Origin of the sequence: Phyllobacterium sp. SB3, from assembly GCF_040009165.1 — a bacterium.
In the GTDB taxonomy this organism is placed as follows: domain Bacteria; phylum Pseudomonadota; class Alphaproteobacteria; order Rhizobiales; family Rhizobiaceae; genus Phyllobacterium.
This window is the reverse complement of record NZ_JBDYKI010000002.1, coordinates 115,344-229,270: the sequence shown is the minus strand read 5'-3', so window position 1 is coordinate 229,270 and position 113,927 is coordinate 115,344. Positions and strand designations below refer to the sequence as shown.

The window sequence follows — 113,927 nt, the reverse complement described above, 5'->3', positions numbered from 1 at the left end:
ACGTTGTGCGTGATGAAAACGACGCCGATGCCCTGCTTGCGTACGCGATCAATCGTACTCAGCACATTCGCCGTCTGTCTGACGCCGAGTGCCGAGGTCGGTTCATCGAGAATCAGCACTTTGGCGCCGAAATGGACCGCGCGGGCAATAGCGACCGTTTGGCGCTCGCCGCCGGAAAGTGTACCCACCGCCTGATCCGGTCCACGCAGGCTGATGCCCATCTTGCGCATTTCGGCGACGGTGATCTCGTCGGCCTTGAGTGTGTCGAATGTCTTGAACGGCCAAATTCCCCTTTCGGGTTCACGGCCCATCCAAAAGTTACGACTGACGCTCATGAGCGGGATCATCGCGAGATCCTGATAAACCGTGGCAATACCGGCTGTCATGGCGTCGCGCGGGCTTTGGAAGAGCGTCGGCCTGCCTTCCACCAGAACCTCGCCCTCACTCGGCTTGTAGACGCCCGACATGATCTTGATGAAGGTGGATTTTCCCGCTCCGTTATCTCCGAGCAGGCAATGGCATTCGCCCACTCGTATGTCGAAAGAGACGCCGGCCAAGGCAATGACATGGCCGAAGTGCTTCGTGATGTGTTTCATCTCCACAATGGCGGACATCAGCGTTCTCCCGTGATGATGCGGCGGATGTAGGTGTTCATGATCACGGCAGTGAGCAGAATGACACCGAGGAATACTCGGAAGAGCGAGCTTTCGGCATTGGCAAAAAACAGACCCTGCTGCACCACACCGAAGATGATGGCGCCGAGGCCCGCACCGATGACGGATCCGTAGCCACCGGTCAGCAGCGCCCCCCCGATGACCACACAGATGATTGCCTCGAACTCCTTCAGAAGACCGCGGTCTGCCGCCGCCGAGCCGAATTCCATCACCTGGCAGGTGGCGAAGATGCAGGCGCAGAAGGCGGAGAACATAAACATCAGGATCTTTACGCGGTTGACCGGCACCCCGACATATCGCGCAGCAACAGCATCGCCTCCTGCGGCAAATATCCAGTTTCCGAATTTGGTGCGGGTCAGGAGCCAATGCCCGAAGACGACGAGGACAATTGCCCACACGACGAGCATCGGGATACCGTCGATGACCGGCTGTCCGGCGCGGTTGCCGCGGGTGAAGGTAGCAATCCAGCCCGCCTCCCCCATCCACCGGAAAAGTCCGCCAAGTATCTTGCCGCCGAAGATCGGCGCGAGCCAATCGGTTGCTGCCTTTTCTGCGACGCCGCCAATGATCGTCTGCCTGGTGAAGTAGATCGATCCCCAGATCGTCAACCCGCGCAGGATATAGAGGAATGCAAGCGTTACAATGAAGGAAGGCAGGCCTGTGCGGATGACCAGCCAACCGTTGACCGCGCCAAGGAAGACGCAGAACCCGAAGGTCGCGATGATAGCAAGCCAAAGCGGCACGCCGATATGCACTGACAGAATGGCTATCATGACACCGGAAAAGCCGATCATAGAGCCTGTGGAAAGATCGAACTCGCCTGCGATCATCAGCAAACAGGCACCCACAGCGATCACCATGAACTGGGCCGAGACGACTGTCCAGTTCATCACACCCTCGGCAGCAAACATACCGCTGTCGCCGGCGATAGCAGCAAATAGCAGGAAAACCAGAACGGTGCCGCAAATACTACCGAGTTCGGGCCTGATCAGCGCGCGCCGGAGCGGTGAGACGGGCTTTATGCGCTCGTCCTTCAGCCCGTCTGGAATGACGTCGGTCATGAATGCATTCTCCTCCCTTAAAAGACGGAGCGCGATCCGGTCATCAGGAACGCGCCCCGAAGTCCGTCAGATCAACGGTACTGACCCGCCAGCGACTCGACGAGTGCAATATTGTCCTTGGTAACGAAACCAGGGCCAGTAAAGATCGAGTTGGCCGGGGCCACACCGTATCGGACATAGCTTGTAAGCACCTGGATCGGGATCGAGCCCTGCAGGAATGGCTGTTGGTCGATCGCGAAGCTGATCGTGCCATCCTTGATGGCTGCGGAAATCTCGGGCGATAAATCGAAAGTGCCGAAATAGATCTCTCCATCGCGGCCCATCTCCTTCACCGCACGGATCGACGGTTCGGCCGAGTTGGGGCCGAGCGTCAGGATCGCGCCGGTATCCGGATTGGCGGTGAGGTACGCCTTTACCTTGTTCTGGACTTCCGACGGGTCGATGCCGGAATCAACCATCTGGCTGCCGAGCTCCACGCCTATGCCTTCGGCAAAGCCACGACACCGCTCCACGGAGGCCGGGTTGGTGATATAGTGATTGACACAGACGAAGCTTTTGATGCCCGCCTCCTTTGCACGTTTGCCCGCCCCGAGACCCGCCTCGAATTCCGGTTGACCGACATGCATCAGCGCGCCGAGCTTTTGGCTCTCCTCCACCGTGCCCGAATTTACTGTGACGACCGGGATGCCCTTGTCGATCGCATCCTTGATCGGCCCTTCGAGCACGTTGAAGTCGGCAATCGTGACGATGATGCCGTCGACGCCGGCGGCCGAACTCTGCTGTACGATGCGTGCCATATCGGCAAGATCGCCGGAGGGCGGATTGCGATATTCGGTCTCGACGCCCATTTGCTCATTCGTGACCTTGATTGCGTTCTTGATGACGTTGAACCAGCTGTCGCTATCCGGCCCATGGCTGATCCAAACGAATTTCTCGCCGTCTGCATGCGCAACACCGGCAAACGCCGTCGTTGCCAGCAGCACACCGACAGCCAGGGATTGCAGAATTTTCTTCATTTTTGACTTCCTCCCGAAGTTGACTTCCTGTTTTGCTCCCGCCCGAAGCCGTTGCGGGTAATACTGTGATTATCGCATACGTTATCGCAAAATTGCGTGGCATGTATGCAAGCATCAGGCCAGACGCTTGGCTGCCTGTGCCGACAACGCAGCATCGAGGCGCGTCTCGTCCCAGCCTTCCTCCACAGCCCGCGCGAGCAGATCCTGCTGGCTGTCGGGCGCGAGACCGCCGAGAGGTGGATCGGTGTCGAGGTTGGTCGGAAACGGATAGCCGTCCGCCGTTGCAGCAATGACAGCCCGGCGTCCCTGCGGAGACAGTGAAGCCAGATGGGGATAGACAGCGCGGGCCATGGTGCTGCGATCGAGGTTTTCCATGTGGCGCGCGAACGCCGACGCCGTCTGGATGAGGTTTACCATGCGCACGACGTCAGTCGTCCGGTTTTCCCCCGCAGCGTGAAACAAGGCGGGGCTGAAGAAAATCGCGTCGCCTTTTTCCAGCGGCAGCTGAACGTAGTGTTCCTCGAAGTAATTCCGGAATTCCGGTTTCGTGGCCGCAACGTATCCCGGCAGATAACGCTGTGAGTGGGGCAGCAGCTTCGTCGTGCCGCTTTCCACTGGCATGTCGCAATGGGCAACGCCGCCTTGCAGGATGAGGGTCGGACCGGTGGCGTGGATGTGGCTCGGATATTCCGCCATTTGTTCAGGCTTCATGAAACCGAGATGATAGTCGCGGTGCGGTGCCTGCGCCTTGCCGCCGGGGCGGACCTGGTTGACCTGGGTGGCGATCTGATAGCCCGGCCCAAGCCAGGCCCGGCAGGCGATATCGATCACCGGATTGGCCATGTACCGGGCGTAGACTGCAGGATCGCGCAGGCAGAGTTTTTGCAGGCTGTTCCAGATGCGATCATTGGCACCGGCCCTGGCAAAATGATCACCGGCAGAAATACCGGCCGCACGTTCGTCGGCGATGATCTGACGAAACACCTTACTCGCCGCGTCAATGGCGCCCGTATCCGCAAAAGCATGCTTTACCACGAAGACGCCCGGGCCGTTACCGATGACCGATGCCCATTCCGGGCCGATGCCGTCATTGACGGATGCCCCCTCGTAGAGGGGAATGTTCTTCTCGATTGCGATCGCCGTCGGGCACATCGCATTTGTGGTCTCGGTCTCTACCTGGCGCCGGAATTGCGCAAGATCGGTCCCTGTAGCGATTTTATTCATCGAGTCCTCCCACCCGCCGTGTAACGATCCTTTAAGCAGACAGCGCTCGCCGCTCTGACTCCGCTGCAAGCCTCTGTTCGATTAAAAAATTGCAGTTATTCTCATCGAGCAACATTAATTGCAAGCGGCATAATGTCAACAGGACTTTGGCTCTGTCGCGCACAAAGCGTTGGCGTGAGCCCAAACTGCTCCTGGAATCGCGGTTTGCCTGGGACCATACGGGGTGCATGCCGTCTTGGACAGCGGCTGACGCGAATGCCGTCAGGCTCCAAGAGAACGGGATTCATTGTCGGCAGAGTCGACAATCATGGTCATCCCAGGCAGACCGCGTTATTCGATTTCGGAACAACGCAGTGCCCGGCTTTCCCGGATCCTCGATGTACTCGCAAGTCCAGGAGAATTCGGCGCCATAGCGCGGCGCCGAATTGGGCAAGCAGGGTTCTGACAGCTTTGTTATCTCTTGATTGCCCATTGGCGGAGCGATTTGTCGCCATAGGCCGCAGCAACAACGATGACACCCAGGATAAGAATGAACCACTGGGGCTGAACGCCGGTAACTACCAGATAGGATTGTATGGATGACAATACGAACGCCCCCATCAATGCGCCAATCAACGAAATGCGACCGCCAGCGAGGAGGCAACCGCCGAGAACGCACGAGGCGATTGACTGCAACTCCATCAGCCGCCCCATAGAACCGTCTGCGAACCCGAGCTTTCCGGCTTCAAGTGCGCCGGCAAAGGCAGCAAGAATGCCGCAAACAACAAATGCAGACAGCTTGATGCGATCAACGCGTACACCACGGGAATGTGCACTTTCGGCCGAACCACCAACGGCAAGCAGCCGATTGCCAAACGGCATTGTTTTCAGGACCATGATGAGGACCGCGAAGGCACCAATTAGCCAAAAAAGGGCCGTGTTGAAGCCGAGAAGGTCACCGCCGCCAAGAAGAAAATAACTCCAGCCCTTGCGCGCAGCGTATGGAATAGAAAAGGAAAACCCATCAGTCAGGGCAATCGATATGCCGCGAAAAATCATCAGGGTGCCCAGTGTGATGATAAGCGAAGGTGTCCTGGTCCTGGTGATAAGCAAGCCATTCAAATAACCGATTGCTGCGCCCACGGCGATGGCAGCTATAGCAGCAATGGCCGGATCCACGCGGGCGGCAAGCCAAAGATAGGCGAGCGCCCCCATGCCAAAGGTTGATCCCACTGAAATATCGATTTCACCTGTCCCGATCACGATCGCTACGCCCAGACTCATCAAACCGAGCGTAGCAGTGACCTGCATGATCGTTCCGATGTTATAGAGGTTGGCCCACCTTCCATCTGATGTCGACGCGAAAATAACGATCAGAATTGCGCCGATCAGAAAAATGCCGATTTCCGTGTGACGACGAATGAGGGGTTTGGCTGCTGACAACGCCATCAGACCGCCTCCCGTTTCTCGACCATGCGTCCGCCTTGACGGATAACGTCTTCAAGTGCTTCCGCCGACATGCTGTCAGTGTTCGCATCAGCGACCTTTTCGCCGTTCTCCATGATGACGATGCGATCAGCGAGCTTGTGCACCTGGAAGATGTCGTGTGTGATGTAGATAACGAGCAGGCCCTGCTCCTTCAACTGCACCGCCAGCTCGTTGACATGCTCCCGTTCGCGTACCGACAAGTGGTTCGTCGGCTCGTCCATAATGACGACGCGGTTCTTGAACTCGACGGCCCGACCGATTTTGATCGACTGGCGTTCACCACCTGACAGCATTTCTACCTCGTCATCCGCCGACACATTTTCGCGAAGGCCGAACTGCCGGATAATGCGGCTCGATTTCGCGCGCATTTTCCCCAAATCGAGAAATGGTATGCCGAAAACACGTTTGACCGGCTCCCGACCCAGATAAAAGTTCCGTGCTATCGATAGATTGTCGCAGAGACCTACGGACTGCTGAATGGTCTCGATGCCTTGGTCAATTGCCAACTTCGGGTGAAACCTTTCCACTTTTTTACCGTCGAAGAATACCTGGCCTTTTGTCGGCGCGTGAATACCACACAGCACACGGATCAGCGTGGTTTTTCCGGCACCATTATCGCCGACCAGACCGATCAGTTCGCCAGCATTGAAATCAACCGAGACATTTTTCAGGGCATGAAACGAGCCAAAATAGAGATGCAGATTTTTGACTTGAATCAACGGTTGTTGTTTGGTCATTTGAGTGTCCTCCACGTCAAACGCTATGTCCGATAAAGCGAGCAAGCTTCTGATTGAAAATAACCGCGACGATGAGAACGGCGCCGACAAATGTGATATACCAGGAAGATGGTGCACCAAGAGCAATCAACTCGTAGCGGAAGCTGACAACAATTAATGCTCCAAGGATGACGCCGAGGATTGATCCTCGACCGCCCGTAAGAAGACACCCTCCAATTACGGCCGCGGAGATGGCCTCGAGTTCCATGTTCTCGCCAAGCGTCACGTGAGTCTGTGGCCGATTGCACAGGGTCAAGATTCCAGCGAAACCCGCAAGCAAGGAACAAAGGACAAATGCCGCTGTCTTGACGCTGTCCGTGCGGACGCCACGTGACACGGCACTCTCCCGGTTTCCGCCGGTCGCCAGCAGCCGGTTCCCGAAACGGGTGCCCCAAAGCATGATCGCCAGGAGGACGGCAATGAGTGTGACCCAGTATATTGCTGCAGCAATACCGAAAAGCTCGCCGCCCAACATTCGGGTCAGAGCGTGGCTGCGGGCATCTGCGGAAAAATTATGGACGGATCCTCCGGTCCAGACGTAGATTATGCCTCTCGCTGCGAAAAGACCGCCCAGAGTGACAATCATGGACGGAAGCCGTCCTTTGACGACGGCAACTCCCTGGACGAAACCGGCCGTTGCTGCGATCAATAAAGCCGCGATCAAAGAGCCCGACACACCCAATGTCGGCTCCAACGTTATAAATGCAACCCCCGTTAGCCCGTATATGGATCCTACGGATAGATCGATCTCCTTGGTCATGATCACAAGAGCCTGCCCAAGGGCGACCAAGGCAAGGATGGCAGTGAACTGGGTAACGTTCGATATCGTCTGGGCTGTCCACCAGCCTGAAAAATCGATCACAGTAAAGACGGCAAGCATGGCGATGACGCCCACGGTCGCGCCAAATCCCTGGCTTCGTACAAAGTGATTCATAATTCTCGAACTCACGTTTAAGTGCGCTGCAAATGCACAAGGGAGGGCAACCCGGCTATTGATGCAGGCGGGCCGCCCCTGTTCGGCGGGTAAGCAGTTACCAGGTATTTTGTTCGTCGTAGGCCTTGTCACCGAACACGCCGCGCACCTGTTCTGCCCATTGATCTGCATTGTCAGCATTGATCACAATCGGACCAGTCAAGATGCTTGACTGGGGCGCGTATCCGAACTTCTTGTTCCAGTACAGCCATTCCATCGGAGCATAGCCCTGCAGCCAGAATCCTTGACTGTTGGTCGCCAGGATGTGACCTGCGCGCACGCCCTCGATGGAGACGGGGCCTTCATCGACGGTGAGCACGGTGACGCCCTTGTCATCGACATCGGGGTCGAGCTTCATATCGTTTGCGACACCCCAGGCCCAGGGCGATGTCCAGCCAGCGACTGTGAAGATGTAATTGGTGTCCGGATTTGCCTGCAGGAAAGATTGCAGAGTGTTGCGCGCAGTGGCCGGCTCGGCGCCGATGAAGAGTTCGTCAAACTTGGCACCCGCCTTCTCCATGATCTCCTTCATACCCGCGCAACGGGCCTTCAGACCCTGGTGCGCTGAGTCATGGCTTGCGCAGACCACATGGGTCGGCTTGGGGATTTCACCCGCTTCCACCTTCTCCAGCGCATATTCGCCGAGTTTTTTCCCCGTCAGGAACTCGTCGCCACCGACATAGGTGATATAGGGAATACGCTCGCCATCCGGACGACTATCGGGAATGTTGAAAGCTACGACCGGTATACCGGACTCGACCGCCTTGCGAAGTGGACCTTCAAAAGCATCGGAACTGACGATGGGCACGGCAATCCCGTCGGGGCGAGTTGCGATCGCCTGTTCCAGCAGGCGGACGTGTTCTTGAACGGAATAATTGTTTGTGGAAATGTATTCGGTCTTCACGTTCGGGTACTTCGCTTCGAACTCTTTGAGCGAGGTTGTAAGCCAGTTCATGTTGGGATCATTGGATCCGATATGCGAGACCATGACGAAGCGATACTCTTTTTCGACATCCTGAGCATGGGCAGTGCCAAACGCAGCTGATGCCAAAAGAGCGGTGTAAAGAATGTTTTTCCCAGTTCTCATAAGGTTCCTCCTCCTTGAAACAAACAAAGTGGCAATTGCAATGAATTTGCCGGACGTCTTCAGGCCGCAACACAAGCAATCCCTGTTGCGTGCCAACTCCCATATGCAACAATAATTGCATTTATTAAACACTGTCAACATTTATTCCGTACTGCGCGAATTCAGGGTGTTTGGGGGAGTTTGCGATCGCTCCGTCATACAGGAACAAGATGACCCGGGGCATCTTCAATGATGTCACTATCAGTCACAAGGTTTTCCTTGTGAGGACCTGATCATCCGCTGCGGCCAGCAAGCTCGATACCAACGCTGGTCGTCCGACGAGGAAAATCAAATAATAACGGCCTCGCGGGACTTCGGCTCGAAACAGGCATCGAGTACCTTTTGCAGATTCATCGCCCTTCGGAAGCTTGGCTCCGCTGTTTGACCGGTTCGAACCGCTTCGATAAACAGGGCATAGTTGGTCGGAACTGGCGGAGACCGGATGAGGCGCCAACTCAAATCATGCACGTTGTCGCCATTGCATGCCCGAAGCGATGTGCACTCATGACTGAAGTCGAGCTCCAGTGCCCCTTGATCTCCGAAGACATGGAGCCGAAGGGTATTGCCGTAACCGGTCATGAACCGGCTGGCATGAATCACGCCCAGCGCGCCATTGGCGAAGGTAAGTGACATCACGGCACTGTCATTGGCATCGAGCATGTAGTCGCCAATCCGATCATCCGGAGCCTTGGAGAAGGTCTGCAGCCGGGCCTGAATGGAGACGGGTTCGAGCCCGATAGCATACGTCGCGAAATCAAGAATGTGGATACCAACATCGCCGAGCACGCCCTTCGAGCCGTGTTCGCTCGATAGACGCCACAGCCAGCGCGGATCGGTACGCCAGTCGCCCCAGTGAGTGCCGACAAGCCAACTTTGACGATAGCTTGCCTCCACGTGCCGGACGTTGCCGATATCGCCATCCTCGATCATACGCCTTGCCTGTTGCAAGGCGGGAACGTTGCGGTAGGTAAGGTTCACCATACCGACGAGACCTGCTGCCTCGACGGCTTGGGTCATCTCGCGGGCAAGGGGATGGCTTTGGGCAAGCGGTTTCTCGCAAAAGATGTGTTTGCCTGCCGCGATGAGCTTCATTGTTGTCGGATAATGAACGCCGTCCGGTGTCACATTGGCAACAGCATCAAATTCGCCCCAGGAGATTGCCGCATCAAGATCGCTGAAAGCATGGGGGATATTGTGCATTGCACAGAACAATTGTGCCCGGTCTGCGTCAGGATCAACGCCCGCTACCACCTGGCAACCTGGGAGAGCGCTGAAATTCTCGGCATGGCTGGCGGCCCATGTGCCGGTACCGAGTATGAGAATACGAACCATCGCGCGGCTCACCGAAAACCGGCTTCATCGAGAGCGCAGAATTTGTTCCCTTTGTCGACCAGAGACTCCTTCGAACGGTGCATTTGATGCGTGGGCAAATGTCGAACATGGTTTGGCTGGATTGTGGGTGACCGGAATGCAGGACAATAAGTCCCGTTCGGCAGGCATTCCCCGTCGTGGGACAAGGCTTGTGCAATGACTGTATACATACCGTCGGGACAGAGAGCCACGGATAACCTTCCTTTGAAATGGCCGATAGATGATTTTTCAGTATTTAGAATCGTAGCACGAATGTCTACAATCCCGATTAAAGGCCCATTGTACAGTGCCTCCTGGCAAAGCCACGAATGAAGGCGGTCAAACGAACGACGACTGCTATATACCTCCATTTCAGTCCGACAGAAAGCTTTGGCTCTTTCTGGAGTGACGCCATGTCAGGAGCCTGGGGAAGGCCAGCCGCATCCGGCAGCATTCACCGGTGCGCCTGATTGCCATCAACGGAGGCGCGCCTGGATAGCGGGAAGCTGGCGAGCCATCTGCTCGCGCAGGCGGGGCGTGATCCAGTCCAGGAAGCATCGCATCTTCATCGGCAGGGGACCGGTTGCTCTATAGACAATGTTCACAGGCAGCGGTTCCGGTGCGAACTCCGTCAGCAATTCCTGCAGAGTGCCGGAGCGCAACTGATCGGAAATCTGGTAAGACAGCACACGGATAATGCCGACACCGGCCACGGCAGCCTGAATGGCAGCCTCTGTCGTGTTGACAGCGAGCTTGGGGCGCGGTTCGACGGCGAAGGCGGTTCCGTCGCGGCGGTAGCGCACTTCCGGCGCGGTTGCGAAGCCCTGGAAGCTTATGCCGTCATGCCGGGAGAGGTCTTCAGGCCTAAACGGCACGCCGCGGCGTGCGAGATAGTCGGGGCTCGCGCAGATCACCCGGCGGACGGCGCCCAGCCGGATTGCGATCAGTGCGCTGTCCGCCAGGTGTCCGATCCGCAGGGCCACATCAACATGCTCGTCCGCCAGACTTAGCTGCCGATCAGTCAGGGTCAGGCGCAGGTTGATATCGGGTTGCTCCTTCAGGAATTCCAGCGCAATTGGCAGCAGATGGCGCTCGCCGAAGGCAATCGGTGCGGTCACGTGCAGCCCGCCACGCAGCGCTCCATAATCGCCGCTGGCCTGCCGCTCTGCCGCGTCCAGTTCCTCAAGAATACGACGTGATGCGGCGACGTAGCTTCGCCCCTCTTCCGTCAAGGCGAGGCCGCGGCGGGTGCGCAGGACCAGGCGCACACCAAGGTGCTTTTCAAGATCGGCGACCTTGCGGCTGACCGTGGCGAGCGGTGCATGCAATCGCCGCGCCCCGGCCGAGAGGCTGCCGGCGTCCACCACCGCCAGCAGTACCGACATCGCTTCAAACCGATCCATCAAATCCTTCCGGAAATTGAGAGGAAAGTTCCTGAAATCGCAGGATACCCTGTTGGTTTTGGATATCCTAGCCTTCATGTCGTTGAAGGGGAACCATCCGGCTCCCCGTATAGCTAAAGATCAGGAGAAAGACGTCATGCCTCAACTTTCACGTCGTGCCTTTGCCAGCGCTCTTCCTCTCGGCCTCCTCGGGGGAGGACTGATCGGAGGCGCCCCGGCCCTTGCCTTGGTGCAGAATACCGCCAGGACGCCGCTCGGCATTATGCCACTGGCGCAGATCCGCGTCGGTCGCTTCACGGTGACGGCGCTGACAGACGGGTTTGCCGATATGCCCTACGACTATTTTCCGGGACGCGCCCCGGTCGAGGTGGAGCAGGCGGCAGTCGACCAGTTCACCGCCCGGGCGAGCGGGGTGCGGTTCCTCTTCAACCAGTATCTCGTTGATGATGGCGAGCGCCGCATCCTGATCGATGCCGGTGCAGCGGGCTCGATTGGGCAGACCGGCAAACTGCCGCAGGCGCTCGGCGCGCTTGGCCTGCAGCTTGACGAGATCGATGCGGTGATCGTGACGCATATGCATCAGGACCACATGGGCGGTCTTGTCGCCGGAGGCAAGAACAACTTCTCCAAGGCAGAGCTCTACATCGATCGTCGCGACGTCACCCATTGGACCGATCCGGCCAGGCGCAGCGGTGCGCCCGATTACCTGCAGACCAGCTTCCGAATGGCGGAGGAGGTCGTGCGCCTCTACCCGAAACTCCAGGCGATTGATGGAGAACGCGAAATTGTGCGCGGCGTCTCGATCGTCGATCTTACCGGCCATACACCTGGCCATATCGGCGTGCGGGTGGAAGATGATGGAAAGAGCCTCATCATGGTTTCGGATATGATCTTTCCCGTGGTGCATCCGGGGGCGACAGATGTGTTCTTCCTCTTTGAGCAGGACCGTGCAGCGGCCAAGGCGATGCGCGACCGCTTTTTCCCTCGCGCCGCTTCGGAAGGCGCGCTCATTGCCGCCACCCACATGCCCTTCCCGGGGCTGGGTCATGTCATTGCCGACCGCGGGCAGATGCGCTGGCAGGTAGCGGACTGGGCCTTGCAGGATTGAAGTCAGCTACAGCACCGTGGCGGACCTGCGGGCTTTCGGACCACCGTCGATGCATCGCGCTCGCCTGAGCCATCAAACCGGGCAACAGAGAAATATTATCCTCGATACCGCCGTCGTGAAGGAAGAGTCCAGTCGCTGCAGGCTTTCGGGGTCGATATTCACCATTGCTGTTCAGCTAAACGAGGCAACCGAACAGCGCTTGTTGAAAATAGCTTTTGTTGAAGACGTCCGTGCAAAACTGCCCATCGCGCCCTGCCCCGTTATGATCTGTTGAATATATCAGTGTAGTGCATTCCGCCCGATCGCAACTCCACTCGATGGCCTGCGCTCTACTTTGATGTGGTGATCATTTTTCCATCGTGATATCCAGAAAAATATAGCGCACGTTGTCGCCATCAAGCTGCACCGATTGCTCGACTTGCATCTGAATCGCATTGAACGACGGGAGGCGGACTTGAAGATACTTGCATATATGGTCGGGATACTGGCTCTGCTCTGTGCCGTTTCCACTGTGGATGCCAGGCCTTTCACAGACTCCGCCGGGCGAACAGTTGAAATACCGGACTCCATTGGCAAAGTACTTGCGGCAGGACCACCTGCGTCCGTTATCGTCTACACACTTGCCCCGCAGAAACTTGCAGGTTGGGTCCGCGAGCCTGGCGAAACTGACAAGACATTCTTGCTGCCGGAAACAAGGGCACTCCCAACCTACGGTCGGCTAACCGGCAAGGGAGGAACGGCAAATGTCGAGGCGGTCATTGCCGCCAGGCCAGACCTCATCATCGATGTCGGAACGATCAATGACACTTACATTTCCCTGGCGGACAAGGTTCAGCAGCAGACAGGCATTCCCTATATTCTGATTGACGGCAGCATTCTGAAAACAGCTGATACCTACCGGCTGACGGGAAATCTTCTTGGAGTGCCGGATAGAGCAGCGGACCTTGCTGATTATGCGGACAAGGTGCTCCGTGACGTCAGGACAATCGCAAGCCAAATTCCCGAAAAAAATCGCCCACGGGTTTATTATGGCCGCGGTCCCGATGGCATGGAAACCGGCCTCAAAAACTCAATCAATGTCGAAATCCTTGAGGTGGCGGGCGCTGTCAATGCAGCAGCAGCTGGCACGGGTGGTTTGACCAACGTATCGCTCGAACAGATACTTCAGTGGAATCCAGAAACCATTTTGGCTTCCGATAAGTCTTTCGCCAAGGAAGTGGCTGGTGACGACCGCTGGGCTGGCGTTGCAGCCATCAAAGCACACCGCGTGTTCACGACACCATCCAGTCCCTTTGGCTGGTTCGACACACCGCCCGGCGTAAACCGTCTTATTGGCATCCTGTGGCTGGAACACCTGTTCTACCCGGCAGAGGCTGAAGGCAATCTTCGGAATGAAGTAAAGCAATTCTATAAGCTGTTCTATCAAGTGGACGTATCTGACCAACAACTGGACGAGCTTCTGGACGGAGCCTTGCCACGCACCCCATGATGAAAAATTCATCCCGGTTTTTGTGGCTCGCCATTGCAGCCCTGTTCGCACTGTTCATCGTGTCATTGTCCATTGGCAAATTTCCGGTCCCGCTCGCGGACATACTGGACGCTCTTGGCTCGGGGCTGACAGGGGGGCCGCAGATTGACCCGATGACTTCGAACATCATTTGGAATGTCCGTCTGCCGCGTGTCGTCAGTGGTCTGTGCGTAGGTGCCGCCCTGGCAGCCGCCGGTGCGACCTATCAGGGACTGTTTCGTAATCCGCTCGTGTCGCCGGATATTTTGGGTGTCTCGGCAGGAGCGAGTCTTGGCGCGGTTCTCGGCATTTATCTGTCGCTGCCCGTTGCAACAATTCAGTTACTGGGGTTTGCGGGAGGACTGCTCGCCGTTGCAGCGGTGTACGCTGTGGGTTCCGGAATTCGCAATCGCGATCCCGTCCTTGTCCTCGTATTGTCGGGAGTTGCAATCGGAGCGCTCGTTGGATCGGGTCTTTCCCTGATAAAAATTCTGGCAGACCCTTACGATCAATTGCCTGCAATAACTTACTGGCTCCTGGGTAGCCTGACCTCAGTCAGCAATGGCGACCTCCTGTCCGTGCTGCCAGCATTCGTCGTTGGTCTGGCTCCATTGGTCCTGTTGAGATGGCGCATAAACCTGCTTACGCTTGGCGACGAAGAGGCCAGAAGTCTTGGCGTTGATACGAGGATTCTGCGGCCTTTGCTGATAGCATCAGCCACGCTGATAACAGCGGCAGCCGTCTCGATTACCGGAATTATTGGCTGGATTGGACTCATCATCCCCCACATGGCAAGGTTGCTGGTGGGTCCGGATTTTCGCAAACTTCTCCCAATGTCGATGATACTCGGTGCAGGATACCTGTTGATCGTCGATATCCTTGCGCGGACTATCGCTTTGATCGAGATCCCGCTAGGCATACTTACCGCAGTGGTGGGAGCACCGTTTTTCATCTGGCTGTTGGCATCAGGCCGAAAGGGCTGGCAATGAGACCGTATAATTGCAGGAGGCTTGAGTGGTAAGGGAAAACGAGATCAGGCAGAACGAAGTTGCGGTCGAACATCCAGAAGCCAAAGATGCCTTTCTCAGCTTTATAGGCAGGATTTCCACGCCATGGTCGTCGCGTTTGAAGTGCCCCCGGCAGGGAAGGCATGACGGTCCGATCTGCCGGATTGAGATATTTGAGCCGTGGGTCCAGGCGCTGCAAGGCGTAGATAAATTCGAGAGGCTGGAAGTGATCTATTGGCTTGATCGATCGAGACGCGATCTCATCCTGCAGAGCCCGGCAAGCAATGGCAATGTCCACGGCACGTTCTCCCTGCGCTCCCCTGTCAGGCCAAACCCGATCGGCACATCAATTGTGGTTCTGGAAAGCATCGAGGGCAATATGTTGAACGTTAAAGGCCTTGATTGTCTCGACGGCACACCGCTCCTCGACATCAAGCCGGATCGCAGTCTTTTCAAGCCTATAGCGCCAGCACAGCCGGGAGACTTCGAAACAGATCAAACGAACAGGACAACTTACTGCCAAAAGGCATAATGGAATGAGTACCCCGATGAAGGAGATACTGGCTTGCCAAGGCCGGGTTGCTGACCGTACCCCGAACGCTGTTCGAGGCGCTTTCCTGACGGCTCAGGTCCTGTCTGACCGTTACGACCTGACGATAAAGAAAGTTGGTATGGAGTTTGCCTCCGCTTGCGACGACTGGACTGTAAGCTTGCCGCAGGCACATGTCACACTGGCGGCGATGCAGTATGAGACTGAAAAGAACCTCGTCTCTGGAAATGTGCAATTCACGGCAGCCAATACCTGTTCGGCAAGTCTGGCTTCTCTACCGCTTGTTGCGAAGTATCACCCGGACGCCAAGGTTTTATGGATTGATGCCCATGGAGACTTTAACACGCCCGCTATAACCGAGTCAGGCTATCTTGGCGGCATGGTTCTTGCCGCCGCGACGGGATATTGGGACAGTGGTTACGGTTCTGGATTGAAAGCTCGGAACATCATTATCGCGGGAGCACGAGACATTGATCCGCAAGAGTTGGCCCTGCTTGAAAGGGCCGATGTTGCCATCCTGTCACCCAAGGACGCCACACCGGAAGCAATACGAAATGCTATCGGCGATACACCTGTCTGGATACATATTGATTGGGACTGTCTGGAGCCTGGCATTGTTCCGGCAGCCTACAAAGTTCAAAACGGGCTGGCTCAACACCAAATACGCCTGATCTTGCAATCTATTAAACCCGAGCAGATTCTCGGTGTTGAACTTGCAGAATTCGAAGCAGCAGACAACGCTGAAGAATGCGATACTGCGCTGTCCAATATTCTTGATATTGTCGAGCCGCTGTTCGACGGGCTTGTCAGTCGACGGCAACCATGACGTCGGATGCCTTGACAACAGCGTAGGCCGTGCCGCCAACTTCAAGGTCAAGTTCGTCAACCGCTTCATTGGTAATGGATGCGGTAACTAGCGAACCGCCGATATCGATCCGCACATGGGCTGTCGTTGCACCTTTGATGACTTCGGTGATTGTACCCTTGAGGCGGTTGCGAGCGCTGATCTTCATTTGATCCTCCGGTATAAGGTTCCTTACCATGGGTTGTTACCGGGCAACCCGTCAAGCTTTGTTTGGAAGTTGATCTGTTCTGGATTCTTTGTCATGCTGTTTCTGCAAATCTGAAAGAAAGGCGGGCATTGTGAGTGAACCCGTTATGTCGATTGAAAGCGCTGGCCACTCCTATGATGGCAATCGCTGGCAGTTCCGTGATCTCACACTCGATCTGCGGCGTGGTGATGTTCTGGCAATCCTTGGGCCCAACGGTCGTGGCAAGTCAACATTACTCCGATGCCTGGCTGGCTTGCTCAAACTCAGCTCCGGACAGATTAAAACGTCACAGACAATTGGCTTTGTTCCTCAGGATTTCGCTGGATCATTCCCTTACCCGGTTCTTGATATCGTCCTTATGGGAAGGGCGCGCCATGTCCCTCTGTTCCGCACTCCCTCGAACCTCGACAAGACAATTGCGACAATTGCTATGGATGCGCTCGCATCCGTTGCAATGACCCGTTATGCCGATCAAAATTTCAACGAACTTTCAGGCGGAGAGAAGCAACTCGTTCTGATCGCTCGGGCATTGGCTGGCGAGAACGCCATTTTGCTTCTGGATGAACCCGCATCGGCACTCGATCTGAAAAACCAGGACACTGTCCTTGCCCTGATGCGGGACATCGCCCAAAAGCGAAACCTGGCAATCGCCTTTACGACACATCAACCCAATCATGCGCTGGCAGTAGCAGGAGCTGTACTTCTGATGCTGGATGCCCCCCGGACAGTGTTCGGATCTGTCGATAGTGTCATGACCGATGACAATCTTGAAGCCCTTTACGACACTCCGGTCCGCTCGTTGAGCTTCCTTGACGGAGCTGTAGAGCGCACCGCTATCGTGCCTGTTTTCCGCAATGCAATGAAGAACGCCGCATCAACAATCGAAAAAACAGAGTGACGATTCCCGGGCAATTGCGAACAACCCTTCCTTTGAAAGGTAGACAGGGAGGGATTATTTGCGATCTCAAATTGCAGTTATAATGTCTACGGTTCCTTCGACATCATTAAATCTGGTCTACCCCATTGCGCTGTTCAACAGCGGTCAGGAAGGCTTTAATTCCTGGCGAATACTGCCGATCTGCGATGGCCTTCAAACTACGGGATCAGCTCACTGCAAAAATTACGACAGCAAAAATGGCCATGGCTGAAATAATGGGAATCAGGATCATCATCAACATGGCGCGATCTATGGAAAGGCGGCCATCCTTGTCCCTGCTCACATAGACGAACATTCCAAGCACGAATGCTGCCACCACGGTAACGAAGGCCAGAATGATGTGTTCAAAGATAAACATGACGCCTCTCGCTGAGATTGGATCAACGGCAAACCTGCGGTCTCGACATTCCGTGATCGCCTGATATCGGCGGCAATCATCAAGAAGGGCGTGACATCTGTTACCATATCGATACCTCATCGTTATCATTATCCTGTTAACCGTGACTCAAGAGCAACTCGGTTCTGTGACTGAAATCCGGGAAGTGACAACAGGGATCGCAAAGCCAGCCAATCTGGATCGTTCGGGGCGGAACGAATTCCCGGAGCCGGTGCACTGTTTGTTGACGGTAGCAGCTGAAAAATTCTGCAGCATTTTCGGCGACTTCGGATCTCTGGTTGTTTGGCGACAATGGCCTGTACAAATGGCCTGAGCCCCTCGGGCAATCGCTTCGAATTGAATACCCTGACCGCACGACACGGCGGATTTGGCGGTTCATCGGTCTCGTGATACTGGCATAAGTTCTGACAAAATCCGTCTTGTTGAAGGCGATAATACAGCGGACGGCAATGCGACAGACAGAAGCGAAAGCAGGGTTTTTGGCGAGCTTTGGGAGACTTCTTCTTCCCCAGCGACGAGAGGGCGTCCCCGACAGGCTGCGCGAGTTGCAAGGTTTGCCACCCATTGGACTTCCGTCGTGCCGGTCTTGACTTCAATACGAAGGACAAATTTTCGCTTTCCGGAGGGCTGAACGGCGGAACAGAAGGGATCCTGTTGCAAGCGCGGTGCCAACAGCCTCTCCGATAAAAATTATACTGTACGTATTTGCGGAAAGCTCTTATCCCTGAATTATTGGGACCAGCGTTGATTCGCCACCAGCCGAATTTTGGGGCCGACATATGAATTCAAGTTCAATCTTCACTCAGGTTGCAATTACGTGTGCCTTCCTTTGCAGCGCAACTACTCTTGCGGCGGCGGCCGATAAATCGCCGAAGGGAGAGGAAACGAAACCATTCGTGTATTTCGCCACGTCGGACCCGTTTCTGAAACCTGGACAACAGCCCACCAGGAACGATGTCACGTTTTTCGGAGGTGCTTTCACAACGGACACAGCGGGCGGGGCCTTGCGGGCGTTCACCACCGACTACACGTCCAATTATATTATCGGCGCAACCTATGGGCGCGACGTCTTTGACCTTGGTGCAGGCTTTCTGCTTGGCGGCGTTGCGGGTGCTGCAATCCGCTTCGGCGAAGATGATGACACCTCGGCCGAGTTCTGGGCAGGTGCCCGCCTCAAGCATCAGGGTCTTGTCATCGGCGACCTGCTGATTTCTCCGGCTTTCACGGCTGGCCTGAGTGCTGTGACGGGCAAGACGGAAATCGAAAAGGGGCGAGAAGAGCGTTATGATGGTAACGCGACTTTCATTGGCTTCCTTGGTCCTGAATTGTCGTTCCGCTGGAGAGGAGCGCCGAATCTCGAACTTACATGGCAGTTGCACCATCGCTCGGGCGGTGGCGGCACATTCGGCGATATGGGCGAAACATCAAACGCCAATACGATCGGCATACGCTACAGGTTCTGATCCAAACGCAGGTAGGCATGCGATAATCCACAAAGTGACATTTATGGCCCCATCTTTTTCGTAGAAGGTTGGCGTCGGCTCAGGAACTTTCTGCCTTTGCAAAATGCAGTACCGGGCGTCATCGTGGGTAATATCTCGCCCCGGGTGCCACCGGCCCCCTCAGGCGTTCGTGCTGGAATAAACCGCGTGAAAATCGTCTGTACCGGACGACTTTCGACAAGGAAGCAGATGTTGGGCAGAACGCGCCAGAACCGAGCCATTGCTCACAGGCTGCCCTTGGCAAATATCCCTTGCACATCAACGCAAAGATGCGCTGCCTTCTCTCTGACAGCTCCGAATCTCAACTCCGGCGTCATGCGCTGGACTCCGAAACGACCAGAGGGCCTTCTTCATACCCGATCGACCAATGCGGCTGCACCTTCCGTCGCAGCGCAGTGCGCGCAACAGTAGACAATTTCGTCGGGAGCCGAACTCCACTCCATGCCCGTTACAGCTTCAGAAGATCACGCGGATCCTAGCCGGGGGCAGCCGGTCGAAGCGGGAATGGCTCGGTCGAAACCGAGAACCGCAAGATCCAGCCCCTCGACAAAGGCATCGATCACCCGCACCGCCGCTTGGGCCGAAACGTAATCCTCGACCCGAGGTGAAAGCAACAATCGCCGATCCCGCTTGTCTCCTGTACTGTAGCTCATGAAAATGGCCGCCCTGCTCCCAGGGCGGCCATTCTATCTGGTTTGCTCGGCTTTCCGCACAGCCTGTAATGAGCGCCGGTTTATCTAATGTTAACTTTAGTTTGCAGGCGCTGGATCTGCAGGAGCTGTGGTATCGGCAGGAGGCGTCGGGGTGGCGGGTTCCGTCGCGTCCGGTGTTGCAGGCGCCGCGGGAGCCGGTTCGATCGGCGCGCTTTCGCTATTGGCTTCATCGGCCTTCGCTGGATCGGCCACGCCTTCGGTGAAGTTGTCTGCCGTTTCGAACGCTGGAGCTTCCTGCAGCTTATCCTTGGTCGTGTCGACAACGATCCAGTTTTTCTTGTCCTCTCGAACCGAGAGCTTGAGTTGATTGACCGGCAATGCAACGTTCTTCGCCCCAACTCCAAGGAAACCGCCTACACTTATCACCGCCGCCTGGACCTTACCGTCAGGACCAATAATGAGATCATTCAGCTTACCGATGGATTCCGCGTCGTCAGCGTCACCATTGTAAACGTCCTTGCCAATAAGGCCCGAACCGAGAAGTTGTCCCTCTTCCACCTTGGTCATCGCTGCCGCATCGGCGGCTGCGCTGTCCGCTGGCACGCCCTTGAACAACTCCATGGTGTCTACTTTCGCCGGTGGTGCTGTTTCTACCGGAGCGGGATCAGGTGCCGTCGTGGTCCCTTGAGCCATGGCAACGCCGGACAGAAGTGCCAGGCCGGCAGTCGATGCGATCAGAGCTCTAAACATTGTATATCCTCCTTGTTTTGCTTTTCGGAACGGCCGCTTTGGCGCTCCACTGATAGGACAACAGTCAAGAAGAACTCTAGTTCCAGGAAACTTTCTGATTTCAATCAAGAGGGAATAACGCGACTTATTGAATAATTATTGGGCGCCAGCTCAATTATTTCATGCCTCATAGGGAACGATGCTGTTACTTTCTTAAATGATTCTTTCGAACATTATAGATGATATAGTAATGGTCGCCACACGGTCCGGTGTCTCCTTCGATAGACTGGCCGCCCCTGTCCTGTCACGCCGCTCCCCGCCTGTCGCAGCGGGGGCGGCAGTCCCTACGCCGCCTGGGAACCACTACGAATTGCATTGTCGCCTTTGCACGGACGGATGGAGCGAAAAGCGTGATCGCTGAGCCAATCGGCCTCCACCGCCACGATGGTAAAATCGTGTTGCTCAATCAACCGACACGTGATCGTGGCTTTAGCGCGATAGAATTCTGAAGTGCCGTGACTTGCTTCGCCCGGCAACACGACCCGTCGGTCAGCAAAGCGATCAAACAGTTGTCCAAAACCCGGGTTGTCGAAATCGGAAGGCGTTCGGCAAGGACGCGATCAAAAGCGCGCTGAAGTCGACGTTCACTGTATCCCCGGAACTTAAATGGGCCGCGGAGGTTATAGGCGGACTGCCAGACCCAAAAGGCAACATTGTCAATGATGACGACAAAAAATCATGAGCGTATAAAAAACCTGCGCGGCCAGATGCTGAAATCTCAGTTCAAAGAAGCTATGCGTTCGGCGCAATGGCTCGTCGATACGGATAAAAGATTCAACGATTTGTTGAGGCGATTGGATGAGGCAGAGAAAAGGCATGCTAAACCTTTCCTTCGTTCCTGTGCCCTCCACAGTACCAGCTAATTCCATGGCGCCCTGTAAAGCCAAAACTGTCCCATCCATGATCTTCTCCGGTGTTCCGATATGCGACGGATATTCGGGCCTGGACGGTGTTTCAGACATCATTTCGCTTTCGGAGGCGGGCCAGTTCTGTCTCGACCGACAGCAACACGCTGGCGTTCAGGACCAGGCCCAGGTTGTCTGCAACTTCGATAACGGCATTCAGGATTTCGTTTCGCTCCCAACCAGCTTCACGGGCATCGCCAAGGATGTTGATCACGCTGTCTTCCACCGCGCGCTGGCACTCTGCAAAGCGCTCAGGGTGGTTGCGGTCAACTTGTGGAGGCATAATGGGCATGCTCATTTCTCCAAGGTAAATCTGACCGCATTATACGCAGGGTCGTTGGCCTTTGCACTGGTATAAGCACGTGCAATTCACCTTCGGTATCTTCGGGCACACCCGTGAAAATGTAAACCTCGCCGGACTCAGCATGATCTGCCCGGACGGCTTTGAAGGGAAATGCGTTCGGGTCGGCGGATTCGGTGGTAATTTTCGATATTTTCGGCCCCATGCATTTCGATATTGAAAGAACGGGGCAGTTCCTCAACGTCGGTTATGTTCGCGTCGACTTCGTCCATATCATTCTTCATCGAAATAGCCGCAGTGCACCACTCACATAAAAAGGCCCGCCAACCGCAAGAATGACGAGCCCAAATTTGCGTGCCTTTTGTTCGTTTATGGCACACGTAGCGTAACTATTTGTAACGTTCTGTGAAATAGACAATATTATTTAGGATGGGAAGGACATCGGTTGCGCTAGCGCGATACAATTTCCAACCAACGCAGGGGAATTCGCATGGGCGCAGACACGTAGATTGCGTCTCCATCTTCGTCATCATCGCGCTGTTGCACGGACATGCTGAAGGCCAGTGCGGTGGCCAAAAGAGCGGCCGCAACCAAGAAGTAGACCCAAGCGGGTATTTGCCGAGCAGTCACTCGTTATTTCCCCAACCCTGTGTCCTCCATGTTCCGGAACGAAAGCTCGGACTGACGCCGGCGTATTCCGCAGCTTGCATACAATTCAACACGCGGTGAGTCGTTTGGGGCTTGGTGTGGGGTGTCATTCGATCGGTTCTCGCTTATTGGCCTCCGACTGACTAACCTTGTTCTTGGCCACCAGGTACTCCCTTTCCGCCCTGTCTGGCATGGGCTTCATGCACTCGCCTTATAGATCGTACAATTCTACGCAAACAAGCAGGGCTCTCGGGTCGATGAATATAACGTCAGCGGATTCAAGCGCACCTGGAATCGCCTGGACGGTACTTATCCGGGCATCCTTTTCATAGCTGTTGGATAACGAATTGCGTTTCTATCGGCAAGGAAAATAACCGTAGGGTTTATGATATACTTAACAGTTATCTTAATGCCTTTTACGGTTGGTTTGCGAGAAGACCCGGGTTGCAGGACATATCCACCCTACTTGGGAATTCATGAATGCCAGGTATCAATCGATATGCCTGACGCAGCTATGGATAGTTTGCGCGACGCAGGCAACGCAGCTGGAGACATACCGATACACCATGATTACAGAGAATGCTTTGAACGAGCTGCAAGCGATGCGTGTATCCAATATCCGCAATTTGCATTGCAGGATTTGTCTTTCGGGATCTCTGCAGAGCCCCGGCCCCTGAGATTCTTTGCGATCTGACAAAGGCAATTGCGACTGCAGATCAAGCAATTTTGGAACATTATGAATGTTTGTTGGTTCAACCAACGTCAGCAATGTGATTGGTGTCAAAAGTCGAGTGAGGTAAAATCGGAAAGGTCATGTCCAACAATCAGAAAAAGTGGTCCAGGCAAGTGACTGAAAACAGCGATGCTCTGGATATTAAAGTGGATATATTTGAATCCGACGATCCAAAGGAGATTGCACTCTCGTTGAAACGATCAGCAGAACAGTCGGACCGGAGAAAGTCCTCGCCATTTCAATCAGCGATGTCGATGCTGACTTTCTATATAAACCGGGCGGGGAAAAATCTGTCTGTATCACGTAAGCGCGTGCTCGAAAACGCCAAGGATGAACTTCGCGAAGCTTTTGACCGGTAAATCTGGCTCATGGTTCAGCCGGGGAACAACTGTCTGAAAATGCTTCGAATATGGTGTAAATAACTGAAGACGGCTGAACAACAGAGTGGGGATTGTCAATTACGGATCGAGTGAAAGGCAATGTCATACAACGAGTGGAGAACCTGACCGGTGGAGCAAGTCGTACGCGAAGGTGGCTGCGTGTGTGGGAAAATACGCTATCAAGTCAGGGGCGGTCCAACAAGGGCTGGTCTGTGCCATTGTGGGGATTGTAAAAAGGAGAGTGGATCGTCTTTTGTGACCTTTGCTGTGTGGCCCCATGATCGCTTCATTTGCAGTGGTGGTTATGCAACCTATGAGGGGCGAAGCTTTTGCCCTACGTGCGGGTCGCGGTTATTCTGCCTTTCGAAAGAAGAGGCTGAATTACGGGTCGGATCACTTGATGACGCGCCAAACAACATTCCTCCAGATTACGAAATCTGGAGCATCCGGCGCGAGTGCTGGCTAAAGCCGGCTGTCAGCCTTCAATTCGAGCAGGATAAACCGCACTCTTGGCCTGAAGTATAGAAGTTTCATCACACGTTTCAGCGCCAGCTTTACGGGCTTGCTCGATCACCAACGCATCTATTGCTCGCCGAACTTCCGTGAAGCTCCAACCCGACAATTGGGCTTCGTCAGCTATTGCAAGCATCTCCCTGGTGGAAACTCTTTCGAGAAAGCGGTCCCTGAGAACTTCCATACAATGCGCGTGTCGTTCCTCTGGACTTTCATATTCGACTTCGGTGAGAGGTCCGACAATTGCTGCTCTGATCATGGCAGTAGTTCCTCCAATTGGTAATGAACACTCGCCAAATGAAACAGTTCCATTACTGCGCCCGATGGAACAATCGCCAGCCCTCCTGTGTTCTCTCACAGGAGAGATATTCATGACCAAGCAAATCATACCTGTTGCCGCTGCGATCGCCCTTATCATTACGGCGGGAGCGGCGTTTCTTATCCTGAGGTCATCCGACAGCGGCTCCGGGGCGCAACAACCTTCACCTCATGCGCTCGATCAGTCGGAGAGCACAAATCCCGGTTAGCGTGTGCGACAAAGCGGTATCAGCTTTCTTAAGCGAAGTCTTTCAGGATAGAGATAATATGGCAATTTCAGGCGTGCTGCAGCTTGCAGCGTCAACTCTGGCATTCCTGCTCGCCGCTGTTGGAGCAAAACAGTGGGCGATATCGCCCACATTGCTGAAGATGGTGTTTACACTGATTTTATATACCATCGGCAACCTGATCATGCTGCGCCTGGTGCGTGACTTTGGCATGGCGTCGGCATTCACCCTTTCTGCACTCCTGCAACTCGTAGCAGTTAATGCGATCGCGATATTTTATTTCAGTGAAGAACTGCCATCAGCTCAGCTTGCCGGAATATTGCTGGCAATCATCGCTGTCGGGCTAATCACGCTCGCACCTTCAAAGTAGGTAAGGTGCCAAAGATAACAGGATCAATCTGTCGGGTTCTCCCAACCGAAAACACTGCGACCGCCCCATTGCACCGATCGCCCGAATTCTCCGGCAACAATTTCTTTCAAGCCCGATCCGGTCACATAGCGCTCCAATTGTCTGGACTGATTGTCCAAACGCGAAAGCGCATCCAGTTCTTCGCGTTGTCCCAGCTTGCCGTTCTGGACAGCGGATTTCAGTACGTTGATGGTTTCATCGTAAACCTTGAGGGGCACGGGAAACGGATGGCGGTCCTTGCCGCCATGGGCAAGCGAAAAGCGGGCAGGATCAGAAAAACGGCAGGGTGTGCCGTGCATGACTTCGGCAACCATTGCAAGTGCCTTGACCGTCCGAGGTCCGACTCCGGGAACGAGAAGAAGGTTTTCAAAATCAACCGGGGCTGCTTCGACCGCCGCCGCGAGATTGCCGTGCAGACGTCGCATGACGATGTCGCTTTCCCGAACGTCATGATGCTCCGGCATGACAAGATGTGGCAGCAGCATTTGGTCTGAAACGGTCGCTCTGACTGCCGGCGATCCCTCGAGCGCCGCCATTTCTTCGACGATCCGCGTGGGATCTAAGGTCTTCAAAACCTCGATTTGCTGAACCCGGGAGTCCGCCGCGCGACGGTCAGCAAGGTTGACGATATTTCCCACCTGATGACCTTCGATTGCGGCATGGGGCGCATCGACAAAGCTGGTCAGTCCTTCAGATAACCAATGATAGCGCCTTGCTTGCCGACTATCACCATTCATTCCCTGCTGGACAACGACCCACTTTCCATCGTCAGCAACGATGAACCCGTGAAGATAGAGATCAAAGCCATCCTGTACAGCGGCACTGTCTACTTTGGCGACGAGCCTGCTGGCTTGTCCGAGAGCCGTTCCGTCAATTCCTGTACGCTCTCCGATCGCGTTCAGCTCCGAAGGTGTTTTTCGCGAGTGGGAGCCACGCCCGCCACAAACATGAATTCCCAGCTCACGCGACATGGGCGTAAGGCCGCGTTTCAACGCTCCGATCACACTGGTCGTGATACCCGAGGAGTGCCAATCCATGCCCATTACTGCCCCAAAGGACTGAAACCAGAATGGATGAGAAAGGCGGCGCAAGAGTTCATCTCGGCCGTAATGGTGAATGATCGCTTCGCACATGAGTGCTCCGAGCTTCGTCATCCGATCACCCAGCCAGCGGGGGACCCGTCCCCCGTGAAGTGGTAGATCAGCACTGCCTGCCCGTCTTGCCATGGTTGTTTTCCCCTTTGTCCGGATGCGCTGCGCACAGGATGTTTCAAGATGGAATATGGTGACACCGGTATTGAAACACAAACTTCGTTGCTTTCGCAGGGGTTATAAAAGGCCAACTGCAGCGATGATTGTCGTTCGGAACAATGGATTGGTTGACGGGTTTTGTGACTGGGAGGGAATATATCATGCCAAAGCAAATCGGAGGCGTTGTCTATGTGGCAATGTCAGGTTTTATTTGGCTGGAATTGAGCGAACTCATCTTTGTCACTGTGACATGTGCCGACGGGCGACCGGTAGCGCTTTTGCCGTTTTAAGCTGGGTTAAACCGGAAAATCTCCGATGGATGTCAGCTCCGGCAAAAAAGCGTCGGTCATCGCCTCTGGCGGCAAGAAGTTTCTGTGGCGATTGCGGAACGCCGATCTCCCTGGCGTATGATGGATCCGATGAGGTCGCCATATACGCCGGCGCACTCGATCAACCGGAGATTGCAATTCCTGCCTACAATTACAACGCTCGGTCGCGGCTACCCTGGGTTACATGTGGCACCCACCTTCCAAACCACACCGGGACCGAGGATTGGTAACTCAATGGATGATGCTCAGGTGTCGGCCTTGTAACTGCGCTGTTCCAAACTGATGCCATATCAGCGGAACCGTACCGCTTCAGGGGTGTTGAGAGTGAGGCGTTCCGGTCTCAACGCTGACGTGGAGTTTCAAGACAATGAAAAAATTGCTGAAGAATAACGGACTGACGCTTGTATTGATCGCCGCTTTTCTGGGAAGTCTGGTCGGAATGTGGGTTTCAGGCTGGTCTCAGGAAAACGCCGAACTTGCGCGTCATGCGTTGCCGCCGATTTCTCTCTGCGATTATTTTACAGACGAATCTTTCCTCTCTGCCCTCTTTGAAAACTGGGAAAGCGAATGGCTGCAAATGTCATTTTATGTCATGCTGACAGCCATGCTGTTTCAAAAGGGATCGGCGGAATCGCGTGATCCGGAAGAAGCGTCAACGGGCAAGGACAGGCTGTCGGCCAAGTCGTATCCTGTTTGGCTGAGACGATCCTCGGCAGGCCGCCGGATCTACCGTTATTCTCTGGGCGTGGCCTTGGCCATACTGTTTGTAGTTTCTTTTATCGGGCATCTGATCGCCAGTTCCGCTGCCTACAACTCTGGAGCAATCATGCACCATGAAGCTGTACGCACCGTACTGGAGCACCTTGCGAGTTCCCAGTTCTGGTTTGAATCGTTTCAGAACTGGCAATCGGAGTTCTTTTCAACGGCGATGCTCGTCGTGCTTTCTATCTTTCTGCGTTTCAAGGGTTCGCCTGAATCCAAGCCAGTTTCTGCGAGCGATTCTGAAACCGGGGCGTGAGATGCCCGATTCTCCAATTCCGTTCGGAACCTCTGCGTGCGGCAGCGGTTAAAGGATCAAACCGGAGCGCTCTGTCAGCCGGTGCAGAAATCGAGGGAGGATTCCAATGGCCAAATCTGCAAAAAGCAAAGATGCCTCTATGGCAACGATCCACGATCAGAAAATGCGACGTGGATCGGGTGGAGAGCTCCATCAGGTTGCTGCCGGCGAAACGCCCATCTTGACAACAGCGCAAGGTGGACCCGTTGCAGATGACCAGAGCTCATTGAAGATTGGCGAGCGTGGTCCGACTGTCCTTGAGGATTTCCACTTTAGAGAAAAGATATTTCACTTCGATCACGAGCGTATTCCCGAACGGGTGGTTCACGCGCGAGGATATGGAGCCCACGGTTATTTCGAAAATTATGAGCCGCTGGCTCAATATACGCGGGCTGACCTGTTTCAAAGACGTGGTGAGAAAACCCCTGCCTTTGTACGATTTTCCACGGTTGCCGGGAGCAAGGGCTCGTTTGACCTTGCCCGTGACGTCAGAGGGTTTGCTGTAAAGATCTATACCCGGGAAGGAAACTGGGATCTTGTCGGAAACAACATTCCGGTATTTTTCATTCAGGACGCCATAAAGTTTCCCGATATGGTCCATGCGGTCAAGGAAGAGCCAGACAGTGCTTTTCCCCAGGCCCAATCAGCACATGACAACTTCTGGGACTTTATCAGCCTGACCCCTGAAAGCATGCACATGATCATGTGGGTGATGTCCGACCGGGCAATCCCCCGTTCCTTCCGTTTCATGGAAGGCTTTGGTGTCCATACATTCCGGATGATAAACGCCAGGAATGAATCGACCTTTGTTAAATTCCACTGGAAACCAAAGCTCGGACTACAATCGGTGGCATGGAATGAAGCAGTTAAAATCAACGGCGCAGATCCCGATTTTCACAGGCGCGACCTTTGGGATTCAATCCAGTCCGGAGCATTTCCTGAGTGGGAGCTACAGGTACAACTCTTTGATCAGGACTTCGCCGACAATTTTGATTTTGATGTTCTGGATCCAACCAAAATCATTCCGGAAGAGATTTTGAGGCCTATCCCGGTTGGTCGTTTGGTCCTTGATCGCATGCCTGATAATTTTTTCGCCGAAACCGAGCAGGTTGCATTCATGACGCAGAATGTTCCCCCGGGCATTGATTTCTCCAATGATCCTCTTCTGCAGGGCCGCAACTTTTCCTACCTGGATACCCAGCTCAAGCGGCTCGGCAGCCCCAACTTCACCCACATCCCGATCAATGCTCCCAAATGCCCTTTTGCGCATTTCCAGCAAGACGGCCATATGGCGATGCGCAATCCGGCAGGACGTGCAAACTATCAGCCCAACTCGTGGGGCGAAGGTCCACGAGAGTCACCTGACAAAGGGTTTCGATCATTTCCGGCAGTTGAGTCCGGCCCCAAGGCCAGATTTCGCGCTGAATCCTTTGCCGATCACTATAGTCAGGCGCGTCAGTTTTTCATCTCGCAAACACCGCCTGAGCAAACGCATATTGCGGCGGCTCTTACATTCGAATTGAGCAAAGTGAAAACCCTGGTGATCCGGGAGCGGGTTGTTTCACACCTTCTGAATATTGATGAAACATTGGCATCCGACGTAGCCACCGGGCTTGGGTTGAAGAAGATGCCCTCGCCTGCTGACGCAGCAATGCCAACAAGACAGGATCTTGATCCCTCGCCTGCCCTCAGCATTCTCACGAAAGGCCCGAAGCGCTTCGAAGGTCGCAAGCTTGGCATTCTGCTGACCGATGGGTTCGACAACAAATTGCTCAAGGCATTGCAGAAGGCCCTGGCAGCCGAGAAAGCGGTCTTCGAGATCATTGCTCCAACCATTGGCGGAGCCAAAGCCTCTGATGGCACACTGATTGAGGCGCATCAAACGATTGATGGCGGCCCTTCCGTCCTGTACGATGCCGTGGCCGTACTCCCGTCGGAGACGGGCGTGGGACAGCTGCTCAGGGAACCGGGGGCTCTCGATTTTGTCGCCGATGCGTTCGCTCATTGCAAATATATAGGGCACACGGCAACGGCATTTGCGTTGTTCGAAAAGGCAGGCATCTCCCAAGACACTGACGACGGTATTATTGGCCTCAACCACCCTAAAGACGTTGCGCCCTTTATCAAAGAACTTGGGAAGTTGCGCGTCTGGTCTCGCGAGGCAAAAGTGGAATTGAAATAAAGCTTGACTGATTGGCAGGTGAGCCTGTCAATCGGCCCGGTCATAACCTGGCATGGCGATGAACAGGTAGGCTTTGATAGCGGGAGGCGTGATGATGATCGGCAACAATGTTCCTGTCGACGATATTGAGCGTGATTTATCAACCTTGAATACCGATGGAATCGTCGGAAAGAAATCGGCATTTTCCCGTGAGTGGGCGGAGAATATGCGTGAAGACATGATGACGGCGTTCTGGTCTGCGATCCAGCGTCCCGGCGGAGCTGTCGGTAGAGGTCCGCGGCGCTGGTATGTCGAGATTCACCTCGAAGAATTCAATGGATTTGTCGAACTTGTAACCCACCCGTGGGTTATTGCTATGTGCGAAAATATCCTCGGTAAAGACTATCAGATTGTCGAGATCGGTTTCGACATACCGTTTCAGGGAGCAAAGTTTCAACCTTGGCACAGGGACTTTCCATCACCTCCCGACACCTACGTTGATCACCACATCACCTCGCTTGCGTTCAACCTTACTGGTGTAGACGTGACCGACGATATGGGACCTTTTGAAGTTGCACCGGGAACGCAATATGTCGACGGCCGGGACTGGAAACATGAAATGTTTCCTGGAAGGGAAATCTGGCCTGGGTTTCAAAGTAAAGCTGTTCGCAAATTTCCCAAACTCGGTGATATTTCCTGCCGTTCCGCTCTGACAGTGCATCGCGGTACCGAGCATGGATCCCCGATAGCGCGCCCCGTGTTGGTTCTTGGAGTGGATGCTCCCGGAGCCGGGCATGCGGAGCTGCATGACCTCATGGTGACCCAGGAATATTTCGACAACCTGCCAGAACCTGTCAAAAACCATCTGGTATGCAGGGTGGTAGATACGCTCGTTCCGGTAACCCAAAAGCATGACATCGAAGGGCTGGTAATGGGTGCGGAGGCTACCTGACTGCAAAATCCTTCACATGATCATTGAGACGATTGAGAGCTATAAACGAAGGCAAGCACGATATGGACGGGAGAGTTTCCGGTATCTAGCCAGCGCTCGGATTTAGCGCTGGCGGTTGTGTCAGCATCACCAGGCCCAAACGTTGCTGCTTTGGTTTCCAAAGTTATACGTGAGTTCTGCCTTTCCTGGTAGCAATGGGGTTCGGGAGGTAATCTGGCTCGCTCTCGCGGTGCCTGGTCTATCTGCGCTGGCCCAAACCTTCCAGCCAGTCTTTCTCCTCATGAAATGGATCGGTGTCACTTACCTTCTTTATCTGGCATGGAAGATGTGGCGTGCACCGGCATTTCTCGCCACGAATTTGTCCCTGAAATTAATTCCGCGATTAAACTTTTGATCGCGGGTTTCGCCGTTTCGATCTTGGACTGGCCAGAACTTACAGCAACGATGTCAATCGTCGTCGCCCTGATTGGTATTGCCTGGACGTTGGCTGCGGTGCGCGCCAGGCGCTTATTCAAAGCCGAAAGCCCATGGTGATGGCTAATCGCACCAGCGCTGCATTATGCCAGGCGCGCAGCAGTCAGCATAGCAACTCCCGGCACGTCTTTTTTCGTCAAACAGAGTAATGTGTGGCCGACCAATGGAACAATGGGCCAGTTCACCGCTTCTACATTCGAATGAATAACGTTGGGAGCATTTTATGGATACAGGAAATCTCCAGCTGCAGGGCGTATGTCTGGCCTTGGCATCCCTCAATAAACTGCTTGTTTCAAAAGGGCTGGTTTCTCCGGAAGAGATTCAGGCAGCGTTGTCTCAGGCAGAAGTTGCCGCGGAAAGCGATGAACGCTTTTTTGACAGTCTCACTCCTCCCCAGCGCGATGCGGTGACCTTTCCTATCCGGTTTCTTCAAGCAGCTATGGGGAACGACGGGGCCGATTTGTCATTTACCGCTCTCGCTAAAGCGGTTGGTAAAACAAAGAAACCTTATAACGATCAGTTCTGATTTGGAGAAATCCTTATGAAAAACGATCCAGCAGTCCCCATACCGGATCATGTTGAAATAGACACGCCTTCCGACACCCCGGTGGCAGACGGCGTGCTCGCTGAAGTCGAAGACCATGACAGGGAACAGCAGTTCAGGAACACCGAATTGCAAGATCGGCTTTCGGCTATGAAACACGAGATGGATCGGATGAAGGAATCTGTGACACTCCTGTCGGCCGGTGCGAGAGCGTTGGTGGTGGAAGCGCCATCACTTGCTCAAGAAGAGCTTCGATACAGAGTTCGAACGAACCCTTTGCCGTACATGGTGTACGCGGCAGGAGCAGCATTTGTGTTCGGCCGGTATCTCCAACGCTGAACAACCGGAAAATGATGGGAGCTGGAAACCTGCATGGCAAACATCCTGGAAACTATCGTTAGACAAAACCCTGACGTACCTGACCAGAAGATCGTCGAATTTATTGGTAATGATGGAAACCAGGTATCGGTACTTTTGGAGGGGCCTCAACGTTTGGATCATAATGAACTTATCGCGCGAACCAAACGGCTGTTGACAAAGTCTTCACAGCCGGAGACCGCAGCTCAATCGCATACTGCAGCAATCGCCGAACAGCCTGCCGGTCCAGTGCCGGCTGCCAATCCTCTGCTCGAAGATTATGATCCCGACGGCGATGTTGTATCTGTCGTGGTTACCTTGAACGATCCCGAGGGCCACGATGGCAATGTGTTGGTCTCAAGGGCTAAAGCTTTCCTCATGCAAGTCGCAGAGCCCCGCCAAGGCGATCAGGGTATCGAGAGTGGCAGGCGGGCGGTTGGACGGGCCGAAGATGCCGAGACATTGAATGAACAACTGGATGAAGGACTTGAGCAAAGCTTTCCCGGAAGCGATCCGGTATGGGTTACCAGTACCGCTATCCCGGATCAGCCTGAACCGGAGTGACATCCGTGCTTTGATGCCATTAATCACCAATTGGCCAGAATTTCCCTAGTTTCAGCTGTTTCAACCTGACGTGATAGTCGTCCGGCATAAAAACGCTGCATCGCGTCGTGAGCTTCATCTGATGAACTGCAAACAGCATCGCTGACAAGGACAACCCTGTAGCCGAGATCAACGGCTCCAAGCACTGTTGCGAGAACGCAAACATCTGTCTCTCCGCCTGAAACCAAAAGTGTGTCGACATCGGCTATTCCCAGATTTTGATGCAGCTGTGTAAAGTGCCAGGGAGAGTAGACGGTTTTATCGAGTACACGCGCAGGAGGCACGTATGACTTCAGTTCCGGTACCAATTCAACTTGGTCATCCAATAGATGGTCGAGCGTCATGGTATTCCATTTTTCATAGTAACGGCTCCAGGTTCCACCTGTGTTCTCTTTCGACCGGGGAGGAATGAAGCGGGTAAACAGCGTATGTGAAGGCCGGTGATCGACAAGAACGCAGATATTCGGAAGGACGCGCTCAAACCAGGGCATTGACCAGGGACTTGATCCGGTGAAAATGCGCTGCATGTCGACACAAAGGTGGACAGCGTTACTGTTGACAGGACCAAATTTCAGACCTGTTCCCATAGGCAAGCCTCCGCCAGCAAGCGCGATCCTCACAAAGCATGTCTCTATCGCTTTCTTGGCAACCCCTTCTTCGTGAACGTAGCGTCGCCATCTTTTTTACCGGAAATTACCCGCGGATTGGCACTTGAAACCCCATCATTGCCGGAGTTGGTTTTGCCTTTGGCGAAACTGCCTTTGGCGTCCGTTTGAGGTTTGGAAGCCGGCTTCGTGTCCTTATCGTTCATTTACCTTTTCTCCTTGCGATGTGCTTCATCTCGAAAGATTCCGAGGTGAGGCAGCCCGTTCTTTAAGGCATCAGATCAAATGTCTGACGAAGACAATCCGCTCTTTGAGGATCATCATTATCAGTATACTCAGGAGCATTTTCATCAAATCGTTCCCAACCCTCTTCGCGATACATGGCTCGACGTGCCTCGACACCCTGGTTTATCAACCCAACATTTGTATCGCTGGCAATGTTTCAAGTGGCGCACTATGGGATGTGCTCAATGCTCTGCTCTGAAACGGGATGGGATTGATTCAGTTCCAGAATCGAACGAGCGCCATTTTTGCACGCATTGGAGGGTGATGATGGCACTCTGTTTTTGCTTTTTCCCGGCTTCATCAAGTCATTTGAGAATATCTTTGAAATGAAGATTGTTGGCAGATGTGTTGTATGCACTGGCCATCGCTGATGGGAAATCCCCCTGATGCGACTCTCGTCTCAGGTTTTCTTCAGTACCCGACTTCTTTTTGTCTTCATCTGCCAAAACAAACAACTCCGCTTCGGCGTATTAAGAACAGCATGTAATGTTTGTTCCAAAATTCCAGTCTTTTGTCTGTTGAAGGACGAAAAGGACCTGCCAGAACTGTATTTGTTGCCTTTTGGGAATAGATGCTTCAATTTTCAGTCGGGCCGCTATAGAGATGCTGCCGCGAATTGACGCGCTTTGTTTTTATGGAGTTTGAATTATGCCCCTGAGCAGGCGGGATGAACAATACACGGTGGAAGAATGGGAATGCATGCAACAAGCGCATATGATTGCTTCGACGATGCTCGGGCGTGATATAAAAACCCACGAGTATTCGGATCGATCTGCTCGTATGGTGATCACATTGTTCAGCCAGGGCATGCGCGATCCGCAAGAGATTGCAATCAGGGTGGTCAATCGGGAATTGGAACTGTCGCTTCTGAAAGAGGATGAAATTTAACACGAAAGTTCTTGGCCCGCCTCCTTCGCCTTTTCCAATACCATTCATCGATAGCGCGCTGCACTACGCTGCGGACACCAACAGGTGATTTTCCGGCATTTTAATGGTAGCCCCAACGTCTACACTCCCGCTTGGGGACGGTTGTGTCGTGCATTCAGATGTGGGCTGTTGACGGCGCTTCGCGCCTTGATTCCAGCTGTTAGGCCGTCTTGGCAAATTCCTTAAAGCTGCCCGTCTGCTGATTGGCAGGCAAGTTGTGCCACTGCCGAGCATCGCCTGAACGCCCCTCGAGGGGAGATTCTAGGCCGCTTGTCGTCTAGAGGAAAATGCTCCTGGTGGTGTTCCTACATGCCGCGAAAACGCCATGCTGAACGCACTTGCCGACCCATAGCCGACGCGCTGCGCGACCTCCGCCATCGCAAGGTTACCCTGCGACAACAAGTTCTTTGCCACCGCCATCCGCCAGGACGCCACATATTCCATGGGTGCCGCCCCGACCTCGCGACGGAAACGGTCGAAGAGGGTCGAGCGGGACATGCCTGCCACGACGGCCAGGTACGGGACTGACAGGCGTGTGCCAGGGTCGGCATGGATCTGCCGAAGAGCCAGGGCCAGTTGGGGATCGGCAAGGCCACGGAGCAGGCCAGGTTCCGCCATGGCGCTCTCGACGGAGCGCAACGCTTCGACCAGCAGCACCTCCAGAAGCCGCTGGAGCACCATGTTGCGCGCGGCGCGATTGTTCTGCGTCTCCTCCTGAATCATCCGCACAAGCGCGATCAGCCGGCCCTGCGCACGCACATGGATCACTTCCGGCAGGAGCGAGACCAACAGATCCCTGTCGGAGGAGGCAAAGACGCAGTGGCCCACCAGACAACGCATCTCGGTCGGTGCGTCCGGTTCGCCCAAGCGGAATATCCCCGGCCCCGTTTCCAGCGGTAGGCGCGGCGCACCGCGAGGCGGCAGATCGATGCTCGACATGGTGAAATCGAACACTTCGGGCACCAGCACGAAGTCACCCGCTTCAAGGACAAGGGGCGAGCGGTCGCCAATGGTCAGCAGGCACCTCCCCTCGACCATGGCGCAGTAGAACGGGCTTTTCATGTTCCTGCGCTCAACCATCCAGCGGCCGCCCCCACTGACGAGCTTTGAGATCGAGGGTTCAGGCTTCAGCAGCGCAACAACGCTGGCAAGGGGATCAGAGATCGGGTCGGACACGAATTCGGACTTTCAATGAAATAATAAGGACAATCAAATATAGAAAGTCTGCCAAGTTTTGTCCATGTCCTGAACTGATAACGACAGGAGATCCACCTATGCCCAGAATTCTCATCACCGGCGCTTCATCAGGCTTCGGCCTCGCCACGGTAGAACTTTTTCTCGCTCGGGGGTGGGAGGTCATCGCGACCATGAGAACACCGGACGACCACCAAACGCCTCGGCACGAGCGCCTGCAGATCCTTCCGCTGGACGTCACGGATACAGCAAGCGTCGCGCGGGCCGTTGCAAATGCCGGACCTCTCGATGCATTAGTCAACAACGCCGGGGTCGGCATGCTGAACGTGCTGGAGGGCGTGGACATCGCGAAGGCTCGCGAACTGTTTGAAACCAATGTCCTTGGTGCGATGACCGTCACCCAGGCGGTGCTGCCGGGCATGCGTGCGCGAAAAGCCGGCGTTATCGTCAACATCAGCTCCAGCGTCACGCTGCGCCCGTTTCCAGCGCTGTCCGTCTATAGCGCCAGCAAGGCTGCAATAAATGCGTTCACCGAAAGCTTGGCCCTTGAGACTGCGCAATTCGGTATCCGCACGCGGCTTATCCTGCCAGGTTCGGCTCCGACGACCTCTTTCGGGAAGAATGCCGTGGCGCGCATGGGGATGGATATCCCGGCGCCCTATGAGGCTTTCGTTCGAGACTACCTGGCTAGGATGCGCAGCTCGACCGAAAAGACGGACCCAAGGGATGTGGCGCAGGCCGTATGGCTGGCAGTGACGGAACCCGATGCGCCGATGCGCCTGCCTGCAGGCTCCGATGCGGAAACAATCTTCAGGAAAACGGCCGCTAACGTGAACTGAGCGTTTCTGCCCCCGCGATCTCGCCAGATGCATGGGCGCCACAAGGATAACGACACATGAACAATCTCATCGATCTCTCCCGGACCATCCCGGTGCCAGAGCCCCGGTTGACCGTGGCCTATACGCCGATCACCCTGCCCTTGGCGGGGCGGACGCCGCTGCAGCTGCGCCTGACCGCACCCGCCGAAGACGAGGCCCTGCCAATCGTGCTGCTGTCGCACGGGGCCGGACCGTCGAACTATATCCCGTCGAAAGACGGCTATGCGTCGATCGCGCAATTCTGGGCCGAGCGCGGATTTGCGGTGATCCAGCCGACACACGGGAACTCCCCCGTCGCGGGTCTGCCGCGTGACGCCCCCGGTGCTCCCTTTTTCTGGCGCGAGCGCGTGTCGGAAATGACGACGATTCTCGACCGGCTGGACGAGGTGGAACAGCAGGCGCCCGCGGTGACCGGTCGCCTCGACCATCGGCGCATCGCGGCGGCCGGCCACTCCTTCGGCGGCTTCACCGTCGGGTTGCTTCTGGGTGCGCAATTGCAGGGAGAGAGTTTCGCCGATCCGCGCATCTCTGCCGGCGTCCTCCTGGCGACGCCGGGCCGGGGCGGTCGCGATCTTACCCCGGAAAGCGCGGCGCGTCTCCCGTTCTTCGATGTGGATTTCTCGCACATGGCGACCCGCAGCCTCGTTGTCTGCGGCGCGGACGACAATCCACACTTCACGCGGCGCGGCCCGGAATGGCATGCCGATGCCTTCCATGACAGCACCGGAGCCGAGGCACTCATAACGCTGCATGGCGTCGGACATGGCTTGGGTGGCATTGCCGGATTGGATGCGAAGGAAACCGAAGTCGAAGCGCCGGACAGCCTGGAAGCGACAAAGCGTCTGAGCCTTGCATGGCTTCACACTGCTCTTGGCACCGATGCCGACGCCTGGGCAAGCGCGGTCGAATCACTTGACGGTCCCGCAGGCAAACTGGCCAGTGTGATGCTGGCAAACGTGACGGGTTCATAATGATATTTGTTCCCGCAGCGCAGGTTAGGGAGAGTGTCTTGGCAGGGAGTCCTGGCCAAGAACGGCAATGCGGGTAATTTCTTGCTTCAGACATGAGACGCTTGCGAAAGTGAATCGGCCACGAGCCGGACGCGGTGGTTAATGGTCGACATCACGAGCTGATCGGGAAAACCGTCGGGCAGCGCCGCGACAGCGGCCTCTACCTGCTGTTCAGCGTTTGCGGCGATGTTTTCAAAGATCGCTTTCATCGCGGGGTGCCGAGACCGGAAAGGTCTGCCGACTGCATGGAGTGACGGGGTGCGATGTCATGGATTGCAGAGTGGTGGTTTCTGCCAACGGCTCCTCAATCCCTCGGCTGGTCAAGAATGTCCGCTTCCAGTGCAGCTTCATAGAATGCGAGCCTGGCTTCGTCAGGCGTGATGTCGCCCGCCAGCGCCTGTCTGCAAGCCTGTTCTGCAGAAGCTCGCTTTTCACCGGTTTTTCGCGGCCACAGGCTATACAGAAAGCCGATAGCTGAAGTGCATGAATCAATCTCGTGGACTTCCTCTGATCTCAGCCCCCGAAGGCGAATTGGTGTAAACTTATCGGTCATCAGCATTTCCCGCCTGTCTGTCATGTGATGCGACAACCAAAGGCCTGCCGAATGGTTCCAAAATGGTCGAGAAAAAGGGGCCGCAACAGCTTTAAACACAAAGCGCCGCCCCATCCCGAAGGACAGAGTGGCGCTTCATTTCAGGCGTTGGCGTTCAATCCTGAATTTTCTGGTAGCTCACTCCACAAGCAGATGAACGCCCTACATTCGCGACAGTGGACAGGAGCACTGTCTCCATCTTCCTGAGGAATGGCGGTGAAGACAGTGTCACACTCCTCGCATTGTATCGCCGATGCCAGAATATGTATGTTCCGATCTTTCATCGTGACAAATGAACAGATCAACCGTGACTTCTACGTGACATCCATTTGAAGCTATGAGAGCCGTGTAGTTGTTATGGCGATTCTGGCGCCAGAGACTCGCTGCCCGCCAGTTTCTCTCGATCCACACCAGCCTGTCAAGCACCTGCATATTCAGACGCGCCGGCCGTGGATCCGGATTGTGTTTGTTTAATCTCGTCTATTTGGCGTTGACGGTTCCGGTGGGCCGCAACGCGCTTCTTGAACAGCGGCCAGCGGGAGCATCATAAGTCTGCCAAACCCGCTCATGCGTTTCGTTATAAAATAATGGGAACCAGCAATAAAAGCACTTGCAGCCGGAGATGGTGCCGAAGCTGCGTTCCGGAAGGTCTTCACTTAACTTTTCTCTCTTCAGGCCATTCCTGTTTCAGAAGGCCGGCCAGGAAGGGTTCGAGGCAAAGGGACTCCTACTCAAAAACTTTTTAGGGATATTGACTCTTTCGAATAACCGGAACATTTTAGGAACATCGCAGCAGATTGCGGCGGCTTCAAAACAATTCAGGACTGAAAACTCTGTCTGGCATGGGGAGCGGACAGGCTTGTCTCAGTGAAAGGGCTGGCCATGAATGAATCCGAATTGAAGCACGACGATGAAGTCGAGCGGCTTATTGCCGAACATGGCGGTGATGTGCAGGCGGCGTTTACCGCCCTGCTCTCCGAACGAAGCCTCTTGATCAAAGAGCTTGAATATGCCTCGCTCGCCATGGGTTTTGGCTATGCCCGAGGCTGGAAACCGAGGCTTTCAAGGCACTGACATGACCAGAACCAGAGGCGAGCCACCACCCAGCCTGATTGATAAGGGTTTCCCTTTTCAGGTAGCCCTGCATTGTGAAGATGTTCGGCTGAACTTCGATCAAGTCATGCTCCTGTCGCACCAGCTTGGCAGCTACCGCTTGAACCAGAGCATTTACGTTCATCCTGATCGATACATCATTTACATGTTTGCTGAAGAACGAGACGCTGCGTGCTTCCTAAAGGCTTTCGAGGGGGAATGGATTACGCCGGAACAGCGACGGAAGCGCACTTGGGTGCCGCGTTATAGCTGGATGACGGTCGGTTGCTATGGCAACCAGGTGGCGTCTGCGCCCGATAAGGGAGAACACGCGGTTCTGCTATGTTGAGGTGTAGGATAACCTTTACGCCCATTGTTACAAATGCTTACAGGTACGCCGGTTGCACCGCGAGGAGCCTGAGCGATATTTCGGCTCGCATGTTCGAATAACTCGCTGACGAAAAAGCCGTCAGATATGGAGTTGCAAGAACAAAGAAAACAACATGATCGACACCAGGACTGCGCGATTAATCTATCGACTGCACGGGCCGGATATTATCAATGCTGATATCACCGACGATCACACCTCGCGTCAGATCAGTTCGATCGCTTTCAATCTCAATGACTGTGTAGAGCTTGTCGTCTCTGAAGGCGCTCGCATTGAATGTTGTAACGTCATCTGCAGGCGCTGCGTCTACTTCCATGAAATCAAGTTCGCGGCCGGCAGCTACAATGCGAGCGTCACCAGTGGTCCTGGCTGCAACAACGACCTCACCCTGGAAGGGTGAGTTTTCCCATCGGGGATCATCAGGCAAGGCTATAGGCACGAGCCGGTATATATGAAGTGTTTCGCCTCTGCCTGCCAGACTGGATGATCGGCTGGCTGCATCGGCAATCTGTGCCTCGCTTTCTACCGATCGCCCAAAGGTTGTGGAACTGCTTCGGTCAACGGGATTGCCGTTAGATTTGTCGCCGTTTGACATGAGATATCTCCCTGAACCTCCAGATGTAACGAACACGAGCCTTAACCGTTCCAAGCCAGGTCTGCGATACAAATGCCCTGTCTTGAATATCGGTAACACCGATGATACGTTCTATCTTTGTTCCCGCTAGAATCAGGGATAGGAACCGGAATTTCGATGAGTGTTGCGCATCTTGAGAAGTTGAACGTTGCACAACGCAAAGCCGTGGAATTCGGTATCGGATTACCCGATGGTCAGACAGCAGGCCCACTTCTTGTCATTGCCGGTGCCGGATCCGGAAAGACCAATACCCTGGCGCACCGCGTTGCCCACCTTATACTGAACGGTGCCGATCCGCGCCGGATTCTCATGATGACGTTCTCCAGACGTGCGTCCGCCGAAATGTCAAAACGGGTAGGACGCATATGCACTCGGGTTCTGGGACAAAAGTCATCGATCATGACTGACGCCCTGGACTGGGCCGGAACGTTTCATGGAATTGGTGCCCGACTTTTGCGTGACTATGCCGAACAGATTGGCCTTGATCCGAATTTCACGATCCACGACCGTGAAGACTCCGCCGACTTGATGAATCTCGTAAGGCACGAACTTGGTTTTTCCAAAACGAAAACCCGTTTTCCAACCAAGGGAACATGTCTTGCGATTTATTCTCGCGTGGTGAATTCTGAACGCCCTCTCGCTGAAATTCTCAAGAACGTTTTTGCATGGTGCGCCATGTGGGAGGCACAGCTTCGGCAGCTTTTTTCCGGTTATGTCGAGGCCAAGCAGGCACAGAACATTCTCGACTATGATGATTTGCTGCTCTATTGGGCGCAGACTGTCTGCGATCCACTTTTAGCCGAAGACATCGGTGGTCGCTTCGATCATGTGCTCGTTGATGAATATCAGGATACCAATCGGCTGCAATCAACCATTCTGTTGGCCTTGAAGCCCGGGGGGCGTGGCCTGACAGTGGTGGGCGATGATGCGCAGTCCATCTATTCTTTCCGTGCCGCTACTATCCGAAACATCCTGGATTTCCCAAACTCATTCACTCCGCCGGCTGATGTCATTACACTTGATCGCAATTACCGATCAACGCAGCCAATTCTGAGTGCAGCGAACGGCGTGATTGATCTCGCCTCCGAACGCTTTACCAAGAACCTTTGGACTGAACGTCAATCGGACGAGAGGCCGAGACTTGTCACGGTGCGCGATGAAATCGAGCAAGCCAATTATATCGTTGATCAGGTATTGGAGAACCGTGAAACCGGAACGACCCTGAAACAGCAAGCGGTGCTGTTCCGGACATCCCATCATAGCGGACCTTTGGAAGTTGAACTGACCCGGCGCAATATTCCTTTCGTCAAATTTGGTGGATTGAAGTTTCTCGACAGCGCCCACGTCAAAGACGTTCTGGCCATGCTTCGCTTTGCGCAAAATCCGCGTGACCGTGTCGCGGGTTTCCGCCTCATGCAGATACTCCCCGGTGTTGGTCCCGCGTCAGCACAGCGTGCACTTGATGACATGGCAATCGGCGTGGAGCCGCTGAAAGCGCTCAACGTGCATCCTGCACCTCCCCGTTCTGGTGAGAATTGGGCAGACTTCGTTTCCACCGTCCAGCAACTCAGCGAAAGAAAGATGGGCTGGCCAGCCGAAATCGAGTTGGTCCGGCGGTGGTATGAGCCGCATCTGGAGCGTATTCACGAAGATGCGCAAATGCGCCAGGCCGATATTCTTCAGCTTGAGCAAATTGCAGGCGGCTATCCGTCTCGCGAACGGTTTCTGACAGAGTTGACCCTCGACCCGCCAGACGCAACAAGCGACCAGTCCGGTGTGCCATTGCTTGATGAAGATTATCTAATTCTGTCGACAATCCATTCGGCCAAAGGACAGGAATGGAAATCGGTCTACCTGCTTAATGTCATTGACGGCTGCATGCCGTCTGACCTTGGTACTGGCTCGTCGGCAGAGATCGAGGAAGAAAGGCGCTTGCTTTACGTCGCCATGACACGGGCAAAGGATAGTCTGCACCTTGTCACCCCGCAGCGGTTCTTTACGCACGGACAGAACGCTGGAGGCGACCGGCACGTTTATGCATCGCGCACCCGTTTCATTCCCGCCACCCTGCTGCAATATTTCGAGTGTTGCTCGTGGCCAATTGCACGTGCACAGAATGCAAGGCAAACCGAGGTCCGTGGCGTCCGTGTAGATGCAGGTTCACGTATGCGTGCCATGTGGAGTTAGTTTTCGTCCTGGAAAGTTGAAGGATAGCATCGCTTCATGTGTAACTTTACAAAATATCGACCGGCTTTGATGCCTTCCGCAACCCCTGCAAGGGGATCGGCAACCGAACGAGCATCGAATATCATCGCATATGGATGTACCGCAGAAAATCGTTGAGCATTGGTGCGAATATCCTGCCTGCAAGCAACGGGGAAGCTTTGGATTCTTCGGGCGATATCGGATTGGCTGGCATTATGGAGAGCATAAGGACGACGGCAAGGTATGACCGACAGCCAATCAAACTGATGCAAGCGACATCTCTGATTTCGTTAAAGAGGATCAGAGCTGGCTGCGATATCTGCACAGTCGGACATGACAAGTATCTTATCGGTGACGCTGATCTTCCCGGCGAGGACTTTGATACTGTAGCGGCCAAGCTGGAACGAATAAATGAAAAGTATGCGACTGGAATTTTCCGAAGCTTGAAATCGTCGCGTATCTGCGCTCACCCGGAAGGTATATTGATGATCCGACGCTGGAACACTGGACAGAAAACCCAAAGCCCGGTTAGCGCTTAAGCGCCCCACTGTGGATGGACTCTCGCCGCAAACAGCCTAACTCAGCATCCATACTACGCATGTTTGGTGATGGATGTTTGAGTGATCACGCGTGCTTCCGCCCAACACAGGCGAGGAGCAAAACGATGATCAAATTGCGCCCCGTTATGCAAGCAAGTATTCCACATCAGACTGGGATGTAATGTCCTTGGCTTTTGAAATCTCTTGTCAACAGATCGGCGGCCATCCATTCGCCCCACGTGACAGAATTACCCGAGCAGTAATGAACACATTCGACAGGGGCATTCATGATGCCGGTGCCTTGATCACGGCGGTAGCTGTCAATCTGGACGTCAGCTTGATCGCTCATCAACACAGGTGCGATGGTTGATTACAAGTTAAAGGAATTCAGAGGCAATTGCTCCACTGAAGGCCTAGCGACCTTCCTTGACGTAGATGTCGGCCTCGATTGCAGCTTTTATGAAAGTTAGTCTGGCAGCATCCACAGAAGCAATTCCAGATTGCGCTTCATAACAGAGAACCCGCGCTTCCATATACAAAGGCGCTTTCTTTTTAGGCCAACCTGAGAGCAAAAACGCTGCTGCATCCCGGATCGATGCAATCGTCTCATTTCTTCCGAAATGGTTGCTCTCCACAATTACCGGATGAAAAGAAAGACTATTCATGGGGTCCCCGTCTGTTTGCGGGCTCTCTTGCGGCCGCGCTGAAACTTTAACTAATAGATAAGCATTATGTTATTGTCCGTGACTCCTGCGTGACTTTTGTCAAACGCGAAAAATCTTTGTCAGGCAAAATGTGCAAGTAGGAACAGATTCGCGGCTACCAGCAGAAAAGCGGGCGCTCGGATACATTCACGGCCATTTTTAGATTTGGTGAGGCGCACTGCTGGCGGGAAAAAGACGTGACCTCAATACCGCACGAGATGCGGCCGATCAGGTGATAGCTTCTGCCTCATTATCGGTGAACCTCAGTGGTTAGACGAGTCTCATCCCAGACTGGCCAAAACACAAAAAGGTGCCTCCCGTCTGGAAAGACAGAGCAGTGCTGATTAACAGAATGGGCAGTCAGGACGCCCTTATCGCAGAGCTCCGTCGCCCGCTATGAAATGTTCTGGAAATTTCTGACGCGGCATTGAGCAGCAAGCAGGAGAATGTATGCACAAAGCTCCGCACTTTCTTCGAGAATTTGAGGGTCTCCCGCGAAAAAGCTTGTGTGAAGCCCCATGTGCCCCTCCGCAGCGGTCGACACGAGCGCGCAAACAGCCACAAATATAAGTTCCGTCCACGGCATATACTTTGACGGGATCAGGGACCTGACCAGAGCCCGCGCCTTGACGATCGACACAACGACGAAAAGCAGAACCACACTGACTGTCGGGTAGACAAAAGGTTTGTACCAAAGCGTACTGGACGAGAACTGCGGGCCGTGCTCGCCAATCGATGTGGGTGGATATAAAACTGCCCCCCAGCTAAGTTCGCGCGCAAAGCAGATCAACCATATTGGCGCCGCAACACACCATAGCCATTGCCAATCGTTGTCACTTTCTCTCTGGAACCAAATCGCCTGAAAAGCGCCAAGCAGAAGAACAAACGCTTGCGTGTTTTCGATAATTTGATTTTCCCAGCCGATCCAGACCGGCAAATCGGCGGCAAAAAACAAGGTTGTCGCCATACACGCAAAGGCTGCGCAACGCAGGCCAATAATCCGGAATTGGCCATTTCTATATTGATAAGATTCCATTCAGCGTGACATACGCCCTGCGTTTATGCATCGCAACAGATGGGTGGAAAAAACTGTCATAGTTAAAATTTGCGCAACTCCGGCACTTCTCAATCGAAACTTGCCATACAAGTATTCTCTGTCCGGGAGGCATTGCTGCCACGGGTCGCGCTCTGTTCGCTGCAGTCTATCTAACGAAAAAAAGTAATCGCCGACATCGCGAGACACCGAGAATTATTTATGTTGTGTCAATCAATATGCGGGCCTCTCTCGCAGCGGCTATGAAAAAATCCCGCGCTATCCGATCATCGATTTTACCGGCAAGAGCGTCGAGACAGGCCTGCCGCGCTGACGATATCGCATCGCCCGGCACTATTGGCCAGTCGTAGAGAATGAATTCTGCTGCTTCTTCTATGGTGGATATGACTGTTGGTTTGTTCGTATGCGAATTGAGTACCGTTACCGATGCGAATGCCATTACAATTCCGAAATCATGCTCGTCTTGCAATAGCTTATGCGAGAACGCGTGACTCAAAGGTGATCAGAACGTGACCGATATCACCGGCCCGAACTGGCTGCCCGCCGATTACGTTCTATTCGCTCCAGTCTGTCTGATAGCTGTGTATTAAAGCCCGGCATCGCGAGACACCGGGGCTGATTTATGACTGATGGACTATCGGCAACTAGATTGAATCAATCGCTGCAAGGCATCTTTCGGCGAGTTTGGCACGGTCACTGACATGCCGCTTTTCCAGAATGTCGACATTGAGTGCAAATATCGTCATTGCACTGCCGGTTTCCGCGTATCCTGTCAGCCAACCCACCGTGGCATTCTCTATTCCTCTCCTGTCGTCGACACCGACAAGTCCGCTCTTGGCACGAATAATGCTGCTCCCAACTTTTATGACAGGAAGAATGTCCAGTGTTAAATCCTGGCTGCGCCTGGATACAGGTAATGTGCCTTGATGCAGCCGCTCCAGAAAATCAATCTGCTGCAATGGGCTGATGCGAAGATCACCTGACAACCAGAAATGATCGATGCCGCCGTTTGTATTCTGATTCCCGTACTGAAGCGCATCCAGATTTTTCTGCATCCGCTCGTGTCCGATGTTGTGTGCTATCTGCTGGTAAACTGGCACAGCGGAAGCTGCAATTGCCGAGCGCAGAGTATGATCCTGATTCCAGTCCTCAAAGCCGCGTCTAATACCATCCCACTTGAAAACATCCTTGTCGGGATCGGATACGACGCCTGTTTCAATAGCTATTATCGAATGAGGGATCTTGTAGGTGGAGGCAGGGAGGATTGCCTCACGCACCCGGGTGTTGTCATTGACAATAAGCTTGCCGTTACGAAGTGCAGCAAACGAGCCAACCGTTCCAATTTCACGGAAAAGATCATTGAAACCTGTAAACGTATCTGCCGGCGGTGTTTTTTCTGCCGAAGCGGGATTGATCGGCAATAAACTGCATGATGCCAGAAGAGCCAGGGCATTGCGTCGATTTATCAAAGTTGTCTCCATAAACAGGGTAACGCGACCCCTTCATAGGTCACGCTTGTGTCGGCCATTACCGGCGTTAATCACACCCTTGACTGCGTAGACATGTGAATTTCCCCTACGGTCATTCGAGTGCAACATGAATCTATCGAAGAGCTGATAGCCGCACAAACAACGATATTTTTCAGGAGCCATAAATTATTCTAGGGTATTATTGATTTTCTTGCCGACGCCGCATTTCTGCGGATAGTTTCATAGTAGTTTCCTTTGAAAAGTGATACTCGAAGGCAGGCTGAGATTGTATCCAGCCAGGGTCACTGACGCTTTGCCCCTCCAAGTGCTCTGCGTCAGGTGTGCCGCTGATTCACAAAGGGCGTTCTTTAGTGGGTCCCGAGCTCAAGCCTTATCTGTCGCGTGTCTGGCCGTATTTGTTGAGCGTGGTAGTTCTGAAGTTTCCATGGGACGGACGTGTTCTGAAGGCATGAATATGGTTTCCGCGTAAGCACCGGCACCGGGCATCGGAACCCTATGCGTCAAACTGAGTTATACGATTGCTGATCGGGATTAATCAGCAGAGGCTCGACGCTGTAGCCAGAGCTCACCTCTGATGTCGAGCCTCACCCTTGGTTCAGTCGTCTTTAGAGGCTGACCTTCCCTATCAATCAGCAACAAGTCTGCTGCGTAGCGTATTGGCAGGCTGGTTTTGGAGGCTCGGGGATAGCTGTCGCAGAAAGCAGGTGGAACAAGGCCTCGACCTTACACTCCAGCTAAACACATTGAACTATGTTGGCTGACTTGAAGGTTTTCTGCGTTTGGATTTAACTGGTCTATGCCACCCCCTCTACCAGATGGCACAATCCCGGCGCTGATTTAAACAGCCCTTATTGGCGCCGGGATTTCTTTTCTGTGGAGCGGCGCGCGAAGCGCATGACAGTGACTGCGGCTATTGATGAACTTTTAAACCGTTATTGAACCAATTGTTCGTATTAGCAGTACCGCATGTTAAACGGGATCACTTGGTATGGACCCTGAACATAAACCTTATTTGTCCCGGATTTGGCCTTACTTGCTGAGCGTCGTTATTCTGGCCACGATTTCAATAATCCTTGGGCGCTCTTGCTCCGAGCAGCATGAACCGGGTTACCGAGTGAGCACTTACGTGGATTAGCGGTGCACGAAGTGCAGGAGATTATTCTTGCGGGATCGTATAGCCATTAAGCAGCCAGACCTTATTGCCTGCGATCAAAGACTGCTCTTGAGAAAAAAACTCGTCTCTTGACTTTAAATAGTCGTCCAACTGCTCGAAGCGGTTAATTTGTCCATGGGTATATGGTGTGTGCTGCATGCGGACAGTTCGCAATAATTCTGCCGCTTCAGGATCGGCATTGAACATTCTGTATATCTCGAATGCAGATTTCGGTTCTTTATTCCTATCCAATCGCTTCCACGCATTCACAAACCTGTTGATCAAGGTGAGATGAATGCGGGGCAATCTATGCGTGCTGCTGGGCGACACTTCCTCCAGAAGCGCTTCTGTTGCAGAAAGAATTTCCGAGTGTCTCTCTGTATCCGGCGCCACGACGCTACCGTTAACAACGATTGCACCAAGATTGATGGCAACTGTAAACTGCAAAGGCCCATCAAACTGAATGAAAAGATTTGCTGTTTCGGCAATGGAATGAGCCATCACCATCAGCCCGCAGCGATTCTCTGCCGGGTCGGGCAACCGTCCCTTGAAGCGAGTGGCCTTTGCTACCGCCACTGTGAATTTGCGAATTGCATCTATGTCTTTCTCTGCGGATATTGCTTTTACAATCCATTTTTTCTGCGCAGAAGCAGGCATTTCATTTACCTTTCATTAACAAATTCAATGGGTTGTATTAACAAATCACTAAATATGGCGGTTTTCGTGATAAAATGGCAACACCAAGGCAGCAAGCGACCTTTGTGTATTACTTGGTGATTGCTGTCCTGGACATTTTTGGATTAAACAGAGTTGGTCCACAAGACATTACGACGAAACTTTGACTGGAGGTCAAAAATGAACATTAAGAGCCTACTTCTCGGCTCCGCTGCAGCCCTCGTTGCAGTATCCGGCGCACGCGCTGCAGACGCAGTTGTTGTTGCAGAACCAGAACCAGTTGAATACGTTCGCGTTTGCGACACATACGGCGCTGGCTTCTTCTACATCCCAGGCACCGAAACCTGCCTGAAGATCAGCGGTTACATGCGTTATGACGCACATGCCGGTGATGATGCTTACACCGGTTTTGATCGCGACACATACTTCAAGCGTTCGCGTTTCTCGCTCCGCGTCGATGCACGTAACGAAACAGAACTCGGCACATTGCGTTCATACGCTGAGCTGCGCTTCAACTTCGATGACGGCAGCAATGCAGACGAAGTACAGCTGAACAACGGCTATATCGAACTCGGCGGCTTCCGTGTTGGTGCGACTGACTCGCAGTTCACTGCATATCTCGGCTACCTCGGCGACATCATCTCCGATGACGTGATCAACCCAGGCGGTTATGTAACCAACCAGGCTAGCTACACATTTGCTGGCGGCAATGGTTTCTCCGCTACGATTGGTGTTGAACAGGGTAACGATGGCTACCAGATCGACGACTACATGCCACATGTTGTTGCCGGTGCTAAGTTCGAACAGGCTTGGGGTTCAATCGGCGGTGTTGCCGGTTATGACTCCGTGTCTGAAGAATGGGCTGGTAAGATCCGCGTAGACGTTAAGTTCACAGACACTGTATCCGCATGGATCCAGGGCGGCTACAAGTCCGATGGCAACAGATATGACGAAAACTACTTCGGTCGTTGGGATGGTGACTACGCAATCTGGGGTGGCGTTGCTGCCAAGATTTCCGAAAAGGCAACCTTCAACATCCAAGGTGCTTATGAAGAAGACGGCACATTCGCAGCTGCTGCAAACGTAGCTTACGAACTGGTTCCTGGCTTCGTAATCACACCGGAAATCAACTACACCAAGTTTGATGGCCGTCGTGAAGATCTCGCACGTGCGATTAGCGGCAATGACGATGCATTCGAAGGCATCATCCGCTTCCAGCGTAACTTCTAATCCTTTACTGGATTTGGGTTGAAAGATCAGAGGGCTTCGGTCCTCTGATTTTTTTTGACATTTGGGATATTTCGCGTATTTATTTAGCGTGTCTTGGATGCGTAGAAGGACTGCGCATCTATTTGTGATGAGATCTCCAGTCACATCACCCTGACAAAAACGGTGGGCCTAACAGTCCACCGTTTTTTATTGCGCAGCAGCATCAGTAAAGAACTGTTGATCTGCTCATCAGTAAACCCAAGAGCTACGAAGCGTTGCTGGAGCGTTTCATCGGTGCGCAGGAAACATGCCGCTGTCTGCACAGGCGGCTTTTGCGTCATCCTGAGTGGCATCTGCCCTTCAACCTGTTCGAGCAGGCGGTATCGATAAGCTGCAAGCGGAACTGGCGGCGCGTGACATGCTCCGGAATGAGTGCAGCAGCCTTCATTTCCTTCGTGGTAACTGCGGCCGGCTCAATCTTCCACATCGGCAATCTCATGCACTTCCTCATCTCAGCCCCCGAAGGTTCCCGTCTGTCTGTCGTGTGATGCAACAACCAAAGGGGGGTAGCCCATGCGGGAGAATTTTCGGCTACAGACCCAACACGTGCAAAATTGCCTGGCCGTGAGCCAATGTCGTTGAGTATGGTCCTTGCTCAATGACGCTTGTGTCACTTTTACAGCGCGCTGAGCCCTTCAGCACTGCGCATCAAACTTGTGTTTCGCTCATAATCCAGACGCGAACCGCATCAAGCGCGTCCGACTTCCGATATCTTGGCCACACGAGATAGAAGTCGGACGGCCCGTGCAGCGAGCCATCGAGCGCGCGTACAAGACGGCCTTCAACTATGTCACGAGAGACAAAATCACGATTGGCAAGAACGATGCCCTGCCCGGCGATTGCTGCCTCGATCGCATGCGATGTCTGGTTGAAGCTGATACCCTTGAATGTCGACTGTTCACGGCGGCCAAACTGCTGTTCGACAAACTCCGGCCAGAAATTGTGAGCGTCGTGGAGGAGCATATAGCTGGCGAGCTGCTCGGCAGTCCGTGGAGCACCCAACTCTGAAAGCAGATGGGGGCTGCAGACGGCGACGATTTCCTGCTCGAACAGCAACTGATGGGCCAGCCCCGACCCGAACGGGGGCCGCCCGTATCTAACCGCCAGGTCGACACCATAGATCTGGAAGTTTGATATGCGGTCTGTTGCCAGAATGTGCAGATCAAGCCCGGGATACCGAGCCGTAAAGTCCGGCAACCTCGGGATCAGCCATTTCGAGGCAAAGGTCGGCGTCGTGCTGATTGTCAATTTTACCGGCTGAGGTCGAAGCTCTGTCGTCGCCTGGGAGATGATTTCAAAAGCCCGCCTGATATCGGCGATGTAACTTCTGCCTTCGCCCGTCAGCATCAGCGTTCGTGGCAGGCGTTCGAACAATGCGACACCGAGTTCAGCTTCCAGCCCCCGGATTTGTTGTGCCACCGCGCCCTGAGTTACGCCGATTTCTTCTGCCGCAAGCCGGAAGTTGAGGTGACGTGCTGTCACTTCGAAAACTTTAAGGCCGTTAAGCGGTGGAAGTTTTCCTAAAGGGTCCATAGTCGATAGTTTTTCTACTGGAAAATGTCAGGAGAACTCTCTCGTTCTCGCTTCAGACGGACGGTATATTATCGTTGGTTGCCCGGCAATAGATCGACAAATGCGTGAAGAGGAATGAGGAATGTCTGTAGAAAAAGTTGCAATCGTCACGGCAGGTGGCAGCGGAATGGGCGCGGCAGCTGCCAGGCGCCTTGCTGACGACGGCTTTAAAGTCGCAATTCTGTCGTCATCGGGCAAAGGAGAAGCTCTTGCCGGGGAACTGGGCGGGATTGGTGTTACCGGCTCAAACCAGTCTAACGATGACCTCAGGCATCTGGTTGATGCAACGATGGAAAGGTGGGGGCGCATTGATGTACTGGTCAATAGTGCCGGACACGGACCACGTGCTCCGATTGTCGAGATAACCGATGAACAGTGGCATACTGGCCTCGATGTTTATCTGATGAACGTCATCCGCCCCGTGCGTCTGGTCACGCCAGTCATGCAGGCACAGAAGTCGGGCGCCATCGTCAATATTTCCACAGCGTGGGCCTTCGAACCGTCGTCCATGTTCCCGACATCGGCAGTATTCCGGGCTGGCCTTGCGTCCTACTCGAAGATTTACGCCGATACCTATGCAGCAGACGGTATCCGCATCAACAATGTATTGCCCGGCTGGATCGACAGCCTCCCCGCCACAGACGAACGCCGCGACAGCGTCCCGATGGGACGCTACGGCACCAGCGAAGAAGTCGCCGCGACGATTTCCTTCCTCGTCTCGAACGGTGCGGGCTACATTACCGGCCAGAATCTCAGGGTAGATGGCGGCATTACCCGGGGGATATAATCGCTGATAAATGTGCGGATACCAGAGTGGTTGAATCTCGCCGGGCTGTTGCGATATCGATGTTAATCTCTAGCGGTTTCGTCCTATCAGCCACACGAGATAAGGCGCGCCGAAAAGTGCAGCAAAAAGCCCAAGCGGCAATTCATACGGGAACGTAACTGTACGCGCGCCGAGGTCTGCAAGCGCCATCAGGATCGCGCCGATGAGAAATGAGGCAAGTATCTGGTCTTTTGCCCGGGTGAATCCTGCGCGGGATGCGATGTGCGGCGCAACGAGACCAACGAAACTCAGCGGGCCAACCAGCAAAGATGCGGCACCGATAGCAATGCCTGACATGAGGATCATAATGATGCGAACCGGGCGTATGGGAAGACCAAGGGCAAGCGGTGTCGCGTGACCAAGCGGGAGGATCGTCAGCCACCGCCCGAAGCTGAGACTGACGATCAGCGCTGTTATCGCAAGGACCACCAAAAAAATCGCAGATTGAGGTGTCGCGGTGGCAGTTGACCCGGCAATCCATGCGAGAATTTGCCATGATCGCTGATCGCCTACTGCGAGAAGCGCGGCAAGAATTGAGGAGCCGAACGAACTCACCGCAATACCTGCCAACAGCAACTGTTCCGGAGGCAGATGCTTTCGGTTGGAGAATGCCAGTACAATGACAATGGCCAGCATTGCACCGAGACCGGCTCCCGCGAACATGATCGTCAATCCTGCTGCGGGGAAAATTGTGATAGTCGCAGCATAACCAATGCCAGTCCCACCGCTGACGCCGATTACCTCCGGACTTGCCATTGGATTACCCGTCAGCCTTTGCAGGATAGTTCCCGAAAGAGCCAGCATGCTCCCCGCCCCGGCTGCTGCCAGTAATCGCGGCCAACGGAACTGCACAAGCTGCTCGATATCTGATCCGCCCATAATCGACCACCCGTCAGTCGCTTTCCCAAGAGCAATCGAGAGACAGGCAATGATCATTAAAGTCGTGATCAAAGTAACGAACTGGCGCGATGAGCTTCGACTTGCAGATGCGGCAGAGTTTTCGGGGGTGATCCGGTTGGGATGAACTTTTTGCAAAAGCCACAGAAGCAGGGGCCCGCCAATCAATGCTGTCACTGCACCGGTTGGGAAACTCTCGTTCGTTGTTGTTGAGATAAACTGAACAAGGCCATCGCAAAACCACAGAAGCAATCCACCGGCCAGGGGCGCAGAAAAAATGATAGCGGATGGTTTTCTGACACCAAGCGCACGCACGAAAGCGGGCGCTGCCAGACCTATGAAGCTTATAAGACCAACATTTGCAGAAACGATCCCGGTAAGGACAACCGCCAGGATCGCAACACAGAAGCGCGTTCCTTTCAATGACATTCCGAGCGAGCGTGCATTGGAATCGCCCAGTTTGAAAAGAACAAGCGGCCGGACAAGCAGACGCGCGAGAATTAAACCGGATATGAGCGCTATTGCCAGTGTGCGGGCGACCGACCAGTTCTGCTGGCTCAACGATCCGCCATTCCAGATGACGAGCGACATAAGGTACTCGCCCTGCGACAGGGTAAGAGCAGCCGAAATTGCACTGGCCGTAATGCCGACCAGCATTCCCGAAATGATCATTGTGACGGGATCAAAAGATCGGCGCCAGCCGAGGGCGAATACAATCACTGCCGCCATGCCTGCTCCGGCAAGCGCTACAAGCGCACGATAGCCGTCTACACCTGCAGGATAGAACAAAGTACACGTCACGATGGCAAGCTGTGCGCCTGCCGATATGCCAAGAGTCGACGGATCGGCGATCGGATTACGAAGCAATTGCTGGAGCAACGCACCAACGAGGCCAAGCGTCGCTCCGGCCAGAATGGCAACCGACGCCCGTGGGAAAATACCAAAATACAGAATGACCTGATCCATTGTGAATTGATCGGGAGCAGTAAACGGCATTGGCCAGTTGCTGATCGGCAAACGAAGAAGTGCCGCATGAAGAAGGAAGCCACCTGAGACAAACAGGCAAAGCGCAGGTAACGACCATATGATTCTGGTCTTCAAAGCATTTTGCCTTCCGAAAGAAACGCATCAGATACCAGCCGGGCAAAGCGCAAACCGGCGGTTATACCTCCGTAAGGATTGATATTGCCGAGCATTGTCACCCGGTTTTGTCTGACCGGTGCGAGCGCATTCCAGATCATGCTGTCGGCCAGTCCCGTTCTGGCCTCTATGGGAACTTCCGAGATGACAACGATGCGGGCATTGTCGTGCGCGGCCAGATGCTCTATCGGAACCGGTGCGGAAAATGTGTAACGCGATCGCCCTTCCCACGCATTGGGCAAACCAAGACGCGAAAATACATCGCCAAACATACTATCGCTGCCAAATATACGCACATGCCGGGCATCGCCGATATTGACGAGATATGTCGGGCGCTCGGCATAGGCTCGCAGTTCATTACCCAGATGCGTTAAATTTGCCTCGGTTTGCGCAAGTATGATGGCAGCTTGTCTTTGTCTACCCAGACGTTCTCCCAACGCTTCGACTGCTGCCAATGCCTTGATGAACGGCGGCTCACCTCGAATATAAAATGGCAATGACAAAATCGGTGCCACTGCTGCAAGTCGATGCTCATGACGGGCATAAAATGGTGAACTTAAGATAAGGTCGGGCTTCAGAGTATAGAGAAGCTCAAGATTGGGCGTACCGCGAAGACCAAGATCGACCACAGTGGAGGGTAGCTCCGGCTCCACGACATCTTTTCTGAACTGAATGAGTTCGGTCGCTGCAACAGGTGTGATGCCAAGCGCCATCAGCGTTTCCAGCATGGCCCAGTCTATCGCCACGATTCTGGAAGGTTCCGATGCCGACGAGGCCGTTGCAAACATTGACGCAGCGGCTCCAACAAGAACGCTGCGCCGACTCAACAAATGAGACAAGAACGGATTTTGCATCGCGATTACCAAGAGCGGGTCAGCTTACCCATGATCGTTCGTCCTTCGCCGTAATAACAACCAAATGTTCCACAAGTTGAAACGTAATTCTTATCGGCAAGATTGCGCACGTTGAGGGATGCCTTGTAACCATTTTTCTCATAACCAAGTGCCGCATCGACAAGAGCTACGCTATCGAGATCAAACGTATTGGTCGCGTTTCCATAGCGCTGACCAATGTATCGAACGCCACCACCCAGGCTCAGACCAGCGAGAACAGAGTTTTCCTGAAACTTGTAGTTGAGCCAGAGGCTTGCCGAATGCTCCGGCAGATTGTCAGGACGATTACCGTCATTTGGACCTTCGACAATCTGGGCATCCATATAGGTGTAGGCGGCCCTCACATCGACGCCTTGCGCGAGACTTGCCACGGCCTCAAGTTCCAATCCCTTGACCCGGACTTCGCCGATCTGTGCGCTCACCGGATTGCCATCGACTACGACAGTCGTCAGAACGTTCTTCTGACGCAAATCGTAGAGCGCTGCAGTAAAAAAGCCATTCCAGTTTTCCGGCTGATATTTGACACCGACCTCAATCTGCTCGCCGGTCGTCGGTTCAAGCACACCTCCCGTTGCCGGGACCGGCACGGGCTCGAACGATGTTGCATAGCTGATATAAGGAGCAATGCCATTGTCGAAGACATAGGCCAGTCCTGCCCGGCCGGTCATTTTTTCATCGTCGCTGTCGAGAGAACGCGTCACACCGGAGCCATCGGTGGAACCACCCCTTGTACTTGCCCAGTCTTGCCGTAACCCCAGCGTTGCCCGCCAATTATCCAGCACCAGTTCGTCCTGGATATAGACGCCGACCTGCGTGAGTCTGGAATCGACTTTCGCATATAGTGTTCTTGGCCCCAGCGCGATCGGGCCACCGTAGACCGGATCGAATGCGTCGAGTGTGGGAGCCGCCCAGAACTCGGTCGTCACATCATTATCGAAGTAACGGTAATCAAGTCCCATCAAGACCGTATGTTCGAGCTTGCCGGTGGTAAATTCAGCTTGCAGGTTGTTGTCGACATTGAAGGTATTGAGAAGTTCGTCCTGAAAGGTAGCGTTGCGCCGAATTGTACGCCCATCCGGAGCGAGGCCCGCCGTTGCCATGCCGAGTGCCTGATATTCCCAGTCGAAATTTGAGTAGCGGGCATTCTGCCGGAACGTCCATGTATCATCAATACGGTGTTCAAACTCGTAACCCAGGTTTGTCAAAGTGCGGTCAGAATCGTCAAAGCTCTTGTCGCCGACAAAAAAATCACGCGCAAGCCGGTTGCCGGCCGAATTCAGCGTCAACTCATTTGGCAGAGCCGAAGGCGTGCTTGGATTGTCATGCTGAACGCTTGTCAGGATCGTAAGCCTGGTGTCCTTGTCCGGCTGCCACGTCAATGCCGGCGCGATAAAATACCGGTCATTGTCAAGGGAATCGGTTTGTTCACCGGCGTTGCGGACAAGTCCTGTCAAGCGATAGGCGAAGTCTGAATCCCGGGCGACCGGACCACCGAAATCGAATGTCCCCTGATAATAATCATGCGTTCCAAACTGACCGCCCACCTCGGCAAATTTCTCGAAGACCGGCCGTTTGCTGATCATATTGATAAGGCCGCCCGGATTTCCCTGCCCGAACATAACCGAAGCTGGACCACGCAACACCTCGACCCGCTCCAGTCCATAGACTTCCACGGCGGGAGCACCCGCAGTTCGCATCATTTTGAGGCCGTTAAGATACTGCACCTGCCGTCCATCAAAGCCCCGGATATTGGGAGAATCGAACCGCGGGTCCGGACCGAACGGCTCACCAGAAACGCCTGCAGTATAGCCCAGCACTTCTCCCAGGGTCTGGGCATTCTTCGCCTCGATCTGGTCCTTGGTAATTACGGAAACCGACTGGGGTGTTTCAAGCAACGGCTTGCCGGTTTTTGTCGCGCTTGAACTGGTTTTGGCAACGTAACCACGAACCGGCGCTTTGGGGTCCTCGCCTCTTGAGCCATCGATGATGATCGGATCAAGTTTGATTTCCCCGCCCTCCTGGGCATGGACTGGATGAGCCGCGATGATCGCCACGACAGCAGCACTGGCGAAGGGTACATATTTATAACGACGATGTCCGTACAATTCCGTTTATCCCCGACTGGATGCTGCCTGCAGCACCACTGCCAATAAAACTATACTATTTTTGTCATCTTTATATCCTTCTTGCCGATTGATCCAATAAGTTGGAGCTTTATTTTTAGAAGTTTTAATTATAATAACGATCCTACTCATCGCTTAAGTATATGAATTGAAACCTGTGCGAATGATCGGGATACTCAATGCCAAGAAGCACCGGCCGCACCATGGGTTTCGAGCTACGGCATCTCCGGTACTTTTCCGCCCTGGTTGAGGAGCATAATTTTGAGCGGGCTGCCGCTCGACTGGGAATAGCGCAGCCCGGACTGAGCCAACAAATCCTCAACCTTGAAAATATCCTCGGGACCGCACTTCTTGATCGCCGCCGTCGCTCCGTCCAATTGACTCCGGCGGGTCAGCTTTTTTTTGAAGAAGCGAGGAAAATACTCGGGCAAGCCGATGTTGCACTGGCGGCGATAAAAAGGGCTGGTCGAGGAGAAACCGGCAGAATATCCGTGGGTTACGTCGCTTCTGCCGCCTATTCCGGATTCTTTACGGAGTCGATTTCCAAATTTCGGGCAGTCTATCCCGAAGTGGAGTTGCAACTCGTTGAAATGGAAATGCAAAAGCAACTCGGGCAGATAGCAGAGGGCGGACTCGATTTTGGTTATATACGCCCGCCTGCCCCCCTCCCTGTCGGGGTGAGATCGGAACGCGTTCTTTGTGAAAACCTGTTTGCAGCGCTACCGAGTACCCATGCGCTGGCATTTAAATCGGCCATAGACTTGATCGCACTTTCCGAAAGCACCTTTATCACCGCCCGTCAGCCACCTGACGTTGGCTTCCACAACAATACGATCAAAGCGTGCCGAGAAGCTGGATTCGCGCCGAAGATCAACGCCGCAGGATCAGATTTTACAACAATTCTCAGCATGGTTGCCGTTGGACTGGGAGTTGCTCTTGTGCCCAAATCGCTGGAGTGTCTTCAACTGCCGGGCGTCAACTACATCAAGATCCTGAATAATCGGATCACGTCTGATCTTGCCGTTGCCTATCGGGCGGCAGAGCGCGTTCCGGCCGTTCGGGCCTTCATAGCGCAACATAGGCAGACGCCGGCGTGAATGATGGTATGAGGAAGTCCGCGCCTTCCTCGACGGCCCAGCCAATCCGTTCCTCGAACATTGCCCGCACTGCCTCGTGGGTCTTTTTTCATTGGCTTCATAAGCGTTGGTATTGCAGATATTGCCGGCCATCAGGCTACCATTGCGGTCCGCCACATCCCTGGCGATGTGCAGCATACTGCGATTGATATCCTCAAGAATCTCCTCGCGGCCAATGACCTTCAGCTTCTGCCGGTGCGCATAATAGGTGAAGGCTTCGACGACATCGCTGCCTGCTTGAACAAAATCCTCATGCAGGCGCGCGTCACTGCTTCGGGGTGTTCGATCACGACTTCGTGGACAAATGACCAGCCTGCAGATAACCGCGCCTTTCAAGCTCGAAAAGATAGCCCTCTGCGCAAATGACACCCTCCGCACCCAGCCTTTCCAGAAGGCCGCGTTCGGATTTTCCGATCTCTTGTGTCGTGCTTGTCATGGTTTTCTCCTCGCCTTGCGGGCACCATACGTTGGCAGCAGAAAGAAAACTGGCCCTTATCTGCAGGATGAAACTGCCGCGAAGGAAATGAAAAGGGCTGAACAATTGAAGAGCACGCGGTTCGCGAACGGAACCAGCCAGACAATCATCCTCCTCTTGGCCGCCACCGCGATCAGTCGAGTCTATATTCCCAAGGCTGGTTTCCGGGCTCCGAATTTATACAACGTAGAGGCTTCTTCCACCACGACGGTATTCAATCGCCGGGCTAAGCTCTGGCGTAAGCAAGTCATGCTTCTTTGCGAATGCTACAAACAGTCCTCGGGCGGTTTCAGTTTCGATTGCCTCTGTCAGCACACCCTTGCAAGCATTTAACGCAAGGGTGTGGGATGTATCCCGGTTGTGAACCGGCCAGTCGTTCAACAACTTGTATGCTTCCATCACAGACCGGATGTTCGCCGGCAGGCCCAACCCAACGAGGACGAAAACCGGCGTTTTGAAAAAATTCTCCTTCATTGCAGTTGATCCCCTATGAAAAGGGAAGGCGCCTGTAGCGCCCTCCCGGTTTATTCAGGCAGCTTTTTGACTTTTGGCTTGGGTCAAGTCCTTCGATCCTGAGGTGACTTTCTCCAGGCCAATGGAAATCTTGCGTGGTTTCATGGCCTCTGGAACCTCCCGGATCAGTTCAACAGAAAGCAGACCGTTCTCAAGCCCTGCCCCAGTCACACGCACGTGATCGGCGAGCTCGAACCTATGTTCGAAAGGACGCCCCGCGATGCCTTGATGAAGGTACTCAAACGGTTCTGACTCTTCCTTCTTCCCGCTGATCGTGAGGAGATTGGATTGATATGTCAGATCCAGGTCTTCCTCGGCGAAGCCTGCCACAGCGACGGTGATTCTATACGTGTCTTCACCAGTCTTTGCGATGTCATATGGCGGCCAGTCGCTTATCGACCTTGCACGCTGAGCGTTCTCCAGGAGATTGAAAACCCGGTCAAATCCAACACTGGACCGGAACAGTGGAGCGAAATTTGAATTTGCTGTCATTGCCATATCCTCCTTGAAGCAACATGACGCCGAGACGCCGAAGCTGACGCCTCCAGCGATATCGATCCTATGTTAGCGATCGACGCAAAATGATTTAGTTTTGCCCATATTGAGTTCAAGAAGTGTCGCCAAAAAAATCTTTTGGGAAAGGACGTATGCCCATTGGCGCTTCACGCAATAGCTTGTTGTGGCAGAATTCATTGATCAAAGGAACAAGAAGGCACATTTGCTGTTACATTGTCGGAGGTGCGCCATCATGACAAAGAAAATTACATTGACGGTTGTTATCGTGGCTATAGTCGGCCTCGTCGTGGCAGCAGTTGTTGCGATCAATTGGCGAAATAATGGCACATGGCAACAACCTTCGCCTCACGCATTGGATCAGACGAATTAGCTGTCGAGAATGTGGCAGCCTTTGGGAGAAATAACAGTGGCTACAAACAAGCCCAAATTTCCGGACGGTATAGACATCGGTGGCTACAAAATACTTTCACTTCCTGAAACAGGGGGCTTTGCAGCTTGTGACAATGACGGGCAACCTTTGAGCCCAACTTTTTCCACGAAAAAGGAAGCCATTATCTGGACTATCGAGAATCCCCGAACCCAATAAGAAAACGCTGCCCCATCCCGAAGGACAGAGCGGTGCTGAGGACTGGAAAGCAAGCAAGGGCAAGAGGCGGCGCAGGGCTTTATCCCAGGACTGATTCCTATCAAAGAACACTGGTAGTTCTGACAGTAGCCAGCCGCTACAAGCTGTTTATATGAGAGTGCGGGGAGGTAACGATCCCCATGGCACAAGGATGTACCGAGGCGAACTGGTGAAGTATCTGTTGATAGAAGCCTACAATCTGCCATGCCCTGCTCTCCTGAAGGAGGCGCCGCAGGCATAGACCCGCTGAGCAGTGCCCACATGGTAGCGCCCGGGATCGTCTTTATGATTTGAATAGCCGCCCTCGTGGACGAGCACAGCAGCCACCGCAGCGGGGAACTTCGCTTTCCTGATGTTTTCCTTGATGGTGGGAACTGAATAAACTGCCGCGGATTAATGCCGGGCTGGCATGGGTAGATACGTGTCAGCAGAGGTCCTGATGCCGCTTTTTCCAGATTTGCCCCTCTGCGGTATCAGGCCCAGGAGCGCCTTAGTCCAGTCTTGCTCCATCCTGTGCGGAAAACAGATGAATGGACCGGGTATGGAAACCTATTTCAACGCCGGAGCCTGCCATCAAAGACAAGCGCTCACGAAAAAGGCCGGTTATGGATGCCTCACCAAGTTGAACCGTAATCTGGGTTTCGTGCCCCATTGGTTCCACAAGCAGAACTTGCGCAGCAAGTCCCTTGTCCTTGACGAGAAGATGTTCAGGTCTAATTCCGATCGTCACATCCTTGCCCACGTACTTTTGTGCCCTGTCAGGCAGCGGTATTGTGACGCCTGAAGCAACCAGACCATCCGCCTGAACTTTGCCCGATACGAAATTCATTGAAGGAGAACCGATGAAGCCTGCCACGAACTTGTTGGCCGGATGATCGTATAACTCCAACGGCGTGCCGGACTGCTCGATCTTTCCTCCATTCAGGACCACAATCTTGTCGGCCATTGTCATTGCCTCGACCTGATCATGGGTGACGTAAATCATGGTTGTCTTGAGCTTGTCATGCAAAGCCTTGATCTCGCCGCGCATGACGACACGCAGTTTCGCATCAAGATTCGAAAGAGGTTCGTCGAAGAGGAATACCTGCGGGCTGCGCACGATGGCTCTTCCCATGGCCACACGCTGACGTTGGCCACCGGAAAGCTGACGCGGATAGCGATCCAGCAAAGGTGTCAGGCCGAGTATACCGGCTGCCCAATTGACCCGCTCGGCTATCCCGGACTTGCTGGCACCTCGATGCTCCAGCGAGAAACCCATATTCGTCGCAACAGTCATGTGCGGGTAAAGCGCATAGTTCTGGAAGACCATCGCAATATCCCTGTCCTTGGGATCAAGGTTGTTGACGACGCGCCGACCGATGGAGATCTCGCCTGACGAGATCGTTTCGAGGCCCGCCACCATCCGCAGAAGAGTTGATTTCCCGCAACCGGAGGGGCCAACCAGAACGACAAACTGACCATCCTCTATGTCAAGATCGACGCCATGGATCACATCGACATTGCCATATGACTTGCGGATGTTCGTGAGGGTAACTTCAGCCATGAGATATGTATCCGTTTTCAGCCCTTGAGGCCGGTATGCGCCAGGCCTTCGACGAAGTGCTTTTGCGCTATGATGAAAACAATGAGAACCGGAAGCGCAGTCAGCGTTGCTGCTGCCAGCTGGATGTTCCACATAGGCCCGCCATAGGCGTCGGTGAACTGCGTCAGCGCCTGTGGCAGCGTGAACCTGTCGGCACTGGACAGGAATACGATGGGTTCCAGATAGAGATTCCAGCTGTGCAGGAATGTGAATATGGCAACTGACGCAAGTGCCGGCCGGGCCAGAGGCAAAGCGATCTTCGTGAAAATCCTGAAGCGGCTCAGGCCATCCACCCGTGCGGCCTCTTCCAGCTCGGCAGGAAGCGATATGAAGAACTGGCGCATTACAAAAGTTGCAAACACGCTGGGCGCACCAAATATCGGCACCAGAATCAGAGGCCAGTGCGTATTGACCATGCCGAGCTTCAGAAACAGTTGAAACAGGGGCACGATGGTCACCTCCGAGGGTATCAGCAGACCCAGAAGGACAACCATGAAAATGGCATTGGAAAAAGGAAACCGGATACGGGCGAACGCATAGCCGGCCATCGAAGATATGCCCATGGTGCCGACAGTTACGATCGCGGCAATATAGGCCGAGTTCCAGTATTGCTTTGCGAATGGCTGGAGAGCAAAGACCTGACCATAGGTGGTGAAGTCCCATGATCGGGGTATCAGCTGCGGCGGAAAAGCAAAGATTTCGCTCACAGGTTTGAATGATGAAGTCACCATCCACCATGTCGGAAAGACAAAGGGGATGAGAAGAACGCACATCGTTCCATAGATCATTGTTCTGGCGCGTGGGGACAACTCAGTTTTCATAGAAAACGATCCTTTTGCGCAGTTGCCATTGGGCAAAGGTGAGGAGTGCCACGATCACGAAAAGCAGGATCGATAAAGTCGAGCCGTAACCGAAGAAGTGGAACTGGAATGCCTGCTGATAGAGGTAATAAACCAGGACTGTCGTCGAGACACCGGGGCCGCCTTGTGTGAGCACAGCGATCTGCGCAAATACCTGCAAGGAACCCACGATCGTTATGATCGAGGTCAGCAGGATCGTCGGGCTGATCATTGGCAGGGTAATACGCCGGAACTGCTTGAAGGGTGATGCGCCATCAATACGGGCGGCTTCATATAGCTCGTTGGGCACACCCTGCAATGCGGCAAGGAACAGGATCATGTTGAGCCCGACATTCTTGAAGACCTGAACCACAATCACCGAAACCATTGCAGTTGCAGGCTCCCGCAACCAGTTGGGGCCCTCTATTCCTATCGCCAGCAGCATGCCGTTGATGCCGCCATTCTTCTGCAGCAGAAATCCCCAGACGATGGTCCAGGCCACCAGTGACACAACGACAGGTGAAAAGAACAAGGTCCGGAACACTGCAATGCCCCTGAGCTTCTGGTTCAAAAGCACCGCCAGCAGGAGTGCGAGGCTCATGTTGAGCACGACAAGCCCGAACGAGAAAAGCGCTGTTGCACCCAGAACAGCAGGCAGCGAGGAGTCCTCAAGCAGCATCCGGTAGTTCTGCGCGCCCGTATAGGTAAAGGTGTTTGCCAGTACATTCCACTCATGCAGCGAATACCAGAACACGAGACAAAGCGGTAAAAGCACAAACAGCACAATGCCGACCAGTTGAGGCGCGATGAACAGGTAGCCAGCCGCACTGTCGCGGCGGGCTATAGTCCAGAATTGCGATTTATGCTCCGCCGTCATAACGACAGCCTAGCGCTGGAGAAGCGGGCTTATCTGTCCGCAAATCTTTTGCGTTGCGCCTGCAACATCAGTTTCCGGCGTCCATATGGCATCAAGCCCTGCACGCACCATTTGCTGGATTTGTGCAAAGCCGGTATGGCCCGGAATAACCTTGCCCGTGGCAATTCCGGCGATCACTACCTTCTCCAGCTGTTCCTGTGACAGAAGAGGATTGGTCTTCTTGAGTGTTTCTGCATTGAGCAGGGATTTGCGCGCTGACGGGAAGAATTGCGCCAGCTTTGCCGAGTTTTCCGGATTTGTCATGTAACCAACGAACTCTGCGGCTATGTCCGCGTGAGGGCTCGATTGCATGACGCCGATACCCGCCTGTCCTATCAGCGCATATTCTCCGGCTGGCCCTTGAGGCAAAGGCACCAGATCCCATTCAAAGCCATTGTCTTTGGGCAGCAGGGATGCGCGGCTGATCTGGGTAATCGTCATTGCCGCATCTCCGGCAAAGAAATCCGGGTTTTCGCCCGGTCCGGGCATGGCCCTGTTCCTGAAGACGGCATCATGGATGAACGACAGAGAATCTGTCATGGCCTTGTCGCCAAAGGTGCAATTCTTTCCGTCCTCACTCCACGGTGAAGCGCCCCAGCCATTCCATATTGCCGCCAGATTCTGCCAGTTCTGATAATTGAAATCCCGAACGATCAGACCTGCTTTGCCTGTTTTGCCGACAGCCGAAGCCATCTCGATTGCTTTTTCCCACGTCCATTCGCCGGAGTTTATCAACTCAGCCGGCGTTTTTGCCCCTGCCTTGCGAATGAGCTCATTATTGGCAAAGACCGCAAAGGGCGATGTTGAAAATGGATAGGCGTAAAGTTTTCCATCCCTGGACCAGCGTTCGGTCGCACCCGCGCTCACATCATCAAGATTGTAACCCTCAATGGCGCCAAGCTTGTCTCCCAGCGGATAAAGCGCCCCGGAATTGACAAAATCATAGGCCGTGGTTTCAAAAATCCAGGCCATATCAGGGGCATTGCCGCCGGCGATCTGCGTTGTCAGAGCGGTCGTGTAGGTATCGAACGGCAGCGACTCATAGGTAACGGTTACATTCGGGTGGCTTTGCCTGAACCCTGCCGCCATATCGTTAAACAGCTTCAGGTGCGCCTCATTGGCACTCCATATGGTCATGCGAAGATTGACGGCTTCCTGCGCCGATGCGTTTGCGCAAACTGCAAGCGAAAGGCCCAGCGTCAGCGTGGCTGCCAAAGATTTCAGACTGATGTGTCTAGACATTTTTTCCTCCCCTTTTTTCCTAATAGGCTTGTACATCTGGCCAGTGCATTTCGATCCCCTCCCGGGAGAGCTGCACCTGAAAGTCTGCAAGGTGCCTGTCATTTTCCTGCACCTGGTGTGGTGTCAGCTTATGATCAAGACAGTGAGCCGCCAGCATTCCCGCCACTTCGCCAATATTCCATTCGACCGGATGCAGCCGGTAGCAGCCATTGGTTATGTGGGTTGTTCCGATGTTTTTGCCTGCAGGCAGAATGTTTTTCATGCGTTGCGGCAGAAGCGCGCCCAAGGGTATTTCGAACGGGCAAGACGGCACATCGATATAGTTGTCTCCGCCTGTCGAAGGATGAAGATCGATGCGGTACATGCCAACGCCGATGCTATCGCGATAGTGCACAGCACCCTTTTCCCCGCGCACTGCAAAAGAGAGATCCTGCTCGACAATCCGCGTAACGGGTTTGATGCGGCGGCTTTCCCGGATATAGGGGGCCATTGCAAGCCCGTGCCCGGTTCCCGTGACGTCGCCGCGCAAGCGAAGCCCACGAAATCCGGCACCGCCATCCGCCCGTGGTGCCTCGGTTTGAAGCCAATAGAACACGGAACAGGAAAGTTCGGCAGCTGCCTTCAGGTGGCGCGCTTTTTCCTCTTCCGTCACATCAATGATCGAGCCTTCCAGATAGTCGATCATCGGCCAGTTCACGAGGCATATGTCTGACTGATAGCTGCCTGAAAGGAAGTTCTGTCGCGCGGCAATCCGGCGAAACGTCCAGAGATTTTCATCGCCGCCGCCCTTGCGCTGATCGGCATCGACAAGAAGCGGGTCATCATCGGGATTGGGTGTAAAACTCCGCTGGGTAATTTCCAGCGTGCGCGGATGGGGTGCCTTGAAGCCAAGCAATGGCCCACCCCAGAAATGCGGCTGATAGGTGCGCCAGAAATCGTAGTTTTCCGGTTTATCTATCGTCTGGTCACCATCAACGTGATCAATGGCAAAGCAGACCGAAATCGCCTGAACATTGTCCGGCTGCGCATGACTGGCAGCACTTGGTTCGCCCGTATCGTCCTGACTTTCAAAGCCGGTGACATATTCGGTACCGGCCAGCGGCAGGACATCGCCGAGTTCGGTCGCATCGATGATGTAATCGGCGGCAACTGTTATTTCAGTGCCACTGTCACGATGGCGCAATATTACCGAGCGGACTATATCGCCATCTATGTCCGCTGCAACAGGCTGAAAGGGCTGTAAAACCGTCAATTTCCCGCCGCCCCGATAGGGCAGAAGCATCGCCTCAAGCACGGCCAGACCAACGCGGGGTTCGGCACACAGGCGGCTTACCCAGCCAGCACCAGGATTAAGGTCATGCCACGCCCGGCTTGCATCGTTGAGCGGGTAATGGTCGCGGTAATATTGCCGGATACCATCGCGCAGTTTTCTGTAAGAACGGGTTACGCCGAATTGCTCGACCCAGCTATGTTCATCGGGCGGCACCGCCTGACTGGTAAGCTGTCCGCCGATCCAGTCGAACTCTTCACTCATGATGACAGTACGCCCGGATCTCAGAGCACCAAGTGTCGCCGCAACGCCGCCAAGCCCACCGCCGACAACAAGGATATCAGCCTTCAATTCTTTCATGCTCGTCAATTCCGTCTCATTTTTGCAGGGCCAAGGGTTTCACCCTCGACAGGTTCGCATGGCAGCAAAATCTGCTGCACGGGATCAGATGTTTCTATCCGGCGGATCAGCATTGCCGCTGCCTGCCGCCCCATTTCCTCTCTGGGAATATTGAAAGAGGCGAACTGGATGGCGGTACGCCGGGGGCGAATATGGCGGCCGAGAACAACAAAGGACATATCAGCAGGTATTGACAGGCCGCGCTGGCGCGCTGCGGATTCAACTTTGATTGCATCATCAAGCTCTACGAAAAACACCGCAGTGCTGCCGCTCGAAATCAGGGCATCCAGTATGTCCTCAGGCGGTTGACCGGTGTCTGGAATATGCAAGGCAAGCTCCTCGCCTTCCTGCGCCTCAACGAAGGCCTTCCAGCGATCCGAGACGGACTCCGCAGGCCCCTTGGGACCGACATAGGCCAACCGCGAGTGACCCGATGCCCTCGCCTTTGCAACAAGCGCTTTCGTTGCATCGGCATATGCGCCGCCGACATAAGGTACCTTGCCACCGGCGTCGTCGCGGCGACCCACGGCAACAAACGGATAGTCGCCTGAAACAAGCTGTTTGAGTTCAGCGCGGTTGAATTGCCGGCCAAGCACAAGGCAGCCATCGGCAAGGCGCAACCTGTTGCCATCTCCGAAAATCTTTCTCTTCTCGCCAATGCCGGCGCTGGTGAGCAGCAACAGATCGTAGTTCTGCCGCTGCGCCTCTTCTTCGATACCCAGAAGAAATGGAGCAAAGAAGTCCGCCTGGGCGCTCGGGAAAGCCGGCTCATAGGTAAAGACACCCAATATGCGATTGAGGCCTTTGGCCATGCGCCGCGCAATGGGATCGGCAACATATCCGGTTTCCCGGATTATCTTGAGTATGCGCTCGCGTGTTTCACCGGGAATGCGTGTCGCGGCGGCCTGTGCATCATTAAGCACGAGCGAAACAGTCGCCTGACTGACACCGGCAAGCCTGGCGATATCGTGTTGTGTTAGTCGTTTTGCCGATACCAAAAGAAGACTCCGGTTTTGCTAATACGTATTAGCGATAATGCGTATTACCAAATAATCCGAATTGGAGTCAACCGCGTTTCTCAAGGGTAAGAAATGATCTGCCCGTGCTGTCAGTCAGGGCAACGGACGCCATGGGATCCGGCCGGTAACCGGATCATCCTGTGTCGAGAGCTGTTAAAGTGGTGCGGGCAATCAGGCCTTCGAGCTGTTGGAAACCGGGCCGAGCTTCATGTGCCTGTTGACGTCTTTATACAGCAGATAGCGGAATTGTTCAGGGCCTCCCGCGTAGCAGGCTTGCGGACAAAAGGCACGCAGCCACATGAAATCACCCGCCTCAACCTCCACCCAGTCCTGATTAAGGCGATAGACCGCCTTTCCCTGAAGGACATAAAGCCCGTGCTCCATGACATGGGTTTCAGCAAAAGGAATAACGGCTCCGGGCTGCAATGTAACAATGGTGACATGCATGTCGTGACGCATATCCGCAGGATCGACAAACCGGGTGGTTGCCCAGCCGCCATCGGTATCGGGCATGACGGAAGGGGTGACATCATTGTCGTTGAGAAGAAGCGGAGGCGGCGTATCTATGCCATCCACGGCTTCATAAGCCTTGCGTATCCAGTGGAACCGGACATGCGCGTTCTTTGTATTCGACACCTGCCAGTCTGTTGCGGGAGGAACGTAGGCATAGCCGCCGGGACGCAGAATATGAGCTTTGCCTGCAAGCGTCAGTTGCAGTTCGCCTTCCACAATGAAAAGCACGCCTTCGGCCCGAGGGTCCAGTTCAGGGCGCTCACTCCCCCCTCCCGGTCCCACTTCCATAATGTACTGGGAAAAGGTTTCGGCAAATCCAGATAGCGGGCGGGCTATAATCCAGCAACGCGTCTTCTCCCAGAAAGGCAGATAACTCGTTACGATATCCTGCATTACACCTTTGGGTAGAATTGCGTAGGCGGTGGTGAATACGGCACGCCCTGTAAGAAGCTGACTTTGTGGAGGATGACCGCCTTGCGGTGCGTAGTATCTGTTCTCGGACATGGCGGGCTCCTCGTTTGATGGAATATTGCGCAGCGCGCTCAATCTTGCCACAGGACTTCATATGTCAAGTTGCACGAACCACAGAATTTTATGGAACAGGAAACGCGGCAGCCAAAATTATGGGTGCTTGTGGATGGGATCGACCCAATAAATCTCTTCCGGCGTTTCAACCGGATCAATGTCTGTTATGTTTACAACGACGGCCTCATTGTCGGATCTCACCAATACGCATTCCAAAGGTTGCAGCGGGTCCGCATTGATTTCCTGATGAGGAACAAAGGGCGGAACATAAATAAAATCACCGGGCTCTGCTTCCGCGACATATTCAAGATTTTCGCCCCACCGCATGCGCGCTTTGCCACGTACGACGAAAATCACACTTTCAAGTTCTCCGTGATGATGAACCCCGGTCTTCGCGTTGGGTGCAATCGTGACCGTTCCCGCCCATATTTTCCGAGCCCCGACGCGCGCATGATTTATGGCAGCCTGGCGAAACATCCCCGGTGTCTGAGGCGTATTGGAATCGAGCCGGTCGCCCTTTATTACCCGAACACCGTCCTCTTTCCATCGATGTGAATGCTCATGGTCGTGTGACATCTCATCCTCCCTGTTACGGCGCTCAAGCATCATGACCGATTGGCAAAAGCATATGCCCGGCACGCATCCGAAGCCAGACCAATGACATTAAAGTTTGCAGGTCCCTTTACACTACTTAACAAGTCGACTTAGAGTAACCCATGACGGTTTGAGCATGCTCAACACACAAATCAGTCGGGTTCCAGCCTGAGGAGGACGTGAAATGTCAGGGAATCATTTGATAGTAGGACTTTCGACCCGCCCGCAAACCGGGTCGAAGACCAGCGCGGTTATCCAGAATCTCATCAATTCGGTCGAGGATTCATTCAGTCTGAATTCCGATTGCCTCGAACTGTCCGAGTTAAGCAGTAGTTTGAGAGCAGCTTCATTCAGAACGGAACTTGGTGGCCTCGCCAAGGATGCACTTGATAAAATTGAACGCTCTGATCTGCTGATTATCGGGATATCCGTAAAGACTCCTACCGGCTATCCGGCGCTGCTGCGATATCTGTTTGAAATGGCAGACCCTGCCGCCCTTCGCGGCAAACCTACCCTGCTGGTCGAAACACACAGCAATAACCCGACGCAAAAATGTACCGAGCTGGAGATCGACATGCTTATGCAGTCCTTTGGACTGAACGTCGTATCGAACATCCGGATTTCATCCAGTGAGCTGCTGCACGATGTCATTTCCGATGTCGGAAGAACGCAGGAAATGATTGCAACCCTTTACAGGTCTGGACTCAACCCGGCCACTCCGGCAACGGACAACCCCAAACCGTTACACATCAACTGAGCTTAAGTCTGGCGGAGTCCGAGCCGGGTTTGCCGACAGCCATATGCATCAAAAGGCATCCCGTAGCATGAGCAGTCATTCTGAGTTTCTTTGGTATATTCCCAATGATGTGAAAGCCGGGCATCGCGGCGATCCCACTGTCGAAAATCACAACAGCCTCGAGACATTGACCGGGCATGCCAAGGCACTGGAGGAGCATGGCTGGAAAGGAGCACTGATTGGCACGGGATGGGGCCGTCCTGACACCTTTACCGTCGCGACTGCGCTCGCCGCTCGAACCACGACTTTTGAGCCGCTCATTGCAATCCGCCCCGGCTATTGGCGCCCGGCAAACTTTGCATCCGCGGCAGCGACGTTGGATCAGCTTGCCGCCGGGCGTGTGAAGATCAACATCGTTTCAGGTCTGGACAATCTCGCGGCATACGGTGACAGCGAGGGCGATCAGGCACACCGTTATGGCCGCACCAAAGAGTTCATGCGTCTGGTACGCAAACTTTGGACCGAGGAAAACGTCACGTATGCAGGCGAACACTTCAGCGTTACAGAATCCACTGCCGCGCCGCGCATTCAGGTGCGCGGTAACCGGCTGCACCCGAAGCTTTATTTCGGCGGTGCGTCCGAGGCAGCCGAACGTGTGTCCGCAACAGAGGCCGATGTCCAGCTCTTCTGGGGCGAACCACTTGATGGCGTGCGCGAACGGATCGCGCGGCTAAAGGCTCTCGGCAAGGAACTGGGCCGGGATCTTCCGCCCCTGGAGTTCGGGTTACGAATTACGACATTGGTCCGTGACACAACAGATCAGGCCTGGGCGGATGCCGAGGCCAAGGTTGCCGGCATGGCCAAAAACAAAGCTGCCGGCTGGCAGGATCATCGACAAGCGATAGCCGTTGGCCAAAAACGGTTGACCGACCTGCATACACGAGGCGAAGTACTTGACGACAACCTTTACACTGCGCCCGGCAAATATGGTGGCGGGGGTGCAGGTACGACCTGGCTGGTGGGTTCTGCTGCAGATGTAGCCAGCTCGCTACGAAAGTATCAGGATTTGGGCATCACCCACTTCGTCCTGTCCGATACGCCGTACCTTTCCGAGATCAAGCGCCAGGGCAATCAGCTGCTGCCACTGCTGGTTGGCTGAATTTCGAGACCTGTACAGTCAGCTTACGTGATTGAATACGACCATTTTGTCATCCGCCATCTCTTCCATGCTCCATGGAATGCCACCGACGCCGTAGCCTGACTGGCGCCGGCCGGCAAACGGCATCCAATCCGTCCTGAAGGCGGTATGGTCGTTTACCAGCACAGCCGAGGCGTCAAGATGTCTGGCAGCCTTCAACGCAACCGAGATATCTGATGAAAAGACGCTTGCCTGAAACGCAAAGGGAAGCGAATTGGCGATGCTGATTGCTTTATCAAGGTCGCTATACCCATAGATGCAGGTCAAAGGTCCGAAGACTTCGAGCTTCGATACCTTTGCATCCGGCGCAGGATCAAGCAGGATGGATGGATGCAAGGTCGTTTCAGACAGGCGGCCTCCTCCGATCTCCTGTGCTCCTGCATCTGTCGCTTCCTTGATCCAGGCTGACACACGGTCCACCTCTCTTGGCAGGATCAAGGGCCCGACTTCCGTATCCTTCAACACAGGATCGCCAACGCGCAAGGCAGCGACCTTGGCGGCAAAAGCCTCCGTGAAACTCGACAATATTTCTTCATGCACGAAAAGGCGCTGCGCTGACACGCAAACCTGCCCGGCATGGTAATAGCCACCTTTGACGATGGTTCCGGCAATCTTTTCAATATCAGCACTGCGATCAACGATAACCGGGGCGGCACCGCCATGTTCCAGCGCGCATCTGGTACCCGGTGGAAGCATGCCTTTCAGATACCAGCCAACCTTGGCCGAGCCTATGAAACTGAGGAAAGCGATGCGGGGATCCGTCGCCAGTCGCTCCGCCAACGAATTGTCTTCGGTGACGAGCGTCTGGCACCAATGTTCATCAAGCCCTGCTTCATGGAACAGCTTGACCAGCTCTATGCACGAGATCGGTGTTGTTGAGGCTGGCTTGATGATGACCGGGCAACCCACAGCAATCGCCGGTGCAATCTGGTGAACAATCAGATTGAGAGGATGATTGAAGGCTGATATTGCAGCAACCGCGCCGATTGGCTCTTTTGTTGTGAACGCCCATCTGTTGGTGCTCGCAGCAGTCAGCCCCATGGGGATTTCCTTGCCGCCAAAGTTGCGAAGCTCATCTGCAGCATTAAGCAACCCGTCGATTGCGCGTGTGACTTCAATGACGGCATCGGGCAAGGGCTTGCCACCTTCCCGGGCAATCATGAGCGCGAAACGGTCGCGATTGGCCTCCAGCGAAGCTGATACTTTGCGAAGAACTGCCATTCTCTCATGCGTTGGCAGCCACCCTGATTTGTCAGCAAAGGCCTGGGCAGCCCACTGCAATTTACGCTCCAGAGTTTTTTCGTCGTCGGCTGCGATCTCCTGAATAATGGCTCGATCAAACGCCTGATAAACTTTCATCGCCAACCTCATTTCAGGACTCCAGTATCGCAGGCAGCCGGTCCCGCAGCTCTTTTACCAGAACGCGCTCATTTTCCGAGTAATCGATCGGAACGTTGACCAGATGGACACCGCCATCGGCAAATGCCGTTGCAATTGCCTGTTTGAATTGCCCGATTTCGGTAACGCGCGTTCCCTTCGCGCCATAGGATTCGGCGTATTTGACGAAATCAGGATTGCCGAAGGTCATGCCGAAATCAGGGAACTGATCGACCGCCTGTTTCCAGCGGATCATGCCATAAGCACCGTCTTCGATGATAAGCACGACAAGATTCAGTTTCATCCGGACAGCTGTCTCGAGTTCCTGGCTGTTCATCATGAATCCACCATCGCCACACACGGCCATGACACGGCGCTCGGGATAAAGCAGTGCCGCCGTCATGGCTGAGGGAAGCCCGGCTCCCATCGTTGCCAGCGCATTGTCGAGCAGCAGCGTATTGGCCATTCTGGTGCGATAGTTTCTCGCAAACCAGATTTTGTACATGCCGTTGTCCAGCGCGAGGATGCCATCATGCGGCATGACTTCGCGTATATCGTGGACCAGACGCTGGGGGGTAAAACGATCTTCAGTTGCGCGTGCCGCAATCCTGCCGAGGATGCCTTCCCGCAAATGAAGCAGTGCCTGTGCGTTGGGCAGCTTTCCTTCGATACGGTCTGCCAATTGCTTGAGCGACGGGCCAATATCACCGATGACTTCCGATTGAGGGAAATAGACCTGCTCGACGGTTGCCGGCAGATAACCGACGTGAACGACCTTGGGCCCATCCTTGCCCATGATGAAGGGAGGCTTTTCAATCGTATCATGTCCTATGGTAATAATCAGGTCGGCCTGCTCTATCGCCTCGTGAACGTAGTCCCGCTCTGAAAGCGCGGCTGTACCCATGTAGAGTTCCGTGCCGCCCGGAACGGTGCCTTTGCCCATCTGGGTAGTGAAGAACGGAATTTGGGTTCGAACCACAAACTGTGCGATGTCGGAAGTTGATCGCGGACGCGATGCAGCAGCTCCGAACATCAACAGCGGCCGTTTCGCCGCGATGATTATTGCAGCAGCGCGATCAAGAGCAATATCACCGGCAGTTGGCAATTCTACAGGATGAGGTGCAATCAGCGGAACGGACTCGCACCCTTCCGCTGCAATGTCCTCGGGAAGCTCCAGATGAACCGGACCGGGGCGTTCTTCCTGAGCAATCCTGAATGCCTCCCGTACAGTCGTCGGGATCATCTGCGGCGACACGATCTGCCGCGACAGTTTGGTCAGCGGCTTCATCGACGCCACGACATCAACCACCTGGAAGCGTGCCTGCCTTGAAGACAATATCCCCTTCTGGCCGGTAATCATGATCATTGGCATCGCACCGAGCAGTGCATAGGCTGCTCCGGTCGAAAGATTCAGCGCGCCAGGTCCAAGCGTCGTCAGACAAACACCGGGCTTGCCTGTGAGGCGCCCATAGGTAGCCGCCATGAATGCAGCGGCCTGCTCATGTCTGGTAAGGACAAGCTGTATGGAAGATTTCCTGATGGACTCGACCACATCGAGGTTCTCTTCGCCCGGAATGCCGAAGATGCGATCAACGCCCTCGTTCTCAAGCGCTGTTACAAGGAGATCTGAACCTTTTGTCATATGGATTTATGCCCGTACTGGTTAATGGATAGATTTATGGAGGGAACTCGCGAGAGTCGGGTTGCATATTGCAAGATAGGCCGATTTCCCCGGCTGTCCATCCAGACGATCCATCAACCAATGGTGATTTCAGGCGCTGCCCGGTCGCAATCACCCACAATCAATCCATCCGCCAGGTGGCGGTCCGGGGGAGTTCAGCTACATTATTGAAGGCCTGGGCGTTACGCCTGTTCAGCTGATTGCTTCTGCGTACGGCGGTGGATACCGTGCTTGTTTGCCATGCTTTGCAACATTTTTTCGGTTGCAAAGGGAAATTCACGACGAAGTTCCAACCATGACAACTTGGGAAAAAGATCCGACAGGCGGACAATTTCCTGGGTAGTCCAGTGGTGTTTGTTCGGCGACAGATCAAGTCTCCGGCATTGCCCGCGAATGGCAGCCGGGCTGCGTGTGGGCAACATTTCCGACAGCTTCCCATAGTTCGGGTAGAACCTGCGAACTATGGAAATTTCTTTCTCGGTCCATGGGCCGGCCTGGAATGTCGACATTGCAATTAGCTTACGGACGAAATCCGCCTTCTTGTATGACAAGTGAAGTTGGCAATTTATGAACGATCCTGTAAAGTAATCAATTACAACTAGTTGTGAGGTGGCACAAACATTGACGAAATTGTAGCCAGTCAAATTTACTCGAACAAACAGGTGTTAAAGCCATGATACAGCTTGTATTTCGCAAAGCTGTGCAAACGGATTTGCACAATTTGATAGCAATGCTGGTGGACGACGAGCTTGGCCAACGCGAGAAATTCCGTCTCATCCGGTTGTTAGCAAACATAAAGAGGTCCCGTTTCCTTGGATCCACCGTGCAACCGCGCTCCCAGGCATTTCTCATTCTCGCGACAGTCCGGCGTTTTGCACAAAGCACGAACCTGGAACCTTTGGCGGAACACGCGCCACGAGATGGGTCATTGTTTGCCGCGCCGCAGGAAACTTTGGATTTGGTTTACGAATTCGCCGTGCGTGGCGCATGGCAAGTCTGGTCAAGGATGCAAACGCACAATGATCCCCTCCCTTGCGACATGATGGTTATCTCAAGCTCCGGACGCTTTCAGAATCAAAAACTGCTGCAGATTTCATACTTATGGATGAAGCTGAAGATATTGTCAGTGCCACCATTCCGTATAGTTTTACTGTGATGGGTTCGAGCCGTTAGTTGGACTGCCATAAGACGAGCAAACATGTCGCAACAAAGCCTGCGGATGTGCCTGGATTGATAGAAAAGCATGCGTTACCGACTGCCACCGCCGATGTGGACTGTCTCATTGCCCGTACCCGAAAGATTAGCCGGAGGATGGACGAATCACTTTGTTTTTGTGCGTTCCAGAAAAAATCGAGTGCTTTCCAAACTCTCGATCCCTGCCTGGCTTCCAAGTCCGGTAGCGTTGAGGGCTGAAGAGGCCTGAGCCAGTCGCATGGTTTGCTCGGGATCGAGTTCGTGAACAAGACCCACCGCAAAACCTGCATTGAAAGCGTCACCACATCCACATGTGCAAATTACATCTATGTCAAAAGCTGGCATATGAAATTGCAGCCCATTTTTATGATGATAGTAAGCGCCTTCATCACCCATGGTCATGACTGTGCAACCGACTCCCAGATCAATGAAGAAGCGTCCTATTTCTTCTTTGTCTTTTAATCCGGACAGAGCTCGTGCTTCTTCAATCGATGGTATAAAATAATCGGTGTTTGGCAGCAAACCAGCAACATTCTCCATATCTTTTGAACTCGCTGCGAAAACATCCAGTGTGGTTGTTCGACCTCTGCGTTTAGCCTCCGCCATTAATGCGAAGCTCCGAGGCCCGTCCATCCGATCCATAAGTCCTGTACCGCCAATGTGTACGACCCGGGCATCAAGTACTTGGTCTATGTCCGACGCTGCAACTTCAAACGCACCTGTTGCGCCTCGCATATGCAGTGCAGGGCGCTGTCCGTCCGGCCGTGTGGTGACAATCGAAGACGAAGTTCCCACCCCTTCGCACAGCTGCATCATGCTCGTATCGATACCAAAATGGTTCAGCCGCTGGCGGACCCAATCTCCCATTAGATCATTGCCCAACCCGCCAACAGCGAGAACGCTCAACCCGTACTTCGCGGCGACAACAGCAGCAGCGCCAGCTGCTCCCGAGACTGCCATCGCGAGTTCCTCGATGAAGTAGGTGCCGCCACCTTCCGGGATTGCTGTAACGGGCCGACCCAGGCAGTCAAATGTGTAAAATCCGATTGATGAATAGTCATACTGCATGTTTTGTTCTCCTCCCAACCACCTCACGTTGATTTATTCAGGGTTTGAGCACCAGACGGAGGAGAGCTTTAGGGCGGTCTACAGCCGCTCAGGATTCATTCTTCCAGAATTCGCTCTGCGACCAGCTCGTCCGTGAGAATTACGTGGGGCGACAGTAATTTCATCGCGGCCTGAAATACCGCCAGCTTGTGCCAGCCTCCTGAAGCCAGGATGATTTTACGGGCTGATCGCAATGTCCTGGGATCAACCGCAACCACGCGCTCATTGACTTCATGGTCAATCACTTCGCCTTCTGCATTGATGAAGCGGCAAAGAATATCCCCAATCGCGCCCGCTCTTTGTAACGAGAGCATTTCTTCTTTTTCAAGGAGACCGTAAGTGACAAAAGTTGAAGCCGGAGACAGGTCACCAACGCTTACGATGGCTAGATCAAGGTTCTCCGAGCGTCTAAACACCTCTTTTATTCCTGGATGGGTGAGAAGCGCTTCTCGTGTCCGCCCGTCTGGTGCGTAGACCGGCGCAGCAATCAGATAGCTTTCAGCGCTTAACCTGTCCCCTAACCGCCATGCGAATTCCGACGGATTGAACGTACTGACCTTGGTGAGCCCTCCCAGAAGTGAGACAACGGTGATGCCTGCCTGCTGCTGTTGGGGTATTGAAGGCAGACATGAGCTTAAAGTTTTGCCCCAGCCCAATCCAATTGTCATATTGTCCTTCAAGGTATCGGTAAGATATTCCCCCAGAACTGAGCCAATGATCTCCGGGAGCAGCTCAGTCTTTTGTGGCATTGGCACGACTATGGCACGCTCCAGGCCAAACTTTTTTTCAAGTTTCCGCTCAAGCTCGACACAGTGACTATGTTTTGAGAGAACGCGTATTTGGACGGTTCCATCTGATCTTGCCGCGGCTAGCATTCGGAGTACTCTCGTGCGCGTCATTCCCAGATCTTGCGCTACCTGATCCTGCGTGAGACCTTCTTTGTAATAGAGCCATGCTGCACGTGTTCTCATATCATCGTTGAAGTCAGTCACCGTATTTTGCCACTCTCTGTTCCGGTTGGTGTAAAATCCGTATAAATGACCTGTCGACTAATGACCACACAGCATTGACCACTATCGAGTGAGGGTCAGTTCCGGCGGCGAAGCAAATCAACCAGAACTGCAATCAGAACGACACAACCAACAATAACACGCTGCCAGAAACCGGACACGTTCAACAGGACAGTACCGTTTGCAAGCACCGTTAAAAGCATAGCGCCAAGCATGGTTCCAATTATGGATCCCTGCCCTCCTCGCAGGCTTGTGCCCCCAAGGATGGCAGCAGTGATGGCACCCATCAACCACCCTTCACCAACGGAAGGCTGGCCAGCGTCCATACGGCTGGCAAAAAGTATTCCTGCAAGTGCTGCAAATATTCCAGCCAGGCCAAAAACTGCAAACTCGACAACTTTTGCTCGAATACCGACCAGCACGGCCGCATCCCGGTTTCCGCCAACCGCAAAAATATTACGGCCAAACTTGGTTTGCGTTAGAAGCCAGATCAGGAATATCCCGGATACCAGAAAAATAAGAACCGGAATGGGCACCGAAAGTATTTCGCCCTTGCCGAAGTATCCGAAGGTTTCGCCCAGAGGTCGGATTGGATAACCCTTGGTGATAACCATGGTAATACCTGCGAAAATCTCCCACGTGGCCAGCGTTACGATGAAGGGGTTCAGGCGGAGGCCAGCTATGAAAAATCCATTGACGAAGCCCAGGCACATCCCGAAGAGCATCGTCAGCGGCAGGACAAGGTAGGGATTTACTCCGAACATTGTCAGCATCAATGATCCAACGATTGCTGAAAGACCCGCTGCCGCACCAACAGACAGATCAATACCACCAACAAGAAGTACCAATGTTTGACCCAGTGCGACCAACCCTACAAAGGCTGCCTGGCGCGCTACAACTGACATATTGTAGGTAGAAAGAAAATTGTCCGTCATAAACGACAGAACAATCATCAGCGCAATAAGGGCAACCAGAATGCCACTCGCTTCCCATTGCCAAAATTTTGCCAGGAGGGTGGTCCGCTTCTTCTGCTGGGCGGAACCGGCGGTGATTGCGGTGTCTTGTGTCATTTGTTGACCTCTGTTTCGCTAGCTCATGGCAAGTTGCAGGAGAGACTCTTGGGTGGCAGCTTTCGCTGAAGGTATCCCCTTCACCTGACCCTCATGCATTACGAGAATGCGATCCGAAACATCGAGAACCTCTTCAAGCTCTGATGAGATGAAGATGATCGAAAGACCCTCGTTGTCCGTGAATCGTCTCAGTTCGTTCTGAATTTCAAATTTGGCAGCAACATCAATTCCGCGTGTCGGCTCGTCCAGGATGAGAACGCGTGAATTCTGCATGAGCCATCGGCCTATGATGACCTTTTGCTGATTGCCGCCGCTAAGGCTGGTGATCAAATCCTTCGGCGAACCAATCTTTATGCCAAGCCGTTTTACGAAGCCATCAACCTCTCGCATCATCTCAGAAGTACGCATATGCAAGGGCCCGGTGAACCGTCCCAAAGTTGGCATGCTCATGTTTTCGGCAATGCTTAAAAGCGGGAAAATTCCTTCCTGCTTCCGCTCTTCGGGAAGATAAACCAGTCCTTGCTCTATACATCCAAAGGGGGTTCGATTGTCGAGCTTTTTCCCGAAAAGCTCCACATTGCCCGCATCGGGCCGGGTGAGGCCAAAAATACATTTTGCCATTTCGGTTCGACCCGCTCCAACAAGACCAGAGACGCCAAGAATCTCGCCTTTGTGCAGTTCAAAACTCACATTTGCAAACTCTCCGTAACGGGTGAGCCGCTCAACTTTTAATACCACTTCACGGTTTTCAAGGCCTGTATGAGGAGCAGGATTGCCCCGTCCCACGATACGACCGGCCATTTTTCGTACCATTTCGTCTTTTGTCGTCGTCTTGGGATCAAGTTCACCAACATATGTTCCGTCTCGCAGGACAGAAATACGATCGGACAACAACAGGATTTCATTCAGTCGGTGCGAGATATAGAAAACTGAACCACCCGTAGACTTGAACCCTTTGATGTAGGCGAACAGTTTGTCGGTCTCGCGCGAAGTGAGTGCAGCAGTCGGTTCATCAAGAATGAGAATGCGTGCCGACGTTGCTGCAGCACGAGCGATCTGCACCAGTTGTTGTTGAGCTTTGCTTAACGTCGAAACTTTTGCAGACGGGCTTATCGTTTCATCTATTTCCAACAAATGGCGGATAGCCGTTGCGCGTGTTTTTTTCCAATCTATCAGTATTCCTGCTGTTTCATGAGCACCGAGCATTACGTTCTCGAAAACTGTTAAATCGGGAACAAGATTGATTTCCTGCGGGGCGATACTGATGCCCGCTTTCTGTGCATCAAGCGGAACATTAAAACTTATCGGATCGCCATTCCTGTGCAATGTACCGCTAGTGGGACGCAATCTTCCGCAAAAGATACCCATCAGGGTGCTTTTGCCAGCACCATTTTCACCAATGATGGCATGGACCTCTCCCTCGCCAATACCGATGGACACGCCCTTTAATGCATGGACAACACCATAAGACTTGGCGACATCTCGGGCTTCAAAGATGAAATTTACCATTTATGCCTCCCGGCACAGGATGCAGGTGCATCCTGTGCGGTAAGTTTACTATTTACAGTCTGCCTTGGTTATCAGGCGTGAGCCGGTATCGTGGAATACGGGATAGGTGTGATTTTCATTCATCGCGACCAGGTATTTCACGGCCCAGTATCCCATATCCCATTGACGCTGTGCTTTGAGTGCACTGATTGTTCCGTCACAGACGGCCTCAACTGCCTCCGGGAGGTCATCCATGCCTACAATAGCCACCTTCCCGGCAAGACCCGCGTTCTTGATTGCTCGCGCTGCGCCGATCGGATTGGAGGCGTTCGAGCCAAATATACCTGCCATATCAGGATGTGCCTGAAGTGCGTTTTCCGTCAGGGTTACTGCTTCTTCAAGAATATCATTGTCCGGCTGTTCAAAAACGATCTTCATATCGGGATGGCTTTCAAGTGCCTTCTTGAAACCTTCGATACGTTGTACGTGGTCAGAGGCAGTCAAGCTGCCTGCGAGAATGCCAACCTTCCCTTTACCATCAAGCTGCTCGGCCAAATACTCACCGAGATCGAAGCCGTCCTGAAAACTGCTCTTTGGGCCGACAAACGGAAATTTGTCATCGCAGAATGAATTGAAAGTAATAACGTTGACCCCAGCCTTCACCGCCTCACCCAACAGCTGGGTATTTGTGGCCTGGTCGAGGCAAGCTACGGCAAGACCATCAGGTTTGCGTCCTATATTGGTTTCGATACGCTGGTTTTGATCGGCAACGTCAGCCTGTGGAGGCTGGTCCCAGATAACATTGACCTTAATGCCCGATTTTGCCAATTCTTCTGCAGCGAATTTGCTGCCTTCTGCGACGACGTCATACCAGGGATGAATGACCTTCGGAATAAACACAAACGTCAGTTCTTTATCGACAGGCTTGATTAGATCCTGCTGGCTTTGAGCTAACGCGCCAGTGGAGACCAGTGCGGAGAACATACCAGCAGTCATAATTAGTTTGGACAGTTTCATTTCTACCTCCCAGTTGAAAGAACGAGCCGCTTACACAAGCGGGTGAGATCACACGGTTGCCCGTCGATTTGGTGCTTCAGACCGCCCATCGATCGGCGGGTCTCCTCTCTGCCTTGACGGCAGCTGTATTCATGAAGTGAAGAGTTTGATCAAAAGACCGGATACCTGCCTGAGAACCTAGCCCGGTGGCGACAAGTGCGGCTGCTGCCTGGCCAAAGCGGACTGATGTCTCCGGGTCGAAGCCCTTGCAAATTCCTGCCGCAAATCCCGCATCAAATGCATCTCCGCAACCGCATGTGCAGACCACATCTACATCAAAGGCGGGCACCAGAAAGCGGGTGCCGTCTGAGTGGTGGTAGTAAACTCCTACACCACCGAGTGTAAGGACGCAGCACTTTGCGCCCTTGTCGACGAAGAACGAGGCTATTTCCTTCATATCACGAAGACCCGAAAGACCTTCGGCTTCTTCAATTGAAGGAATGAAATAATCAACGTAAGGCATCAATTGCTCGACAAGGGGCAGAAAATCTGGCGTTCCGGCGAGCAGATCATGTGTTGTTACGCACCCGCGGCGCTTCGCTTCCTTCAGAAGTTCGACACTACGCGGTCCATCCATCTGGTTCATCAGTCCTGTACCACCCAGATGCAATACGTCAGTATCCAGAACCTGGTCGAGCATCTCGTCGGGAATAATGAAATCGCCGGTGGCACCTCTCATATGCAGGGCCGGGCGCGCGCCGTCAGGTCGCGTTGTGACAATAGTTGTAGAAGTACGCGACTCGGGCAGGACCTGCATTGCGCTGGTATCGACGCCATGGCTTTCAAGCTGCTGCATCACCCATAGCCCCATCGGGTCCTGGCCAACTGCGCCAACCGCTAAAGTCTTGAGGCCCAGTTTGGCAGCGTCGATTGCGCAACTTCCTGCCGTGCCTGACACCGCCAGCGTGATCTCTTCTACGAAACTTACACCGCCGCCCTTTGGAAGCTCCGTTATCGGACGTCCCAAACAATCAAAAGTATAGAATCCGACCGACGAATATTGGTATTTCATGGCGCCTCCTCCCAATTCAAACAAAGCACACACTCCCTGTACTTTTATGTTTGAACATTTGCATTTGTTCATTTGAGGGCGCCCATGTCAATCCATAAACAAAAGATTGATTGAGGCATGGCTCTAATATTATGTTATGGCTTGATATTTTATGAAACTACCCGGCCTTCCAAGCTGTCTGACGGAGCTCAAACGGCGCATCAAAGACTCCTCAATGCAATTTATACACCCAATATCTTGCATATTTGTATTTCTTGTGTGACTTATGTTCATATTTAAGGGAGGTAACTATGCGTGCTGGATTGTTGAATGCCCCAAATGAGCTGTCATTTGAGACTGTTGCCGATCCTTTTTTGAATGAAGGCGACATGCTTATCAAAGTGAAGGCGGCCACAATCTGCGGGACGGATATCAGGATTTTTCGCGGCCGCAAAACTGCGGGTGTGAGATACCCCTCAATACTGGGGCATGAGTTTGCGGGCGAGATTGTTGAGACAGGCGGGCACTCAGATTTCAAGTGTGGGGAAGCTGTAGCGGTCTGCCCTGCTATCCCGTGCGGATACTGCGATCATTGCAAACGTGGGCTGGAGAACATCTGTCAAAACCTGACCGCAATTGGTTATGAGATCGACGGCGCGTTCGCAGAGTACATCCGCATTCCCACCCACGCTGTTCGTTCGCGCAACGTATTTAAACTACCAGCAGGTTTGAGCTGGGAGAAAGCTGCGCTGGTGGAGCCATTGGCTTGCGTTCTGAATGGCCAGGAGAAGATCGAAGTCACCGTGGGCGATATCGTTGTTGTATTGGGGGCCGGTCCTATTGGACTGCTTCACGTCAAGCTTGCGAGATTGTCCGGAGCATACCGAATAATCGTAAGCGAGCCGAACGCTCAGCGGCGTCAAGCGTCGCTCGATGCCGGAGCGGACATTGCTATCGATCCCGGCACCGAAGATTTAAACGCCATTGTACGAGAGCAAACCAATGGTCTCGGCGCAGACAAGGTTATCGTCGCCATAGGCGTTCCGAAACTTGCCAATGATGCACTTTCTCTGGCACGGCACCGCGGAAAAGTCAGCTTGTTCGCAGGCTTTTCAAAATCTGAAATGGCAACGATGGATGTCAACTTGATCCACTACAACGAAATTATAGTGACAGGTTCGTTCGGATTAAACCGCCTCCAGTTTGAGAAATCTCTGAACATGATTGCTGCGGGTCATGTCGAGGTTGATTCCATGTTGACCCATCGTTTTGATCTGAAGGATATCAACGAAGCACTCGCAACGGCTGAAAGGGGAGATGCCGTGAAGGTGGCAATAGTAAGTGCATGAGGATCATCGATATGGTTGGTAAACTCCAACGTGACTCTGCTCCGTTACCAAGTCTTCAAAAAATCGCAACCCACTACCCCGTAATTATAATTGGTGCTGGAATAAATGGGTGCGGGCTTTTCCGTGACCTGTGCGCTCAGGGCATCGATTGTTTGATGTTGGATCGCAGCGACTTTTGTTCGGGTGCGAGTGCAGCCCCATCGCGATTGATCCACGGAGGCATAAAGTACCTCGAAACAGGAGAATTCAGGCTTGTGCGTCAGTCGGCTCGCGAGCGCAATCTTCTTCTCAAGAATGCGCCGCACTACGTAAAACCGTTGGAGACAGTACTTCCCGTCTATTCCTGGTTTGGCGGTATCATACCATCTATAAAGCGCTTCCTTGGTTTCAATACATCCATGAACGACCGGGGTGCCGCGATCACAGAAATCGGCCTTTTTTTGTATGATGTTTTTGGCCGCCATTTCAGAACGATGCCCAATCACAAGATGCACCTGAGGAAAGCAGCGTTAAAGTTGATGCCGGAACTGAACCCGGATATTGTCGCGACAGGCATATATTATGAAGGTCGCGTCACCCATGCGGAGCGGCTTGGTCTCGAACTTGTTCTTGATGCACTGTCTGATAACCCATTGTCAGTTGCGCTGAACTACACATCCGTTTCACGCAGTGTCGGGGACGGTATTGAACTCTTCGATGAAATAACGGGCGATACAGTGCAAGTGTCTGCCGATCTTGTAATCAATGCAGGCGGGGCATGGATTGATACCGTAAATGCAAAGCTCGGCATTGAGACAAGACACATGGGAGGCAACAAAGGATCACATTTGATTGTGAGGAACGATCGGCTTTTACAAGCTCTCGGAGGGCGAATGGTCTATTTCGGATCCGCAGATGGCCGCGTCAATCTTCTCTATCCTTTCATGGGAAATGTCCTCGTAGGCTCGACCGACATCCCGATAGATCATCCTGATGAAGCTTTTTGCAGTGATGAAGAACGTGATTACCTCTCGAAAATAACGCAGGAGGTATTTCCGGCGATCAAAATACAGCCGGAAGACATTGTGATGACGTATTGCGGTGTCCGCCCCCTCCCTAGAAGCGAAGGTATCGACCGTGGACTTGTAAGTCGCGATCATTCGATTGCGAAAGATACTCTGCCAGGCAGTCGAGTTCCCGTTTTCTCTCTGATTGGGGGCAAATGGACGACGTTTCGGGGGTTCTCAGAGGAAGTAGCAAATCTCGTCCTTGGTGAACTGGATCGCCGGCGTAGCGTCTCAACAGAATATCTTCCGATTGGGGGTGGAAGAGATTTCCCTATTAATGACGCGGCAATGGTGGAATTGCTGGACAAGCTGAAATTCTCAGGCAACATCACGGACCAGGACGCTGGAAAGCTGGTCGAACGATACGGAACAAGAGCATTGAATCTGCTCGAAAACATCGGCGCTGAACGCGACACGCCACTTCAGGCATTACCAGAGTTTGGAATGAAGGAGCTACAGTGGATTTGCCAGAACGAATTGGTCGGGCGCCTGAGTGATCTTTTGTTCCGGCGGACGGACATCGCCCTGTCAGGACAAATGTCGATGGCGTTGATGAAAGAGGTTGCTCAGATCATGGCGGATTGTCTTGACTGGTCAGAGGAGCGCACTGTCCAGGAAATCGAAAACACCATCCAAACTTGCAGGGCCAACGGTATGATTCTTGCCTGACGTTTTATGCAAGCCGCCTCGATTCTATGCATTGAGCACTCGATCAAATGCATCAAGAACACTTTCCTTCATGGATTCTGAAATTGTTGGATGCGCGAAAACGGTATGGATCAAATCTTCTTCGGTCGTTTCGAGAATCATGGCCAAAACGAAGCCTTGGATGAGTTCGGTGACTTCAGCCCCGACCAGATGTGCCCCGAGCAGTTCACCTGTTTTCATGTCAAAAATGGTTTTTACCAATCCTTGATCTTCGCCTGAAGCTATTGCCTTACCGTTGGCGAGAAACGGGAACCGTCCGACCCTGACATTATATCCATCAGCCTTTGCCTTTTTTTCAGTCAAACCCACAGATGCAATCTGCGGGCTGCAATAAGTACACCCAGGTATTCTCGACTTGTTAATCGGGTGAACATTCGGGAGACCCGCAATCTTTTCAACACATATCATTGCCTCGTGCTCTGCTTTGTGTGCCAGCATCGGGGGGCCCGCAACGTCGCCAATGGCATAGAGCCCCCGAATATTGGTTTTGCCAAAGCCATCGACAACAATGCAGCCTCGATCGACTTTGACGCCGAGTGCTTCCAGTCCGATGTCTTCGATATTCCCCTGAACGCCCACAGCAGAAATCATGCGATCCGCAGTAATCAGTTCGATTTGGCCGTCCTTTCGGGCAACATGGGTTGTGACTGAATTTGCCATTTTATCAACTTTTGTGATTTTGGCGTCGAGCACAAACTTCATGCCCTGTTTTTCGAACTGTTTGCGGGCAAAGTTGGAAATTTCTTCGTCTTCCACGGGCATGATCCCGGACATCATCTCGACAACAGTACATCGACACCCATGGTCCGATAGAACGATGCAAATTCAATCCCAATCGCGCCGGATCCCATTACAATCAGTGACTTCGGTATCGCTGTCGGCTTCATGGCGTCAAAGTACGTCCAGACAAGTTTTCCGTCCGGCTCGAGCCCAGGCAGAACACGAGGGCGTGCACCCGTTGCCAAGATAATATACTTGGCAGTGTAAGTTCCTTCCCCCAGCACATTTTTAGGTATCGGGGCTTGTGGCTCCACGATCGCCTTTCTGGTGTTGGAAACCGTAACCGTGAGAGGATTTGTAAGCTTGGCTTCACCCCAGATGATGTCTATCTTGTTTTTCTTTATGAGGTGGCCAACACCACCGTTCATCCGTTCTGCAATATAGCGTGAACGAGCAACGATCGCGCCAATATCTGGTGTCATGTCTCCCGAAAGCACCAAGCCGTAGTTCTGTGCGTGCTTTGATAGATCAAGGACTTCAGCTGACCGCAACAGAGCCTTCGTGGGAATGCAGCCCCAATTGGCGCAGATACCTGCGAGGTGTTCGCGCTCAACTATTGCCACGCTCGAACCTAATTGTGCGGCACGTATTGCTGCGATGTAACCGCCAGGTCCCGACCCCACTACAATGATATCATAGCAGTTCGTCATGAAGAATCCTTCCATGAATTCGATTGTGTCGCCAATAACAGCCGCAGCTGTAGTGGCGGCGAGGCAACTTAAACCAGCAGCGACATTGGTTTTTGGATGTAGTCCTTGAAAGCCCCGATCAACTGAGCACCTAGCGCTCCGTCAACAGCGCGATGATCAGAAGAGAGTGTAACCGTCATGAGCGTCGCCGCGACAATTGCATCTCGTTCGACAACTGCCCGGCGTTCCCCACTGCCTACCGCGAGAATGGTCGCGTGTGGCGGATTGACAATCGCTGCAAATTCGCGGACGCCAAACATGCCCAGATTGGAAATTGCTGCTGTTCCTCCCTGATATTCACTGGGTTTCAATTTTCCTTCTCGTGCACGAATGCCAAGATCGATCATCTCTCTGGAAATTGTCGAGAGTGTCTTGAGCTCTGCATTTCGGACGATAGGCGTGATCAGACCACCAGTTACCGATACTGCTACGCCAATATCCGCACGGTTATGTCTGATTAGATTATCATTGGTCCATGAGACGTTTGCTTCCGGAACTGCTTTCAAGGCAAGAGCATAAGCCTTGATGACCATGTCGTTGACGGACAGCCTGTATACTGGTTTCCCCTCCCTCTCAGGGGCCGATGCATTAAGTTCCGCACGAAGCTTGAGCATGGCGTCAATATGACAATCCAGGGTCAAATAAAAATGAGGGACAGTGCTCTTTGCTTCAACCAATCGCCGAGCGATTGTTCGTCGCATATTGGTATGGGCGATGCGCTCATAAGTACCCTGCTCGAAAAGCTGCAACACAGGCTCGCTATTGGATGCATCGGGCAGAGCCTTGGCTTGGAGTTCGGTCTCTGCTTCTGAAGGCGGCATATCAGTGGAATAGTTCTCGACGTCGGCCCTTATAACCCTTCCCTTGGGACCGGAACCGAAAATCAGACCGATGTCGATTCCGCAGTCGCGAGCCAGTCTGCGCGCAAGTGGCGTGGCGCGCGTATCGCTTCTTTCTGACGTAGTTCGCTCAGTTGAACGTTCATTTGAGGTACTCGGAGTCTCAAGCATTGAAGTGCAAGGATTAGCCGATGCGCCAGCTTGCGGTGCTGCCACATAAGGCTCACCCTCTTCATAAATCCAGGCGACAGGAGAGCCGACTGCAATATCAATCCCTTCTGCTGCCATTATATCACGTAACACTCCGCTAGCTGGAGCATCGATTTCCATTGCAGCTTTATCGGTTTCAATCTCGAACAGTACGTCCCCTTTTTTTACTGTTGCACCATTTTCGAAAAACCATTTGGAAATTTGACCGGTGGTCATGTCCATGTCGACTTTAGGAAGTATGACTTCAGTTGCCATGGTTCACCGAACTCCTCTTGCGAGGTCCCGGGTTGCAGTAATGATGCCTGGAACTTGCGGAACCGCCGCCTTTTCCAATTCCGGATTATACGGTATTGGAGTTTCCGCGCCGCCAAGCCTGACAATAGGTGCATCCAAATAGTCAAACGCGTCACTCTCGGCGATCATCGCACTTATCTCAGCTCCAATGCCCAGAGACTTTACGCCTTCATAGACACACACTAGACGGGATGTCTTTTTGACGCTGGCAATAATGGTTTCTGTGTCCATCGGACGTATTGTCCGCAAATCGATGACTTCGGCATCAATACCTTCGCCCGCGAGGATATCGGCTGCCTCCAGGCACTTATGCACCATGATCGATGTTGCGACTAAAGTGACATCACGGCCTTGCCTGCGCACGGCAGCTTTGCCGATAGGAACTGTGTAATATCCTTCGGGTACCGGTCCTTTTGATTTGTAGAGGAGCTTGTGCTCAAAGATCATAACGGGATCCGGATCCTCGATGGCGGCAAGAAGCATGCCCTTTGCATCATGAGGAGTTGTAGGCTGAATGACCTTGAGACCGGGGACATGACCAAGCCAGGCTTCAAGGCTTTGGCTGTGCTGAGCCGCTGCGCCTGTGCCTGAACCTGCAGGAAACCGCATTACCAGAGGAACGGATACCGCACCGCCGAGCATATAGCGAATTTTTGCAGCCTGATTGACGATTTGTTCCATGGCAAGCGCAGCGAAATCGGAAAATTGAAACTCGTATATGGGGCGCATCCCCGTGAGGGCGGCACCAACCGCAACCCCTGCACCTCCCAATTCCGAAATTGGGGTATCCATTACCCTGTCCGGTCCGAATTTCTCGATAAGATCGCCTGTGACCTGAAATGCACCACCGTAAACTCCTATGTCCTCGCCCATGAGGAACACGCGTTCATCGGCTTCCATCGCAATTTCCATTGCCTCTTTTATTGCTTGTGAGTAGCTTAATTCCCTGACGGCCGCGTCCACTATGCAAACTCCGTATAAACATTATCTGCAAGATCAGCGATCGCTGGCGCTGGGCTCTGCCTGGCAAACTCGATTCCCGCCGCGATTTCATTTCGGACACTTTCCCGAATGGCTTCAAGTTCTGAGGCATTGGCAACCGCTAATTCCAGCAGTTGCTTTTCGAAGAGATCGATAGGATCTCGATTTGTCATCCAATCATCAATCTCATCTTTCGTGCGATATCTGTTGCGATCACTTTTGGAGTGGCCGCGATGGCGATATGTCTTGCACTCGATCAAAGTAGGGCCTTCACCTGCGCGTGCTCGATCAACCGCTGTCTGGGAAGCTTCAGTGACGTCAGAGAGATTGTTTCCATCTACAATTACTCCGGGCATTGAGTATCCTTGTGCACGGTCAGCAATGTTGGCAACGGCAGTGGAACGTTCCGTGGAGGTAGACATCCCGTACTTGTTGTTTTCGCAAACGAATATCACGGGCAGCTTCCAGACAGACGCCATATTCAGTGCTTCGTGAAATGCACCTTCGTTATTCGCTCCATCTCCAAAGAAGCACGCGACTACTTTTCCAGTCTTCAATCTTTTTGCGGTCAGTGCAGCGCCTACAGCAATTGGAATTCCACCGCCAACTATACCGTTGGCCCCCAGATTTCCGGTAGTGACATCTGCGATATGCATCGATCCGCCACGACCCGCACAATAACCCGTCGTCTTGCCGAAAAATTCAGCAAACATTCGCTTTACGTCTGCACCCTTCGCAATACAGTGCCCATGTCCACGATGCGTTGAGGTGATTTGGTCGTCATTGTTAAGAGGTAGGCATATACCCATTGCACTCGCTTCTTGGCCGATTGACAGGTGCATGGTTCCGTGGATAAGGCCGCGGGTATAGCTTTCTTCTGCGCCTTCCTCAAATTGCCGGATAAGGTGCATTTTCCGCAAAGCATCAAGAAGCTGTTCGCGGTTAAATTGCTTGTACAAGAATGGTAGATTATCAGTTTTAACGACGGAGGATGCACCGGATGTTTTTGTCACGGCCTACACCTCCGTTCCAAAGACAAGTTTATCCTGCCGTGCACGCAACGCGGCGATCTTTGACCCGGGAGCCACCGCAGCGTTGCTGTAGGTGATGAGGTCACCCTTTTTTATAGCGATTGTGGCTGTGCCGCCTTGCAACAGCCCGCACGGGATTGCCTTGGCAATTCGCGCCTCTCCTACTGTCATGATCCACGCGCGATAGCAGTACTCACCAATTGCGTCGAGCTTTTCGCCAGGCCGCATATCCTTCTTTGCAACGGCGGAGACTTCTGCCACAGGTCTTGCCAAGGGCACCATGTCAGCTTTCCCGTAAAGCACAACGCGCGCACAGGTAAGGGGCACTTCCAGCGATGTAAGATGATATGGACGATGAAACGTGAAATATGGGCCTTTACCCATTTTGAGGTCTTCCATACGCTCGGAAATACGCGGATGAGACATGTCCGCCACAACAAACACACCTGGAGCAACACCCTTGCCAATGGAGTAATCCACCACTCCGATGCGGGACAGAACTCCTCCATCCCGCTCCGGCACAAGAACTTTGGAAAGTTGATCGAGTGTCGCTGCAGGGCCGTGCATGCCGGGCTTGTCTGGAACCAGCCCGGTAGCGTTCGCAATAGCCGCCATCTCGACCATTGTCTTCGAACCATCGACGAACTCCACGAGCATGCGAACATTCATATGGCGGCGTATGGCTTCCTCGGCATAGTCATCGGGAACCGCATCAATGTTGAGAGGGTTATTCTTTCCTTTGCCCGCAGCAACAATTGGGTGACCCATTGCACTTACGAACTCGATTAGTTCCATGCACGACGAAGGCTCGTCCCCGGCACCCAGGGAGTATGTGACGCCGAGACGTTCAGCTTCACTTTTCAGGTAAGCACCAATCGTAACGTCAGCCTCCACGTTCATCATGACGAGATGCTTGCCATTCTCCATGGCAGTTAGCCCGATTTCTGCTCCCACGGCTGGAACCCCGGTTGCATCAATAACGACATCGATCAAATCATTTTTGAGCACAAGGCTCGCGTCACCGGTAACGGCAACTTTCCCAGATTCCATCGCCGCAGTCAGAGCAGTAGCATTCGACACTTCCCTGCTGTGACCCGCCTCCTGGTATGCAATATCGACTGCTTTTTGTGCTGCTTCGACATTCAGATCGCAAATTGCCCCGATTTCGATCCCAGGCATGTGGGCGACGCGCGTGACTATATCGGTTCCCATTTCCCCAGACCCGATAAGACCAATCCGAATTGGACGTCCTGAATCACCGCGCGCAACTAGGTCGCGCGCCAAGCCTGTTGGCGCGACATTGATGGTCATCAAAATTCCTCCCAATTGAAAATTGTCTTGCGCTAATCTATTTGCACATTTGTTTTATTGTCAACATATTTGTTCGTATCCGCAGGCATTGATGCGTCAATACCTTCAGCTCGATAATAATAGCAAAACGGGATATGATTGAAAATATCTGGGATCGAATAGCTTTTTCAGCTCTGTGTCAGCTGAACAGGAGAATGAAATTTGCATATTGCTTCGCACATCATGATCAAGGATTTACAAAAGTTCAAACTCCAAATCATGATCCGAGCGAAGCACGGATTCAGTCGAAACACCGAGAATTCTGGCGACGCCACGTGACGTTGTCCCCAAATCTGGTCCAATTCTGAGTTCCCTCCAGCGGTTTTGGTTTCGGCATACGTGAGAGTCTGAGGAAAATGCAGGAAGATTACGGTTTAAAGGTTACCGCCACTATCACACCGCAAACGTTAGATGCCCTAAAGGTTGTGGCTCGATAATTGCAGCGATCTGAACGCCAATCGAGGCGTCGGAGCCAAATGCCGTTTTACGCTGTGATCGGCCAGAAAGCGCGTTCCCCCAAAACGTCGTTGCGCGCTGACCTCGAAGGTTTAATGCTAGAGAAGCAGGTTTCGAAGTTCAGATACCGAATTTGCGTGGGCGTCAAAGCCTTCATAAGTTGCAAATCTGTGAGTATGCGGAGCCATTTCAGCATATCCCTTAGCTGTCATATGGCCGATGGATGCACTCTTCATGAAATCATGCACACCTAAAGGAGAATGAACGTGCGCCGCCCCGGATGTCGGCAGCACGCAATTGGGCCCCATCATGTAGTTTGCGATTGATCCTGGTGCATATTCCCCCAGCAGGATTTCAGATGCATTCCGGATTTCGGAAAGATGTTCGAACGGATGCTTCGATAAAATTTGGAGGTGCTCCGGCGCATAGTCATTGATGAAATTGTAGGCGTCCTCTCGCGATGAGGTAAGAACGATGCCACCGCTTGATCCTCCCAGCACGGCGGACGAGAACTCAACCCGTTTTTTGCTCATCTTTACCCAGTATCCAGGCACGGCTTCGCGCACTTTTTCAGCAAAATCGCGTGACCATGTCACCAGAAACGCCGAGCTGTCCGAGCCGTGTTCTGACTCGATTAAAAGGTCCAACGCCGCCATCTGTGGATCTGTCGTCTCGTCAGCCAATATAATAATTTCACTAGGGCCTGCCGGCAGTCGTGATGCGATGTGTCCTTCTAGAACACGCTTTGCAGCGAGAAACCATGGGCTCCCGGGCCCTTCGATCTTGTGGCATTTGGGGATGGTTGCCGTACCGAATGCGGCAGCAGCGACCGCTTGCGCTCCGCCTGCCCTGAATACTCGTTCAACGCCCGCCAATCTCGCCGCCACGAGCGTTGCCGCATCCACTTTACCATCGGGTCCCGGAGGCGTCAGAATGACAGGAAGCTTCACTCCGGCAACGACAGCGGGTATCGCGGTCATTAAGGTTACGGAGGGAAACGAGCCTTTCCCCCGGGGGGAATACAGCGCAGCACTATCGATTGGGGTATATCGCTCGCCGACAAGCACCCCTGGCCGGATTTCCTTCATCCACATATCGCCAGGCAACTGGGCCTGATGGAAGCGGCGTATGTTATCAGCCGAGTATTCGAGCGTCTTTATCATGTCCCGATCAAGAGCATCGAAAGCCTCGTTAAATTCGCACTCTTCCACAGCCAACTTGTCGGGATCAAGCACTACACCATCGAAATCCTGAGCGAATTTTGCCAACGCAACGTCGCCGTCGCGTTTCACGGCTTCTATGATGGGTGGCACCTTCTCGATAAAGTACGTGAGATCATCTTCCGTGCGCAGCAGAAGGGTGTTGCGCTCATCGGTAGTGAGCGTGGCAAGATTATGAAGCGATATCGCATGTGTCATTTGGATGTTTTTTCTTATCTGTCGCATTGCTTGGCGCCCATTCCCGTCAAGAATGTTCCATAGCCATGAGTTTCAAGGTTTCTTCGCGAATATCTGCAAGGATTTCCCGCTTGTAGACAGCGAATTTCGGGTCTGTCAGGACTTCGAAGGATCGCGGTCTTTCGAGCTCTATGGGCATGACTTTCTTGATCCGCCCGGGGCGGCTGGCAAGAACCACAACCCTGTCGGCGAGAAAAATGGCTTCATCGACATCATGGGTGACGAAGAGAACCGTGACCTTGTGATCGTCCCAGATCTGCAGCAGCAGCTCCTGCATCATCCCGCGGGTTTGCGCATCCAGTGCACCAAAAGGCTCGTCCATCAAAAGGATCGACGGCTTGTAAACGAGCGCACGGGCAATCGCCACGCGCTGGCGCATGCCGCCCGACAGTTGCTTGGGAAATGCCTTTTCGAAACCCGACAGTCCCACGGCATGCACGAAATGCGCAACCAATTCTGTCTTTTCGGCTTTGGAAAAAGCGCTTTTCTCCAGTGCGAAGCGGATGTTTCCTTCGACGGTCATCCATTCGAACAGGCTGTAGGTCTGGAAAACAAAGCCTCTGTCCCTGCCTGGCCCGTTGACAGGACGTCCATCTATCAGAATATCGCCGAAGGTCGGTTCATCAAGACCGCCCACCATGTTCAGCAAGGTGGATTTGCCGCAACCGGACGTACCGACAATCGAGACAAACTCATTCTTGCCTATATCCAGATCGATCTTCTCGATCGCGACGAGATCGCGCCCGGAAACATTGAAGTTCTTACCGACACCAACGATGGATATCTTCGCATCGCGGGCGACATGCGCGGAGAGACTGCTCATCGGGTCTGACTGCTCCATTTAAACAGAGACCTGCCACCCCGTTTGAAGAGATAGTCGGTCAGGAGGCCAAGCAGGCCAATGAAAAGCGTTCCGAAAAGGATCGTATCGGTCGATAGATAGCGCTGGGCATCCATGATGCGGCGACCAAGACCGGCATTGGCGGCGACCAGTTCCGCCACGACAAGATACGTCCATGTCCAGCCGATGGTTATGCGGAACGTGTCCCATATGCCTGGAAGCGCAGCTGGCAAGATAATACGGCGCAGGATCTCGTTATTGGTGAAACCGAGGGTCTGCCCCGCACGGATGAGATTGAGATCAATATTCTTCACGTTATCCATGATCATCAGGGCTTGCTGGAAGAACGTACCGAGAAACAGAATGAGGATTTTCTGCCCGTCGCCGATGCCCGCCCACAGGATCGACAGCGGGATCAAGGCGACAACGGGCATGTATCTCACTGTGGAAATCAATGGCTCGAGCAAGCCTTCGATGAGTTTATAGTTCCCCATCAATATTCCGATCGGGACAGCCACGACGGTTGCCGCCAGCCAGCCGATGAGGATGCGATAAATGCTGACCGAAGCATCGGCAAAGAGGATGCCTTCAGTGAGTTGCCGCCACCCTTCCTCGAGAACGCTCCATGGACTGGGCAGGAAGAGCGGACGCACCAGTTCCAGCGCCGTAACGGCCCACCACAAAAGAAACAGGACGACCGGAATAGCAATGCCGGCAGCAGAAAAGACACCGTCGGGTATATCCTGCCGCAACCTGAGCAGTCCCTTTCTTTTCCTGGCTCTCTTGCCTCTGTCCCTTGCCTGGTCCGTCATAGCATTATCCCTGCCTGGAGAATTCGGCCGGCCACCCTTGGATGGCCGGCCCGCTGTTTATTGGTTTGCCGCAACGGCATTCAGGTCCTCAAGCGACAAAAGGTCCGCTGGGACCGGAACAGTCTTGATGTTGTCGGGATTGGTGGCATGCAGGATCTCGCCGACAGTCTGCAGCGATGCCTGGAACTCTCCCTTGAGCGCTTCCACATTCTCTTTCACATTATACAGACGAACGCCTTTGAAAGCCGGTTCGAACTCGGCCGTCGGGCTACCCACGGCTTTGGCAATGATTGCCTTGCCTTCTTCGGGATTAGAGCGGATGAAGTTGATCGCGTCATCCCACGCCAAGATCAAGCCCTGCACGTCCTTGGGGTTGGCGTTGATCCACTCGGATGACGCCGTCAGCATATCGCCGATCAGGCCGGGCTTTTCTGCCGCCGTGTAAATCACCTTGTTGCCGTCGCCCTGAGCCAGAGCCGTAGAAATATAAGGTTCATAGGAGACTGCAGCATCGACCCTGTCGGCGATCAGCGCGAGACCGGCTTCCGAAGCCCCCATGGGCACGTGCTCAAGATCAGCGATGGTCATGCCGTTTTCTTTCAACGCATAGTTGATCAGAAGATCGCTGGTTGCGCCGGCTTCAAAAGCCACCTTCTTGCCTTTGAGGTCCTTAATGGAGGAAATATCCTTGCCGGCGATGATGGCGTCTGCTTCAAACGACAGATCCATGATCAAGAACCCTTTTTGATCCACCTTCTGGTTGTAGTTGGTGATCATGCCGTTGGTGGCACTTGCGATGACATTCAGATTGCCGCTGGCGAGTGCGGCTGTCATATCCTGATCCCAGTTGAATGTCGTCAACACCACGTCGACATCATGTTTCTTGAAGAAGCCCTTTTCTTCGGCGACCCACAATGGTCCATATCCGAGCCAAGGCTGCAGCCCGAGCTTTACGGTTTCCGCGTTCGCTGCACTCAATGAAGCGGTCATCAAGGCCAATGCCACTGCCAGTTTCTTGATCATGTTAATTCTCCTCTTTCGATTGGATTTGATTTATCGTTTTGTTTTTCTTCCCCAGATTCGGATGACAGATGACGCAAAACATTCAGCGTTATCCGCCCGACATCATTCATTTCATTCCCACATGGCAATGCACCAAGCCAGGCAACAGAACTTGCGGAAAAAATTATCCCTCCGGCAGACAAGTATCTGACGGTCATCTCACCGCAGCGCCGCCTATCCCTTTGGCTATCTCCACCTTCATACCAACGTGATGAATCGTGATAGAAGCTGTCAGGAAAGTCACTTGCCCGGGCAACCACAATCGTATCCGGGGACGTCCCCAATCTGATATCGGTAGCATCGACCTCATATCCCGCTGCACCACCGAGTACGATGCCGTCCTCGCCAAATATGTCCGATGCCACGCCGTCAAACAGCCACTCGTGCCTGAGATCGTAACTATCTGCCGTTCTGGTAAAAGGACGTGCTCCGTCAAAACCCATCAGGGATATAGCCCCGCCAACCAGAGTAAACTCTCCCTTGCCGCGCGAACGCAAATGACCTCCGGGCTCATTGGTTATCGCAAGATTTTGCTCGGCAATCGGACCATCCCAGGTTCGGCCAGCTTCGAGAGGCGAGCGACGCAGCTCCATCAAATCGTCTTTGAATGCGACAGTGCCTGCAAAACCATTGCCGCCCATGTAGGCGATACTGCCGCCATTCGCCGCAAATTGCCTGTAGGCATTTTCAATTTCGACCGAGAGATATTCGGGATGGCTTCCGGTTACCACGACGCCATATGCATGCAGGCCATCCGCGCCCCTACGATGCAGATCATGGTCAGTTATCAGATCGAATTCAATGTCATGCTTATGGCAGAATTGCAGAAAGTGAAGATCAACCGGCAGGTTATGGGGACAGTCGCCAAGCGGATAGCGATAGTCTGCCCGAAGTGTTGCTTTCGGTTTCCGGTAAGAGCAGATCGACACCCCACTCAAATCGCTATGGTAATCGTAGAGTGACTTGAAATTATTGTCGACTGCCAGTCGGTGACCCCGATCATCGCACTTCCACTCGTAGAGGTGCTCGGGCAGGATTTCGTCCGCATAGGCCAGATAGGTTGCAGTTGGAACGACGAAAACAACCTTCTTGCGGGCAACCTTCGAAGCAACAAAGAAGACGATCTGCTCGGTTTTGCCATAGCCATGGACCTCAAAGGCATAAACACCACACGGTGCCGTTTCCGGCAGCGTGACGCGGTATGATGCCGGCCAATTGAGCGAAGCCAAGTCGTCATCATGACAATGCACGGCATCATAGTGAGTTGGTACAAGGCGGGGGTCCAGCGCCGAGCCGTCCCATCTTGACGATGTTACACAGGATGTCGGCAGATTGACCAGCTCCAGCAGCAGGGCTGTCGAGCCGCCTTGGGAAGATATCGGCCTATCAGGCAGGAGCGTCGGGAATTGCCACGCGTGAAGGGACGACGCTGTTTCCAGTGCAATGGAAGAGAATCGCGCATTCAAGGTAGGATTTTCAAAGCCTCTGTCAGTGCCCAAAAGAAGGTCGCCGGAGACATCTTCCCAGCTGAAGCCTGCAATCGTTTCTTTGATATGCAATGGCGACAATGGGTCTGTATTTTGTATTCCAATTGTTGTCAGACCACCGCAATCACTTAAGCAAATGCTGATCCAGCATCTTTGAGGAATATCGGCATCAATAACATGTCGCTGGTCGCCTTTGACAAGAACAAATTTTCCATCTGCCAATTGCAGTAAAGTTCTTCCAGTATCAACGACAGTGCGCAGCTCATGGTTCCGCGTCAGGAACAGTTCAAAGCGCACGGCCGTAATGGTGTTCAGCTTTTTCAACTCATGGCTTCTGATCGCAAGGTACGAACCTTGATCGAAATCACGATGGACAGGAGGATTCCCCAAGGATTCAACGTGCCATTCCATCGGTCGTGCGGATGCATCGTCCAGGCGGCGAATACTGACAGACTCAGGCGAAGACAGGCAGGAGAGATGCAAATCCACGGTTGCACCGGCAAGCGCACTCCACGGTGTGGTATAGCCAATGAACTGCATCGCATTGTGGTTGACGCGCTTCTTCATTTTACCTCTGCCCTAGCGGTGTTTCCGCTATTGTATGGCGGTGATCCCAATCTGTTGATTTCGGATCGAATACCCCTTAATTGTTGTGTATATACTCACAAAATGTTTACATAGGGGTATATACCCCCAAAGGGGTATTCAGAATGGTCCTGGACGAGTTTGAAAGCTTGGCCAAAACAATAGAGGCCGTGGGCAAGACCGACTTTTACGAAAAGATGGAAGCCTATTTGCGCGCCTGCATGGATTTCGACAATATCGTTGTTATTATCTTTGATGGCACCCAGGTCCCGTCCGTACGATTCAAGCGTATCTACGGCCCTAACGTCTTCAAGTACATCGAAAGCGATTATCTCACGGGCGCATATGTTCTTGATCCTATTTACCACTTCCATCTGGAACGCGGACAATCAGGAATCTATCGATTGCTCGATGTTGCTCCCGATCAGTTCAAACGAAGCCGCTACTATGAATGGTATTATGGGCGGATCGGCATCACCGACGAAATCTCGGTCGTCCTGACGATCGGCAAGAATATGACCGCGACCATTTCCATGGGCAAAGATGGTTCATCGGGAGATATGTTCTCGAGTAGAGCCGACGCAAACCTCCGCAGGCATCAGTCAATAGTCATGTCGCTCCTAAGGGCACACCTTGCACCGTCAGGCGAGCTTCCTGTGCACAACCGGGTAGAATTGTCACTCACCGAAAGTCTGATAAGCGCCATGCGGACGCGGTTCAACGTCAGCCTGAGCAACAGGCAGGCGGAGGTCGCACTTTTGATACTGCGCGGGCACTCATCGCCGTCAATCGGGCTTAATCTGGATATCAGCCCCCAAACCGTAAAGGTTTTTCGCAAGCAACTTTATCGCAAGTGCAATCTATCCTCACAAGCCGAACTTTTCGCACTTATGATGCCGATCTTCGAGCAGTTGACCACATCCGACAATATCTGACTGATCATCGCACAAACCATCTCAGTATGCTGAGTTCATGACTGCGTATGAAGCAATTGAACCGGGTCCCGGTTTGATGCAACCGCAGTACGAGTGCGTTCAAACCGGGTTCGCAGCGTCTCGTTCAGACATCGAAATTTGACTGTTGGGATTGAACATGTGACGCGGGTCAATGGCGTTTTTCAGAGCGTGGAGCAGAGACCGCTGAGGATCTTGCAGCCGCAGTTCAAAATCGTCGCGCTTCAGGCGTCCGATGCCATGTTCTGCACTGATACTCCCCTGAAACATATCCACGACTTCATTTATAATTTTCTTGGCGCAATCGATCTGTTTCGTGCGATCAGCTTCGCTGGCATCCGTCGGCGGGAGGACGTTGAGATGAACATTACCGTCTCCGACGTGTCCATAAGATATCGCCACACATTCGGGAAGTTTTGCCCTGACTGCTTCCTCGGCAACAGCCACGAAGTCAGATAATCGCGATAACGGCACGGAAATGTCGGTACGCATGTGTCTGCCGCGCAGAGCCTGTCCTTCCACCATTCCCTCGCGAATTTTCCACAGGTTGCTCGCCTGCGTGGACGATGAAGCAATGACTCCGTCAATGACGTGCCCCTCCTCCATCACATTTGTCAGGAAGCGCTGCATAAGGTCGCCAATATTCACGAGTCCAGAGGCTGAAATTTCCATAAGGACGTAGGCCGGATGATCCATTGCAATAGGCATATCGAGATCCGGCATCGCCTCCTTGGCTAAGCTCAGCGCCATTGGCGGCATAAACTCAAAAGCAGACATCAGATCGCAGCAGTCACGTCGGGCCCGGCGATAAAGTGCCACCGCAGATTCCAGGGATCCGACACCTAGCAACGCCGTTTCAATCTGATCCGGTGCGGGCATCAGTTTTATGGAAACGCCGGTTACAATCCCAAGCGTTCCCTCCGCACCAATGAACAATTGTTTGAGATCAATGCCCCGATTGTCCTTTCTTAGCGAAGACAAGCCTTCAAGGATATTGCCGTCAGGCAAAACCACTTCAAGGCCAAGTACAAGATCGCGCGTCATACCGTAACGTAGAACATTGAGACCACCGGCATTCGTACTGACATTACCTCCGATCTGGCAACTTCCTTGCGCCCCGAGTGCCAGAGGAAAAATCATGCCCTGCTCTGCCACAGCATCCTTGACTGTAGTCAATACGCATCCGGCATCAACCACGGCAGAGAAGTCATTTATGTCTATGCTGCGTATCCGGTTCATTCTCCCTAAAGAAATGATAACTTGATTGGACGGATGATCCGGAATGCCGCCTAGAACAAGCCCTGTATTGCCCCCTTGAGGAATGATCGATAAACCAAGGTTGCGGCACGTCATAACAACCTTGGACACTTCCGCTGTACTGCGCGGCCGCAATACAGCAACAGCATCGCTGGTTACGTCTCCCATCCAGTCACGGCAAAAGCCTGCCTTTTCCGCATGATCGGTAATGACCATGTCTGCTCCCAGAAGATTCCTTAAAGAACTCCCCAGACCGTTGTTATTCCTGTTCGATAACTCAGTCATCATTCCCCACAAGTCTTCTACAACTACAGGACGTTGTACTTCTGATAAGCTTCCGTCAGGCTGGACCCGTTGCGAACAGCATCCCGGAACCGGTCTTCCCTATCCGCTTTTTCCAATGCCAGGCGCAGTATATCAGGGGCAATTTCTTGAGGGACGATTGCTACGCCATCCAGGTCAGCAACGATCACATCAGCGGGCCGGATCGTCACACCGTCAATCTCGACCATAACGTCATAGGCAACCACTTTCTGCCGGTTGAAGCTGTCATAGGGCGAAAGAAACCTAGAGTAGACCGGAAAACCCATCCCCTGCATCTGAGCGATATCTCGAACGGCTCCGTCAGTTACCACCCCTGCAGCACCGCGGCGCATGGCAGCAGTCGTCAACAGTTCTCCCCAGATGCCCGAGCGACCGGAGTTGGCGGTCGCGCAAACCACCACCTCGTGTGGAAGCAAACTATCTACCGCCTTCAATTCCAATTCATAGGTAGACTGGTCTTCGTGTGCGAAGTCCATCCACAAGAGCGTTTTGGCGGAGCCGATGACAGTCCGTTGACTTGCGCGGGGCTCGATGCCCATGTCCAAAGCTTGTTGCCGCCGCCCCAGTCCATCCATGATGTCCAGCACCAATGCCGTCCCAATTCTATTCGCGGAGTCGACCCAGCCCTTGATGTCAGTTTCCTGTATAGTTGTCGTTTTAATGTTCATCGGAAATTCCTTTTCTCCCGCATTGTTCAGGTACGAATGGGTTCGCTTGCCTTCGAGAGATAGCAATGGAAACTGTTCCGCGGTCCAGCGTGTCCGGTTTCGCCTGATGGAAAAATGCTTTTTTTGATCTATGCACCCTGTCGGTTCAAAGGATTTTTCCGCTCCGAGGCGCTGAGGAAGTGAAAAAAATGAAACGCGTTTTCCATCAGACGAAACAGCTCGAGCTTGTAGGCGTCGAAAAAAACAAGAAACTAGAAACGGCACAGCTCGAGACGGCACTTTGAAGAAGCCGCTCCAGCAGGGAACAATAAAAGGGGAACTTTATGTCTAACGCGCGGAACGTAGCAATCTTCGGATTTTCACTTGCAGCAGCTCTTATTTTCAATGCTTCTGCCAACGCAGATAAATTGGACGATGTCCTTGCCAGAGGCAAGCTCGTTGTTGGAACGGGCACGACCAATCCGCCCTGGCATTTCAGGAATGAAGCAGGAGACCTGGTTGGCTTCGACATTGACGTGGCCAAGATGATTGCGAAGGGTCTTTTTGACGACGATACAAAGATCGAATTTATAAGCCAGGCATCTGACGCTCGTATTCCGAATATCCTGACGGATAAGGTCGATGTAACCTGTCAGTTCGTGACCGTAACAGCCGCACGTGCGCAACAGGTCGCTTTTACAATCCCTTATTATCGAGAAGGCGTAAGCCTGATGCTGAAGTCCGGGGGCAAGTACAACAATTATGACGCGCTTAAGGCCGCCGGCAGTGCTGCAACAATCTCGGTATTGCAGAACGTTTTTGCCGAACAAATGGTTCATGATGCTCTGCCTGAAGCAACCGTTGACCAGTTTGACAGCGTCGATCTCATGTATCAGTCACTGAACTCAGGCCGGGCTGATGCTGCGGCGACGGACAACTCTTCCTTAAAATATTACATGTCGCAAAACCCCGATCAATTTGTCGATTCAGGCTATAGCTGGAACCCGCAAAGCTACGCATGCATCGTCAAGCGCGGAAACCCTGACTGGCTGAATTTTGTTAATGTTGCGTTGCGAGAATCCATGACAGGGACGACTTTCCCGGTTTATAGAGAAGCCTACAAAAAATGGTTCGGTGAATATCCAACAGAGCCAAAAATCGGCTTTCCGGGCGAACTGCGCTAGGGCCAGCGCTGATATGGGATATTCCTTACACTTTGATGCCGTCTGGTCCAACTTCGACAGTCTGATGTCGGGGTTGGTCATCGGGCTTGTTATGGCGCTCATCTCGTTAATCGCCGGAACTGTCATAGGGCTGCTTGGTGCTTTTATCAGCCGCGGATCAGTGGCAGGAAGGTGGTTGGTGGGCATTTATGTTATGCTCATTCGCAACTTGCCGCTGCTGGTCATTGTGCTTCTACTGTATTTTGCATTGCCTCAGCTGGGGATACGTCTGGACAAATATAAAAGCTTTATCTGTGCTCTTTCGCTCTACTCGGGCGCATATCTCATTGAAGTGTTCCGAGGCGGATTATCCTCGGTCCCGGTGGGTCAGGTCGAAGCGGCCAGGGCAATCGGTCTGACGCGTATTCAGACAAACCTTTATGTGGTCATGCCGATCATGTTTCGTAATGTTCTTCCGTCGCTGAGCAACACTTTCATCGGTATCTTCAAAGACAGTTCGATCGCTGCCGCTATCGCCATACCGGAACTCACCTTTGAAGCGCGCAGAATTAATACAAATACATTCAGGGTGGTTGAAACCTGGCTCATCGTCAGTTCCCTGTATGTTGTCACCTGTTCGGTAATGTCGTTCATCCTGCAACGGATTGAACGCCGGTTCCCGAAGTTTTGAGGAGAGTGAACAGTGGACGCTTTTCTTAATCAACTTTGGATCGCCAGATGGCCACTGGTGGATGGTCTCCTGACAACCCTTCAAATTTCATTGGCAGCTATCGTTATCGGGACCATTATCGGAGTGCTGGTGGGTGTGCAGCTCACATATGGTTCCTTCGTATCTCGTATTCCGTTCCGCTTATATGTTGAAATCATGCGCGGAACGCCAGTGCTGGTATCTGTGCTGGCTGCATTCTATATCCCCTCTGTGATGGGTCTGAGCCTTACTGCCAAAATGGCGGGCATATTGGCGCTCAGCTTTTTTGCCGGTGCCCATATTGCCGAACTGACGCGAGGTTCTCTCCAGTCGATACCTGTCGGTCAAATTGAGGCTGGACGAAGTATCGGACTTACATTCAGGCAGATTGTCGTCAATGTGCTTTTTCCTCAGGCACTGCGGAGCGCCCTGCCCCCTTGGATCAATACGGGTGTGGAACTGATTAAAGGCTCAAGCCTGCTCTCACTGATCGGCGTCGCAGAGCTTCTCCTCAATACCCAGGAAGTTATCGGCCGCAATTTCATGGCAATACAATTCTATGTTTTCAGCGGCTGTATCTATCTCGTCATCAATATCGCGCTTGATCAAGCCGCCAGAACTTTTGACCGCAGATAAAGGAACAACGATGCGAGAAACGACGGCCCTACTCCAGATCAAGAACTTACGAAAGCACTACGGAGCTGTGGAGGTTCTCAAAGGCGTCGATCTATCTTTGAACAAAAGTGAGGTCGTATCGATTATTGGCTCCAGTGGTTCGGGCAAGACAACGCTGCTTCGATGTGTAAATCTGCTGGAAGAATTCCAGCAGGGCGACATTATTCTCGACGGTGAAATCATTGGATATCAATCAGCAACCGGCGGCGAACGGCACAGACTGAAAGACCGTGAGCTTTCGCGCCAGCGATCCATGACGGGCATGGTGTTTCAGAGCTTCAATCTCTTCCCTCATCTTGATGCTGCGGGAAACGTCATGCTGGGGCTGCGCAAAGTTCGCGGTATGGGAAAAGCGGAAGCGAGGGAGATCGCTGAAAAATGGCTTGACCGCGTGGGCCTTCTGCCGCGGAGGGATAACTTTCCAAGTCAGTTATCAGGTGGTCAGCAGCAACGCGTGGCAATTGCTCGCGCGCTCGCCATGAATCCGAAACTGGTTCTGCTGGATGAGATCACGTCAGCACTCGATCCTGAGCTGGTTCAGGAGGTTCTGATGACTGTAAAAAGCATTGCGGATGACGGTGCAACTCTCCTGCTGGTCACGCACGAGATGCGCTTTGCACGTGATGTATCGAGCCGGGTCGTTTTCATGGAGCAGGGAAGGATCGTCGAGGACGACACTCCAGAGGAGATTTTCAATCGGCCAAAGAACGAACGTCTTGCTTCTTTTCTCAAAAGCACGAGAAATTAAGGCCGACAGAGGGCTGCCTCATGATTGACGCCAAGGGATATAATGACATGGATGGAATTGCGACACGGCGCAGTGGACATGGAGCGACTTCGCAGGTCAACTCCAGCTATATTGTTGGCCCCGTCATCAAGGCACTTAAAGTGCTTGAATATATTGGTGCAAGCGGGAGAGACGTTACATTGACTGAAGTTGCCAATGCGCTTGATATCCCTAAGACGACCGTATTCCGATATCTACAAACGCTGAGTGCTACAGCTTTTCTGCACCATGATATCCCGAATGACCGATATGGCATTGGCCACGGTTTTCGCTCGCTCGCACGCACGGATCGGAGCCTGCAGAGGCTGCGCGAAATTGCGGTGCCAATTATGCGGAACCTGAACCGAAATTTCAACGAGACGATTAACCTGGCAATCGAAGACAAGGGCCAGATCGTTTATATCGAAATAATTGAGTCCACGCGTGCGCTGAGAATGCAAGCACACGTTGGCACCAGAGATCCCCTTCATACAACCGCATTGGGGAAAGCCATCCTTGCTCACTTGGATGAGCCTGACCGAGAGAGAATTTTGACTCAATCTCTCGCAGAGCGGACATATCGATCGGTGATGGATGCAGACGCAATTCGCCGGCAATTGAAAGACGTTCACAAGCGTGGTTATTCGATTGAAATAGGCGAAAATGAAGATGTTTGCATGTGCATAGGCGTTGCGGTTCTGGATGATCTTGGGTTTCCTATCGCTGCTATAAGCCTATCTGCCCCTATCCAACGCTACTCGCTCCAATTAGTGGACCTTGCGACAGCATCTTTGAAACACTCCAGTAAAGAGATTGCTGCGAAACTTCAGTTTGATCACATATCGTGAGGCGCCGAGAAGCAAGTTTGGACATCCGGCCAAAGGAAAAACAGGTAGCAATCTAAAACTGACCCCGAAAGGCCAACCTAACAGAGAATTTCCGTCCTCGCTATCACCAAAAGTCACCTCGTACTGGCGGTTCATCACGACAGACATGACTGCCAGCGCTGCAAAACTGCACGCACGGATGGCATTGACGCCCGAGTTGAGACAATGTTCCTATCTTTACGCGCAACGCGTGATCCCTTCAACAGTCGGCCTCGACATGGTGGGGGAACTGCGCGGTTGGCTGGACGAATGCCTTTCGAAGAACTGTCTTCGTTTCTGGTTGGTGGCACAGCCCGTGCAGAACTGCCGTTTCGCTCATTGGGGGTTGACCCCTTCCCACAGGGACTTTGGTCTTCTTCCCCTTTCCAACCAGCTTTTCACACGCGACAGTTCGTGCTGGATTTACGAGACCGTCTCCGTCAACTCGATGTACTGGCTGCCAGATGGCCGGAGGCTGCCAGCGTATCGGCCGTCTATCAACATCATCCTCGCTTCAGTGCCTGTTATCCATGGACGATGGAATGACGTCGTCCAGCCTCGAATGGTAGCCTGCCCAAATTAATGATGTCAGGGTCTGCCAAACGCGAACCGCAATTCCTTTGCAACCGCTCGCTCTTCGTCAGTAGGCAGTGCAAGGACTTTCACTTTCGAGTCGACGCTGCTGATCGTTTCGTCACTGCGGGAGTTCCTTTGAGCATCAATTTCGACGCCCAGCCAACCTGCACCTTCTCCGACTTTCGCACGTATCAGAGGAGAGTGTTCGCCAATTCCTGCGCAAAACACCAGCATGTCCAGGCCAGACATGGATGCGGCCAAAGAACCTATTGCCTGCGTTATGCGATAAACGAACAGATCGATAGCCTCGTTCGCTGAGGGCTGCTTCGATGCGATCAAAGCCTGCATGTCCCCTGAGACCCCGGACACGCCGAGAAGCCCTGATTCACTTTGAAGCAAGTGCGCTACGTGTTCAACGGCCATTTTGCGGTGTTGCAGGAGGTGGAGGATTACCCCGGGATCGATCGAGCCAGACCGCGTGCTCATGACCAGTCCGTCAAGCGGTGAAAATCCCATGGTTGTTGCAGCGCTGGCACCGTTCACCAGCGCGCAGAGGCTGGCTCCGCTACCCAAATGTGCCACGATAACACGCCCTCCCGCTTCAGCGCCGAATCTAGCCTTCAGGCATGAGGCGATATAGGAATAAGAAAGTCCGTGAAATCCGTAGGATATCATGCCGGAGTCGGTCAATTCGCGCGGCAGGCCGTAAATCTTCGCGAGCTGCGGACGCGTATGATGGAAGGCAGTATCAAAACAGCCAAACTGCCTCGTAGAAGGTAACACGGCTTGTACAGTATCGATAATTGCAATGTTGCGAGGCTGGTGCATCGGTGCCAGCGGGGCAAGTTCACGCAACTGCTTCATGGTTGGTTCATCAAGCAGCACAGCACTCTTGAAATGCTGCCCGCCATGAACAATGCGGTGCCCGACGCAAGTCACTTTACGAAGGAGATCGCGATCTGCAAGGTGTGCAATGACCTGGTTCATCGCCTGCTTGATATTGATCGCACCGTCATTCAAATCGATATCGACTGTTCGATTTCCTCCACCTGCAGAAACCGTCATCCGCGGCTTTTCGTCGAGCGATGAAATGCTGCCGCGCAAAAGCGGTCGCAATTCCTCCGATTGTTCAAACAGAGCGTACTTCAGGCTTGAAGACCCTGCGTTCACAACGAGGATGGTTTCGGTCATGGTTTTACCCTTCTTCGTCGATCTACTCGAAATGCGGGGTCCACTCCCAGTTCAATATTTCCGGCATGTCCTGCCCATGTTCCCGAATATAGTCATGGTGATTCAACAGTTTTACATTCATCAGTTGTTTCAGTTCCGCCGCCGCCGGACTGGACGCAGCGACGTGATCGATCACACTCAAAACCAGGCTGAATCTGTCGAGGCCGTTCATAACAGTCATATCGAAGGGTGTCGTCGTGGTGCCCTCTTCGTTGTAGCCACGGACATGGAAATTGTTGTGATTGGTCCTGCGATAAGTCAGACGATGAACTGTCCAGGGATAGCCATGATAGGAGAAGATGACAGGCCTGTCTTTTGTGAAAATCGCATCGAAATCATCATCCGCAAGACCATGCGGATGGCGTTCCTTAGGCTGCAGCGCCATGAGGTCAACGATATTGACCACGCGGATACGCAGCTCCGGCATGAATTCTCGTAAAATGCAAACTGCGGCCAGCGTCTCCAGCGTCGGCACGTCCCCGGCGCACGCCATAACGATGTCCGGTTCGAGACCATCTTCATTCGATGCCCAATGCCATATTCCGAGACCAGCGTCGCAATGGACCCGGGCTTCTTCCAGCGACAGCCATTGCCACATGGGTGGCTTTCCCGCGACAATGATGTTAATCCGGTCCCAGGTGGATAAGACATGATTCGTGACACAAAGCAGTGTATTGGCGTCCGGCGGCAGGTAAACGCGCACCACGTCGGCTTTCTTGTTCAGTGCAACGTCGATAAAGCCCGGATCCTGATGGCTGAAACCGTTGTGTTCCTGATGCCAGACATGGCTGGTGAGCAGGTAGTTCAGGGAAGAAATCGGTTGACGCCAAGGAATATCGCGACATGCATCCAACCATTTCGCATGCTGATTGAACATCGAGTCCACGATGTGAATAAAGGCTTCATAACACGAGAAAAATCCATGTCTTCCGGTGAGGAGATATCCTTCGAGCCAACCCTGACATGTATGTTCGGAGAGGATTTCCATAACCCTGCCGTTGGGACCAAGATTGGTATCCTCCGGTAAAGTCGCTGCCATCCAGGTGCGATCGGTAACTTCTAAAACCTCCTGAAGGCGATTTGAAGCCGTTTCGTCCGGCCCGACGATGCGAAAATTTCGACGAGCGACGTTTGCCTGCATCACGTCACGCAAGAAACCTCCCATCACCTTGGTGCCTTCGGCTTTCACACTGCCAGGGGCAGCAACAACAACCGCATGGGCTTCCAGTGGAGGCTTATCCAGAGACGCCCTCAGGGTCCCTCCGTTTGCATGCGGGTTGCTGCCCATACGGCGACGGCCGCGTGGCAAGGTTTCAAGAATGTCGGGCACCGGGGCACCCCTGGCGTCAAACAGCTCCTCAGGTCTGTAGCTGAGCAACCACTCCTCCAGAAGCCTCAGGTGGCCTGCGTTTCGGTCGAATCCTGACAGAGGAACCTGATGGGACCTCCAGAAACCTTCCGTCTTCAATCCATCGACTTGTTTGGGTCCGGTCCAGCCCTTCGGGCTACGCAAGATGATCATTGGCCATCGCGGGCGCGAAGTATAAGCCTTGTGGTCCGCGCGGGTGCCTTGCTGAATGGCGTGAATTCCGTTTATTGCCTGGTCAAGGGCAGCGACCATCAACTGATGCATGATGACAGGATCATCCCCCTCGACAAAGATCGGTTCGTATCCATAACCGATAAACAGGGAGCGCAATTCCTCGTGCGGAATTCGGGCAAGGAGCGTCGGATTTGCAATCTTGTAGCCGTTGAGATGCAGTATAGGCAGTACCGCGCCATCTCTTTGCGGATTGAGGAACTTGTTCGAATGCCACGCAGCCGCCAGCGGTCCGGTTTCGGCCTCTCCGTCGCCGACAACACAGGCAACGATCAGGTCGGGATTGTCGAATGCCGCCCCGAACGCATGGGAAAGAGAATAGCCAAGCTCGCCGCCTTCATTGATGGATCCGGGAACGTCCGGTGCTGCATGACTTGGTATACCGCCGGGAAACGAGAATTGACGGAAGAGCTTGCCCATTCCGCGTGCATCTCGCGTAACATCCAGATAATGGGAGGTGTAACTGCCTTCGAGATAGGTGTTTGCTACCATCGCGGGACCACCATGCCCTGGCCCGCAAATATATATCATGTCAGCATCGAAGTCCCGGATAACCCGGTTAAGATGGGCGTAAATGAAATTCAGCCCGGGCGATGTTCCCCAATGCCCCAACAGCCGGGGCTTTACATGTTCCAGCTTCAAAGGTTTGCGAAGCAACGGGTTATCAAGCAGATAAATCTGGCCAACCGTCAGATAATTGGCTGCTCGCCAGTATAAATCTATCTGTCGTGCATCATCGATCGAAAGATGTTCTGGAGCGACGTTATTATCTAACATTGCGGCCTCCTTTGGGACTATAGCCCTGCTTGTGGTGTGTATGTCAAATCGCCTCCGGTGTTCCCTAGCCTTAAAGCAATGAATGACAGGCAATGGGCCTCGATTCACTACGGTTCAAGGTGTGATGGTTGTGGCGGAGACGTCTTCAAAAACCTTGTCGACTTCTTCGTTCGCATGTTCCGCAGCATCAGACGTAATTCCGGAACCAATGGAGATCAGCTTGCGCGTTTCGTCTGTGTATTGCGAAGCAGCATTCCGGTAAAACTCACCGCACACGCCAGAAGTGTTTTGATATTTCTCGGAATCGATCAAGTCATCGATCAGCTTCAAACCGCGCTCGCAACGACGTTGCGCGAAAGCCAGGGCTTCGATCTGCACATGAAACGCGGTTTTCAAGGCTTGAGCTTGCATGCGCATTGTAGCCCTCGCCAATGCCCGACCGGTGCTGGCAAACGGCACCGGATTGAGAAGAGATGCGAATGCGGAGGGTTCATCTTGGTATGACATGTCTGATCCTTCGATCACAGCCTGAAAGCGGAATGCATCCGGTACCCGAAAGTCGCGCTTCGCTCCCGTGACGTCCTTGACATAGGTCAAAGCGACACGTGTCGCGCCAAACGTATTTTCACTGATCATTGTGAGCGGCAAATTGAAAATAGGACGCCGCGTGGCCAGAAAATTGGGGTAGGCCAATGCCTGGTCTTTCCTGAAGTTCAGGCTGATACAGTCTTATGGCCTGTCATTTCCTTGATGAGGATGCGGAAATAAACAGGCTCCATCGTCCTTACGTGATCCCTAATCACTGTCTTCACGTATGCGGGCTCCCACCATTCGGCCCGGTTGCTCAAGAGGGCATGAGCTTCGTTGCGTGCATCGACATGGTCAGGTTTGTCGCTCAACTCTTCATAGTGTCCGGTTACCACCACGCTTTGCCATTTGTTGGTCGCAACAATGTCATCGAACTCCACACACACTTTGGGATTGGAGCGCATGGCCACTATTTTTTTACCGAATGTCGTAAACGAGTAGAGGTACCCAACACGGCAAACAAAGTTCATTGGAATGACATATGGCTGCCCGTCATTTACACAGGCCAGCCTTCCAATCCTGGCATGCTCTACCAGATGCATAATTTCGAATTGATTCATTGCGTTGATTTGCATCGTAATGGGCTCCAAATTCGTATGCTGGACGGTTCTGTTCAATGAGCCATCAGGATAGGAAGACCGGGATCATCAATCATTGATCGTGTAACCCCTCCAAAAATTCGCTCCCGCAAACGTGTGTGACCATAGCCCCCCATGACGATAAGATCTGCCGCGATATCGATTGCATGCTGCTTAATGACATTAGCTACTGCGTAATTCGCGCTTGGAATTCTATCGACGGTAATCTTGACTCCATGATGGGCGAGATAGGCAGCAATATCAGCTCCCGGTTCAGGGCCGCTTGCAACGGTGCTCGAATCCGGGTCGATCATCGTGACATGGACTTCTTCGGCACACGCCATGATATCCAAAGCTTCACGAGCTGCCCTTGTACATTCCAAACCGGAATCCCACGCGAGCAAGACCTGCTTGGGCCGCAACGTTGGCTTCGTTCCATGCGGTACTAAAAAGATCGGTTTACCGGACTCAAACAACGCACCTTCTATCACCCGGCTTCTTAGCTCCTCGTTCGCCAGGAGATCGGGGCCAATTATCGTGGCATCCGTATATCTGGCATGTCTGCCAATAATATGCCCTAGCTTGGCAAGCTCCGGATACTCGTCGATGACACTCGCCGAGATGTCAGCGTGGCTTACAAGTGTTTCCACCTCTTCAATTCTTTTATCAATTGCGGCGAGCGTTTGCTGTCTTTCCTTTAGCCAGAGTTCCGCCGTCCCTAAAGCGTAGTCACCGATTGGCGGTAAACTTGCAACACCGAAGACCGTGACGCACAGTTGCGCATTGATTTCAGAACACATGTCGATCGCCATCTTCAAGTCGTGACTGGATTGATTTACCTCAACGACGCTCAGCAGACTTTTGAAAACCATTTGTTCTCTCCAGATGATGGAAGGATGTTGCTATTGAGCAAACAATAGTCCGCTGACGTTTTACGGGCATTGCGCTGGATCAATTGCGGTCCGGTGATGGATTTTTGATGCGTATCAATGCAACCGGTTAAAAATTCATCGCAACTGCGATCTCGGACAAATCGACAACGCAGGAGATAAAATATGAAGTTTCTGGTGCTCTATTCCACTGTGGAGGGTCAAACGCGGAAAATTGCAGAGGCCGTCGCAAGTCACCTTGAGGCACAAGGCCATCTCATAGAGTTGACCGAGGCGAACCAGGTTGGATCTGCCGATCCCGGTACGAGCGATGCGGTGATTTTGTGTGCGCCCGTTCATACCGGGCGCTATCCCGCAGCCTTTGTCCGTTACGTGCGGAACTGGCGCTCGATACTCAATAGCGTTCCTTCAGCTTTCATCTCCGTATCGCTGTCCATTGCCAGCACCGACGAAGCCGAAAAGGCTGAGGCGCGAAACTACGCTGTTGATCTATCCGAAGAAACCGGGTGGAAACCCGAATTTGTCCTGAACTGTGCCGGGGCACTGAAATATTCGGAATACGATTTTTTCAAGCAGTGGATGCTTAAGCGGATAGTTGCTACCGAGTCCGGTCCTGTCGATCCCAAACGCGATTACGAGTTGACGAACTGGACGGAAGTGAAGCGCTTCGTCGATAATTTCATAGACGAATTAGCCACTGACGAAGAGTAGTAAATGTGGCCTTGCCGGTTCGGATACTGTTCATCATTGCAGGAACAATCATCGGATGGTTCGTGGCCCGCAGCGCCACAAATTTTGTCGTGCTGCAGATGTTTGTCATGCTTGCCATGATTACCATTTTCATTGGCGCTTTGGCGTTTGTCCCAATGGTTTTGTCCTGGTTCAGACGTCAAAGATAATCCGCTTTCAGACCGCAGCCTAACCGATGATCCGCTGCACAGCTGGTATGAATTTCAACAAATCGAACAACAGCACCGCGGCTATTGCGGCAGCGGTAGCCAACGCGGCTTGTCCGGTCTCGTGAAACCAAACAGTGATGCGAGATGTGGCTGAAAGATGCATATCGACACAACTGCCACTGCGATCATCGAGGCGATCCAGAACGTCATTCGCCCGCGTTCGAATATGTGCAAGACAATCACCTCGCGACGGCTGTTCGCGAGGCCAAGCGACAGATTCCCCGCTGTGACGGCAATGAACGCTGCGGTTCGCGCCGCTTCTATGGATGTGCCTCGCAGTAAAAGCATCCTGTACAGTCCAAGGCAAACGGCCGAACGCTATCTGCGCAATGCCGACCAGTGGATTTTCAACCGGCCGCGGCGGCCGATCCATTATGTCGTCTTCGGCTGGCGTACGCTCGAATACGATCGAACACATTGGGTCAATGATCATCTCGATCACCACAACATGCGCCGGAAAGAAAAGCGGCGGCATGCCGGCGATCAGAGGCAGCAGTGCCAAACCCGCGATCGGGACGTGGATCGCCGAAATATAAATCATCCCTTTGCGCAGATTGTTGAAGATGCGTCTTCCCATCTTGACCGCACTGACGATTCTGCCGAAATCTTCGTCGAGCAGCACGATGCCTGCCGCTTCGCGGGCGACGTCGGTGCCGCGTCTACCCATCGCGATGCCAATGTGCGCGGCCTTGAGGGCCGGCGCGTCGTTAACCCCGTCGCCGGTCATGGCAACGATCTCACCCGGCGCTTCAAAGCCTCGACGAGGCGTAGTTTTTGTTCTGGCATGACACGGGCAAATACATTTGCAGATGAAACCAGTCGGTCCAACTCGTTGGCATCCGCTCGTTCCAGCTGGTTGCCAGTGACAGCTGCCTCTTTGGTGTCGATGCCGGCTGCTGCAGCAATTGCCAGTGCAGTAGCCGGATAATCGCCCGTGATCATTTTGACCGATATTCCCGCGCGCAATGCTTCACGCACCGCCGCAGGTACAGTTGTGCGCAAAGGGTCCTCGAAGCCGACCAGTCCGGCAAAGGTGAAATCGAAAACATGCTGTGATTCAGGCAGTTCATCCCGCGTGGTCGTCCCTATGCCGGCGCCAAGCACCCGCAAGCCGTTCTTGGCCATTGCCTCAACATGCGTCATGACGCTTGCCGCTTTGTCATCATCAAGATGGCACAAACCTATGACGGCCTCTGGTGCACCCTTGCAGGCAATCGCAAAATGTCCTGCATCGTCTTTCCAGACAATGGACATCGCCAACAGTTCCGGCTTGAGGCCATACTCGCGAACCATCGGCCAATCCAACGTATTATACTCTCCGACACGTGACGCCAGTCCTGCCACCGCCCGGTCCATCGGATCGATGGATGCGTGCCGTGTCGCCAGCCAGGCGGCATCTGCGAGCGAACGGAAGGCTTGCGGTATGTCACGTAAGTCCGGCG

At 53.4% G+C, this 113,927-nt stretch carries 118 protein-coding genes and 2 pseudogenes (2 of these 120 cut by a window edge); 43 read left to right on the top strand and 77 right to left on the bottom strand.

Annotated elements, in window-relative coordinates:
* From ABKW30_RS07620 to ABKW30_RS07575, 10 genes are all read right to left on the bottom strand, one after another.
* Positions 1-614, bottom strand: the 5' portion of a protein-coding gene (locus ABKW30_RS07620; RefSeq protein ID WP_348598020.1) for an ATP-binding cassette domain-containing protein. The gene continues 163 nt to the left of window position 1, outside the view; the window shows 614 of its 777 coding nt (coding positions 1-614); the start codon lies at positions 612-614; its stop codon lies beyond the left edge, outside the window.
* Positions 614-1,735: an ABC transporter permease gene (locus ABKW30_RS07615; RefSeq protein WP_348598018.1), complete on the bottom strand. Its 1,122-nt coding sequence runs from the start codon at positions 1,733-1,735 to the stop codon at positions 614-616. Before ABKW30_RS07615 ends, ABKW30_RS07620 begins: the two co-directional genes overlap by 1 nt.
* A 71-nt stretch (positions 1,736-1,806) precedes the next feature.
* Entirely contained in the window at positions 1,807-2,751 is a 945-nt protein-coding gene (locus tag ABKW30_RS07610; protein ID WP_348598016.1) for a sugar ABC transporter substrate-binding protein, read from the bottom strand.
* 114 nt (positions 2,752-2,865) lie between these two features.
* Positions 2,866-3,975, bottom strand: a complete 1,110-nt coding sequence (locus ABKW30_RS07605; protein ID WP_348598014.1) for a phytanoyl-CoA dioxygenase family protein — start codon at positions 3,973-3,975, stop codon at positions 2,866-2,868.
* 453 nt (positions 3,976-4,428) lie between these two features.
* Complete coding sequence (locus ABKW30_RS07600; RefSeq protein WP_348598013.1) at positions 4,429-5,403, bottom strand: ABC transporter permease; 975 nt, start codon at positions 5,401-5,403, stop codon at positions 4,429-4,431.
* A complete protein-coding gene (locus ABKW30_RS07595; RefSeq protein ID WP_348598011.1) occupies positions 5,403-6,179 on the bottom strand; it encodes an ATP-binding cassette domain-containing protein in 777 nt (258 codons plus the stop codon). The genes ABKW30_RS07600 and ABKW30_RS07595 overlap by 1 nt, the downstream gene beginning before the upstream one ends.
* A 16-nt stretch (positions 6,180-6,195) precedes the next feature.
* A complete protein-coding gene (locus ABKW30_RS07590; RefSeq protein WP_348598009.1) occupies positions 6,196-7,152 on the bottom strand; it encodes an ABC transporter permease in 957 nt (318 codons plus the stop codon).
* Between the two features lie 97 nt (positions 7,153-7,249).
* The gene (locus tag ABKW30_RS07585; protein WP_348598008.1) at positions 7,250-8,278 is read right to left on the bottom strand and encodes a sugar ABC transporter substrate-binding protein; all 1,029 of its coding nucleotides are present in this window, start codon (positions 8,276-8,278) and stop codon (positions 7,250-7,252) included.
* 327 nt (positions 8,279-8,605) lie between these two features.
* Entirely contained in the window at positions 8,606-9,649 is a 1,044-nt protein-coding gene (locus ABKW30_RS07580) for a Gfo/Idh/MocA family oxidoreductase (protein ID WP_348598006.1), read from the bottom strand.
* Between the two features lie 494 nt (positions 9,650-10,143).
* Positions 10,144-11,070 (bottom strand): LysR family transcriptional regulator, encoded by a 927-nt coding sequence (locus ABKW30_RS07575; RefSeq protein ID WP_348598005.1) that lies wholly within the window; start codon positions 11,068-11,070, stop codon positions 10,144-10,146.
* 136 nt (positions 11,071-11,206) lie between these two features.
* Between ABKW30_RS07575 and ABKW30_RS07570 the strand changes: the two genes are divergently transcribed.
* From ABKW30_RS07570 to ABKW30_RS07550, 5 genes are all read left to right on the top strand, one after another.
* On the top strand, positions 11,207-12,178 hold the full coding sequence (locus ABKW30_RS07570) for an MBL fold metallo-hydrolase (protein WP_348598003.1): 972 nt from the start codon (positions 11,207-11,209) through the stop codon (positions 12,176-12,178).
* A gap of 454 nt (positions 12,179-12,632) precedes the next feature.
* Positions 12,633-13,667: an ABC transporter substrate-binding protein gene (locus tag ABKW30_RS07565; protein ID WP_348598001.1), complete on the top strand. Its 1,035-nt coding sequence runs from the start codon at positions 12,633-12,635 to the stop codon at positions 13,665-13,667.
* Complete coding sequence (locus ABKW30_RS07560) at positions 13,664-14,674, top strand: iron ABC transporter permease (RefSeq protein ID WP_348597999.1); 1,011 nt, start codon at positions 13,664-13,666, stop codon at positions 14,672-14,674. Before ABKW30_RS07565 ends, ABKW30_RS07560 begins: the two co-directional genes overlap by 4 nt.
* A gap of 25 nt (positions 14,675-14,699) precedes the next feature.
* Positions 14,700-15,224 carry a tRNA (N6-threonylcarbamoyladenosine(37)-N6)-methyltransferase TrmO gene (tsaA, locus tag ABKW30_RS07555; protein ID WP_348597998.1) on the top strand — a complete coding sequence of 175 codons (525 nt, stop codon included), beginning with the start codon at positions 14,700-14,702 and terminating at the stop codon, positions 15,222-15,224.
* A 4-nt stretch (positions 15,225-15,228) separates the two neighbouring features.
* Positions 15,229-16,068, top strand: a complete 840-nt coding sequence (locus tag ABKW30_RS07550; RefSeq protein WP_348597996.1) for an arginase family protein — start codon at positions 15,229-15,231, stop codon at positions 16,066-16,068.
* Here the strand turns inward: ABKW30_RS07550 and ABKW30_RS07545 are convergent.
* Positions 16,049-16,255, bottom strand: a complete 207-nt coding sequence (locus ABKW30_RS07545; RefSeq protein ID WP_348597994.1) for a molybdopterin-binding protein — start codon at positions 16,253-16,255, stop codon at positions 16,049-16,051. The two genes, ABKW30_RS07550 and ABKW30_RS07545, sit on opposite strands and share 20 nt — an antisense overlap.
* Before the next feature lie 130 nt (positions 16,256-16,385).
* On the opposite strand from ABKW30_RS07545, the gene ABKW30_RS07540 reads away from it, so the two are divergent.
* Positions 16,386-17,192, top strand: a complete 807-nt coding sequence (locus tag ABKW30_RS07540; RefSeq protein ID WP_348597992.1) for an ABC transporter ATP-binding protein — start codon at positions 16,386-16,388, stop codon at positions 17,190-17,192.
* Between the two features lie 205 nt (positions 17,193-17,397).
* On the opposite strand, the gene ABKW30_RS07535 is transcribed toward ABKW30_RS07540, so the two are convergent.
* The gene (locus ABKW30_RS07535) at positions 17,398-17,589 is read right to left on the bottom strand and encodes a hypothetical protein (protein ID WP_348597989.1); all 192 of its coding nucleotides are present in this window, start codon (positions 17,587-17,589) and stop codon (positions 17,398-17,400) included.
* Between the two features lie 818 nt (positions 17,590-18,407).
* Between ABKW30_RS07535 and ABKW30_RS07530 the strand changes: the two genes are divergently transcribed.
* The gene (locus tag ABKW30_RS07530; protein ID WP_348597988.1) at positions 18,408-19,091 is read left to right on the top strand and encodes a hypothetical protein; all 684 of its coding nucleotides are present in this window, start codon (positions 18,408-18,410) and stop codon (positions 19,089-19,091) included.
* Between the two features lie 503 nt (positions 19,092-19,594).
* Here the strand turns inward: ABKW30_RS07530 and ABKW30_RS07525 are convergent.
* From ABKW30_RS07525 to ABKW30_RS07510, 4 genes are all read right to left on the bottom strand, one after another.
* Positions 19,595-19,783 carry a hypothetical protein gene (locus tag ABKW30_RS07525; protein ID WP_348599017.1) on the bottom strand — a complete coding sequence of 63 codons (189 nt, stop codon included), beginning with the start codon at positions 19,781-19,783 and terminating at the stop codon, positions 19,595-19,597.
* A gap of 96 nt (positions 19,784-19,879) precedes the next feature.
* Positions 19,880-20,533 carry a PRC-barrel domain-containing protein gene (locus ABKW30_RS07520; RefSeq protein WP_348597986.1) on the bottom strand — a complete coding sequence of 218 codons (654 nt, stop codon included), beginning with the start codon at positions 20,531-20,533 and terminating at the stop codon, positions 19,880-19,882.
* A gap of 695 nt (positions 20,534-21,228) precedes the next feature.
* Positions 21,229-21,537: a hypothetical protein gene (locus ABKW30_RS07515; RefSeq protein WP_348597984.1), complete on the bottom strand. Its 309-nt coding sequence runs from the start codon at positions 21,535-21,537 to the stop codon at positions 21,229-21,231.
* A complete protein-coding gene (locus ABKW30_RS07510; protein ID WP_348597982.1) occupies positions 21,527-21,769 on the bottom strand; it encodes a hypothetical protein in 243 nt (80 codons plus the stop codon). The genes ABKW30_RS07515 and ABKW30_RS07510 overlap by 11 nt, the downstream gene beginning before the upstream one ends.
* Positions 21,770-23,239: 1,470 nt before the next feature.
* Between ABKW30_RS07510 and ABKW30_RS07505 the strand changes: the two genes are divergently transcribed.
* Together ABKW30_RS07505 and ABKW30_RS07500 are read left to right on the top strand one after the other, a co-directional pair.
* Positions 23,240-23,518, top strand: coding sequence for a DUF3175 domain-containing protein (locus ABKW30_RS07505; RefSeq protein WP_348597980.1), 279 nt, complete (start codon positions 23,240-23,242; stop codon positions 23,516-23,518).
* A 150-nt stretch (positions 23,519-23,668) separates the two neighbouring features.
* Positions 23,669-24,064 carry a GFA family protein gene (locus ABKW30_RS07500; RefSeq protein ID WP_348597978.1) on the top strand — a complete coding sequence of 132 codons (396 nt, stop codon included), beginning with the start codon at positions 23,669-23,671 and terminating at the stop codon, positions 24,062-24,064.
* Here the strand turns inward: ABKW30_RS07500 and ABKW30_RS07495 are convergent.
* A complete protein-coding gene (locus ABKW30_RS07495; protein ID WP_348599016.1) occupies positions 24,015-24,311 on the bottom strand; it encodes a hypothetical protein in 297 nt (98 codons plus the stop codon). The two genes, ABKW30_RS07500 and ABKW30_RS07495, sit on opposite strands and share 50 nt — an antisense overlap.
* 112 nt (positions 24,312-24,423) lie before the next feature.
* Here ABKW30_RS07495 and ABKW30_RS07490 point away from each other — a divergent pair, with 112 nt between their 5' ends.
* Together ABKW30_RS07490 and ABKW30_RS07485 are read left to right on the top strand one after the other, a co-directional pair.
* The gene (locus ABKW30_RS07490) at positions 24,424-24,579 is read left to right on the top strand and encodes a hypothetical protein (protein ID WP_348597976.1); all 156 of its coding nucleotides are present in this window, start codon (positions 24,424-24,426) and stop codon (positions 24,577-24,579) included.
* 58 nt (positions 24,580-24,637) lie between these two features.
* The gene (locus ABKW30_RS07485; protein ID WP_348597974.1) at positions 24,638-24,967 is read left to right on the top strand and encodes a hypothetical protein; all 330 of its coding nucleotides are present in this window, start codon (positions 24,638-24,640) and stop codon (positions 24,965-24,967) included.
* Positions 24,968-24,990: 23 nt separating this feature from the next.
* Here the strand turns inward: ABKW30_RS07485 and ABKW30_RS07480 are convergent, their stop codons facing one another.
* Positions 24,991-26,232, bottom strand: a complete 1,242-nt coding sequence (locus tag ABKW30_RS07480; RefSeq protein ID WP_348597972.1) for a DUF763 domain-containing protein — start codon at positions 26,230-26,232, stop codon at positions 24,991-24,993.
* Positions 26,233-26,417: 185 nt separating this feature from the next.
* On the opposite strand from ABKW30_RS07480, the gene ABKW30_RS07475 reads away from it, so the two are divergent.
* The 6 genes from ABKW30_RS07475 to ABKW30_RS07450 all read left to right on the top strand — a co-directional run bounded on the left by ABKW30_RS07475 (position 26,418) and on the right by ABKW30_RS07450 (position 31,149).
* Positions 26,418-26,546 (top strand): hypothetical protein, encoded by a 129-nt coding sequence (locus tag ABKW30_RS07475; protein WP_348599015.1) that lies wholly within the window; start codon positions 26,418-26,420, stop codon positions 26,544-26,546.
* Positions 26,507-26,815 carry a GFA family protein gene (locus tag ABKW30_RS07470; protein ID WP_348597970.1) on the top strand — a complete coding sequence of 103 codons (309 nt, stop codon included), beginning with the start codon at positions 26,507-26,509 and terminating at the stop codon, positions 26,813-26,815. Before ABKW30_RS07475 ends, ABKW30_RS07470 begins: the two co-directional genes overlap by 40 nt.
* 137 nt (positions 26,816-26,952) lie before the next feature.
* Positions 26,953-27,603, top strand: coding sequence for a DUF6766 family protein (locus ABKW30_RS07465; RefSeq protein ID WP_348597968.1), 651 nt, complete (start codon positions 26,953-26,955; stop codon positions 27,601-27,603).
* A 106-nt stretch (positions 27,604-27,709) separates the two neighbouring features.
* Positions 27,710-29,824 (top strand): catalase, encoded by a 2,115-nt coding sequence (locus ABKW30_RS07460; protein WP_348597966.1) that lies wholly within the window; start codon positions 27,710-27,712, stop codon positions 29,822-29,824.
* Positions 29,825-29,915: 91 nt separating this feature from the next.
* Positions 29,916-30,755, top strand: a complete 840-nt coding sequence (locus tag ABKW30_RS07455) for a phytanoyl-CoA dioxygenase family protein (RefSeq protein WP_348597964.1) — start codon at positions 29,916-29,918, stop codon at positions 30,753-30,755.
* Positions 30,756-30,924: 169 nt separating this feature from the next.
* Positions 30,925-31,149, top strand: coding sequence for a LysE family transporter (locus tag ABKW30_RS07450; protein ID WP_348597963.1), 225 nt, complete (start codon positions 30,925-30,927; stop codon positions 31,147-31,149).
* On the opposite strand, the gene ABKW30_RS07445 is transcribed toward ABKW30_RS07450, so the two are convergent.
* Entirely contained in the window at positions 31,052-31,270 is a 219-nt protein-coding gene (locus ABKW30_RS07445; RefSeq protein WP_348599014.1) for a hypothetical protein, read from the bottom strand. The genes ABKW30_RS07450 and ABKW30_RS07445 overlap by 98 nt on opposite strands.
* Positions 31,271-31,452: 182 nt before the next feature.
* On the opposite strand from ABKW30_RS07445, the gene ABKW30_RS07440 reads away from it, so the two are divergent.
* The 3 genes from ABKW30_RS07440 to ABKW30_RS07430 are packed head-to-tail and all read left to right on the top strand — an operon-like array spanning position 31,453 to position 32,694.
* The gene (locus ABKW30_RS07440) at positions 31,453-31,755 is read left to right on the top strand and encodes a hypothetical protein (RefSeq protein ID WP_348597961.1); all 303 of its coding nucleotides are present in this window, start codon (positions 31,453-31,455) and stop codon (positions 31,753-31,755) included.
* A gap of 15 nt (positions 31,756-31,770) precedes the next feature.
* Positions 31,771-32,112 carry a hypothetical protein gene (locus ABKW30_RS07435; RefSeq protein ID WP_348597959.1) on the top strand — a complete coding sequence of 114 codons (342 nt, stop codon included), beginning with the start codon at positions 31,771-31,773 and terminating at the stop codon, positions 32,110-32,112.
* Between the two features lie 33 nt (positions 32,113-32,145).
* On the top strand, positions 32,146-32,694 hold the full coding sequence (locus ABKW30_RS07430) for a hypothetical protein (RefSeq protein ID WP_348597958.1): 549 nt from the start codon (positions 32,146-32,148) through the stop codon (positions 32,692-32,694).
* A gap of 23 nt (positions 32,695-32,717) precedes the next feature.
* Here ABKW30_RS07430 and ABKW30_RS07425 read toward each other — a convergent pair whose 3' ends face one another.
* The 3 genes from ABKW30_RS07425 to ABKW30_RS07415 form a co-directional block, all read right to left on the bottom strand.
* Complete coding sequence (locus tag ABKW30_RS07425) at positions 32,718-33,320, bottom strand: cysteine hydrolase (RefSeq protein WP_348597956.1); 603 nt, start codon at positions 33,318-33,320, stop codon at positions 32,718-32,720.
* Between the two features lie 44 nt (positions 33,321-33,364).
* On the bottom strand, positions 33,365-33,544 hold the full coding sequence (locus ABKW30_RS07420; RefSeq protein WP_348597954.1) for a hypothetical protein: 180 nt from the start codon (positions 33,542-33,544) through the stop codon (positions 33,365-33,367).
* Between the two features lie 384 nt (positions 33,545-33,928).
* Positions 33,929-34,069, bottom strand: coding sequence for a hypothetical protein (locus tag ABKW30_RS07415; RefSeq protein ID WP_348597952.1), 141 nt, complete (start codon positions 34,067-34,069; stop codon positions 33,929-33,931).
* A gap of 202 nt (positions 34,070-34,271) precedes the next feature.
* Here ABKW30_RS07415 and ABKW30_RS07410 point away from each other — a divergent pair, with 202 nt between their 5' ends.
* Positions 34,272-34,511, top strand: a complete 240-nt coding sequence (locus ABKW30_RS07410; RefSeq protein ID WP_348597950.1) for a hypothetical protein — start codon at positions 34,272-34,274, stop codon at positions 34,509-34,511.
* A 300-nt stretch (positions 34,512-34,811) separates the two neighbouring features.
* Here the strand turns inward: ABKW30_RS07410 and ABKW30_RS07405 are convergent, their stop codons facing one another.
* The gene (locus tag ABKW30_RS07405; RefSeq protein WP_348598976.1) at positions 34,812-35,714 is read right to left on the bottom strand and encodes an AraC family transcriptional regulator; all 903 of its coding nucleotides are present in this window, start codon (positions 35,712-35,714) and stop codon (positions 34,812-34,814) included.
* Between the two features lie 110 nt (positions 35,715-35,824).
* Here ABKW30_RS07405 and ABKW30_RS07400 point away from each other — a divergent pair, with 110 nt between their 5' ends.
* Positions 35,825-36,583: an SDR family oxidoreductase gene (locus tag ABKW30_RS07400; RefSeq protein ID WP_348597948.1), complete on the top strand. Its 759-nt coding sequence runs from the start codon at positions 35,825-35,827 to the stop codon at positions 36,581-36,583.
* 56 nt (positions 36,584-36,639) lie between these two features.
* Positions 36,640-37,593: a dienelactone hydrolase gene (locus tag ABKW30_RS07395; protein WP_348597946.1), complete on the top strand. Its 954-nt coding sequence runs from the start codon at positions 36,640-36,642 to the stop codon at positions 37,591-37,593.
* Between the two features lie 86 nt (positions 37,594-37,679).
* Here the strand turns inward: ABKW30_RS07395 and ABKW30_RS07390 are convergent, their stop codons facing one another.
* A complete protein-coding gene (locus ABKW30_RS07390) occupies positions 37,680-37,841 on the bottom strand; it encodes a hypothetical protein (RefSeq protein WP_348597944.1) in 162 nt (53 codons plus the stop codon).
* A gap of 95 nt (positions 37,842-37,936) precedes the next feature.
* Positions 37,937-38,185, bottom strand: coding sequence for a DUF982 domain-containing protein (locus tag ABKW30_RS07385; protein ID WP_348597942.1), 249 nt, complete (start codon positions 38,183-38,185; stop codon positions 37,937-37,939).
* A gap of 921 nt (positions 38,186-39,106) precedes the next feature.
* Here ABKW30_RS07385 and ABKW30_RS07380 point away from each other — a divergent pair.
* On the top strand, positions 39,107-39,298 hold the full coding sequence (locus ABKW30_RS07380) for a hypothetical protein (RefSeq protein WP_348597941.1): 192 nt from the start codon (positions 39,107-39,109) through the stop codon (positions 39,296-39,298).
* A gap of 1 nt (position 39,299) precedes the next feature.
* A complete protein-coding gene (locus tag ABKW30_RS07375; RefSeq protein ID WP_348597939.1) occupies positions 39,300-39,665 on the top strand; it encodes a hypothetical protein in 366 nt (121 codons plus the stop codon).
* A gap of 178 nt (positions 39,666-39,843) precedes the next feature.
* Here ABKW30_RS07375 and ABKW30_RS07370 read toward each other — a convergent pair whose 3' ends face one another.
* Positions 39,844-40,299, bottom strand: coding sequence for a hypothetical protein (locus ABKW30_RS07370; protein ID WP_348597937.1), 456 nt, complete (start codon positions 40,297-40,299; stop codon positions 39,844-39,846).
* 156 nt (positions 40,300-40,455) lie between these two features.
* On the opposite strand from ABKW30_RS07370, the gene ABKW30_RS07365 reads away from it, so the two are divergent.
* Together ABKW30_RS07365 and ABKW30_RS07360 are read left to right on the top strand one after the other, a co-directional pair.
* Entirely contained in the window at positions 40,456-42,525 is a 2,070-nt protein-coding gene (locus ABKW30_RS07365; protein ID WP_348597935.1) for an ATP-dependent helicase, read from the top strand.
* Between the two features lie 152 nt (positions 42,526-42,677).
* On the top strand, positions 42,678-43,082 hold the full coding sequence (locus tag ABKW30_RS07360) for a hypothetical protein (protein ID WP_348597933.1): 405 nt from the start codon (positions 42,678-42,680) through the stop codon (positions 43,080-43,082).
* Positions 43,083-43,495: 413 nt separating this feature from the next.
* Here the strand turns inward: ABKW30_RS07360 and ABKW30_RS07355 are convergent, their stop codons facing one another.
* The 5 genes from ABKW30_RS07355 to ABKW30_RS07335 form a co-directional block, all read right to left on the bottom strand.
* Positions 43,496-43,747 carry a DUF982 domain-containing protein gene (locus tag ABKW30_RS07355; protein WP_348597932.1) on the bottom strand — a complete coding sequence of 84 codons (252 nt, stop codon included), beginning with the start codon at positions 43,745-43,747 and terminating at the stop codon, positions 43,496-43,498.
* A gap of 433 nt (positions 43,748-44,180) precedes the next feature.
* Positions 44,181-44,741 (bottom strand): hypothetical protein, encoded by a 561-nt coding sequence (locus ABKW30_RS07350; RefSeq protein ID WP_348597930.1) that lies wholly within the window; start codon positions 44,739-44,741, stop codon positions 44,181-44,183.
* Between the two features lie 298 nt (positions 44,742-45,039).
* Complete coding sequence (locus ABKW30_RS07345; protein ID WP_348597928.1) at positions 45,040-45,279, bottom strand: DUF982 domain-containing protein; 240 nt, start codon at positions 45,277-45,279, stop codon at positions 45,040-45,042.
* Positions 45,280-45,484: 205 nt separating this feature from the next.
* Entirely contained in the window at positions 45,485-46,309 is an 825-nt protein-coding gene (locus ABKW30_RS07340; RefSeq protein WP_348597926.1) for a penicillin-binding transpeptidase domain-containing protein, read from the bottom strand.
* Between the two features lie 1,177 nt (positions 46,310-47,486).
* Positions 47,487-48,140 (bottom strand): hypothetical protein, encoded by a 654-nt coding sequence (locus ABKW30_RS07335; RefSeq protein WP_348597924.1) that lies wholly within the window; start codon positions 48,138-48,140, stop codon positions 47,487-47,489.
* A gap of 198 nt (positions 48,141-48,338) precedes the next feature.
* Here ABKW30_RS07335 and ABKW30_RS07330 point away from each other — a divergent pair, with 198 nt between their 5' ends.
* Positions 48,339-49,388, top strand: coding sequence for a porin (locus tag ABKW30_RS07330; protein WP_348597922.1), 1,050 nt, complete (start codon positions 48,339-48,341; stop codon positions 49,386-49,388).
* A 316-nt stretch (positions 49,389-49,704) separates the two neighbouring features.
* Here ABKW30_RS07330 and ABKW30_RS07325 read toward each other — a convergent pair whose 3' ends face one another.
* Together ABKW30_RS07325 and ABKW30_RS07320 are read right to left on the bottom strand one after the other, a co-directional pair.
* Complete coding sequence (locus tag ABKW30_RS07325; RefSeq protein WP_348597921.1) at positions 49,705-49,866, bottom strand: hypothetical protein; 162 nt, start codon at positions 49,864-49,866, stop codon at positions 49,705-49,707.
* 209 nt (positions 49,867-50,075) lie between these two features.
* Positions 50,076-50,960: a LysR substrate-binding domain-containing protein gene (locus tag ABKW30_RS07320; RefSeq protein ID WP_348597919.1), complete on the bottom strand. Its 885-nt coding sequence runs from the start codon at positions 50,958-50,960 to the stop codon at positions 50,076-50,078.
* A gap of 121 nt (positions 50,961-51,081) precedes the next feature.
* Between ABKW30_RS07320 and ABKW30_RS07315 the strand changes: the two genes are divergently transcribed.
* Positions 51,082-51,786 (top strand): SDR family oxidoreductase, encoded by a 705-nt coding sequence (locus tag ABKW30_RS07315; protein ID WP_348597918.1) that lies wholly within the window; start codon positions 51,082-51,084, stop codon positions 51,784-51,786.
* A 69-nt stretch (positions 51,787-51,855) separates the two neighbouring features.
* Here ABKW30_RS07315 and fhuB read toward each other — a convergent pair whose 3' ends face one another.
* From fhuB to ABKW30_RS07300, 3 genes are all read right to left on the bottom strand, one after another.
* A complete protein-coding gene (gene fhuB / locus ABKW30_RS07310; RefSeq protein ID WP_348597916.1) occupies positions 51,856-53,823 on the bottom strand; it encodes a Fe(3+)-hydroxamate ABC transporter permease FhuB in 1,968 nt (655 codons plus the stop codon).
* Positions 53,820-54,650, bottom strand: a complete 831-nt coding sequence (locus ABKW30_RS07305) for an ABC transporter substrate-binding protein (protein ID WP_348597914.1) — start codon at positions 54,648-54,650, stop codon at positions 53,820-53,822. Before ABKW30_RS07305 ends, fhuB begins: the two co-directional genes overlap by 4 nt.
* Before the next feature lie 71 nt (positions 54,651-54,721).
* Positions 54,722-56,800: a TonB-dependent siderophore receptor gene (locus tag ABKW30_RS07300; RefSeq protein ID WP_348598975.1), complete on the bottom strand. Its 2,079-nt coding sequence runs from the start codon at positions 56,798-56,800 to the stop codon at positions 54,722-54,724.
* Positions 56,801-57,057: 257 nt separating this feature from the next.
* Between ABKW30_RS07300 and ABKW30_RS07295 the strand changes: the two genes are divergently transcribed.
* Positions 57,058-57,975, top strand: coding sequence for a LysR substrate-binding domain-containing protein (locus ABKW30_RS07295; RefSeq protein WP_348597912.1), 918 nt, complete (start codon positions 57,058-57,060; stop codon positions 57,973-57,975).
* A 325-nt stretch (positions 57,976-58,300) separates the two neighbouring features.
* Here ABKW30_RS07295 and ABKW30_RS07290 read toward each other — a convergent pair whose 3' ends face one another.
* The 3 genes from ABKW30_RS07290 to ABKW30_RS07280 form a co-directional block, all read right to left on the bottom strand.
* A complete protein-coding gene (locus ABKW30_RS07290; protein ID WP_348597911.1) occupies positions 58,301-58,450 on the bottom strand; it encodes a hypothetical protein in 150 nt (49 codons plus the stop codon).
* Between the two features lie 216 nt (positions 58,451-58,666).
* Positions 58,667-58,963: a DUF982 domain-containing protein gene (locus ABKW30_RS07285; protein ID WP_348597908.1), complete on the bottom strand. Its 297-nt coding sequence runs from the start codon at positions 58,961-58,963 to the stop codon at positions 58,667-58,669.
* A gap of 54 nt (positions 58,964-59,017) precedes the next feature.
* Entirely contained in the window at positions 59,018-59,494 is a 477-nt protein-coding gene (locus ABKW30_RS07280; protein ID WP_348597905.1) for an Hsp20 family protein, read from the bottom strand.
* A gap of 256 nt (positions 59,495-59,750) precedes the next feature.
* Between ABKW30_RS07280 and ABKW30_RS07275 the strand changes: the two genes are divergently transcribed.
* A complete protein-coding gene (locus ABKW30_RS07275; protein WP_348597903.1) occupies positions 59,751-59,888 on the top strand; it encodes a hypothetical protein in 138 nt (45 codons plus the stop codon).
* Between the two features lie 447 nt (positions 59,889-60,335).
* Here the strand turns inward: ABKW30_RS07275 and ABKW30_RS07270 are convergent, their stop codons facing one another.
* The 9 genes from ABKW30_RS07270 to ABKW30_RS07230 form a co-directional block, all read right to left on the bottom strand.
* On the bottom strand, positions 60,336-60,461 hold the full coding sequence (locus tag ABKW30_RS07270) for a hypothetical protein (RefSeq protein WP_348597901.1): 126 nt from the start codon (positions 60,459-60,461) through the stop codon (positions 60,336-60,338).
* Between the two features lie 172 nt (positions 60,462-60,633).
* Positions 60,634-61,686 (bottom strand): sn-glycerol-3-phosphate ABC transporter ATP-binding protein UgpC, encoded by a 1,053-nt coding sequence (gene ugpC, locus ABKW30_RS07265; protein WP_348597899.1) that lies wholly within the window; start codon positions 61,684-61,686, stop codon positions 60,634-60,636.
* Between the two features lie 17 nt (positions 61,687-61,703).
* Positions 61,704-62,546, bottom strand: coding sequence for a carbohydrate ABC transporter permease (locus ABKW30_RS07260; protein WP_348597897.1), 843 nt, complete (start codon positions 62,544-62,546; stop codon positions 61,704-61,706).
* On the bottom strand, positions 62,536-63,441 hold the full coding sequence (locus tag ABKW30_RS07255) for a sugar ABC transporter permease (RefSeq protein ID WP_348597896.1): 906 nt from the start codon (positions 63,439-63,441) through the stop codon (positions 62,536-62,538). The genes ABKW30_RS07260 and ABKW30_RS07255 overlap by 11 nt, the downstream gene beginning before the upstream one ends.
* A 9-nt stretch (positions 63,442-63,450) precedes the next feature.
* Entirely contained in the window at positions 63,451-64,722 is a 1,272-nt protein-coding gene (locus ABKW30_RS07250; protein WP_348597894.1) for a sugar ABC transporter substrate-binding protein, read from the bottom strand.
* A gap of 19 nt (positions 64,723-64,741) precedes the next feature.
* On the bottom strand, positions 64,742-66,352 hold the full coding sequence (locus tag ABKW30_RS07245; RefSeq protein WP_348597893.1) for an FAD-dependent oxidoreductase: 1,611 nt from the start codon (positions 66,350-66,352) through the stop codon (positions 64,742-64,744).
* 5 nt (positions 66,353-66,357) lie between these two features.
* Positions 66,358-67,389, bottom strand: a complete 1,032-nt coding sequence (locus ABKW30_RS07240) for a LacI family DNA-binding transcriptional regulator (protein ID WP_348597891.1) — start codon at positions 67,387-67,389, stop codon at positions 66,358-66,360.
* A 192-nt stretch (positions 67,390-67,581) separates the two neighbouring features.
* Positions 67,582-68,427, bottom strand: coding sequence for a bifunctional allantoicase/(S)-ureidoglycine aminohydrolase (locus ABKW30_RS07235; RefSeq protein ID WP_348597890.1), 846 nt, complete (start codon positions 68,425-68,427; stop codon positions 67,582-67,584).
* 117 nt (positions 68,428-68,544) lie between these two features.
* Positions 68,545-69,024: a cupin domain-containing protein gene (locus ABKW30_RS07230; RefSeq protein ID WP_348597888.1), complete on the bottom strand. Its 480-nt coding sequence runs from the start codon at positions 69,022-69,024 to the stop codon at positions 68,545-68,547.
* A 202-nt stretch (positions 69,025-69,226) separates the two neighbouring features.
* Here ABKW30_RS07230 and ABKW30_RS07225 point away from each other — a divergent pair, with 202 nt between their 5' ends.
* On the top strand, positions 69,227-69,799 hold the full coding sequence (locus tag ABKW30_RS07225) for an NAD(P)H-dependent oxidoreductase (RefSeq protein WP_348597886.1): 573 nt from the start codon (positions 69,227-69,229) through the stop codon (positions 69,797-69,799).
* A gap of 67 nt (positions 69,800-69,866) precedes the next feature.
* Positions 69,867-70,937, top strand: coding sequence for an LLM class flavin-dependent oxidoreductase (locus ABKW30_RS07220; RefSeq protein ID WP_348597884.1), 1,071 nt, complete (start codon positions 69,867-69,869; stop codon positions 70,935-70,937).
* Positions 70,938-70,955: 18 nt separating this feature from the next.
* Here ABKW30_RS07220 and ABKW30_RS07215 read toward each other — a convergent pair whose 3' ends face one another.
* The 9 genes from ABKW30_RS07215 to ABKW30_RS07175 form a co-directional block, all read right to left on the bottom strand.
* The gene (locus ABKW30_RS07215; RefSeq protein WP_348597882.1) at positions 70,956-72,347 is read right to left on the bottom strand and encodes an aldehyde dehydrogenase family protein; all 1,392 of its coding nucleotides are present in this window, start codon (positions 72,345-72,347) and stop codon (positions 70,956-70,958) included.
* A 1-nt stretch (position 72,348) separates the two neighbouring features.
* Complete coding sequence (locus tag ABKW30_RS07210) at positions 72,349-73,995, bottom strand: acetolactate synthase large subunit (RefSeq protein WP_348597881.1); 1,647 nt, start codon at positions 73,993-73,995, stop codon at positions 72,349-72,351.
* Positions 73,996-74,216: 221 nt separating this feature from the next.
* Positions 74,217-74,678 (bottom strand): hypothetical protein, encoded by a 462-nt coding sequence (locus tag ABKW30_RS07205; RefSeq protein ID WP_348597879.1) that lies wholly within the window; start codon positions 74,676-74,678, stop codon positions 74,217-74,219.
* A gap of 676 nt (positions 74,679-75,354) precedes the next feature.
* Positions 75,355-76,296: a PfkB family carbohydrate kinase gene (locus ABKW30_RS07200; protein WP_348597877.1), complete on the bottom strand. Its 942-nt coding sequence runs from the start codon at positions 76,294-76,296 to the stop codon at positions 75,355-75,357.
* 95 nt (positions 76,297-76,391) lie between these two features.
* Positions 76,392-77,327 (bottom strand): sugar-binding transcriptional regulator, encoded by a 936-nt coding sequence (locus ABKW30_RS07195; RefSeq protein WP_348597875.1) that lies wholly within the window; start codon positions 77,325-77,327, stop codon positions 76,392-76,394.
* Between the two features lie 95 nt (positions 77,328-77,422).
* On the bottom strand, positions 77,423-78,415 hold the full coding sequence (locus ABKW30_RS07190) for an ABC transporter permease (RefSeq protein WP_348597873.1): 993 nt from the start codon (positions 78,413-78,415) through the stop codon (positions 77,423-77,425).
* Positions 78,416-78,433: 18 nt separating this feature from the next.
* On the bottom strand, positions 78,434-79,924 hold the full coding sequence (locus ABKW30_RS07185; protein ID WP_348597872.1) for a sugar ABC transporter ATP-binding protein: 1,491 nt from the start codon (positions 79,922-79,924) through the stop codon (positions 78,434-78,436).
* Positions 79,925-79,972: 48 nt separating this feature from the next.
* Positions 79,973-80,920 carry a substrate-binding domain-containing protein gene (locus ABKW30_RS07180; protein WP_348597870.1) on the bottom strand — a complete coding sequence of 316 codons (948 nt, stop codon included), beginning with the start codon at positions 80,918-80,920 and terminating at the stop codon, positions 79,973-79,975.
* Between the two features lie 76 nt (positions 80,921-80,996).
* Entirely contained in the window at positions 80,997-81,971 is a 975-nt protein-coding gene (locus tag ABKW30_RS07175; protein WP_348597868.1) for a sugar kinase, read from the bottom strand.
* A 290-nt stretch (positions 81,972-82,261) separates the two neighbouring features.
* Between ABKW30_RS07175 and ABKW30_RS07170 the strand changes: the two genes are divergently transcribed.
* Entirely contained in the window at positions 82,262-83,299 is a 1,038-nt protein-coding gene (locus ABKW30_RS07170; protein ID WP_348597866.1) for a zinc-dependent dehydrogenase, read from the top strand.
* An 11-nt stretch (positions 83,300-83,310) separates the two neighbouring features.
* On the top strand, positions 83,311-85,014 hold the full coding sequence (locus tag ABKW30_RS07165) for a glycerol-3-phosphate dehydrogenase/oxidase (RefSeq protein WP_348597864.1): 1,704 nt from the start codon (positions 83,311-83,313) through the stop codon (positions 85,012-85,014).
* 24 nt (positions 85,015-85,038) lie between these two features.
* Here the strand turns inward: ABKW30_RS07165 and lpdA are convergent.
* The 6 genes and pseudogenes from lpdA to ABKW30_RS07135 all read right to left on the bottom strand — a co-directional run bounded on the left by lpdA (position 85,039) and on the right by ABKW30_RS07135 (position 91,188).
* A pseudogene (gene lpdA / locus ABKW30_RS07160) lies at positions 85,039-86,423 on the bottom strand (dihydrolipoyl dehydrogenase).
* Positions 86,413-86,483 (bottom strand): annotated as a pseudogene (locus tag ABKW30_RS07155) (hypothetical protein); the annotation flags it as partial. The pseudogenes ABKW30_RS07155 and lpdA, both read right to left, overlap by 11 nt.
* A 68-nt stretch (positions 86,484-86,551) precedes the next feature.
* Positions 86,552-87,826, bottom strand: coding sequence for a dihydrolipoamide acetyltransferase family protein (locus ABKW30_RS07150; protein WP_348597862.1), 1,275 nt, complete (start codon positions 87,824-87,826; stop codon positions 86,552-86,554).
* Positions 87,827-87,829: 3 nt separating this feature from the next.
* The gene (locus ABKW30_RS07145; RefSeq protein ID WP_348597860.1) at positions 87,830-88,828 is read right to left on the bottom strand and encodes an alpha-ketoacid dehydrogenase subunit beta; all 999 of its coding nucleotides are present in this window, start codon (positions 88,826-88,828) and stop codon (positions 87,830-87,832) included.
* The gene (locus ABKW30_RS07140; RefSeq protein ID WP_348597858.1) at positions 88,828-89,859 is read right to left on the bottom strand and encodes a thiamine pyrophosphate-dependent dehydrogenase E1 component subunit alpha; all 1,032 of its coding nucleotides are present in this window, start codon (positions 89,857-89,859) and stop codon (positions 88,828-88,830) included. The genes ABKW30_RS07145 and ABKW30_RS07140 overlap by 1 nt, the downstream gene beginning before the upstream one ends.
* 3 nt (positions 89,860-89,862) lie before the next feature.
* Complete coding sequence (locus ABKW30_RS07135) at positions 89,863-91,188, bottom strand: NAD(P)H-dependent oxidoreductase (protein ID WP_348597857.1); 1,326 nt, start codon at positions 91,186-91,188, stop codon at positions 89,863-89,865.
* Between the two features lie 374 nt (positions 91,189-91,562).
* Between ABKW30_RS07135 and ABKW30_RS07130 the strand changes: the two genes are divergently transcribed.
* Positions 91,563-91,664: a peptidoglycan-binding protein gene (locus tag ABKW30_RS07130; protein WP_348598974.1), complete on the top strand. Its 102-nt coding sequence runs from the start codon at positions 91,563-91,565 to the stop codon at positions 91,662-91,664.
* A gap of 117 nt (positions 91,665-91,781) precedes the next feature.
* Here ABKW30_RS07130 and hisD read toward each other — a convergent pair whose 3' ends face one another.
* Genes hisD through ABKW30_RS07105 form a run of 5 tightly spaced genes read right to left on the bottom strand, consistent with a single transcriptional unit; the run spans position 91,782 to position 97,909 of the window.
* Positions 91,782-93,101: a histidinol dehydrogenase gene (hisD, locus tag ABKW30_RS07125; protein WP_348597856.1), complete on the bottom strand. Its 1,320-nt coding sequence runs from the start codon at positions 93,099-93,101 to the stop codon at positions 91,782-91,784.
* Between the two features lie 46 nt (positions 93,102-93,147).
* Entirely contained in the window at positions 93,148-93,963 is an 816-nt protein-coding gene (locus tag ABKW30_RS07120; protein WP_348597854.1) for an ABC transporter ATP-binding protein, read from the bottom strand.
* Positions 93,960-94,793 (bottom strand): ABC transporter permease, encoded by an 834-nt coding sequence (locus ABKW30_RS07115; protein ID WP_348597853.1) that lies wholly within the window; start codon positions 94,791-94,793, stop codon positions 93,960-93,962. Before ABKW30_RS07115 ends, ABKW30_RS07120 begins: the two co-directional genes overlap by 4 nt.
* 57 nt (positions 94,794-94,850) lie before the next feature.
* Positions 94,851-95,816 (bottom strand): ABC transporter substrate-binding protein, encoded by a 966-nt coding sequence (locus tag ABKW30_RS07110; protein WP_348597852.1) that lies wholly within the window; start codon positions 95,814-95,816, stop codon positions 94,851-94,853.
* Positions 95,813-97,909 (bottom strand): N,N-dimethylformamidase beta subunit family domain-containing protein, encoded by a 2,097-nt coding sequence (locus ABKW30_RS07105; protein ID WP_348597850.1) that lies wholly within the window; start codon positions 97,907-97,909, stop codon positions 95,813-95,815. Before ABKW30_RS07105 ends, ABKW30_RS07110 begins: the two co-directional genes overlap by 4 nt.
* Before the next feature lie 143 nt (positions 97,910-98,052).
* On the opposite strand from ABKW30_RS07105, the gene ABKW30_RS07100 reads away from it, so the two are divergent.
* A complete protein-coding gene (locus ABKW30_RS07100; protein ID WP_348597849.1) occupies positions 98,053-98,862 on the top strand; it encodes a helix-turn-helix transcriptional regulator in 810 nt (269 codons plus the stop codon).
* A gap of 99 nt (positions 98,863-98,961) precedes the next feature.
* Here ABKW30_RS07100 and ABKW30_RS07095 read toward each other — a convergent pair whose 3' ends face one another.
* Positions 98,962-100,422 (bottom strand): FAD-binding oxidoreductase, encoded by a 1,461-nt coding sequence (locus ABKW30_RS07095; RefSeq protein WP_348598973.1) that lies wholly within the window; start codon positions 100,420-100,422, stop codon positions 98,962-98,964.
* A gap of 23 nt (positions 100,423-100,445) precedes the next feature.
* A complete protein-coding gene (locus ABKW30_RS07090) occupies positions 100,446-101,129 on the bottom strand; it encodes an RraA family protein (RefSeq protein WP_348597848.1) in 684 nt (227 codons plus the stop codon).
* 323 nt (positions 101,130-101,452) lie between these two features.
* Here ABKW30_RS07090 and ABKW30_RS07085 point away from each other — a divergent pair, with 323 nt between their 5' ends.
* Genes ABKW30_RS07085 through ABKW30_RS07065 form a run of 5 tightly spaced genes read left to right on the top strand, consistent with a single transcriptional unit; the run spans position 101,453 to position 105,269 of the window.
* Positions 101,453-102,292 carry a transporter substrate-binding domain-containing protein gene (locus ABKW30_RS07085; protein ID WP_348597847.1) on the top strand — a complete coding sequence of 280 codons (840 nt, stop codon included), beginning with the start codon at positions 101,453-101,455 and terminating at the stop codon, positions 102,290-102,292.
* Positions 102,293-102,305: 13 nt separating this feature from the next.
* On the top strand, positions 102,306-102,962 hold the full coding sequence (locus tag ABKW30_RS07080) for an amino acid ABC transporter permease (RefSeq protein WP_348597846.1): 657 nt from the start codon (positions 102,306-102,308) through the stop codon (positions 102,960-102,962).
* A 12-nt stretch (positions 102,963-102,974) separates the two neighbouring features.
* Positions 102,975-103,616: an amino acid ABC transporter permease gene (locus tag ABKW30_RS07075; protein ID WP_348597845.1), complete on the top strand. Its 642-nt coding sequence runs from the start codon at positions 102,975-102,977 to the stop codon at positions 103,614-103,616.
* A 10-nt stretch (positions 103,617-103,626) separates the two neighbouring features.
* Positions 103,627-104,403: an amino acid ABC transporter ATP-binding protein gene (locus ABKW30_RS07070; RefSeq protein ID WP_348597844.1), complete on the top strand. Its 777-nt coding sequence runs from the start codon at positions 103,627-103,629 to the stop codon at positions 104,401-104,403.
* A gap of 20 nt (positions 104,404-104,423) precedes the next feature.
* Entirely contained in the window at positions 104,424-105,269 is an 846-nt protein-coding gene (locus tag ABKW30_RS07065; RefSeq protein WP_348597843.1) for an IclR family transcriptional regulator, read from the top strand.
* 606 nt (positions 105,270-105,875) lie between these two features.
* On the opposite strand, the gene ABKW30_RS07060 is transcribed toward ABKW30_RS07065, so the two are convergent.
* From ABKW30_RS07060 to ABKW30_RS07040, 5 genes are all read right to left on the bottom strand, one after another.
* On the bottom strand, positions 105,876-107,054 hold the full coding sequence (locus ABKW30_RS07060; protein WP_348597842.1) for an acetate/propionate family kinase: 1,179 nt from the start codon (positions 107,052-107,054) through the stop codon (positions 105,876-105,878).
* A 22-nt stretch (positions 107,055-107,076) separates the two neighbouring features.
* Positions 107,077-109,470, bottom strand: a complete 2,394-nt coding sequence (locus tag ABKW30_RS07055) for a phosphoketolase family protein (RefSeq protein ID WP_348597840.1) — start codon at positions 109,468-109,470, stop codon at positions 107,077-107,079.
* Between the two features lie 114 nt (positions 109,471-109,584).
* Entirely contained in the window at positions 109,585-110,163 is a 579-nt protein-coding gene (locus ABKW30_RS07050; RefSeq protein ID WP_348597839.1) for a hypothetical protein, read from the bottom strand.
* Positions 110,164-110,183: 20 nt separating this feature from the next.
* Complete coding sequence (locus ABKW30_RS07045; protein WP_348597836.1) at positions 110,184-110,633, bottom strand: pyridoxamine 5'-phosphate oxidase family protein; 450 nt, start codon at positions 110,631-110,633, stop codon at positions 110,184-110,186.
* 38 nt (positions 110,634-110,671) lie between these two features.
* Positions 110,672-111,508, bottom strand: coding sequence for a universal stress protein (locus ABKW30_RS07040; RefSeq protein WP_348597835.1), 837 nt, complete (start codon positions 111,506-111,508; stop codon positions 110,672-110,674).
* A 183-nt stretch (positions 111,509-111,691) separates the two neighbouring features.
* On the opposite strand from ABKW30_RS07040, the gene ABKW30_RS07035 reads away from it, so the two are divergent.
* On the top strand, positions 111,692-112,237 hold the full coding sequence (locus tag ABKW30_RS07035; RefSeq protein ID WP_348597833.1) for a flavodoxin domain-containing protein: 546 nt from the start codon (positions 111,692-111,694) through the stop codon (positions 112,235-112,237).
* Positions 112,238-112,444: 207 nt separating this feature from the next.
* Here the strand turns inward: ABKW30_RS07035 and ABKW30_RS07030 are convergent, their stop codons facing one another.
* Together ABKW30_RS07030 and ABKW30_RS07025 are read right to left on the bottom strand one after the other, a co-directional pair.
* On the bottom strand, positions 112,445-113,284 hold the full coding sequence (locus tag ABKW30_RS07030; protein ID WP_348598972.1) for an HAD-IC family P-type ATPase: 840 nt from the start codon (positions 113,282-113,284) through the stop codon (positions 112,445-112,447).
* A protein-coding gene (locus ABKW30_RS07025; RefSeq protein WP_348597831.1) for an HAD family hydrolase crosses the window boundary here: on the bottom strand, positions 113,209-113,927 show its 3' portion. It continues 133 nt past the right edge of the window; 719 of the gene's 852 nt are visible here — the last part of the coding sequence; its start codon lies off the right edge, out of view; it ends in the stop codon at positions 113,209-113,211. Before ABKW30_RS07025 ends, ABKW30_RS07030 begins: the two co-directional genes overlap by 76 nt.

Coding starts and splice junctions, on each gene's coding strand:
- ABKW30_RS07615 (WP_348598018.1), bottom strand. CDS start 1,735: ATGACCGACGTCATTCCAGACGGGCTGAAGGACGAGCGCATAAAGCCC.
- ABKW30_RS07610 (WP_348598016.1), bottom strand. CDS start 2,751: ATGAAGAAAATTCTGCAATCCCTGGCTGTCGGTGTGCTGCTGGCAACG.
- ABKW30_RS07605 (WP_348598014.1), bottom strand. CDS start 3,975: ATGAATAAAATCGCTACAGGGACCGATCTTGCGCAATTCCGGCGCCAG.
- ABKW30_RS07600 (WP_348598013.1), bottom strand. CDS start 5,403: ATGGCGTTGTCAGCAGCCAAACCCCTCATTCGTCGTCACACGGAAATC.
- ABKW30_RS07595 (WP_348598011.1), bottom strand. CDS start 6,179: ATGACCAAACAACAACCGTTGATTCAAGTCAAAAATCTGCATCTCTAT.
- ABKW30_RS07590 (WP_348598009.1), bottom strand. CDS start 7,152: ATGAATCACTTTGTACGAAGCCAGGGATTTGGCGCGACCGTGGGCGTC.
- ABKW30_RS07585 (WP_348598008.1), bottom strand. CDS start 8,278: ATGAGAACTGGGAAAAACATTCTTTACACCGCTCTTTTGGCATCAGCT.
- ABKW30_RS07580 (WP_348598006.1), bottom strand. CDS start 9,649: ATGGTTCGTATTCTCATACTCGGTACCGGCACATGGGCCGCCAGCCAT.
- ABKW30_RS07575 (WP_348598005.1), bottom strand. CDS start 11,070: ATGGATCGGTTTGAAGCGATGTCGGTACTGCTGGCGGTGGTGGACGCC.
- ABKW30_RS07570 (WP_348598003.1), top strand. CDS start 11,207: ATGCCTCAACTTTCACGTCGTGCCTTTGCCAGCGCTCTTCCTCTCGGC.
- ABKW30_RS07560 (WP_348597999.1), top strand. CDS start 13,664: ATGATGAAAAATTCATCCCGGTTTTTGTGGCTCGCCATTGCAGCCCTG.
- ABKW30_RS07550 (WP_348597996.1), top strand. CDS start 15,229: ATGAGTACCCCGATGAAGGAGATACTGGCTTGCCAAGGCCGGGTTGCT.
- ABKW30_RS07545 (WP_348597994.1), bottom strand. CDS start 16,255: ATGAAGATCAGCGCTCGCAACCGCCTCAAGGGTACAATCACCGAAGTC.
- ABKW30_RS07535 (WP_348597989.1), bottom strand. CDS start 17,589: ATGTTTATCTTTGAACACATCATTCTGGCCTTCGTTACCGTGGTGGCA.
- ABKW30_RS07530 (WP_348597988.1), top strand. CDS start 18,408: ATGAATTCAAGTTCAATCTTCACTCAGGTTGCAATTACGTGTGCCTTC.
- ABKW30_RS07525 (WP_348599017.1), bottom strand. CDS start 19,783: ATGAGCTACAGTACAGGAGACAAGCGGGATCGGCGATTGTTGCTTTCA.
- ABKW30_RS07520 (WP_348597986.1), bottom strand. CDS start 20,533: ATGTTTAGAGCTCTGATCGCATCGACTGCCGGCCTGGCACTTCTGTCC.
- ABKW30_RS07515 (WP_348597984.1), bottom strand. CDS start 21,537: ATGATGTCTGAAACACCGTCCAGGCCCGAATATCCGTCGCATATCGGA.
- ABKW30_RS07510 (WP_348597982.1), bottom strand. CDS start 21,769: ATGCCCATTATGCCTCCACAAGTTGACCGCAACCACCCTGAGCGCTTT.
- ABKW30_RS07505 (WP_348597980.1), top strand. CDS start 23,240: ATGTCCAACAATCAGAAAAAGTGGTCCAGGCAAGTGACTGAAAACAGC.
- ABKW30_RS07495 (WP_348599016.1), bottom strand. CDS start 24,311: ATGATCAGAGCAGCAATTGTCGGACCTCTCACCGAAGTCGAATATGAA.
- ABKW30_RS07490 (WP_348597976.1), top strand. CDS start 24,424: ATGACCAAGCAAATCATACCTGTTGCCGCTGCGATCGCCCTTATCATT.
- ABKW30_RS07485 (WP_348597974.1), top strand. CDS start 24,638: ATGGCAATTTCAGGCGTGCTGCAGCTTGCAGCGTCAACTCTGGCATTC.
- ABKW30_RS07480 (WP_348597972.1), bottom strand. CDS start 26,232: ATGGCAAGACGGGCAGGCAGTGCTGATCTACCACTTCACGGGGGACGG.
- ABKW30_RS07475 (WP_348599015.1), top strand. CDS start 26,418: ATGCCAAAGCAAATCGGAGGCGTTGTCTATGTGGCAATGTCAGGTTTT.
- ABKW30_RS07470 (WP_348597970.1), top strand. CDS start 26,507: ATGTGCCGACGGGCGACCGGTAGCGCTTTTGCCGTTTTAAGCTGGGTT.
- ABKW30_RS07465 (WP_348597968.1), top strand. CDS start 26,953: ATGAAAAAATTGCTGAAGAATAACGGACTGACGCTTGTATTGATCGCC.
- ABKW30_RS07460 (WP_348597966.1), top strand. CDS start 27,710: ATGGCCAAATCTGCAAAAAGCAAAGATGCCTCTATGGCAACGATCCAC.
- ABKW30_RS07455 (WP_348597964.1), top strand. CDS start 29,916: ATGATGATCGGCAACAATGTTCCTGTCGACGATATTGAGCGTGATTTA.
- ABKW30_RS07440 (WP_348597961.1), top strand. CDS start 31,453: ATGGATACAGGAAATCTCCAGCTGCAGGGCGTATGTCTGGCCTTGGCA.
- ABKW30_RS07435 (WP_348597959.1), top strand. CDS start 31,771: ATGAAAAACGATCCAGCAGTCCCCATACCGGATCATGTTGAAATAGAC.
- ABKW30_RS07430 (WP_348597958.1), top strand. CDS start 32,146: ATGGCAAACATCCTGGAAACTATCGTTAGACAAAACCCTGACGTACCT.
- ABKW30_RS07425 (WP_348597956.1), bottom strand. CDS start 33,320: ATGGGAACAGGTCTGAAATTTGGTCCTGTCAACAGTAACGCTGTCCAC.
- ABKW30_RS07420 (WP_348597954.1), bottom strand. CDS start 33,544: ATGAACGATAAGGACACGAAGCCGGCTTCCAAACCTCAAACGGACGCC.
- ABKW30_RS07410 (WP_348597950.1), top strand. CDS start 34,272: ATGCCCCTGAGCAGGCGGGATGAACAATACACGGTGGAAGAATGGGAA.
- ABKW30_RS07400 (WP_348597948.1), top strand. CDS start 35,825: ATGCCCAGAATTCTCATCACCGGCGCTTCATCAGGCTTCGGCCTCGCC.
- ABKW30_RS07395 (WP_348597946.1), top strand. CDS start 36,640: ATGAACAATCTCATCGATCTCTCCCGGACCATCCCGGTGCCAGAGCCC.
- ABKW30_RS07390 (WP_348597944.1), bottom strand. CDS start 37,841: ATGAAAGCGATCTTTGAAAACATCGCCGCAAACGCTGAACAGCAGGTA.
- ABKW30_RS07385 (WP_348597942.1), bottom strand. CDS start 38,185: ATGACCGATAAGTTTACACCAATTCGCCTTCGGGGGCTGAGATCAGAG.
- ABKW30_RS07380 (WP_348597941.1), top strand. CDS start 39,107: ATGAATGAATCCGAATTGAAGCACGACGATGAAGTCGAGCGGCTTATT.
- ABKW30_RS07375 (WP_348597939.1), top strand. CDS start 39,300: ATGACCAGAACCAGAGGCGAGCCACCACCCAGCCTGATTGATAAGGGT.
- ABKW30_RS07370 (WP_348597937.1), bottom strand. CDS start 40,299: ATGTCAAACGGCGACAAATCTAACGGCAATCCCGTTGACCGAAGCAGT.
- ABKW30_RS07365 (WP_348597935.1), top strand. CDS start 40,456: ATGAGTGTTGCGCATCTTGAGAAGTTGAACGTTGCACAACGCAAAGCC.
- ABKW30_RS07355 (WP_348597932.1), bottom strand. CDS start 43,747: ATGAATAGTCTTTCTTTTCATCCGGTAATTGTGGAGAGCAACCATTTC.
- ABKW30_RS07345 (WP_348597928.1), bottom strand. CDS start 45,279: ATGGCATTCGCATCGGTAACGGTACTCAATTCGCATACGAACAAACCA.
- ABKW30_RS07335 (WP_348597924.1), bottom strand. CDS start 48,140: ATGCCTGCTTCTGCGCAGAAAAAATGGATTGTAAAAGCAATATCCGCA.
- ABKW30_RS07330 (WP_348597922.1), top strand. CDS start 48,339: ATGAACATTAAGAGCCTACTTCTCGGCTCCGCTGCAGCCCTCGTTGCA.
- ABKW30_RS07325 (WP_348597921.1), bottom strand. CDS start 49,866: ATGAGATTGCCGATGTGGAAGATTGAGCCGGCCGCAGTTACCACGAAG.
- ABKW30_RS07320 (WP_348597919.1), bottom strand. CDS start 50,960: ATGGACCCTTTAGGAAAACTTCCACCGCTTAACGGCCTTAAAGTTTTC.
- ABKW30_RS07315 (WP_348597918.1), top strand. CDS start 51,082: ATGTCTGTAGAAAAAGTTGCAATCGTCACGGCAGGTGGCAGCGGAATG.
- ABKW30_RS07305 (WP_348597914.1), bottom strand. CDS start 54,650: ATGTTTGCAACGGCCTCGTCGGCATCGGAACCTTCCAGAATCGTGGCG.
- ABKW30_RS07295 (WP_348597912.1), top strand. CDS start 57,058: ATGCCAAGAAGCACCGGCCGCACCATGGGTTTCGAGCTACGGCATCTC.
- ABKW30_RS07290 (WP_348597911.1), bottom strand. CDS start 58,450: ATGACAAGCACGACACAAGAGATCGGAAAATCCGAACGCGGCCTTCTG.
- ABKW30_RS07285 (WP_348597908.1), bottom strand. CDS start 58,963: ATGAAGGAGAATTTTTTCAAAACGCCGGTTTTCGTCCTCGTTGGGTTG.
- ABKW30_RS07280 (WP_348597905.1), bottom strand. CDS start 59,494: ATGACAGCAAATTCAAATTTCGCTCCACTGTTCCGGTCCAGTGTTGGA.
- ABKW30_RS07275 (WP_348597903.1), top strand. CDS start 59,751: ATGACAAAGAAAATTACATTGACGGTTGTTATCGTGGCTATAGTCGGC.
- ugpC (WP_348597899.1), bottom strand. CDS start 61,686: ATGGCTGAAGTTACCCTCACGAACATCCGCAAGTCATATGGCAATGTC.
- ABKW30_RS07260 (WP_348597897.1), bottom strand. CDS start 62,546: ATGAAAACTGAGTTGTCCCCACGCGCCAGAACAATGATCTATGGAACG.
- ABKW30_RS07255 (WP_348597896.1), bottom strand. CDS start 63,441: ATGACGGCGGAGCATAAATCGCAATTCTGGACTATAGCCCGCCGCGAC.
- ABKW30_RS07250 (WP_348597894.1), bottom strand. CDS start 64,722: ATGTCTAGACACATCAGTCTGAAATCTTTGGCAGCCACGCTGACGCTG.
- ABKW30_RS07245 (WP_348597893.1), bottom strand. CDS start 66,352: ATGAAAGAATTGAAGGCTGATATCCTTGTTGTCGGCGGTGGGCTTGGC.
- ABKW30_RS07235 (WP_348597890.1), bottom strand. CDS start 68,427: ATGTCCGAGAACAGATACTACGCACCGCAAGGCGGTCATCCTCCACAA.
- ABKW30_RS07230 (WP_348597888.1), bottom strand. CDS start 69,024: ATGTCACACGACCATGAGCATTCACATCGATGGAAAGAGGACGGTGTT.
- ABKW30_RS07225 (WP_348597886.1), top strand. CDS start 69,227: ATGTCAGGGAATCATTTGATAGTAGGACTTTCGACCCGCCCGCAAACC.
- ABKW30_RS07220 (WP_348597884.1), top strand. CDS start 69,867: ATGAGCAGTCATTCTGAGTTTCTTTGGTATATTCCCAATGATGTGAAA.
- ABKW30_RS07215 (WP_348597882.1), bottom strand. CDS start 72,347: ATGAGGTTGGCGATGAAAGTTTATCAGGCGTTTGATCGAGCCATTATT.
- ABKW30_RS07210 (WP_348597881.1), bottom strand. CDS start 73,995: ATGACAAAAGGTTCAGATCTCCTTGTAACAGCGCTTGAGAACGAGGGC.
- ABKW30_RS07200 (WP_348597877.1), bottom strand. CDS start 76,296: ATGCAGTATGACTATTCATCAATCGGATTTTACACATTTGACTGCCTG.
- ABKW30_RS07190 (WP_348597873.1), bottom strand. CDS start 78,415: ATGACACAAGACACCGCAATCACCGCCGGTTCCGCCCAGCAGAAGAAG.
- ABKW30_RS07185 (WP_348597872.1), bottom strand. CDS start 79,924: ATGGTAAATTTCATCTTTGAAGCCCGAGATGTCGCCAAGTCTTATGGT.
- ABKW30_RS07180 (WP_348597870.1), bottom strand. CDS start 80,920: ATGAAACTGTCCAAACTAATTATGACTGCTGGTATGTTCTCCGCACTG.
- ABKW30_RS07175 (WP_348597868.1), bottom strand. CDS start 81,971: ATGAAATACCAATATTCGTCGGTCGGATTCTATACTTTTGATTGTTTG.
- ABKW30_RS07170 (WP_348597866.1), top strand. CDS start 82,262: ATGCGTGCTGGATTGTTGAATGCCCCAAATGAGCTGTCATTTGAGACT.
- ABKW30_RS07165 (WP_348597864.1), top strand. CDS start 83,311: ATGGTTGGTAAACTCCAACGTGACTCTGCTCCGTTACCAAGTCTTCAA.
- ABKW30_RS07150 (WP_348597862.1), bottom strand. CDS start 87,826: ATGGCAACTGAAGTCATACTTCCTAAAGTCGACATGGACATGACCACC.
- ABKW30_RS07135 (WP_348597857.1), bottom strand. CDS start 91,188: ATGACCATCAATGTCGCGCCAACAGGCTTGGCGCGCGACCTAGTTGCG.
- hisD (WP_348597856.1), bottom strand. CDS start 93,101: ATGACACATGCGATATCGCTTCATAATCTTGCCACGCTCACTACCGAT.
- ABKW30_RS07120 (WP_348597854.1), bottom strand. CDS start 93,963: ATGAGCAGTCTCTCCGCGCATGTCGCCCGCGATGCGAAGATATCCATC.
- ABKW30_RS07115 (WP_348597853.1), bottom strand. CDS start 94,793: ATGACGGACCAGGCAAGGGACAGAGGCAAGAGAGCCAGGAAAAGAAAG.
- ABKW30_RS07110 (WP_348597852.1), bottom strand. CDS start 95,816: ATGATCAAGAAACTGGCAGTGGCATTGGCCTTGATGACCGCTTCATTG.
- ABKW30_RS07105 (WP_348597850.1), bottom strand. CDS start 97,909: ATGAAGAAGCGCGTCAACCACAATGCGATGCAGTTCATTGGCTATACC.
- ABKW30_RS07100 (WP_348597849.1), top strand. CDS start 98,053: ATGGTCCTGGACGAGTTTGAAAGCTTGGCCAAAACAATAGAGGCCGTG.
- ABKW30_RS07095 (WP_348598973.1), bottom strand. CDS start 100,422: ATGACTGAGTTATCGAACAGGAATAACAACGGTCTGGGGAGTTCTTTA.
- ABKW30_RS07090 (WP_348597848.1), bottom strand. CDS start 101,129: ATGAACATTAAAACGACAACTATACAGGAAACTGACATCAAGGGCTGG.
- ABKW30_RS07085 (WP_348597847.1), top strand. CDS start 101,453: ATGTCTAACGCGCGGAACGTAGCAATCTTCGGATTTTCACTTGCAGCA.
- ABKW30_RS07080 (WP_348597846.1), top strand. CDS start 102,306: ATGGGATATTCCTTACACTTTGATGCCGTCTGGTCCAACTTCGACAGT.
- ABKW30_RS07070 (WP_348597844.1), top strand. CDS start 103,627: ATGCGAGAAACGACGGCCCTACTCCAGATCAAGAACTTACGAAAGCAC.
- ABKW30_RS07065 (WP_348597843.1), top strand. CDS start 104,424: ATGATTGACGCCAAGGGATATAATGACATGGATGGAATTGCGACACGG.
- ABKW30_RS07060 (WP_348597842.1), bottom strand. CDS start 107,054: ATGACCGAAACCATCCTCGTTGTGAACGCAGGGTCTTCAAGCCTGAAG.
- ABKW30_RS07055 (WP_348597840.1), bottom strand. CDS start 109,470: ATGTTAGATAATAACGTCGCTCCAGAACATCTTTCGATCGATGATGCA.
- ABKW30_RS07045 (WP_348597836.1), bottom strand. CDS start 110,633: ATGCAAATCAACGCAATGAATCAATTCGAAATTATGCATCTGGTAGAG.
- ABKW30_RS07040 (WP_348597835.1), bottom strand. CDS start 111,508: ATGGTTTTCAAAAGTCTGCTGAGCGTCGTTGAGGTAAATCAATCCAGT.
- ABKW30_RS07035 (WP_348597833.1), top strand. CDS start 111,692: ATGAAGTTTCTGGTGCTCTATTCCACTGTGGAGGGTCAAACGCGGAAA.